The sequence below is a fragment of the Nonomuraea sp. NPDC047897 genome (genome assembly GCF_043204415.1).
Classification (GTDB): Bacteria; Actinomycetota; Actinomycetes; order Streptosporangiales; family Streptosporangiaceae; genus Nonomuraea.
Window position 1 is genome coordinate 227177 of the sequence record NZ_JBIDCC010000010.1, and the last position, 103097, is coordinate 330273.

At 71.8% G+C, this 103097-nt stretch carries 96 protein-coding genes (1 of these 96 cut by a window edge); 48 read left to right on the forward strand and 48 right to left on the reverse strand.

Going from position 1 to position 103097, the window contains the following annotated elements; all coding sequences use genetic code 11:
• On the reverse strand, positions 1–1210 hold the 5' portion of the coding sequence (locus ACGF0J_RS23680; protein ID WP_393149127.1) for an MFS transporter. The gene continues 347 nt to the left of window position 1, outside the view; only the first 1210 of its 1557 coding nucleotides appear in the window; the start codon lies at positions 1208–1210; the stop codon falls past the left edge of the window.
• A 131-nt stretch (positions 1211–1341) separates the two neighbouring features.
• On the opposite strand from ACGF0J_RS23680, the gene ACGF0J_RS23685 reads away from it, so the two are divergent.
• From ACGF0J_RS23685 to sppA, 5 genes are all read left to right on the forward strand, one after another.
• The gene (locus ACGF0J_RS23685; RefSeq protein ID WP_393149128.1) at positions 1342–2010 is read left to right on the forward strand and encodes a hypothetical protein; all 669 of its coding nucleotides are present in this window, start codon (positions 1342–1344) and stop codon (positions 2008–2010) included.
• A 1-nt stretch (position 2011) separates the two neighbouring features.
• The gene (locus ACGF0J_RS23690) at positions 2012–3163 is read left to right on the forward strand and encodes a copper amine oxidase (protein ID WP_393149129.1); all 1152 of its coding nucleotides are present in this window, start codon (positions 2012–2014) and stop codon (positions 3161–3163) included.
• A 135-nt stretch (positions 3164–3298) separates the two neighbouring features.
• The gene (glgB, locus tag ACGF0J_RS23695; protein WP_393149130.1) at positions 3299–5494 is read left to right on the forward strand and encodes a 1,4-alpha-glucan branching protein GlgB; all 2196 of its coding nucleotides are present in this window, start codon (positions 3299–3301) and stop codon (positions 5492–5494) included.
• Positions 5495–5580: 86 nt separating this feature from the next.
• A complete protein-coding gene (locus ACGF0J_RS23700) occupies positions 5581–7491 on the forward strand; it encodes a S8 family serine peptidase (RefSeq protein ID WP_393149131.1) in 1911 nt (636 codons plus the stop codon).
• Between the two features lie 77 nt (positions 7492–7568).
• Positions 7569–9266, forward strand: a complete 1698-nt coding sequence (sppA, locus tag ACGF0J_RS23705) for a signal peptide peptidase SppA (protein ID WP_393149132.1) — start codon at positions 7569–7571, stop codon at positions 9264–9266.
• Here the strand turns inward: sppA and ACGF0J_RS23710 are convergent.
• The 6 genes from ACGF0J_RS23710 to ACGF0J_RS23735 form a co-directional block, all read right to left on the reverse strand.
• On the reverse strand, positions 9235–9921 hold the full coding sequence (locus tag ACGF0J_RS23710; protein WP_393149133.1) for an HD domain-containing protein: 687 nt from the start codon (positions 9919–9921) through the stop codon (positions 9235–9237). The two genes, sppA and ACGF0J_RS23710, sit on opposite strands and share 32 nt — an antisense overlap.
• Before the next feature lie 118 nt (positions 9922–10039).
• A complete protein-coding gene (locus ACGF0J_RS23715) occupies positions 10040–10501 on the reverse strand; it encodes a flavin reductase family protein (RefSeq protein ID WP_393149227.1) in 462 nt (153 codons plus the stop codon).
• Positions 10502–10564: 63 nt separating this feature from the next.
• Positions 10565–11491, reverse strand: coding sequence for an ABC transporter substrate-binding protein (locus tag ACGF0J_RS23720; RefSeq protein ID WP_393149134.1), 927 nt, complete (start codon positions 11489–11491; stop codon positions 10565–10567).
• A gap of 21 nt (positions 11492–11512) precedes the next feature.
• Positions 11513–12184 carry an ABC transporter permease gene (locus tag ACGF0J_RS23725; RefSeq protein ID WP_393149135.1) on the reverse strand — a complete coding sequence of 224 codons (672 nt, stop codon included), beginning with the start codon at positions 12182–12184 and terminating at the stop codon, positions 11513–11515.
• Positions 12181–12855, reverse strand: coding sequence for an ABC transporter permease (locus tag ACGF0J_RS23730; protein WP_393149136.1), 675 nt, complete (start codon positions 12853–12855; stop codon positions 12181–12183). Before ACGF0J_RS23730 ends, ACGF0J_RS23725 begins: the two co-directional genes overlap by 4 nt.
• A complete protein-coding gene (locus tag ACGF0J_RS23735; protein ID WP_393149137.1) occupies positions 12848–13942 on the reverse strand; it encodes an ABC transporter ATP-binding protein in 1095 nt (364 codons plus the stop codon). The genes ACGF0J_RS23730 and ACGF0J_RS23735 overlap by 8 nt, the downstream gene beginning before the upstream one ends.
• 301 nt (positions 13943–14243) lie before the next feature.
• Between ACGF0J_RS23735 and ACGF0J_RS23740 the strand changes: the two genes are divergently transcribed.
• On the forward strand, positions 14244–15854 hold the full coding sequence (locus ACGF0J_RS23740; RefSeq protein WP_393149138.1) for a sigma factor-like helix-turn-helix DNA-binding protein: 1611 nt from the start codon (positions 14244–14246) through the stop codon (positions 15852–15854).
• A 74-nt stretch (positions 15855–15928) separates the two neighbouring features.
• Here the strand turns inward: ACGF0J_RS23740 and ACGF0J_RS23745 are convergent, their stop codons facing one another.
• The 6 genes from ACGF0J_RS23745 to ACGF0J_RS23770 are packed head-to-tail and all read right to left on the reverse strand — an operon-like array spanning position 15929 to position 22301.
• A complete protein-coding gene (locus tag ACGF0J_RS23745) occupies positions 15929–17095 on the reverse strand; it encodes a lipid-transfer protein (RefSeq protein WP_393149139.1) in 1167 nt (388 codons plus the stop codon).
• Positions 17096–17109: 14 nt separating this feature from the next.
• Positions 17110–17514, reverse strand: coding sequence for a MaoC/PaaZ C-terminal domain-containing protein (locus ACGF0J_RS23750; RefSeq protein ID WP_393149140.1), 405 nt, complete (start codon positions 17512–17514; stop codon positions 17110–17112).
• Positions 17514–18506: a Zn-ribbon domain-containing OB-fold protein gene (locus ACGF0J_RS23755; RefSeq protein WP_393149141.1), complete on the reverse strand. Its 993-nt coding sequence runs from the start codon at positions 18504–18506 to the stop codon at positions 17514–17516. The genes ACGF0J_RS23750 and ACGF0J_RS23755 overlap by 1 nt, the downstream gene beginning before the upstream one ends.
• On the reverse strand, positions 18503–19657 hold the full coding sequence (locus tag ACGF0J_RS23760; protein WP_393149142.1) for an acyl-CoA dehydrogenase family protein: 1155 nt from the start codon (positions 19655–19657) through the stop codon (positions 18503–18505). Before ACGF0J_RS23760 ends, ACGF0J_RS23755 begins: the two co-directional genes overlap by 4 nt.
• On the reverse strand, positions 19657–20622 hold the full coding sequence (locus ACGF0J_RS23765; RefSeq protein ID WP_393149143.1) for an acyl-CoA dehydrogenase family protein: 966 nt from the start codon (positions 20620–20622) through the stop codon (positions 19657–19659). The genes ACGF0J_RS23760 and ACGF0J_RS23765 overlap by 1 nt, the downstream gene beginning before the upstream one ends.
• A complete protein-coding gene (locus ACGF0J_RS23770; RefSeq protein ID WP_393149144.1) occupies positions 20622–22301 on the reverse strand; it encodes an AMP-binding protein in 1680 nt (559 codons plus the stop codon). The genes ACGF0J_RS23765 and ACGF0J_RS23770 overlap by 1 nt, the downstream gene beginning before the upstream one ends.
• A gap of 189 nt (positions 22302–22490) precedes the next feature.
• On the opposite strand from ACGF0J_RS23770, the gene ACGF0J_RS23775 reads away from it, so the two are divergent.
• From ACGF0J_RS23775 to ACGF0J_RS23790, 4 genes are all read left to right on the forward strand, one after another.
• Positions 22491–23141, forward strand: coding sequence for a TetR family transcriptional regulator (locus tag ACGF0J_RS23775; RefSeq protein ID WP_393149145.1), 651 nt, complete (start codon positions 22491–22493; stop codon positions 23139–23141).
• 160 nt (positions 23142–23301) lie between these two features.
• On the forward strand, positions 23302–24303 hold the full coding sequence (locus ACGF0J_RS23780) for a sigma-70 family RNA polymerase sigma factor (RefSeq protein ID WP_393149146.1): 1002 nt from the start codon (positions 23302–23304) through the stop codon (positions 24301–24303).
• A 43-nt stretch (positions 24304–24346) separates the two neighbouring features.
• The gene (locus ACGF0J_RS23785; protein ID WP_393149147.1) at positions 24347–25462 is read left to right on the forward strand and encodes a steroid 3-ketoacyl-CoA thiolase; all 1116 of its coding nucleotides are present in this window, start codon (positions 24347–24349) and stop codon (positions 25460–25462) included.
• Between the two features lie 83 nt (positions 25463–25545).
• The gene (locus ACGF0J_RS23790; RefSeq protein WP_393149148.1) at positions 25546–26220 is read left to right on the forward strand and encodes a FadR/GntR family transcriptional regulator; all 675 of its coding nucleotides are present in this window, start codon (positions 25546–25548) and stop codon (positions 26218–26220) included.
• Between the two features lie 11 nt (positions 26221–26231).
• Here ACGF0J_RS23790 and ACGF0J_RS23795 read toward each other — a convergent pair whose 3' ends face one another.
• The gene (locus tag ACGF0J_RS23795; RefSeq protein ID WP_393149149.1) at positions 26232–26963 is read right to left on the reverse strand and encodes a hypothetical protein; all 732 of its coding nucleotides are present in this window, start codon (positions 26961–26963) and stop codon (positions 26232–26234) included.
• A 149-nt stretch (positions 26964–27112) separates the two neighbouring features.
• The gene (locus tag ACGF0J_RS23800; protein ID WP_393149150.1) at positions 27113–27934 is read right to left on the reverse strand and encodes an SAM-dependent methyltransferase; all 822 of its coding nucleotides are present in this window, start codon (positions 27932–27934) and stop codon (positions 27113–27115) included.
• Positions 27935–28028: 94 nt separating this feature from the next.
• Here ACGF0J_RS23800 and ACGF0J_RS23805 point away from each other — a divergent pair, with 94 nt between their 5' ends.
• On the forward strand, positions 28029–29360 hold the full coding sequence (locus tag ACGF0J_RS23805) for an MFS transporter (RefSeq protein ID WP_393149151.1): 1332 nt from the start codon (positions 28029–28031) through the stop codon (positions 29358–29360).
• Positions 29361–29401: 41 nt separating this feature from the next.
• Positions 29402–29887 carry a GNAT family N-acetyltransferase gene (locus ACGF0J_RS23810; protein WP_393149152.1) on the forward strand — a complete coding sequence of 162 codons (486 nt, stop codon included), beginning with the start codon at positions 29402–29404 and terminating at the stop codon, positions 29885–29887.
• Between the two features lie 82 nt (positions 29888–29969).
• Here ACGF0J_RS23810 and ACGF0J_RS23815 read toward each other — a convergent pair whose 3' ends face one another.
• The 9 genes from ACGF0J_RS23815 to ACGF0J_RS23855 form a co-directional block, all read right to left on the reverse strand.
• A complete protein-coding gene (locus tag ACGF0J_RS23815; protein WP_393149153.1) occupies positions 29970–30371 on the reverse strand; it encodes a PIN domain-containing protein in 402 nt (133 codons plus the stop codon).
• Positions 30368–30616, reverse strand: coding sequence for a hypothetical protein (locus ACGF0J_RS23820; protein ID WP_393149154.1), 249 nt, complete (start codon positions 30614–30616; stop codon positions 30368–30370). The genes ACGF0J_RS23815 and ACGF0J_RS23820 overlap by 4 nt, the downstream gene beginning before the upstream one ends.
• 44 nt (positions 30617–30660) lie before the next feature.
• Positions 30661–31587, reverse strand: coding sequence for an aldo/keto reductase (locus tag ACGF0J_RS23825; RefSeq protein WP_393149155.1), 927 nt, complete (start codon positions 31585–31587; stop codon positions 30661–30663).
• A complete protein-coding gene (locus tag ACGF0J_RS23830) occupies positions 31584–32573 on the reverse strand; it encodes an ABC transporter permease (RefSeq protein WP_393149156.1) in 990 nt (329 codons plus the stop codon). The genes ACGF0J_RS23825 and ACGF0J_RS23830 overlap by 4 nt, the downstream gene beginning before the upstream one ends.
• Positions 32570–34048: a sugar ABC transporter ATP-binding protein gene (locus tag ACGF0J_RS23835; protein WP_393149157.1), complete on the reverse strand. Its 1479-nt coding sequence runs from the start codon at positions 34046–34048 to the stop codon at positions 32570–32572. The genes ACGF0J_RS23830 and ACGF0J_RS23835 overlap by 4 nt, the downstream gene beginning before the upstream one ends.
• Positions 34048–35073, reverse strand: coding sequence for a sugar ABC transporter substrate-binding protein (locus tag ACGF0J_RS23840; RefSeq protein ID WP_393149158.1), 1026 nt, complete (start codon positions 35071–35073; stop codon positions 34048–34050). Before ACGF0J_RS23840 ends, ACGF0J_RS23835 begins: the two co-directional genes overlap by 1 nt.
• Before the next feature lie 63 nt (positions 35074–35136).
• Entirely contained in the window at positions 35137–35871 is a 735-nt protein-coding gene (locus ACGF0J_RS23845; RefSeq protein ID WP_393149159.1) for an SDR family NAD(P)-dependent oxidoreductase, read from the reverse strand.
• On the reverse strand, positions 35868–37169 hold the full coding sequence (locus ACGF0J_RS23850; RefSeq protein ID WP_393149160.1) for an L-fuconate dehydratase: 1302 nt from the start codon (positions 37167–37169) through the stop codon (positions 35868–35870). The genes ACGF0J_RS23845 and ACGF0J_RS23850 overlap by 4 nt, the downstream gene beginning before the upstream one ends.
• Positions 37166–38011 (reverse strand): fumarylacetoacetate hydrolase family protein, encoded by an 846-nt coding sequence (locus ACGF0J_RS23855; protein WP_393149161.1) that lies wholly within the window; start codon positions 38009–38011, stop codon positions 37166–37168. The genes ACGF0J_RS23850 and ACGF0J_RS23855 overlap by 4 nt, the downstream gene beginning before the upstream one ends.
• A gap of 403 nt (positions 38012–38414) precedes the next feature.
• Here ACGF0J_RS23855 and ACGF0J_RS23860 point away from each other — a divergent pair, with 403 nt between their 5' ends.
• Positions 38415–39599, forward strand: coding sequence for a cytochrome P450 (locus ACGF0J_RS23860; RefSeq protein WP_393149162.1), 1185 nt, complete (start codon positions 38415–38417; stop codon positions 39597–39599).
• A 26-nt stretch (positions 39600–39625) separates the two neighbouring features.
• Here the strand turns inward: ACGF0J_RS23860 and ACGF0J_RS23865 are convergent, their stop codons facing one another.
• Positions 39626–41074: an aromatic amino acid lyase gene (locus ACGF0J_RS23865; protein WP_393149163.1), complete on the reverse strand. Its 1449-nt coding sequence runs from the start codon at positions 41072–41074 to the stop codon at positions 39626–39628.
• Between the two features lie 108 nt (positions 41075–41182).
• On the opposite strand from ACGF0J_RS23865, the gene ACGF0J_RS23870 reads away from it, so the two are divergent.
• The 5 genes from ACGF0J_RS23870 (at position 41183) to hutI (ending at position 47820) form a co-directional block, all read left to right on the forward strand.
• Positions 41183–42067 (forward strand): MurR/RpiR family transcriptional regulator, encoded by an 885-nt coding sequence (locus ACGF0J_RS23870; RefSeq protein ID WP_393149164.1) that lies wholly within the window; start codon positions 41183–41185, stop codon positions 42065–42067.
• Positions 42068–42147: 80 nt separating this feature from the next.
• Positions 42148–43818, forward strand: coding sequence for a urocanate hydratase (gene hutU / locus ACGF0J_RS23875; RefSeq protein WP_393149165.1), 1671 nt, complete (start codon positions 42148–42150; stop codon positions 43816–43818).
• A 119-nt stretch (positions 43819–43937) separates the two neighbouring features.
• On the forward strand, positions 43938–45149 hold the full coding sequence (locus tag ACGF0J_RS23880) for an allantoate amidohydrolase (RefSeq protein ID WP_393149228.1): 1212 nt from the start codon (positions 43938–43940) through the stop codon (positions 45147–45149).
• Entirely contained in the window at positions 45140–46621 is a 1482-nt protein-coding gene (locus tag ACGF0J_RS23885) for a formimidoylglutamate deiminase (RefSeq protein ID WP_393149166.1), read from the forward strand. Before ACGF0J_RS23880 ends, ACGF0J_RS23885 begins: the two co-directional genes overlap by 10 nt.
• Complete coding sequence (hutI, locus tag ACGF0J_RS23890) at positions 46618–47820, forward strand: imidazolonepropionase (protein ID WP_393149167.1); 1203 nt, start codon at positions 46618–46620, stop codon at positions 47818–47820. The genes ACGF0J_RS23885 and hutI overlap by 4 nt, the downstream gene beginning before the upstream one ends.
• 238 nt (positions 47821–48058) lie before the next feature.
• Here the strand turns inward: hutI and ACGF0J_RS23895 are convergent, their stop codons facing one another.
• Entirely contained in the window at positions 48059–48868 is an 810-nt protein-coding gene (locus tag ACGF0J_RS23895) for a hypothetical protein (protein ID WP_393149168.1), read from the reverse strand.
• A gap of 145 nt (positions 48869–49013) precedes the next feature.
• Here ACGF0J_RS23895 and ACGF0J_RS23900 point away from each other — a divergent pair, with 145 nt between their 5' ends.
• Positions 49014–49493 carry a MarR family winged helix-turn-helix transcriptional regulator gene (locus tag ACGF0J_RS23900; RefSeq protein WP_393149169.1) on the forward strand — a complete coding sequence of 160 codons (480 nt, stop codon included), beginning with the start codon at positions 49014–49016 and terminating at the stop codon, positions 49491–49493.
• Between the two features lie 79 nt (positions 49494–49572).
• Here ACGF0J_RS23900 and ACGF0J_RS23905 read toward each other — a convergent pair whose 3' ends face one another.
• On the reverse strand, positions 49573–50595 hold the full coding sequence (locus tag ACGF0J_RS23905) for a GDP-mannose 4,6-dehydratase (RefSeq protein ID WP_393149170.1): 1023 nt from the start codon (positions 50593–50595) through the stop codon (positions 49573–49575).
• Between the two features lie 254 nt (positions 50596–50849).
• Here ACGF0J_RS23905 and ACGF0J_RS23910 point away from each other — a divergent pair, with 254 nt between their 5' ends.
• From ACGF0J_RS23910 to ACGF0J_RS23925, 4 genes are all read left to right on the forward strand, one after another.
• Complete coding sequence (locus ACGF0J_RS23910; protein ID WP_393149171.1) at positions 50850–52097, forward strand: glycosyltransferase family 4 protein; 1248 nt, start codon at positions 50850–50852, stop codon at positions 52095–52097.
• Between the two features lie 44 nt (positions 52098–52141).
• Positions 52142–52858, forward strand: a complete 717-nt coding sequence (locus ACGF0J_RS23915) for a class I SAM-dependent methyltransferase (protein ID WP_393149172.1) — start codon at positions 52142–52144, stop codon at positions 52856–52858.
• Positions 52855–53895, forward strand: a complete 1041-nt coding sequence (locus ACGF0J_RS23920; protein WP_393149173.1) for a prenyltransferase — start codon at positions 52855–52857, stop codon at positions 53893–53895. Before ACGF0J_RS23915 ends, ACGF0J_RS23920 begins: the two co-directional genes overlap by 4 nt.
• A gap of 120 nt (positions 53896–54015) precedes the next feature.
• Positions 54016–55029 (forward strand): DUF1702 family protein, encoded by a 1014-nt coding sequence (locus ACGF0J_RS23925; RefSeq protein WP_393149174.1) that lies wholly within the window; start codon positions 54016–54018, stop codon positions 55027–55029.
• Positions 55030–55047: 18 nt separating this feature from the next.
• Here the strand turns inward: ACGF0J_RS23925 and ACGF0J_RS23930 are convergent, their stop codons facing one another.
• Positions 55048–55683, reverse strand: a complete 636-nt coding sequence (locus tag ACGF0J_RS23930) for a class I SAM-dependent methyltransferase (RefSeq protein ID WP_393149175.1) — start codon at positions 55681–55683, stop codon at positions 55048–55050.
• Between the two features lie 78 nt (positions 55684–55761).
• Here ACGF0J_RS23930 and ACGF0J_RS23935 point away from each other — a divergent pair, with 78 nt between their 5' ends.
• From ACGF0J_RS23935 to ACGF0J_RS23960, 6 genes are all read left to right on the forward strand, one after another.
• The gene (locus ACGF0J_RS23935; protein WP_393149176.1) at positions 55762–56214 is read left to right on the forward strand and encodes a pyridoxamine 5'-phosphate oxidase family protein; all 453 of its coding nucleotides are present in this window, start codon (positions 55762–55764) and stop codon (positions 56212–56214) included.
• Positions 56211–56402, forward strand: coding sequence for a ferredoxin (locus ACGF0J_RS23940; RefSeq protein WP_393149177.1), 192 nt, complete (start codon positions 56211–56213; stop codon positions 56400–56402). Before ACGF0J_RS23935 ends, ACGF0J_RS23940 begins: the two co-directional genes overlap by 4 nt.
• A gap of 18 nt (positions 56403–56420) precedes the next feature.
• Entirely contained in the window at positions 56421–57506 is a 1086-nt protein-coding gene (locus ACGF0J_RS23945) for a zinc-binding dehydrogenase (protein ID WP_393149178.1), read from the forward strand.
• A 139-nt stretch (positions 57507–57645) separates the two neighbouring features.
• Positions 57646–58887, forward strand: coding sequence for a Fic family protein (locus tag ACGF0J_RS23950; RefSeq protein ID WP_393149179.1), 1242 nt, complete (start codon positions 57646–57648; stop codon positions 58885–58887).
• 243 nt (positions 58888–59130) lie between these two features.
• Positions 59131–60582, forward strand: a complete 1452-nt coding sequence (locus ACGF0J_RS23955; RefSeq protein WP_393149180.1) for a serine hydrolase domain-containing protein — start codon at positions 59131–59133, stop codon at positions 60580–60582.
• 124 nt (positions 60583–60706) lie between these two features.
• Positions 60707–61852 carry a MalY/PatB family protein gene (locus tag ACGF0J_RS23960; protein ID WP_393149181.1) on the forward strand — a complete coding sequence of 382 codons (1146 nt, stop codon included), beginning with the start codon at positions 60707–60709 and terminating at the stop codon, positions 61850–61852.
• Between the two features lie 262 nt (positions 61853–62114).
• Here the strand turns inward: ACGF0J_RS23960 and ACGF0J_RS23965 are convergent, their stop codons facing one another.
• From ACGF0J_RS23965 to ACGF0J_RS24010, 10 genes are all read right to left on the reverse strand, one after another.
• The gene (locus ACGF0J_RS23965) at positions 62115–63122 is read right to left on the reverse strand and encodes a sugar phosphate isomerase/epimerase family protein (protein ID WP_393149229.1); all 1008 of its coding nucleotides are present in this window, start codon (positions 63120–63122) and stop codon (positions 62115–62117) included.
• Entirely contained in the window at positions 63119–64270 is a 1152-nt protein-coding gene (locus ACGF0J_RS23970; protein WP_393149182.1) for a Gfo/Idh/MocA family protein, read from the reverse strand. The genes ACGF0J_RS23965 and ACGF0J_RS23970 overlap by 4 nt, the downstream gene beginning before the upstream one ends.
• Before the next feature lie 11 nt (positions 64271–64281).
• A complete protein-coding gene (locus tag ACGF0J_RS23975; protein WP_393149183.1) occupies positions 64282–65370 on the reverse strand; it encodes an ABC transporter substrate-binding protein in 1089 nt (362 codons plus the stop codon).
• Positions 65367–66362, reverse strand: a complete 996-nt coding sequence (locus tag ACGF0J_RS23980) for an ABC transporter permease (protein WP_393149184.1) — start codon at positions 66360–66362, stop codon at positions 65367–65369. Before ACGF0J_RS23980 ends, ACGF0J_RS23975 begins: the two co-directional genes overlap by 4 nt.
• Entirely contained in the window at positions 66362–67903 is a 1542-nt protein-coding gene (locus tag ACGF0J_RS23985) for a sugar ABC transporter ATP-binding protein (RefSeq protein WP_393149185.1), read from the reverse strand. The genes ACGF0J_RS23980 and ACGF0J_RS23985 overlap by 1 nt, the downstream gene beginning before the upstream one ends.
• A gap of 13 nt (positions 67904–67916) precedes the next feature.
• Positions 67917–69074 carry an ROK family transcriptional regulator gene (locus ACGF0J_RS23990; protein ID WP_393149186.1) on the reverse strand — a complete coding sequence of 386 codons (1158 nt, stop codon included), beginning with the start codon at positions 69072–69074 and terminating at the stop codon, positions 67917–67919.
• A gap of 147 nt (positions 69075–69221) precedes the next feature.
• Positions 69222–70094 (reverse strand): SDR family oxidoreductase, encoded by an 873-nt coding sequence (locus tag ACGF0J_RS23995; protein WP_393149187.1) that lies wholly within the window; start codon positions 70092–70094, stop codon positions 69222–69224.
• 72 nt (positions 70095–70166) lie between these two features.
• Positions 70167–71234, reverse strand: a complete 1068-nt coding sequence (locus ACGF0J_RS24000; protein ID WP_393149188.1) for an MBL fold metallo-hydrolase — start codon at positions 71232–71234, stop codon at positions 70167–70169.
• A 35-nt stretch (positions 71235–71269) separates the two neighbouring features.
• Positions 71270–72565 carry an MFS transporter gene (locus ACGF0J_RS24005; protein ID WP_393149189.1) on the reverse strand — a complete coding sequence of 432 codons (1296 nt, stop codon included), beginning with the start codon at positions 72563–72565 and terminating at the stop codon, positions 71270–71272.
• The gene (locus ACGF0J_RS24010; protein WP_393149190.1) at positions 72562–73155 is read right to left on the reverse strand and encodes a helix-turn-helix domain-containing protein; all 594 of its coding nucleotides are present in this window, start codon (positions 73153–73155) and stop codon (positions 72562–72564) included. The genes ACGF0J_RS24005 and ACGF0J_RS24010 overlap by 4 nt, the downstream gene beginning before the upstream one ends.
• Before the next feature lie 74 nt (positions 73156–73229).
• Here ACGF0J_RS24010 and ACGF0J_RS24015 point away from each other — a divergent pair, with 74 nt between their 5' ends.
• The 7 genes from ACGF0J_RS24015 (at position 73230) to ACGF0J_RS24045 (ending at position 81108) form a co-directional block, all read left to right on the forward strand.
• Entirely contained in the window at positions 73230–73883 is a 654-nt protein-coding gene (locus tag ACGF0J_RS24015) for a B3/4 domain-containing protein (protein ID WP_393149191.1), read from the forward strand.
• Between the two features lie 204 nt (positions 73884–74087).
• Positions 74088–77768: a multifunctional oxoglutarate decarboxylase/oxoglutarate dehydrogenase thiamine pyrophosphate-binding subunit/dihydrolipoyllysine-residue succinyltransferase subunit gene (locus tag ACGF0J_RS24020; protein ID WP_393149192.1), complete on the forward strand. Its 3681-nt coding sequence runs from the start codon at positions 74088–74090 to the stop codon at positions 77766–77768.
• Positions 77769–77912: 144 nt separating this feature from the next.
• Positions 77913–78089 (forward strand): DUF6104 family protein, encoded by a 177-nt coding sequence (locus ACGF0J_RS24025; protein WP_393149193.1) that lies wholly within the window; start codon positions 77913–77915, stop codon positions 78087–78089.
• Positions 78090–78178: 89 nt separating this feature from the next.
• A complete protein-coding gene (locus tag ACGF0J_RS24030; RefSeq protein ID WP_393149194.1) occupies positions 78179–79012 on the forward strand; it encodes a DUF4097 domain-containing protein in 834 nt (277 codons plus the stop codon).
• The gene (locus ACGF0J_RS24035) at positions 79009–79761 is read left to right on the forward strand and encodes a PadR family transcriptional regulator (RefSeq protein ID WP_393149195.1); all 753 of its coding nucleotides are present in this window, start codon (positions 79009–79011) and stop codon (positions 79759–79761) included. Before ACGF0J_RS24030 ends, ACGF0J_RS24035 begins: the two co-directional genes overlap by 4 nt.
• A gap of 255 nt (positions 79762–80016) precedes the next feature.
• On the forward strand, positions 80017–80622 hold the full coding sequence (locus ACGF0J_RS24040; protein WP_393149196.1) for a TetR/AcrR family transcriptional regulator: 606 nt from the start codon (positions 80017–80019) through the stop codon (positions 80620–80622).
• An 87-nt stretch (positions 80623–80709) separates the two neighbouring features.
• A complete protein-coding gene (locus ACGF0J_RS24045; protein ID WP_393149197.1) occupies positions 80710–81108 on the forward strand; it encodes a hypothetical protein in 399 nt (132 codons plus the stop codon).
• 44 nt (positions 81109–81152) lie between these two features.
• Here ACGF0J_RS24045 and ACGF0J_RS24050 read toward each other — a convergent pair whose 3' ends face one another.
• From ACGF0J_RS24050 to ACGF0J_RS24075, 6 genes are all read right to left on the reverse strand, one after another.
• Positions 81153–82109 carry a zinc-binding dehydrogenase gene (locus ACGF0J_RS24050; protein ID WP_393149198.1) on the reverse strand — a complete coding sequence of 319 codons (957 nt, stop codon included), beginning with the start codon at positions 82107–82109 and terminating at the stop codon, positions 81153–81155.
• A gap of 9 nt (positions 82110–82118) precedes the next feature.
• Entirely contained in the window at positions 82119–82994 is an 876-nt protein-coding gene (locus tag ACGF0J_RS24055) for a hypothetical protein (RefSeq protein ID WP_393149199.1), read from the reverse strand.
• 41 nt (positions 82995–83035) lie between these two features.
• Positions 83036–83464 carry a type II toxin-antitoxin system VapC family toxin gene (locus ACGF0J_RS24060; protein WP_393149200.1) on the reverse strand — a complete coding sequence of 143 codons (429 nt, stop codon included), beginning with the start codon at positions 83462–83464 and terminating at the stop codon, positions 83036–83038.
• Complete coding sequence (locus ACGF0J_RS24065) at positions 83451–83732, reverse strand: hypothetical protein (protein ID WP_393149201.1); 282 nt, start codon at positions 83730–83732, stop codon at positions 83451–83453. Before ACGF0J_RS24065 ends, ACGF0J_RS24060 begins: the two co-directional genes overlap by 14 nt.
• Before the next feature lie 98 nt (positions 83733–83830).
• The gene (locus ACGF0J_RS24070) at positions 83831–85270 is read right to left on the reverse strand and encodes an acetyl-CoA synthetase (protein ID WP_393149202.1); all 1440 of its coding nucleotides are present in this window, start codon (positions 85268–85270) and stop codon (positions 83831–83833) included.
• A gap of 109 nt (positions 85271–85379) precedes the next feature.
• Positions 85380–85637 (reverse strand): SSI family serine proteinase inhibitor, encoded by a 258-nt coding sequence (locus tag ACGF0J_RS24075; RefSeq protein ID WP_393149203.1) that lies wholly within the window; start codon positions 85635–85637, stop codon positions 85380–85382.
• Positions 85638–85938: 301 nt separating this feature from the next.
• Here ACGF0J_RS24075 and ACGF0J_RS24080 point away from each other — a divergent pair, with 301 nt between their 5' ends.
• From ACGF0J_RS24080 to ACGF0J_RS24100, 5 genes are all read left to right on the forward strand, one after another.
• Complete coding sequence (locus ACGF0J_RS24080; protein WP_393149204.1) at positions 85939–87015, forward strand: trypsin-like serine peptidase; 1077 nt, start codon at positions 85939–85941, stop codon at positions 87013–87015.
• Positions 87016–87220: 205 nt separating this feature from the next.
• The gene (locus ACGF0J_RS24085) at positions 87221–88387 is read left to right on the forward strand and encodes a trypsin-like serine peptidase (protein ID WP_393149205.1); all 1167 of its coding nucleotides are present in this window, start codon (positions 87221–87223) and stop codon (positions 88385–88387) included.
• 435 nt (positions 88388–88822) lie between these two features.
• The gene (locus ACGF0J_RS24090; RefSeq protein WP_393149206.1) at positions 88823–90331 is read left to right on the forward strand and encodes a trypsin-like serine peptidase; all 1509 of its coding nucleotides are present in this window, start codon (positions 88823–88825) and stop codon (positions 90329–90331) included.
• Positions 90332–90764: 433 nt separating this feature from the next.
• The gene (locus ACGF0J_RS24095) at positions 90765–92270 is read left to right on the forward strand and encodes a trypsin-like serine peptidase (RefSeq protein ID WP_393149207.1); all 1506 of its coding nucleotides are present in this window, start codon (positions 90765–90767) and stop codon (positions 92268–92270) included.
• A gap of 177 nt (positions 92271–92447) precedes the next feature.
• Complete coding sequence (locus ACGF0J_RS24100) at positions 92448–93950, forward strand: hypothetical protein (RefSeq protein WP_393149208.1); 1503 nt, start codon at positions 92448–92450, stop codon at positions 93948–93950.
• Positions 93951–94111: 161 nt separating this feature from the next.
• On the opposite strand, the gene ACGF0J_RS24105 is transcribed toward ACGF0J_RS24100, so the two are convergent.
• On the reverse strand, positions 94112–95470 hold the full coding sequence (locus tag ACGF0J_RS24105; RefSeq protein WP_393149209.1) for a hypothetical protein: 1359 nt from the start codon (positions 95468–95470) through the stop codon (positions 94112–94114).
• Between the two features lie 120 nt (positions 95471–95590).
• Complete coding sequence (locus ACGF0J_RS24110) at positions 95591–96787, reverse strand: NADP-dependent malic enzyme (RefSeq protein WP_393149210.1); 1197 nt, start codon at positions 96785–96787, stop codon at positions 95591–95593.
• A 289-nt stretch (positions 96788–97076) separates the two neighbouring features.
• Between ACGF0J_RS24110 and ACGF0J_RS24115 the strand changes: the two genes are divergently transcribed.
• The 4 genes from ACGF0J_RS24115 (at position 97077) to ACGF0J_RS24130 (ending at position 100138) form a co-directional block, all read left to right on the forward strand.
• Positions 97077–97940, forward strand: coding sequence for an ABC transporter substrate-binding protein (locus ACGF0J_RS24115; RefSeq protein WP_393149211.1), 864 nt, complete (start codon positions 97077–97079; stop codon positions 97938–97940).
• 3 nt (positions 97941–97943) lie between these two features.
• A complete protein-coding gene (locus ACGF0J_RS24120) occupies positions 97944–98771 on the forward strand; it encodes an amino acid ABC transporter permease (RefSeq protein ID WP_393149212.1) in 828 nt (275 codons plus the stop codon).
• A complete protein-coding gene (locus tag ACGF0J_RS24125; RefSeq protein ID WP_393149213.1) occupies positions 98768–99511 on the forward strand; it encodes an amino acid ABC transporter ATP-binding protein in 744 nt (247 codons plus the stop codon). The genes ACGF0J_RS24120 and ACGF0J_RS24125 overlap by 4 nt, the downstream gene beginning before the upstream one ends.
• Before the next feature lie 201 nt (positions 99512–99712).
• Complete coding sequence (locus tag ACGF0J_RS24130; RefSeq protein ID WP_393149230.1) at positions 99713–100138, forward strand: CGNR zinc finger domain-containing protein; 426 nt, start codon at positions 99713–99715, stop codon at positions 100136–100138.
• On the opposite strand, the gene ACGF0J_RS24135 is transcribed toward ACGF0J_RS24130, so the two are convergent.
• Positions 100108–100404 (reverse strand): S24/S26 family peptidase, encoded by a 297-nt coding sequence (locus ACGF0J_RS24135; protein ID WP_393149214.1) that lies wholly within the window; start codon positions 100402–100404, stop codon positions 100108–100110. The two genes, ACGF0J_RS24130 and ACGF0J_RS24135, sit on opposite strands and share 31 nt — an antisense overlap.
• A 90-nt stretch (positions 100405–100494) precedes the next feature.
• Between ACGF0J_RS24135 and sodN the strand changes: the two genes are divergently transcribed.
• From sodN to ACGF0J_RS24150, 3 genes are all read left to right on the forward strand, one after another.
• On the forward strand, positions 100495–100896 hold the full coding sequence (sodN, locus tag ACGF0J_RS24140) for a superoxide dismutase, Ni (RefSeq protein WP_393149215.1): 402 nt from the start codon (positions 100495–100497) through the stop codon (positions 100894–100896).
• Between the two features lie 128 nt (positions 100897–101024).
• The gene (locus tag ACGF0J_RS24145; protein ID WP_393149216.1) at positions 101025–101450 is read left to right on the forward strand and encodes an anti-sigma factor; all 426 of its coding nucleotides are present in this window, start codon (positions 101025–101027) and stop codon (positions 101448–101450) included.
• Positions 101451–101467: 17 nt separating this feature from the next.
• Complete coding sequence (locus ACGF0J_RS24150) at positions 101468–102247, forward strand: RNA polymerase sigma factor SigF (protein ID WP_185089451.1); 780 nt, start codon at positions 101468–101470, stop codon at positions 102245–102247.
• A 148-nt stretch (positions 102248–102395) separates the two neighbouring features.
• On the opposite strand, the gene ACGF0J_RS24155 is transcribed toward ACGF0J_RS24150, so the two are convergent.
• On the reverse strand, positions 102396–102779 hold the full coding sequence (locus tag ACGF0J_RS24155) for a hypothetical protein (RefSeq protein WP_393149217.1): 384 nt from the start codon (positions 102777–102779) through the stop codon (positions 102396–102398).
• Between the last annotated feature and the right edge of the window lie 318 nt (positions 102780–103097).

Sequence of the window (103097 nt, forward strand, 5' to 3'; positions counted from 1 at the left end):
CGAACTCCTGGGCCGTCTCCGACAGGGCCGCCGCCGAGCCGGACCGCTCGGGCGGCGCGGAGCCCACCACCATGTCGGTGCCCAGCACCAGCAGCGGCGACCCGCCGAGGAAGAACAGCACCTGCCCGGCCACCAGCGGCCCGATCCCGGAGCCGGCCCCGACCTGGGCGAGCAGCACGAACCCGGCCACGCTCACCAGCAGTCCGGCCGCTCCGACGTACCCGGGCCGGAAGCGGCGGGCCAGCGCCGGCGACAGCACGAACCCCACGATCACCGCCACGGTGGGCGGCAGCGACCACAACCCGGCCTCCAGCGGCGACAGCCCGGCCACGAGCTGCAGGTACTGCCCGGACAGCAGCCCCACCCCCGGCCCGACCATGATGACCAGCAGGAGCGTGGCCAGGGCGCCGCCGAACCGGCGCTCGGCGAACAGCTTCAGGTCGATGAGCGGGTCGGCGAGCGTGCGCTGCCGCCGGACGAACACGACGGCGAGCGCCAGCCCGGCCGCCACGGACAGCGCGGGGGTCCAACCGGTGGCGCCGGAGGCGAACTCCTTGACGCCGTAGATAACGGCCAGCGCCGCCGTGATCGACAGCACCACGCTGGGCAGGTCGATCCGCCCCGACCGGGGGGCCCGGTACTCGGGCAGCAGCAGCGGACCCGCCACCAGCAGCACCGCCATGACCGGTGCGCCGAGCAGGAACACCGACCCCCACCAGAAGTGCTCCAGCAGCACCCCGCCCACCAGCGGCCCGATCACCATGCCTCCGGTGAACCCGGTCATCCACAGGCTGATCGCCACCGTGCGCTGGGCCGGATCACGGAACATGTTGCTGATCAACGACAGCACGGACGGCATCAACGTCGCCCCGGCGACGCCCAGCAACGCCCGCGCGGCGATCAGCGACTCGGCGTTCGGCGCGTAGGCGGCCAGCACGGAGGCGGCGCCGAACGCCGCCGCCCCGATCAGCAGGAGTCTGCGCCGCCCGATGCGGTCGCCGAGTGTCCCCATGGTGATCAGGAACCCGGCGATGAGGAAGCCGTAGATGTCGTTGATCCACAGGAGCTGTGCCCCGGTCGGCCGCAGGTCCGCGCTCAGCGCGGGGACGGCCAGGTGCAACACGGACACGTCGATGGACAGCAGGAGGGTGGGCAGGATGAGGACGGCCAGGCCGGTCCACTCGCGTTTGCCCGCACGGTTGACGCTCATGAGGGAAACGTAGGACCTCAACAATGCTTGAGGTCAACGTGCTGCCGCCGAATATCGTCGTTCCGCCCCCGACCGGGCCGCGTCCAGTTACTCTTCGCAGGTGCTCGCAAACTCAGAGTAAAGGAGGCGGCATGCGGCGAGTGGTGGTGCTCGCGGCCTCGGGGGTGGTGGTCGCGGGCCTCGGGGCCTGCGTCCTGCTGCTGCCGGGCGACGGCACTCCGGGCGCGGCACAGGCGGGCGGTGCGGCGCGGGCCACCGCGCCCGGCCCCGCCGACCCGCTCACGACGGAGGAGATCCAGCGCGCCGCCGCCCTGGCGACCGCCGGGATGCGCGCCCATCTGGCGGCCGGACGGGCCCAGTTGCTCTACGTCGAGCGCGACGACGCCAAGGACGGTGAGGGCGCGCGGCGGGCCGAGGCGTACGTCTACGACTACGCCCGCGACGAGCTAACCGTCCGCACGGTGGACCTCGGCGAGGGCCGGGTCGTCCGCGAGGTCACCGACACGGGGGTGCAGCCGCCGCCGTCCCGTCAGGAGGAGACGCGCGCCGCCGAGCTGCTGCTGCGCGATCCGCGGTTCGGCGACGGGGTCAGGAGCGCCTACCGCAGGGCCGCCGGCCGGGAGCTGGGCTCGGCGGCCGACCTGTCCCTGCGCGGGCTGATCCACTCCGCCTCGCGCGGGGCCTGCGCCAGGCACCGCTGCCTGCGCCTGTTCGTCCGGCTGCCCGACGGCACCTTCCTCGACACCAGCCGCATCGTCGTCGACCTGTCCGCCAAGAAGGTTCACACCCTGGAGTGGTGACGTGTTCCTCCGACTCGCCCTCGCGGCCTTCGTCGCCGCGGCGGCGCACGCCTCCCCCGTGACGATCGCGGCCCCGGCCGCCGCCGCGTGCGCCGCGCCGTACCTGATCGACAAGACCCTGCCGAACGGCGCGCGCTGGCAGATGTGCTGGGAGATGCGCACGATCGAGGGGCTGACCCTGCGCAAGGTGGTCTACACGCCGCGCGGCGGCGCCCCGACCAGTGTGCTGCGCAGCGCCGCGCTCGCGCAGATCCACGTGCCGTACGACAGCGGCGAGCCGCGCTACCACGACATCGGCTCGCTGGGCGAGGCCGCGTTCGCGCTGACCAGCGGTGACTGCCCCGGCGGCGAGCGGCGGGCCGAGAAGGTGTGCGTCCTCGACCGGGCACGCGGTCACGCGCACCTCAAGGACGGCTACGGCGACCCCGCCGAGCGCAGGTCGCGGCAGGGGCGCGAGCTGGTGGTGCTGGCGGCCTACCAGGTCGGCTGGTACACCTACGTCTCGGAGTTCGTCTTCGGCGACGACGGCTCCATCACCCCGCGCCTGGGCGCCACCGGGTCGCTGGCCGGCACCGTGACCACGCCGAAGCACGGCTGGCCAATCGGCGTCGGGCACAGCCATTTCGAGGAGTCGCACAGCCACAACGTGTTCTGGCGGATGGACTTCGACGTCCACGGCGGCTCGCGGGACGTGGTGGAGCAGTACGACTTCACGGGCGACCAGACGAAGAAGCGCACGATGAAGCGCACCCGTCTCACCCGCGAGACGCGGGCCGTGAACCAGCGCATGCGCTGGTGGCGGGTGGTCGACCCGAGCGCGCTCAACACCGACAGGCATCCGATGTCGTGGGAGATCAACAATTCCGACAGCGCCGAGTACCGCGGGCCGGCCGACGAGGCGTTCACCCGGGCCGACCTCTACGTCACCCAGTACAAGGCGTGCGAGCGGCTGGCCACGCAGAACCCGTCACCGCGCTGCCGCAGGTCGGTGGACAAGTACGCGGGCCGCGAGCGGCTGACCGACCCGGTGCTGTGGGTGAACGTCGGCTTCCACCACGTCGCCCGCGACGAGGACGCCGACCCGATGCCGATCCACTGGCAGGGCTTCCGGATCACCCCGCGCGACGTGACGGCGAAGAACCCCACCCCATAACAGGACAACTCCCACCCAAACCCCACCGATCTAGCCGCATAAACGTGATATTCACAACTTCCGGTGATTGTCGCGGTGAAAGCGGGCAGTGCCTGGGTTGGACGGTCGTCGTAGGGCAGGGTTGGGAGCATGCCGATGAGGACAGAGCTCGACCGCCTCGCGGGCGGGGCGCACCATGATCCGCATTCGATCCTGGGTGCGCACCCCGTCGCGGGCGGTGTCACGTTCCGGGCGCTGCGCCCGCTCGCCGAGCGGGTGCGGGTGGTGCTGGAGGACGGGACCGCCCACGACATGAGACACCAGGCCCACGGGGTGTTCGAGGTCACCGTGCCCGGGCTCGACAAGGCCCCCGACTACACGCTCAGCGTCCAGTACGCGGGCGGCGAGCCGCACGAGGTGCGCGACCCGTACCGGCACTGGCCCACGCTGGGCGAGGTGGACCTGCACCTCATCGGCGAGGGACGGCACGAACGACTGTGGGAGGCCCTGGGCGCCCGGGTGATGCGGCACCAGGACGTCGAGGGCACCGCGTTCGCCGTGTGGGCGCCCAACGCGCGGGGCATCCGGGTGGTCGGCGACTTCAACCACTGGGACGGCACCGCCCACCCCATGCGCTCGCTCGGCGGCTCGGGCGTGTGGGAGCTGTTCGTCCCCGGCATCGGCGTGGGCGAGCGCTACAAGTACCAGATCCTCGGCGCCGACGGCGTGTGGCGCGACAAGGCCGACCCGATGGCGCGACGGACCGAGGTGCCGCCGCAGACGGCCTCGGTCGTCGAGCAGTCCGCCTACGCCTGGCAGGACGACGAGTGGATCGCCGCCCGGGGCGCGACGGCGCCGCAGCAGGCCCCGATGAGCGTCTACGAGGTGCACCTGGGGTCGTGGCGGCCCGGCCTGTCCTACCTGGAGCTGGCCGAGCAGCTCGTGGAGTACGTGGTGGACCTGGGCTTCACGCACGTGGAGCTGCTCCCGGTGGCCGAGCACCCGTTCGGCGGTTCGTGGGGCTACCAGGTGACCTCCTACTACGCGCCGACGGCCAGGTTCGGCACGCCCGACGAGTTCCGGCACCTGGTGGACCGGCTGCACCAGGCGGGCGTCGGCGTGCTGCTCGACTGGGTGCCCGCGCACTTCCCCATGGACGACTGGGCGCTGGCCCGCTTCGACGGCACCCCGCTGTACGAGCACGCCGACCCGGCCCGCGGCGAGCACCCCGACTGGGGCACGTACGTCTTCGACTTCGGCCGCAGGGAGGTGCGCAACTTCCTGGTGGCCAACGCCGTCTACTGGCTGAAGGAGTTCCACATCGACGGGCTGCGCGTGGACGCGGTCGCCTCGATGCTCTACCTCGACTACTCGCGGCGTGAGGGCGAGTGGACGCCGAACGTCTACGGCGGCCGCGAGAACCTCGACGCCGTCGAGTTCCTCAAGGAGATGAACTCCGTCGTCTACCGGGAGGCCCCGGGCATCTCGACGGTGGCCGAGGAGTCGACGGCATGGCCGGGGGTGTCCCGGCCGGTGCATCTGGGCGGGCTCGGGTTCGGGTTCAAGTGGAACATGGGCTGGATGCACGACACGCTGGCCTACCTCCAGCACGAGCCGATCTTCCGCCAGTACCACCATCACCAGCTCACCTTCTCGCTCATCTACGCCTACTCCGAGAACTACGTGCTGCCCCTGTCGCACGACGAGGTCGTGCACGGCAAGGGGTCCCTGCTGGGCAAGATGCCGGGCGACGAGTGGCAGCGCTTCGCGCAGCTCCGCGCGTTGCTGGCGTTCATGTGGGCGCATCCGGGCAAGCAGCTGCTGTTCATGGGCGGCGAGTTCGGCCAGGGGTCGGAGTGGTCGGAGGAGCGCGGGCTCGACTGGTGGGTGCTGGAGTTCGACGGCCACCGGGGCGTGCAGCAGCTCGTCCGCGACCTCAACCGGCGCTACAAGGAGCTGCCGGCGCTGTGGGAGCGGGACACCGAGCCCGAGGGGTTCCGGTGGATCGACGCCGACGACGCGCCGGGCAACACGTTCTCGTTCGTCCGGTACGCGGCCGACGGGTCGGCGCTGGCCTGCGTGGTCAACTTCAGCGGGGCGCCGCACGAGGACTACCGGCTCGGGCTGCCGTACGGCGGGGAGTGGGCCGAGGTGCTCAACACCGACGCCTACGACTACTGGGGCAGCGGGGTCGGCAACATGGGGTCGGTGGAGGCGGTCGAGGACCCGTGCCACGGGCTGCCGTACTCGACCCGGCTGCGGGTGCCGCCGCTGGGGGCGGTGTGGCTGTTCGCGGAACGCCCCGAGAACACCGAAACCACCGAATCCGACGAGCCCGGAAATGTCGCATGAAAGTTGGCTGAGAAAGGGGTTCCGGATCTGTGCGCGCGGGGTGATTCCTCCTAGACTCCGAAGATCACCCCCTTCTCGGAGGACGCGTGCGACTTCGCCCCCTGATGGTGTGCTCCGTCATGCTGGCCCTGCTCGTGGCCGCCCCCTCGGTCCCGGCGTTCGCGGCGGAGCCCGGTCAGGAGCCCGTACCCGCGGCACCGACGCCCGCGCCCGCCCCGACACCCACACCGACGCCGGGCGGGCCGGCGGAGAAGCTGGAGGGCGGCCTGGCGGTGGACGAGGGCCGGGTGCGCGCCATCGTCGAGCTGACCGACCCGGGCCAGCGCGCGCCCGTGGCGGCCCAGGCGGCCGAGGCGAGCGTGGACGTGGTGCTGCGACCTCGGACGCAGCCGTTCATCGTCGTGGAGGGCACCGCGGAGGAGCTGGCCACGCTGGCGGACGACCCTCGGGTGACGTCCATCCACCGCGACCGGGCCTACCCCCCGTCGCTGGCGTCCAGCCTCAAGCTGATCGGCGCCGACCAGGCGCACGCCCAGAACCTCACCGGCACCGGCCAGGCGGTGGCCGTCCTCGACACGGGCATCGACCGCGACCACCCGGCCTTCGCCGGCCGGATCGTGGACGAGGCGTGCTTCTCCGCCGTGGAGCCGGGCGTGGAGTCGCTCTGCCCGAACGGGCAGCCCACGCAGACCGGGACCGGAGCCGCCGACGCCGAGACCCCCAGGTGCCTCGACGGCGGCGTCAACCTGTGCGAGCACGGCAGCCACGTGGCGGGCATCGCCGCCGGCGTGGCGCCGGGCGCGGGGATCGTCGCGGTGCAGGTGTTCAGCCGGGTCAACGACGAGGAGATCTGCGGCGAGGCCTCGTGCCTGCTGGCGTACGAGTCGTCGCTGCGGCTGGCCATGGAGTACGTGGCCGGCCTGCAGCGGCCGGTCGCCGCCGTCAACCTCAGCCTGGGCGGCGGGCTGTACGACGCCTCCTGTGACGACACCGAGGAGGGCCGGGCCTTCCGGCCGGCCGTCGAGGCGCTGCTCGCCAGCGGCACCGCGACCGTGGTGGCGGCGGGCAACGAGTTCCACGAGGGCGTCGCCTTCCCCGCCTGTCTGTCCGCGACCGTCGCGGTCGGCGCGAACGACGACGCCGACGCCATCGCCGACTTCTCCAACCGGGGACCGCTGCTCGACCTGTTCGCGCCCGGTGTGGAGATCGAGGCAGCCGTGCCGGACGACGCCGCTGCGGTGCACAGCGGCACCTCCATGGCGGCCCCGCACGTGGCCGGCGCGCTCGCGCTGCTCAGGGCGCAGTCGCCGCAGGCCCAGGTGACCGAGCTGGTGGACAGGCTCAAGGCGGCCGGCCGGCCGTACGCGTACGAGGCCGGCGGCGCTCAGGTGAGCACGCCCCGGCTGGACGTGCTCGCGGCGCTGACCGGGTCGGCGCCGCAGCCGGTGATCACCCAGACGCCGGCCCCCGGCGGCCCCGATCCCCAGCCCGAACCGTCCGGCGGCAGCGGCCCCGCGCCCACACCGGGCGACCCGGGCGGCGACCAGGGGCCCGAGGACCCCGGCACGGGCACGCCGCCCACTCCCGTCCCGCTGCCGACGGTCACGGTGACGGTGACGGTCACGCCGAGGCCCGCGGCGGCGGTCTGCACCCGCGGCACGGCCGGCAAGCGCCTGACGGCCGCCAAGTGGGCCGTGGAGATCCATCGCGGCAGCGGCACGATCCCCGACGCGACCCTCACCTGCTACCTGAAGCTCGTGCAGAAGGCCAGCAAGGTCTTCCCCGAGCTGACCCGCGCCTCGACGCTGGGCACGGCCTACCGCACGCTGAAGGCGACCAGGACGGCCAGGCAGCGGCTGGACAGCGCGCTGCTCGTGGGCTGGCTCAACTGGGCGCACGGGACGAACGGCACCACGAAGCTCACCGGCGCCGAGAAGGCGCGGCTGAGCTCCAAGGCGACGGCCGCGACGCTGAAGAAGGCCGCCGGCAGCCTCTGAGGCTCGGAAGCTCCGGGTGCGAGAGCGGTGACGAACATCGAGCACCGGTCCAAGATGTGTCGCTTAGGGTGGGTTTCATGGACGCAGGGAAGGCGATCTTCGAAACCGTTGACCGGATCCGCCAGCGGCGCAACGCTCCGCTGGTGCTGGAGCTCGATCTCACCGAGGGGCTCACCGACGGACCGCCCGGCGACGCGCTCACCGCGGTGCTGTCCATGCGCAAGCCTCGCCTGTCCGACGTGCTGGCCGGCCTCCGGCGCGGCCGCGCCGACTCCCGCGTCAAGGCGCTGGTCGTCAGGCTCGGCGGCCATCCGCTGGGGCTCGGCATGGTGCAGGAGCTGCGCCAGGCCGTGGTCCGGTTCCGGGCCGCGGGCAAGCTGACCGTCGCCTTCGCCGAGACGTTCGGCGAGTTCGGCAACGGCACCGTGCCCTACTACCTGGCCAGCGCGTTCGAGCGCGTCTACCTGCAGCCGAGCGGCGACGTGGGTCTGACCGGCGTGGCACTGGAGCAGCGCTTCGTCAAGGGGACCCTGGCCAAGCTGGGCGTCGGCTACGAGATGGGCCAGCGCCACGAGTACAAGACCGCGGCCAACACCTTCACCCACGACCACATGACCGAGCCGCACCGCGAGTCGATGGAGCGCATCGTCGAGTCGGTCGTGGAGCAGTTCGTCGCGGGCATCGCGGAGGGGCGCCGGCTCGACCCGGCCAAGGTGCGCGAGCTGGTCGACCGGGGGCCGTTCCTCGGGGCCGAGGCGGTGGAGGCCGGGCTGGTGGACCGGCTGGCCTACCGGGACGAGGTGTACGACGAGGTCAAGGCGGCCGCCGGGGACGACGCGCACCTGCTGTTCGTCTCCCGGTACGCCAAGGCCGCCGCCGTGCGCAAGCTGCCGAACCCGACGGCGGCCGGGATCGCGCTCGTGCACGGCAGCGGGCAGATCAGGTCCGGCCGCAGCGGGCGCAGCCCACTGGGCGGGGGCGGGGCGATGGGTTCCGACACGGTCGGCGCCGCGCTGCGTGCCGCCCGCCGGGACGACCACGTCAAGGCCGTGGTGTTCCGGGTGGACAGCCCCGGCGGCTCGTACGTCGCCTCCGACGTCATCTGGCGTGAGGTCGTGCTGACCCGCAAGGTGAAGCCGGTGATCGTGTCCATGGGCGACCTGGCGGCCTCGGGCGGCTACTTCGTCTCGATGGCCGCGGACGTCATCGTCGCCCAGCCGGGCACGCTGACCGGGTCGATCGGCGTGTTCGGCGGCAAGCCCGTGGTGTCGGAGCTGCTGGACAAGATCGGGGTCAACTCCGAGCTGGTGGCCGAGGGCGCGAACGCCGGGATGTTCTCCACCACGCGCGCCTTCTCGCCCGAGCAGTGGGAGCGGGTCAACGCCTGGCTGGACCGCATCTACGACGACTTCGTGGGCAAGGTCGCCGAGGCCCGCTCGCTGACCCGGGACCGCGCCCACGAGCTGGCCCGCGGCCGGGTCTGGACCGGCGCCGACGCCCGCGAGGGCGGCCTGGTGGACGAGCTGGGCGGTCTGGAGGACGCGCTCACGCTGGCCCGCAAGCGCGCCGGCCTGGCGGACGACGCCCCCGTGCGGGTCTACCCGCGGCTGAACCCGCTGGAGCGGCTGCGCCCGGCCGAGTCGAGCGAGGACAGGACCGCGGCGCTGACCCGGCTGCGGCTCGACGCCTGGGGGCCGCTGGCCCGTCTGTCCGCCGAGCTGGGCCTGCCGGCCACCGGCCCGCTCACCCTGCCGGGCTGGTACACGATCCGCTGACGGTGTAGCCGTCGTAGTCGTTCCAGCCGGGGTCGTTCACCAGGTCCCGCCAGGTGGGCCAGGTCTGCCCGGTCACCTGGCGGACCAGTTCGCCGGGCACGGTGAACGGCGGCGCCTTGTGCGGCTTGACGAGCGCCTGCCCGACGATCGCGTCATGGAGCACCGCGGCGCCGTGCAGGCGCGGCAGCACGGCGTGGATGCGGTCGGCGTAGCCCGGCGGCAGCTCGGGGCCGTCGCCCCCGATGTCGTATCCGGCGCCGGTCGTCACCAGCGCGATCTCGGGCCGCTTGCGCAGGGCGATGTCGCGGCACAGGTGCAGCGCGACCGCGTCCCACACCACCTCGACCTTCTGCGGCGGGAGCCCCTGCTCGGCGAGAAACTCGGCGGCCAGGTCCGCGCCGTCGAGCTCGAAGCGCTGGTCGCCGTCGCCTCGCTCGCTGAGCCCGGCGTCGTGCAGCACGCAGCCCAGGAACAGCAGCTCGTCGTCGTAGTCGCGGCCCGGTCGCAGCCCCTGGTGCTCGCCGAGGAAGCGGCCGTAGAGGTACGTGCGCATGCTGTGGTTGAAGATCGCGGGATGCTCCATGCTCCGTGCCAGGCGCATCGCCTTCAGCGTCAGGGTGGTCCAGGGAAACGGCAGGTCCCCGTAGGCGTCCATCGCGTCGTCCTTCCTTCGGGACGCGACGGCACGCGCCCCAACCTTCAGAGTGCCTGAAGCCTAGCGCAGGCTTCAGGCACTCTAAAGGTTGGGCTCAGCGGCTCAGCGGCTCAGCGGCTCAGCGGCTCATCGGGCGATAGCGCCCGCGCAGGCGGACCAGGGGATGGAGGGTGGGCGTGACGTAGCCGACCGCGAGCACCCGGCCCAGGAACAGGGTGTGGTCACCGGCGGGCACCACCTGCGCGGTCTCGGCCTCCAGTGCCGCGACGCCGCCCTCGACGACCAGCGCGCCGGAGTGCTCCCCCCGATGATGGGGCGTGCCCGCCACGAGGTGGCGGGCACTGGGACGGCCGGCGGCGGCGAAGCGGCTGGCGACGGCGGCCTGGCCGGACGACAGCAGGGAGGCCGCCCAGCGGTCCTGGCGCAGCAGCACCTCACACAGGTAGCCGCGGCTCGCCAGGCTGACCAGGACCATCGGCGGCTCCAGCGAGACGGACATGAGCGCCGACACGGTGGCGCCCAGGTCGTCCCGCCCGTCCCGCACGGTGATCACGGCCACGCCCGCCGCGAGCTGGGCCATGGCCTCGGTGAACAGGCCGTCGGCGGGCTCAGACACGGGCCGGCCCCCCGGCCGGGCAGCCGGTCAGCCCAGCCCGTTGGTGGTCAGCCATTCCTTGGCCACCGTGGCGGGCTCGTCCTTGTTGACGGAGATCTTCTGCATCATGTCGAGCAGCGACTGCGTCGTCAGCTTGGCGGACACGTCGTTCAGCACGGTCTTGACCGTGTCGGTCGCGGCGGCCTTGTTGAGCAGCGGCGTGACGTTCTGGGCGGGGAAGATGCTCTTCGGGTCCTGCAGCGCCACCAGGCCGTTGGCGGCCATCTTCGGGTCGGTGCTGAAGACGTTGCCGACCTGGACGGTGCCGTCCTTGATCGCGTCGGCCGTGGTGGGGCCGGTGGGCCTCCACTCCTTGAACTCCAGCCCGTAGACCTCCTTGAAGCGGGCCTCCCAGCGCTTCTTGAACTCCGGCGGACCGCCGACGACCATCTTCTTCGACACCTTGGCCAGGTCCTCCATCGTGGCGAGGGAGTCCTTGGCCTGCGTCTCCTTGGTCACCGACAGGGTGTCCTTGTCCTCGGCGGGCGAGGAGTCGAGCACCTCCAGCTCGGCCGGCAGCTTCTCCTTCAGCGCCGCGTTGACCTCCTCGGTGGTGGCGGCCGTGGCCTTCAGGTCGATGAACGACAGCAGGTTGCCGTTGTACTCCGGCACGATCGTCAACCCGCCGCTCTTGACCTGGTCGAAGATCACCTCGCGGCTGCCGATGCGCGGCTTCTCCTCCACCTGCACACCCTTGGCCTCCAGGGCCTGCGCGTAGATCGAGCCGAGCAGCACGCTCTCGTCGAAGTCGAACGACCCGATGACGACCTTGCCGCCGCCCCCGGCCGGGGCCGAGCCACTGGGCGCGGCGCTGGGCGCGTCGAGCGGGTTGCTTCCGCCGCCTCCGCCGCCGCAGGCCGTCAGGGCCAGCGCCGCCGACAGAAGCACCGCGGCGGTGCCGAACTTGCGTCTCATCACGATTCCCTCTCTTGCCGCTTATCGCGTCTTCAATCGCCGGCTCACGCCGGGCGAGACCGTCACCCGCTGCGCCAGCGTGAACCCGAGCTGCACCACGAGGGCGAACAGCACAATCAGTACGGAACCGCCGACCACGCTCGCGTAATCCTTCGTGGCGAACCCGTCGATCACGAACCGGCCGAGCCCGCCCAGGCCCGTGTAGGCGGCCACGGTCGTCGTCGCGACCACCTGGATGGCCGACAGGCGCAGCCCGAGCAGGATGAGCGGCAGCGCGACGGGCACGAGCACCCGGCCGAGCACCTGCCCGCCGCGCAGCCCCATCCCGTACGCGGCGTCGCGCAGTTCGGGGTCCACGCCCCGGATGCCCTCGAAGGTGTTGACCAGGATCGGCGGCACGGCCAGCAGCACCAGCGGGATGATGACCGGCCAGGCGGAGGCGGTGCCGAGCAGCAGCACGAACATGACCAGCAGGCCCAGCGTGGGCAGCGCCCTGGACAGGTTGGCCGAGACCACCACGAGCAGCGCGCCCCTGCCGGTGTGCCCGATCAGCAGGCCCAGCGGGACCGCGACGAGCGCGGCGAGCAGCAGCGCCAGCACCGAGAACTCCAGGTGCTCCAGGAGCCGCGCCGGGATGCCGCCGGAGCCCGACCAGTTGGCCGGGTCGCCGAAGAAGTCGGTCAGCCAGGTCACGAGGCCCTCCTCGCCCGTACCCACGGGGTGAGCAGCCGCTGCGCGAGCACCAGCAGCCCGTCGGCGACCAGCGCCAGCGCCACGATGAGCACGATGCCGACGACGACGGGCGGCATGAACGGATTCTGGTAGGCCCGGGTGAACAGCATGCCCAGCCCGCCCTGGCCGATCAGCGCGCCGACGCTGACGAGGCTGATGCTGGAGACGGCGACCACCCGCAGCCCGGCCAGCACCACCGGAGCCGCGATGGGCAGCTCGACCTGCACCAGGCGACGCAGCGGCGTGAAGCCCATGGCCACGGCCGACTGGCGCACGTGGTCGGGCACCGACCCGATCCCGTCGACCACGGCCGGGATGAGCACCGCCATCGCGTAGAACGTCAGAGGGATGATCACCGTGGTCTGCGACAGGCCGGTGACCGAGATCAGCAGCATGAAGACGGGCAGCGACGGCAGCGCGTAGATGACGTTGAAGACGCCGGCCGTCGGCTGGTAGAGCCAGCGCCAGCGCACGCTGGCCAGGCCCAGCGGCAGGGCGAGCAGCAGCCCGGCGACGATCGGCACCAGCGACATGACGAGGTGGTCGCTGAGCAGGTCCCTGATGCTGCCGACCCGGCCGGTGTCCCAGTTGCGGGCGAGCCACTCCCAGATCGTCGGCGGCCCGTCATTCATGGGCGCGCTCCGGGCTCGCGGCCGGCCGGCCGTCGCCGGCCGCCACGGTCAGCGCCGCGTCGAGGTCGGCGCGGGTGGCCACGCCCAGCACCCGGCCGTCGTCGTCCACGGCGACCGCGCAGCCCGAGGGCGACAGCAGCGCCGCGTCGAGGGCCGCGCGCATGGAGTCGCGCCCCGGCCGGAACGTCCCGAACGGCTCGGGTCCGGCACGCCCGTCGCCGGGCACCCAGCCCGCCGGCCGCCCGTCGCCGGTCAGCGCGAGCAGCCACGGCTCGCTCCGGCCGCCCTCGTACCCTTCGGGCACGGTCAGGTCGGTGCGCAGGCGCAGCCCCTCGGTGGAGACGAACTGCAGGCGGCGGATGCCCCGGTCGTGGCCGAGGAACTCTCGGACGAAGTCGTCGGCGGGCTGGGTCAGCAGCGTCTCCGGCGCGGCGAGCTGCGCCAGCCGGCCGCCGACGCGCAGCACGGCCACCCGGTCGCCCAGCTTGATCGCCTCGTCGATGTCGTGGGTGACGAACACGATGGTCTTGCGCAGCTCTGCCTGGAGCCGGAGCAGCTCGTCCTGCAGGCTCGTCCGGACGATCGGGTCCACGGCGCTGAACGGCTCGTCCATGAGCAGCACGGGCGGGTCCGCCGCCAGTGCCCTGGCCACGCCGACCCGTTGCTGCTGCCCGCCGGAGAGCTGGAACGGGTAGCGCTCCGCCATGCCCGGCTCCAGCCCGACGCGTTCGAGCAGCTCCATGGCCCGGTCGCGGGCCTTGCGCCGGTCCCAGCCGAGCAACCGCGGGACGGTGGCGACGTTGTCCACGATCTTCTTGTGCGGGAACAGCCCCGCCTGCTGGATGACGTAGCCGATGCCGCGGCGCAGCGTGGGCGGGTCGATGTCGCGCACCGGCTCGCCGTCGAGCAGGATGCTTCCCTCGGTGGCGTCGATCATCCGGTTGATCATCCGGAGGGACGTGGTCTTTCCGCACCCCGAAGGACCGACGAACACCGTGATCTCGCCCGTGGGCGCCTCCAGCGTGAGGTCGTCCACGGCGACCGTGCCGTCCGGATAGCGTTTGGTGACAGCGTCAAATGTGATCACGCGCGACCTCTCGCTCACGGGCAGGGGCCGCGGCCCCGTGCCACGACCGCCGCATGATCTCCTAAACGACCACAGTACGGCGGCGTTGACCCCCGTGTCGCCGCGCCCCCGTGGTTAAACGGTTCACAACACCAGCCCGGTTGAGCGGGCGAAATCAGATCAATTCGGGATGTCGTGATGCGGCGGACTGTCCGAGTTGGCATGATTGCCTCACCATCAGTCAGACCCACCTGTCCCATCTGTCCCACCGGCACCGCCGCTCGCACTCCCCCCGCACCACTTCAGCAAGAGGAACGGCCCCGTGACCCAGCCGCTCACCGGTGAGCGCTCGCGCGCCGAGTCGCTCGCAGAGCTCTACGACCGTCACGCCCCCGGGCTGTTCGCGTACTGCGCCGACCAGCTCGGCGACCCGGGCTCGGCGGCGGAGGTACTGGCCGTCGTCCTCACCGGCGCCGCCACGCCGCCCCCGGCCCGCGCCGCGCTGTACGCCTACGCCCGCCGCGAGATCCGCCGGCGTGACGTCGTCTACGCGCCTCCCGCCGCCGACCCGCTGACCGACCCCGCGTCCGCGCTGGTGGAGCGGGCCCTGCGCGAGCTGCGACCGCACCAGCGTGAGGTCCTGGTGCTGTCGGAGGTGTGCGGGCTCGACCGCGCCGAGCTGGCCTGGGCACTCGACGTCGCGCCCGACACGGCGCAGGAACTGCTGATGAACGCCGCGCACCGCTACCGGCGGCTGCTCGGCGCGGCGCTGGCGGCCACGGCGGGGCAGGCGCCCAGCTCGGTGGCCGACGTCTACGGGGCACTGGAGGTCGCACCGCTGCGCGACGTGCTCGGCCGCCTGCCGTGGCCGTCGCCGCCCGCCGCGTTGCGCGTCCACTTCGCCGGATCCCGTACGGCTCCCGCCGCGCCGCTTTTCGTCCGCCCCCGCTGGCCGGTGCCGCCGCAGTGGCCGCTGCCGCTGAACGACCTGCGCGACCCGGCGACGACCACGGGCGTCTTCCCGGCCGACCTGCTGACGCCGCCCGAGCCGGGCCACCGGCCCGCCCACGACGCGACGACCGCGCCGATGCCCAAGGTGGGCGACCCGTCGGCCCCCACCGGCACCACCGGCCGCCCCGGTGGGAGCGGGACGTGGTCGTGGCAGGAGTTCTCCACGGGCGCCTGGCAGCCGTTCCCCGCCCCCTCCGCCACCCCACGCGCCGCGCCGGGTGCCGCCGAGACGCCGGTCGAGCGGCGCGAGCAGCCGTTCTACCTGCCGCGGCCCATCCCGGCCGACGTGTTGGACGACGAACCGGAGACGCTGGAGCTGCCCGCCATCACCGACGTGGCGAGCCGCCCGGACGCCGGCCGCGCCGGGGCGGACCGGCCGGGGAGCCTGTTCACGCCGCGCGATCAGACCGCCTCCCGGCAGCGGACCGCCGAACCGGTCTACCGGCTGCCGGCCCCCACCGCGCCGCAGGGGCCCTCCACACCCGAGGGCAGCACGGCGTCGCGGGGGCTCGCGCCCTCGCGGTACTTCGCGTCCGCGGACGGCCGGACCCCGAGCGCCGCCGCCGCCAACGAACCGCGGGCGGACCGCGCCGAGCAGGCTGGTCCCCCGGCCGCGACCGCCGAGACGGACGAGCTGACGACCCGGGCGGCGGACCGCTGGGCCGGCGCGTTCGAGGCGCCCGCGCGCCGGAGCGCGGCCGGACCGGCCACGAGACAGACCGGGAAGCAGCCATCCGGGAAGTCCGGGAAGTCCGGGAAGTCCGGGAAGCCGGTGCGCAAGGGCGGCGCGGCGGCCACGCGGGGCCGCAAGCCGCGCAAGGGCCGGCACCACGATTGGGCCTGGGAGGCGGTCGGGTTCCTGGTCTGCGTGGCCGTCGCGATGGCGGTGTTCTTCGCAATGCCCGCCTTCTTCGGCTTCTGACGGCGACCCGACGGCAGACGGCCCCCGCGTCGGTCGGCCCGACGGCGGACGGCCCGACGGCGAGCGGCCCGGCGTCAGCCGGCCGAGAGGATGAGGCCGCTGGTCGGCACGCCCGTGCCCGCGGTGACCAGGACGTTGTGGACGCCGGGGACCTGGTTGGCCGAGGTGCCCCGGACCTGGCGGACGGCCTCGGCGATGCCGTTCATGCCGTGGATGTACGCCTCGCCGAGCTGGCCGCCGTTCGGGTTGACCGGCAGGCGCCCGCCCAGCTCGATGCCGCCGTCGCGGACGAATCCCGCCGCCTCCCCCCGGCCGCAGAACCCCAGCTCCTCCAGTTGCGCCAGCACGAACGGGGTGAAGTGGTCGTACAGGATGGCCGTCTGGACGTCGGCGGGGCCGAGCCCGGACATCTGCCACAACCGCCCGCCCACCACGGACATCTCGGGCAGCCCGCTCATGTCGTCCCGGTAGTAGCTGGTCATCATCATCTGTCCCTCCCCCGCCCCCTGAGCCGCGGCCGTGATCAGGGCGGGTGACCTGCGCAGGTCCCGGGCCCGTTCGGCGGAGGTGACGACGAGGGCCACGGCCCCGTCGCTCTCCTGGCAGCAGTCGAACAGGTGCAGCGGTTCCACGATCCACCGGGACGCCTGGTGCTCCTCCAGCGTGAGGGGACGCCGGTGGAACCAGGCCTTCGGGTTGGTGGCGGCGTGCCGCCGCATGGCGACCGCGACCCGGCCGAAGTCCTCCGACGTCACGCCGTAGGCGTGCATGTAGCGCCGGGCGAACATGGCGACCCAGGCGGCGGGCGTCATCAGCCCGAACGGCACGTGCCAGCTCATCTCCAGCCCCTGCGAGGTCGGCTGCCCGCCGAGCCGCGCGTCGGGCTGACCGAACCTGCGGCCCGAGCGCTCGTTGAAGGCCCGGTAGCAGACGACCGTGCGGGCCGCCCCGGTGGCCACGGCCATGGCCGCGTGCGCCACGGTGCCGCAGGCGGCCCCGCCGCCGTACTCGACCCGGGAGAAGAAGGTCAGCTCGCCGGCCCCGATCTCCCTGGCCACGGCGATCTCCTGGTTGGTGTCCTGGGTGAAGGTCGCCATGCCGTCGACCTCCGCCGGGTCGAGGCCGGCGTCGTCGAGCGCGGCGAGCACGGCCTCGGCGGCGAGGCGCAGCTCTGATCGTCCGGAGTCCTTGCTGAACTCGGTGGCGCCGATGCCGGCTACCGCGGCCTGCGACTTCAACACGGAGAGGCTCCTCGTCAGGGGAGGGTGAACGTGACGACGGCGGTGGCGTGGTCGCCGAGGCTGACCCGGCCGCGGACCTCGGCCCGGAACCCGTCGCCCTCGCGGGCCACGACGGTGCCGCCGAGGCTGAGCCGGTCGCCCGCGTACGCGGGGACGCCCAGCTTGACGTCGATGCGCCGGATGACCGCCGCCGGCCCCGTCCAGTCGGTGACGTACCGTTCGACCAGGCCCATCGTGGTGAGGATGTTGAGGAAGATGTCCTTCGAGCCCTGGGCGCGGGCGAGTTCGACGTCGTGGTGCACCGGGGTGAAGTCCATCGTGGCCAGGGCGGTCGAGACGACCAGCGTGGGCGTGAGGTCGATCGTCAGCTCGGGGAGCGCCGCGCCGATCGCGACGTCGTTTCCGGTCAGGGTCCGCATCACGACTCCCGCGGCGTCCACTGCGGGAGGACCAGGTCGTCGTCCACGGCCCGGTAGGTCACGCGTACCGCCATGCCGACGCCCACGTCCTCGGGCGGGCAGCCCACGACGTTGCCCACGATCCGTACCCCTTCCGGCAGTTCCACCACCGCCACCACGAACGGCGCCCGGCGGCCCGGGACCGGCGGGTGGTGGTGGACGACGTAGCTGTAGACGGTTCCCTCACCGGCGGCCGTGACGTAGGAGCGGTCGGCCGAGCGGCAGTGGGGGCAGAGCGGGCCGGGCGGGTGACGCAGCCGGCCGCAGTCGGCGCAGCTCTGGATGCGCAGCTCGCCGCGCCGCGCGCCCTCCCAGAAGAACGCGGTGTCGGCGTTGACGGCCGGTCTGAGCGGGTACGGCTCGCCCCGTCCGGCCGAGGCCGAGGCCGGGGCCGGCGCGGTGCGGGGCCTGGGGCGGAACTTGAGCACCCGGAAGAGCATCTCGGCCACCGGCTCGTCGCCGTCCGCGTACCAGGTGACGTTCCAGGTGGCGAAGTACCCTTCGCCGAGGGCCGTGCGTTTGGGTCCGGACAGTCCGGTGAAGCGGGTGGCCGGGGTGAGCCGTTCGCCGAGGCGGGTGTATCGGTGGTAGGTCTGCTCGCAGTTGGTGGCCACGACGCCCGTGTAGCCGCGTGCCTCCAGCGCGGCGAGCACGTCGTCCACCGGGCTGCGGTCCTTGCCGCGCGGCCGGACGCCCTGCATGGTCCATACCTGGGCCATGGCGGGCGGGGCGACGCCCCGGTCGAGGTAGGCCGGGTTGGCGTCGCCCATGGCGTCCAGCCAGTGCCTGATCATGGGGATGTTGACCGGGTCGGCGGCGGGCGTCCCGCGCACCTCGCCGAGCGCCGCCTGCTTGTCGGCCAGCTCGCGCAACTCCTCGTCCGCGCCGCTCGCCGGGCCGCTCGCCGCGCCGCTCGCCGCGCCGGTCGCCGCGCCGGTCGGCTGGCCGGTCATCGGGGCGGCCTCGGCAGGCCCAGGCCGAGCATGGCAATCAGCTCGCGCTGCACCTCGTTCACGCCGCCGCCGAACGTCAGCACGACGCCGCCCTTGACGCCGTGGTCGAACCGTTCGAGCAGCTCCGCCGTCTCCGGGTCGGACGGGTCGCCGTAGCGGGCCAGGATGTCGCCGACCAGCCGGCCGACCTCCTGGGTCCGCTCCGAACCGTAGATCTTGGTGGCCGACGCGTCGGGCGCGCCCAGCCAGCCGAGGTCCATGCTCGCGGCGACCTGCCAGTTGAGCAGTTCGTTGGTGCGGAAGTAGGCGCGCACCCGGCCGAGCGCCCGCCGCACGTCGGGCTGCTCGGTCAGGCCGGTGCGGCGCGCCCAGGCGAGGAAGCGGTCGTAGGTGTGGCCGAGGTTCCCCGCCGGGCCCAGGGTGACGCGTTCGTGGTTGAGCTGGTTGACGATCAGGTCCCAGCCCTTGTCCACCTCGCCCACGACCATGTCCACCGGGACGCGGACGTCGCTGTAGTAGGTGGCGTTGGTGTGGTGGCGGCCGTCCATGGTGACGATCGGCGTCCAGGAGAAGCCCGGGTCGTCGGTGGAGGCGATCATCATGGTGATGCCCTTGTGCTTCTTGGCCTGCGGGTTGGTGCGGGTGGCGAGCCAGATGTACTGGGCGTGGTGGGCGCCGCTGGTGAAGACCTTCTGGCCGTTGACGACGTAGTGGTCCCCGTCGAGCACCGCGGTGGTGCGCAGCGCGGCCAGGTCGGTGCCCGCCTCGGGCTCGCTGTAGCCGATCGCGAAGTGGCACTCGCCGGCCAGGATGCGCGGCAGGAAGGTCTCCTTCTGCTCCTTCGTGCCGTACTGCATGAGCGTGGGGCCGACGGTCTGCAGGGTGATGAGCGGGTACGGGACGTTCGCCCGGGCGATCTCGTTGGCGAAGATCTGCTGCTCCAGGGGGCCGTAGCCGGCGCCGCCGTACTCCTTCGGCCAGCCGAGGCCGAGTTTGCGGTCGCGGCCGAGGCGGCGGCAGTGCTCCATGTACGCCTCGCCGAACGGGTCCTCGGCGATCTTGCGGCGGTCGTCGGCGGTGAGGCAGTTGCCGAAGTACTCGCGCAGCTCGTCGCGGAGCCTGCGCTGGTCGGACGTGAGATCGATCAGCATCAGACGAGCGCTCCGATCAGGTCGAGCTGGGCGTCCTGGCCGCCGAGCAGGTGTGACAGGTGCTTGGCCTGGGCGAAGTAGCGGTGCAGCGGGTAGGTCACGTCGAGGCCGAGGCCGCCGTGCAGGTGCTGGCAGGTGTAGAGGGCGCGGAACGCCTCCCCCACGTGGAAGGCGGCGACGGCCAGGTCCTCCTCGGCAGGCAGGCCCTCGCCGAGCCGCCAGGCCGCCGACCACATCGCGACGTCGAGCGCCCGCCCGGCGACGTACACGTCGGCGACCTGCATGGTGACGGCCTGGAACTCTGCCAGCGCCCGGCCGAACTGCCTCCTGGTCCTGACGTACTCGGTGGTGAGCCGGAGCGCCCCGGCCAGCACGCCGCCGGCCTGGGCGGCCACGGCCAGCGTGAAGATCTGCCGGGCCGCCGTGACGGCCTCGGCGCCCGCCACCCGCTCGGCCGGCGTCCTGTCGAGCACGACGGTGACGGCCGGCTCGCCGGTGGAGGTGAACTCGGGGATCGTCTCGGGGCGCTCGACGAGGAAGACGCCGGCGTCGGCGGTCACCAGCGCCGGGCCGCCCCCGCGCCACGGCACCTGGGTCTTCCTGCCGGTGAGCATCCAGCCCCCGTCCGTCCGGTCGGCCCTGGTGGCCGGCGGGTCGGCGAGGGCCCGGCCCGGCTCGCGCAGGGCGGGCACGGCCTCCGGGTGCGGGGGGCGGGCGCCGTACCGGCTGAGGAACAGGGAGCCCGCCAGGACGGGCAGCGCGGGGACCGCGGCGGCGTGGGCGCCCACCTCGCGCAGCAGCACGGCCATCTCGACGGGGCCCAGCCCGGAGCCGCCGGCCTCTTCGGGCGCGCACACGGCGAACAGTCCCGCCTCGCGCAGCCGGTCCTCGCCCGCGTCCCCGGCGAGCAGCTCGGCGATCAGCTTCCGCAGGTCCTGCTGGGTCTCGTCCAGACCGAAATCCATTACCCCTCCAGTAGGTGTGCCCGGCCGTTGCCTACGAACCCGGCCTCGATCGCGTTGACGTCATCGTCGTCCAGGAGCCGCCAGCCCGTGCCGGTGCGCAGCCAGACCGGGTCGGTGGTGCGCCACGCCTCGCGGGCGAGGCCGCTTTTGACGACCTTGTGCGAGGGGGTCTGCGGCAACGCCCCGCAGACACGGACGTATCGGGGTACGGCCTTGACGCCGAGATCGCGGCGGGAGGCGAGGAACGCGGCGAAGGCGTCGGGCGAGAACGGACCCGTCAGCACGAGCGCGGCCATGACCTGGTCCCCCGCCACCGCGTCCGGCACCGGGTAGACCGTCGCCTCGATCACGCCGGCGAACTCCCGCAGGGCCGCCTCGATCGGGGCGACCGCCAGGTTCTCCCCGTCCACCCGCAGCCGCTCGGTGCCCCGCCCGGCGAAGAACACGTGGCCCTCCGCGTCGGCGTAGGCCAGGTCGCCGGACCAGAAGGCGCCGTCGCGGACACGCTCGGCGTCCGCCTCGGGGTCGTTGTAGTAGCCGTCGAACAGGCCGGCGCCCGTCACGTTGACCAGCTCGCCGATCGCCTCCCCGGCGTTGACCAGCCGGCCGGCCACGAACCGGGCCGGTGGACAGCGCTCGCCGGTCGCCGGATCGCGGATCTCCACCCCCTCGGGCAGCCGGCCCAGGCAGCCCGGCGGCCCGTCCGGGTCAGGGGTGAGCGCGATCGCCGTCTCCGTGGAGCCGAACGCGTCGATCACCTGGCAGCCGAACCGCTCACCGAACCTGCGCACGGCCGTCGCGCTGCCCTCGTTGCCGAAGGCGAGCCGCAGCGGGCAGGCGGCGTCATCGGGGCGTGGCGGGGTGGCCAGGACGTAGGACAGTGCCTTGCCGACGTAGTGCAGGTACGTGCACCCGTACCGCCGGACGTCGGGGAGCAGCCCCGATGCCGAGAATCTGCGCCGCAGCGCCAGGGCCGCGCCCGAGGCGAGCGCCGGGGCGTAGGCCGCCATCAGCGCGCCCGAGTGGAACAGCGGCATCGAGCAGTAGACGACGTCGGCGGGTGTGAGCAGCGCGGCCAGGCTGCGGCCGGGGATCGCCAGCTTGCGCTGGGTGATCCGCACGGCCCTCGGCCGGCCCGACGTGCCCGAGGTGAAGATCAGCATCACCAGGTCGCCCGGAGCGGCAGCCTGGAACGACGGGGCGGGCGGTGTCGCCCGGGTCGGCGGGGCGGGCCGGGTCGGCGGGGCCGGTGGCGGCGACGGCGCGGCTAGGGGCGGCGGCGCGGCGGCTGCCTCGCCCAGGCGCAGGCATCCCACGCGCAGCTCCGCGGCCAGCGTGCGGGCCGTGTGCTCGTACGGGTCGTCGAAGAGCAGCAGGGCGACGTCCGTGGCGGCGGCGTCGCGGGCCAGCTCGGCGGGCGGGCGGGTGGGGTTCAGCGCGACGACCACGTGGCCGGCCAGCGCCGCCCCGCCGATGAGGAAGAGCAGTTCGGGCACGTTGTCGCAGAGCACGCCCACGTGGAGGGGACCGTTGCCGGCGTGCGCGTCGAGCCAGGTCGCGGCGCCGCCGGCGGCCGTCACGTGCTCCTGCCACGACCAGACCCGGTCCTCGGCGTACAGGCCGGGACGCTCGTCGTCGCCGCGGGCGAGCAGCAGAGCGGCGAGTGTGTCCGCAGCCATGCACCCCTCCACCAAGCGCTCGGTCAACCGAGACGCAAACTAGAACACATTCTAGTAGTTGTCCAGAGGGCCCCCCTCGCAACAAGTGGGGATATATGCGTGTAACGCCGAAGACATGGGCTTATGCGGGTCTTTTGTTAACCCGTGAGTAACAAGCCGTGACATGGTGAAATCAGATAACGTGTTCTTATGCGTACTCCGCACGCGGCCGCCGCCGCGCCCCCCAGCGACACCGAGGGGACCATGGAGAGCCACCCCACGTCCGGCGGGCACAGCGTCCGTACGCGTAGCCAGCACCAGCGCCGCAAGCGCATCGTCCAGGCCGCGGCGGCCCTCGCCTCGCGCGGCGGCGTCGAGGCGATGCAGATGCGCACCGTCGCCGAGCGGGCGGGCGTCGCCCTCGGCACCCTCTACCGCTACTTCCCGTCCAAGATGGACCTGGTCGTCGCGGTGGTCGGCGAGGAGATCGACCTGCTGGAGAGCAGCATCGAGCGCAGACCGCCGAGCGCGTCCACCCCGGCGGGCCGCGCGGTCGACGTGCTCATGCGCGCCACCCGCGGCCTCATGCGCGAGCCCGAGCTGGCCGACGCGCTGATCCGCTCGCTCATCCTGGCCGAGGTCGAGACGCCGTTCGGCGACCGCATGACGGACCTGCTGCTGCGCGTGTCCGCCGACGGCGCGGCGCGGGAGCAGCCGAGCGAGGAACAGACCGCGCTGGCGGGCTCCCTGTCCAGCATCTGGGTGCACGAGCTGCTCGAGATGCTGCGCGGCCGGCGCACCTACGAGCAGATCCAGCGCCGCATCGAGATCGCCGCCTCCCGGCTGCTCACCGTCCTGTAGCGGCGCGCCCGGCGGCGCGCCCGGCGGCGGGCGCCCCGTGGCGGGCGCCGGTCAGGGGCAACCCGCGGCGAGCGCCGGTCGGGGGGCGACCGGCGGCGAGCGCCGGTCGGGGCGACCGCCGCGTGCCGGTCCTGTCGGTGGCGGCGCGTATACAGAGGGTATGACCGACAAGCCGTCGCCCGAGGACTTCCTCAAGCTGGCCGACCCGCTGCGGCGCGAGCTGCTGGCGCACTGCTATCGCATGCTCGGCAGCGTCCACGACGCCGAGGACACGGTCCAGGAGACCTACCTGCGCGCCTGGCGCGGCTACGACGGATTCGAGGGGCGCTCGTCGCTGCGCACCTGGCTCTACCGGATCGCCACCACGGTCTGTCTCACGGCGATCGACAGCCGTGGCCGGCGGCCGCTGCCCACCGGGCTGGGCGCGCCCAGCGCCGAGGCCACCGCGCCGCTGGCCGAGCGGTCCGAGGTGCCGTGGCTGGAGCCGGTGCCCGACACCATGGTGGGGGCGGGCGCCGACGATCCGGCCCAGATCGTCACCTCGCGCGAGAGCGTCAGGCTCGCCCTCGTCGCGGCCCTGCAGCACCTGCCGCCGCGCCAGCGGGCGATCCTGGTCCTGCGCGACGTGCTCAGGTGGCGGGCCGCGGAGGTGGCCGAGGTGCTGCAGACCACCACCGCGGCGGTCAACAGCGGGCTGCAACGCGCGCGGGCCCAGCTCAGCGAGGTGTCGCCGAGTCTCGACGACCCCGTCGAGGTGCTGCCGGGCGAGCAGCGCGAGCGCCTCGACCGCTACGTCGCCGCGTTCGAGAGCTACGACGTGGCCGCGATCGTGGAGCTGTTCACCCATGACGCGGTCTGGGAGATGCCGCCCTACCCCACCTGGTATCAGGGGGCCGCGACGATCGGCCGGCTCATCGAGGTCAACTGCCCGGCCAACCGGCCCGGCGACCTGCGCCTCGTGCCGACCTCGGCGAACGGCCAGCCGGCCTTCGGGATGTACCTGCTGCGTGACGACGCCTACCACGCGTTCGCGCTGCCGGTCCTCACGCTGACCCGGGAGGGGGTCAGTCATGTGGCGATGTTCTTCGACCTGAGCCTCTTCGACGTCTTCGGGCTCGCCCGTACGTTGCCGGTTCCGGATCGGGCTTCCACCCGAAAATAGAACGGGTTACAGTCTGCTCCGGAGCATAGTTCTGGAGGCGACTGTGGGCACACCAGTGATCGTCGAGGCCGTCCGCACCCCCATCGGCAAGCGAGGCGGCCGGCTGGCCGGCCTCAAGGCCCAGCAGGTGCTGGCCACCGCGCTCAACGGGGTCGTCCGGCGGTCCGGCATCGACCCGGCGATCGTCGGCCAGGTGTTCGCCGGGTGCGTCACCCAGGCGGGCGAACAGGGCGGCCACGTCGGACGCCACTCCTGGCTCTACGCGGGGCTGCCGCACCAGACGGGCGTCACCACCATCGACGCCCAGTGCGGGTCGTCGCAGCAGGCGGTGCACCTGGCGGCGGCGATGATCAGCGCTGGGGTGATCGAGGCGGGCATCGGGTGCGGCGTGGAGGTCATGAGCCGCGCGCCGCTCGGCAGCAACGTGCTGCCGGCCAACCCCCGGCCCGACGACTGGAGCATCGACCTGCCCGACCAGTTCACGGCCGCCGAGCGCATCGCGGCCCGGCGCGGGCTGACCAGGGAGCGGCTCGACTGGTTCGGCGTGCGGTCGCAGCGGCTGGCGGCCAAGGCGTGGGCCGACGGGCGGTTCGAGCGGGAGATCGTGCCGGTCGGCGACGTCACCCGCGACCAGGGTCTGCGGGAGACGACCGCCGAAGGGCTCGCCGGGCTGAAGCCGGTCGCGGAAGGAGCCCTGCACACCGCCGGCACCTCGTCGCAGATCTCCGACGGCGCCGCCGCCGTGCTCGTGATGAGCGAACGGGCGGCGCGGGCCCACGGCTTACGTCCCCGTGCGCGCATCCTGGCCCAGGCCCTCGTGGGCGCGGAGCCGTACTACCACCTCGACGGCCCGGTGGAAGCGACCGCCGAGGTGCTCGGCGCGGCCGGGATGACGATCGGCGACATCGACCTCTTCGAGGTGAACGAGGCGTTCGCCTCGGTCGTGCTGTCCTGGGCGAGCGTGCACGAGCCCGACCTCGACCGGGTCAACGTCAACGGCGGCGCCATCGCGCTCGGCCACCCCGTCGGGGCCACCGGTGCCCGGCTGCTCACCACGGCGCTGCACGAACTCGAACGGTCGGACTCGACGACGGCGCTGGTCACGATGTGCGCCGGCGGCGCGCTTGCCACGGCCACCATCCTGGAACGCCTCTCCTGACGGCCTGCCGCCCGGCGGCGGGTTCGATGCCGGACGCTTCGAGGCCCTAGACTTCTAGACATCCGATGTTTAGGGAGAACAGCGTGGCGGTCACCGACGCGGCCATCGACAAGATCAAGCACATGATCCTTTCGGGCGAGCTGGCACCGGGGGCCAGGCTGCCGAAGGAGGCCGACCTGGCCGAGCGGCTGGGCCTGTCGCGCAACTCGCTGCGCGAGGCCGTCCGCGCGCTGGCACTGATCAACGTCCTCGACGTACGGCAGGGCGACGGCACCTACGTCACCAGCCTGGAGCCGAGGCTCCTGCTCGACACCATGTCGTTCGTGCTCGACCTGCACCGTGACGACACCGTGCTGCAGTTCTTCGAGGTGCGGCGCATCCTGGAGCCCGCCGCCACGGCGATGGCCACCAAGCTCATGACCGACGCCGACATCGAGGAGCTGCGCACGATCCTGGAGTCGCTGCCCGACGATCCGACGATCGAGGAGCTCGTCGCCAACGACCTGGAGTTCCACGCCCGGATCGCCCAGGGCTCGGGCAACACCGTGCTGTGCTCGTTCATCGAGAGCCTGTCGGGGCCGACCACGCGGGCGAGGATCTGGCGCGGGCTCACCCAGGAGGGCGCGCTGGAGAAGACCCGCGAGCAGCACACCGCGATCTATGAGGCCATCGCCGCCCGGCAGGCCGACGTGGCCCGCTCGTGGGCCACCGTGCACGTGGCCGGCGTCGAGTCCTGGCTCCGCAAGGCCCTCGCCTGACCAGGGGCGGCTCAGGCGGGGCCGGGTGAGTCCCGCTCGTCCGGCCGGGCCGCGCTCCGCCAGTACTGCCGCTTCTTCTCGTCGCGCACCACGACGCCCAGTTTCGCCAGTTCCAGCCGCAACTCCTCGGCGTCGTCGGCGTCGCTCTTCTCCACCGCGCGGGCGCGGGCCTTGAACAACGCGTGCGCGGCGGCGGACAGGTCGGGGTGGCCCTCCACCCAGCGCCGGAAGTCCGCCCTGTACGGGTCGCCGCCGGCCAGCCAGGGATAGCCGTGAGCCCGGAAGGCGGCGGCGAGCCGCTCCTCGGAGGGCAGGTCACCGCCCCGCCGGACGAGCTCACCCGTGTCGTGGCCGAGCAGCACGAACTGCTTGGCGTCGTAGCAGGCCCCGGCGACCGCCTCGCGCGACACCTCCTGCCGCGACTCGCGGCAGACGACCGTCACCCCGTCGTCGTCGACGGTCACCGTCACGTAGTAGTGCTCGGCGAGCACCGCGAGCACGAGCCCGGCGACGACGCCGACGGCGACGGCGCCGATCGTCAGCGGCGTCGGCGGAATCGACCCGATGAGCCGCAGCGGCCCCTCGAACGGGGTCCACGGCAGCGACGACACCCAGCCGACCAGGAGCTTCAGCAGCCAACCGGCTCCGGCGCCAAGGAGGGGGAAGCCGATCCAGAAGAGCGTGCGCTGTCCGGCCGTCGGGCCGAGCACCGTCGCCCGCCGGGATGACGCACCGGATGGCATCGTTCCGAACTCCCTTCGCCTCACCCACCGAGCGGATCATGCCGCTGAGACTCTAGTGCCCGGCGTGGCCACCTCTCGTCGGCCGAAAGTAGCGGCGACGCCGACTTTGGTCGCGCCGGGACGCGACCTCGGTGACGGGTAGGAGGCCGTCAACGGGTGGGCGGCTCCGGGACCCGGCCGACGCCGCACATGAAGTAGTTGCCCACCCTGCCCAGCGCCGGCTCGGTCACGGGGCGGTCCATCCGCCACTCGTGCAGGTTGACCAGGCCCGGCTCGACCAGGTCCAGGCCGTCGAACATGGGCGAGATCTCGCTGGACAGGCGCGCGACGAACTGCGCCGAGGCGTTGTCGTAGACCTGTTCCACGTCCGGCGCCACCTGCGGCCGGTCGTCCACCGCGACGTGGGAGATCACGATGTGGCTGCCCGGGACGAGCGAGTCGCGGATCCTGGCGACGATGCCCGCCGGGTCGTCGGAGTCGGGGACGAAATGGAGGATCGCCAGCATGAGGACGGCGACCGGCTGGGAGAGGTCGAGCTCCCGCTGGACGGTCGGGTCGGTGAGGATCTCCTCCGGGCGGCGCAGGTCGCCCTGGACGACGTGCACGTCCGGGCTTTGCTGCAGCAGCGCCCGGGCGTGGACGAGCACCTGCGGGTCGTTGTCGACGTACACGGTACGGCCTCCGGGGGCGTACCGCGCCACCAGTTGGTGCACGTTGTCCTGCGTCGGCAGGCCGGCGCCGATGTCCAGGAACTGGCGGATGCCCTGGTCGGCCAGGTAGCGCACGACGCGGGACAGGAAGCGCCGGTTCTCCTGGATGCCGATGGGGATCTCGGGGACGAGCCTGAGCACCCGCTCGGCCGCCTCCCGGTCCGCCGGCAGGTTGTCCTTGCCGCCCAGGAAGTAGTCGTACATGCGAGCGGCGTTCGGGATCTTCGCGTTGAAGCCGCTGCCGATCAGGGCCGGGTCCATCGATGCTCTCCACAGGTGGGCGACTCGGTGATCCTAACAACCGGATACGCGAAGAATGCTCGTATTAGGCGACATGTAGTGACATGATCTTCGGATGGCCGCTCCCCCCACCCCGCGCGTGCTGGGCGCCCAGTTGGCCGACGGCGTGACCCGAGGAAACATGTGGGCGCTGCTGTCGTTCGCGACGGCCGGCACCGCCGTGGTCTCGTTCCTGCCGTCGACCCAGCCGCACATCCTCACCACGATCCTCGGCGTGCCGGAGTCCGCGCAGGGCACGGTCGTCGGGCTGCTGGGCTTCACCGCCGAGCTGGCGATGATCATCAGCCTGGCCTGGTACGGAGCGCTGAGCGACCGGTTCGGCCGGCGGCTCGTCGTGATCGCCGGGCTGCTGCTGTGCGCGGTGGGCGTGGCGTTGTTCCCGTTCGCCGGCAACACCGCCGTGCTCGTCGCGCTGCGCGTGGTGTTCGGGCTCGGCGTCGCCGCGCTGAACGCCATGATGTCGACGATCGCGATCGACTACGTGCGCACCCGTTCGCGCGGCAAGTCGTACGGGCTCATCGGCGTCTTCGGCGGCCTGGGAGCGCTGGTGGCCGTGCTGGTCCTGGTCAGGCTGCCGCGCACCATGGAGGCCCAGGGGCTGGACGCGGTGGCGGCGACCCGGGTGTCCTTCCTGATCATCGCGGGCGGCATCCTCGTCGTGGCCGGCCTGCTGTGGCTGACGCTCTCCCCGGCCAAGGCGGGCCCGGCGGACGGGCACGTCCCGCTGACCCGCCTCGTCCGGGAAGGCCTGGTCCTGGTACGGGACCCGGGGGTCGCCCTGTCGTACGCCGCCTCGTTCGTGGCGCGCGCCGACCTGGCCATCGTCGTGGGGTTCATGAGCCTGTGGATCGCCGACCACGCCGTCAACGAACGCGGCATGTCGGGCGCGGAGGCGCTGGCCAGGGCCGGGGCGGTGGTGGGCGTGGCGCAGATGGTCGCGCTGGCGTGCGCGCCCCTGTTCGGCTGGCTCGGCGACCGGATGCGGCGCCAGGACCTGGTGATCGTCGCCCAGCTCGTCGCCGGGTGCGCCTACCTGTCCACCCTGCTGGTCACCGACCCGCTCGGCACCGACATGATGATCGTCGCGGTGCTCATCGGCGTCGGGGAGATCGCCGGCATCACGACCGCCGGGCCGCTGCTGGCCCAGCAGGTGCCCGCCGACGTGCGCGGCACAGCCTTCGGCGTGCACACGCTCTGCGGGGCCGCCGGCATCATGATCCTCTCCGCGCTGGGCGGGCTGCTGTACGACGTGTGGCGGCCCGCCGGCCCGTTCGTGGCGTCCGGGGTCGCCGGACTGCTCGTGGCCGCCTTCGGCCTGGCCGTACGGCGGCGCGTCAGGGCGAGCGCCCAGGCCGACCTGGGCCGTGAGGCGATGCCCGAGCGATAAACGGGAGGCGCCGCCCGCCCGCCGGGGGCGATACTCCTGGGATGCGCATCACGACCATCAGCCCCCATGACTCCCTGGGCCCGGAGCTGCTCGCCCTGCAGCACGCCGCGTACGCCGTGGAGGCCGAGCTCATCGGCGACGACCGCATCCCGCCGCTGCGCGAGACCCTGGAGGGGCTGCGCAGCGAGCCGCTGACCTGGCTGGGCATGTTCGACGGCGAGCGGCTGGTGGGCGCCGTGGCATGGGAGGAGACGCCCGAGGAGGTGGACGTCAACCGGCTCGTCGTGCACCCCGAGGAGCACCGGCGCGGCATCGGCCGGGCCCTAGTCGAGGAGGTCGTGGCCCGGGCGGGCGGGCGGCGGATCGTCGTGTCCACGGGGCGCGACAACAAGCCCGCGCGGGCCCTGTACGAGCGGCTCGGCTTCTGGGCGCGGGGCGAGCACGAGGTCATCCCGGGGTTGTGGATCGCGAGCTACCTCCACGAGCGGTCCGCCCGAGACCGCCCGCGAGGAGACACCCGGGGCTGACCGCACATGGCCGAGATCTCGGTGACATCCGGCTGGCGTTCCACAGCGGATGTTCGCAGGCTCGTCGTGGGCCGCTGGGCGTTCAGATGCCGATGAGTCGGACACGCTTGCCGCACAAGCGAGCCATGTCGTCCGCGTCGGAGGTCAGCATGGCCACCGGAGCACGCTGGCGCAGGGCCGTTTCCGCCACTGTCGCGTCGATCGCGTACTTGTGGCCATGCAGGCCGGCGGTTCTGAGCAGCTCAGCGGACCGCTTCGCGGTCTCCTCGGTCACCGGCTCGACCTTCACGCGGGACAGCACCCACTGCAGCCGGGGCAGGTCGACACGCGAGTGGCTGACCTCCACGATGGTGTTGGCGCCGATGACGACGTCGGCCCCCATGGCGTGGAACACCTGGAACATGGCGAGGATCTTGCGGTCCTGCGTGATCCAGGCGGAGAGCCCCTGGGAGTCCAGAACCACGGTTTCGACGTGGTCGATCACGCCGCGCTCGCCGAACCGCCGGAGTCCGCCGTCCCGAAGATCCTGGCGCGAGCCTCCGTCAGCTCCTCGTCGGTGAACTTCCCGTGCTCCTCCTGGTGACGCAGCAGGTCGGCACCCAGAAGTTCGTGCCGTAGCTGGCGTGCCACAGCTTCGGCCACGTAGCCGGAGACGTTGTCGGTGAGCTTCCTGAGCTCCGTGACCTGGTCACTCGGAAGGGTCACCGTGATGCGCGTCGTGTCGGCCATAGCGCAATCATACTGCGGTATGCGCGAGGACGGCCGGCCACGACTCACACCAGGCCGGCCGCCTCCAGTTCCCGCCACAGGTCGTCGGGCACCGGCCGGCTCCACAGCGCGGCGTTGGCCGCGACCTCCTGCGGCGACCGGGCGCCCACGACGATCGAGGCGACGGCCGGGTGGCGCAGCGGGAAGGCCATCGCCGCCTGTGGCAGGGCCACGCCGGACGACTCGCAGACGGCGGCGATGCGGCGGGCCCGGTCCAGGACGGCGGGCGGGGCCGGCTGGTAGTCGAACGTTCCCGACGGCCGCGGCGTGGCGAGCAGCCCGCTGTTGAAGACGCCCGCCGCCAGCACCCGCACGCCCCGCTCCAGGCAGGCGTCGAGCAGCGGCAGGCCCGACTGGTCGAGCAGCGTGTACCGGCCGGCCAGCATGACCACGTCGACGCCGGTCTCCCGGACGAAGCGCAGCGGCGCCCGCCACTGGTTCATGCCGACACCGATCGCCCGGACGACACCCTGGTCGCGCAGCTCGGCCAGCGCCGGGTACGCCTGGGTGAGCGCCTCCTCCAGATGGTCGTCGGGGTCGTGGATGAGGGCGAGGTCCACGCGCGACAGCCCGAGCCGGTCCAGCGACTCCTCCAGCGAGCGCCGCACGCCGTCTCGCGAGAAGTCCCACACCCGCTCGTATCCGGCCGGGACGTCGAAACCCTGGTCGTCGCGCCCGTCCCGGCCGGTCGGCCGGAGCAGGCGGCCGACCTTGGTGGACAGCACGTACCCGGTACGCCCGGCGAGCGCGGCGCCGAGGCGGCGTTCGGACAGGCCGAGCCCGTAGTGCGGCGCGGTGTCGAACAGCCGGACCCCGTGCGCCCAGGCCGCCTCGACCGTGGCGCGGGCCTGCTCCTCGCCGACCGCCTCGTACAGCCCGCCGATCGGCGCCGCGCCGAACCCGTGACGGGGCAGGTCGTCGAGCGTGCTCAATCCTGTGCCTTCCCGCCGGCTATCCGGCTGATCATGAGGGCGACCAGGATGATGGCGCCGTACACCACCGGCTGCCAGAATCCGGAGACGCCCTTGAGGGTGAGCAGGTTCTGCACCAGGCCGATCACCAGCACGCCGGTGAGCGCGCCGAGGATGGTGCCCTTGCCGCCGTCCATGCTGACGCCGCCGATGACCGCCGCGGCGAACACCATGAAGATCCAGCCGACGCCCTGGTTGGAGCCGATCGCGCCGAGCCGCCCGGTCTCCAGGATGCCGGCCAGCGCGGCGAGCATGCCGCCCAGGATGAACACGCCCCACAGCACCCGGTCCACCCGGATGCCGGCGGCCCGGGCCGCGTCGGCGTTGCCGCCGATGGCGTACAGGGAGCGGCCCACCCGGAAGTAGGCGAGCCCGGCGATGCCCGCGGCGAACAGCACCGCCGCGATCCAGATGGAGGCCGGCAGGCCGAGCCACAGGGCGCTGCCCAGGTAGAGGATCGAGTCGGGGAGCTGGAACAGCGTCTTGCCCTCGGTCGGGCCGAGCTGCAGGCCGTGCACGATGATCAGCATCGCCAGCGTGACGATGAACGCCGAGAGCTGGAACTTGACGATCAGGAACCCGTTGAACGCCCCGATCGCGGCACCGACGAGCAGGCAGAGCGGGATGACCAGCATGCCGGGCAGCCCGAGGCCGAACCCGCCGGCGGAGGCCGGGACCACCAGCATCACCGCGAGGGCGGGGGCCATGCCGACCGTCGACTCGAGCGACAGGTCGAACTTGCCGGAGATGAGGATCATCGCCTCGGCCAGCACCACCAGCGAGATCGCGGCCTGCTGCTGGAGCACGTTCGTCAGGTTGCCCGTCGTCAGGAACGTCGGGTCGAGGAACGCGCCCACGACGAGCAGGAGCAGGATCACCGGCACCAGGGTCAGGTCCCGGAACCGGGCGAGCCGCACCCGAGGGGTGGGCGCAGTCAGTGTCGTCACTGTTCAATGCCTTCCATCACGGCCACGAGCTCGTGGTCGGTCCACCCGCGCGGCACGTCCTTCACGACGCGGCCGTGGAACATCACCAGCACCCGGTCGCAGACGCGCAGGTCGTCCAGCTCGTCGGAGACGACCACGGCTCCCGCGCCGCGTTCGACGGCGTCCTCGACGGCGCCGAGCAGGGCCTGCTTGGCCTTGACATCGACGCCGGCCGTCGGGTTGATCACGACGAGCGCGGACGGGTCGTCCACCAGCGCCCGGGCGAACACCACCTTCTGGGCGTTGCCGCCCGACAGGTCGCCGACGGGCTGATCGGGTCCTTCGGTCTTGATCTGCAGCTCCTCGATGAGCTGCTGGGCCTTGGCCCGCCGCCGGGCCGGCGACACGACGCCGAACCGGCCGAGCTTGCGCGCGATCGGGATCGTGGCGTTCTCCGCCACGGACAGCAGCGGGACGAAGCCCTCGTGGTGGCGGTCCTCCGGCACGAAGCCGAGGCCGGCGCGCAGCGCGGCGGGCACGTCGCCCGGCCGCACCTCGGTGCCGTTGACGGTCACGCTGCCCGAGTCGGGCCTGCGCAGGCCGACGAGGGTCTCGGCGAGGCCGACCTTGCCGCTGCTGGCGGACCCGGCCAGGCCCACCACCTCGCCCGAGCGGACGGCGATGTCGACGTCGCGGTAGCGACCCGCCAGCGACAGGTTCGCGCCGGCCAGCACGACCCGGTCGCCGGCCGTGCGGGCGCGCGACTCGTAGGCGAGGGTGGCCTCGCCCGTCATCGCGGAGACCAGCTCGTCGTGCGGGAACCCGGCGACGGGCCTGGTCACGATGTGCCGGGCGTCGCGGAAGACCGTGACGCTCTGGCAGATCTCGTACACCTCGTCCAGATGGTGGGAGATGTACATCATCGTGACGCCCTGCTCGCGCAGGGCGCGCATGCGGGTGAACAGGCGGTCGATGGCCGGGCCGTCCAGCCGCGCCGTCGGCTCGTCGAGGATGATGAACCGGGCGCCGAAGGACAGCGCGCGGGCGATCTCCACGAGCTGCCGCTGCTCGATGCCGAGGTCGCCGGCCAGCGCCTCGGCGTCCACGTCCACCTCGTACGTGGCCAGCAGCTCGCGGGCCCTGGACCGCAGCGCCCGCCAGTTGATCATCCCCCGGTCGGTCTGCCGGTTGAGGAAGAGGTTCTCGGCGACCGTGAGGGCCGGGATGATCGTCGACTTCTGGTAGACGCAGGCGACGCGCCGCCGCCAGGCGTCGCGGTCCGCGAGGGCGGGCGCCGCCTCCCCGGCGAACCGCACCTCGCCCGCGTCGGGCCGCTGGAGGCCGGTCAGGATGGACACCAGGGTCGACTTGCCCGCGCCGTTGCGGCCGACGAGGGCGTGGGTCTCCCCCTCGGCGATCGCGATGCCCGCGCCGTTCAGCGCGACGGTCGGCCCGAAGCGCTTCACGATGTCCCGGGCTTCAACGTGATAGTTCATCACTTGACCTGGTTGCCCCAGAGGTTCTTGTCATCGACGTTGTCCTTGGTCACCAGCGGGGCCGGGAGCTGGTCCTCCAGGCCGTTCGGGAGCTGGATGATCGTGCTGTCGTGGTCCGTCGGCCCCGGCTTGAACGTCTTGCCCTCGACCGCCGCCTTGGCGTAGAAGAGCGCATACCGGGCGTACAGGTCGGCCGGCTGGGACACCGTCGCGTCGATGTCGCCCTTGCGGATCGCCTCGAACTCCTGCGGGATGCCGTCGTTGGACACCACGACGACGTGCTTGGGGTCGTCCGGCGGGACGAGCAGGCCCTTCTGCTTGAGCACCTGCAGCGTCGGCGCCAGGTGGACGCCGCCCGCGTGCATGTAGATGCCCTTCACGTCGGGGTTCTGCTCCAGGCGGGTCTGCAGCATGGACGCGGCCTTGCTGCCTTCCCACTCGGTCGGCTCCTCGAAGACCGTGATCCCGGGGAACTTCGTCTTCATGCACTCGCGGAACGCCTCGGCCCGGTCGCGTCCGTTGACGGAGCTGAGCGCGCCCATGAGCTCGACGACCTTGCCCTTGCCGCCGAGCTTCTCGCCGAGGAACTCGCAGGCCTTCGTCCCGTATGCCCTGTTGTCGGCCCGGACGACCATGTAGACCTTGCCCTTGTCGGGCCGGGTGTCCACGGTGACGACCGGGATCTTCCGGTTCTCCAGGGTCTGCAGGGTGCTGGCGATGGCGCCCGTGTCCTGCGGGGCCATGACGATGGCCTTGGCGCCCTGGCCGACCAGCGCCTGGACGTTGTTGACCAGCTTGGTGACGTCGTTCTGCGAGTTGGTGGCCGGCATCAGGTCCACCTTGAGCTCGCCGGCGATCTGCGGGACGTACTTCATGTAGGAGTTCCAAAAGTCGGAGTCGGCACGCGGGTGGTCGATGCCGACCTTGCCGCCGCCGCTCCCTTCGCCGGCTGTGGGTGTGCTGGAGCCGCACGCGGCGACGACCGCCAAGAGGGCCGCGCCTGCGACCGCCGGGCCGAGCTTCATCGTGGGAGCTACCTTCCTCGGGCGGGCCTGGCCCGGTGCGGGCCGGCCCTGATCTGCCTTGGTTCAGTTCTCCGGCCGGAGCCGGAGTCCTTGCATGCCGCCGTCGACGGCGAGCGCCGTGCCCGTGGTCGCCCCGGCCTCCGGGCCCGCCAGGTAGGCGATCGCCGCGGCGACCTCCGCCGCGCTGACCAGTCGCCCCATCGGCTGCCTGGCGTTGAGCGCCCGCCTCTCCGCCTCGGGGTCGTCGGCCGCGTCCAGCAGCCGTCCTACCCAGGGCGTGTCCGCCGTTCCGGGATTGACGCAGTTGACCCGGATGCCCTCGCGCACGTGGTCGGCGGCCATCGCCAGCGTCAGCGACAGGACGGCCCCCTTGGTGGCGCTGTAGAGCGCCCGCCTGGGCAGCCCGGCGGTGGCCGCGATCGAGCACACGTTGACGATGGAGGCGTGCCCGGACCGCCTCAGGTACGGCAGGGCCGCGCGGGCGACCCGGACCATGCCGAGGACGTTCACGTCGAAGACGCGCTGCCACTCGCCGTCCGGGTTGTCCTCGACGGTGCCCTGCGCCCCGATGCCGGCGTTGTTGACGAGCACGTCGATGCCGCCGAGCCGGTCGGCCGCCTCGGCGACGGCCGCGCGGACCTGGGCGTCGTCGGTGACGTCCATCTTGATCCCGACGAACGGCTCGCCGGGCGGGTTGAGGTCGAGGCAGGCCACGCGCATGCCGCGCTCGGCCAGCAGGGTCGCGGTGGCCAGGCCGATGCCCGAGCCGCCGCCGGTCACGATCGCTGTGAGACTCATGCGTCCTTCCAGACCTCGCCGCCGGGGAAACTGTGGGCGGCGATCGACTTGGCGTGCATCTCGGCGCTGAAACCCGGCGCGCTCGGCGCGACGTACCTGCCGCGCTCGATGACGACGGGGTCCACGAAGTGCTCGTGCAGGTGGTCGACGTACTCGATCACCCGGTTGTCCATGGAGCCGGTGACGGCCACGTAGTCGAACATCGACAGGTGCTGCACCAGCTCGCACAGCCCCACGCCGCCGGCGTGCGGGCAGACCGGGATGCCGAACTTCGCGGCGAGGAGCAGGATGGCGACGTTCTCGTTGACGCCGCCGACGCGGGCGGAGTCGATCTGCAGGTAGGAGATGGCGCCCGCCTGCAGGAGCTGCTTGAAGACGATGCGGTTCTGCACGTGCTCGCCGGTGGCGACCGGGACGGGCCTGATGCCCGCGGCGATGGCGGCGTGGCCGAGCACGTCGTCGGGGCTGGTCGGCTCCTCCACCCAGTGCGGGCGGAACTCGCTCAGCGCGTTCACCCAGGCGATGGCCGAGTCCACGTCCCAGCGCTGGTTGGCGTCGATCGCGATGGGGAAGTCGGGGCCGCACACCTCGCGGGCCACCCGGAAGCGCCGCACGTCGTCGTCGAGGTCGGCGCCGACCTTGAGCTTGATCTGGCCGAAGCCCTGGTCGAGGGCCTCCTTGCAGAGTCGTCTGAGCTTGTCGTCGTCGTAGCCGAGCCAGCCGGGCGAGGTGGTGTAGGCGGGGTAGCCCTCGGCCCGGAGCCGGGCGATCCGCTGCTGCTTGCCCGGCTCGGCCGCCCGCAGGATCTCCAGGGCCTGCTGCGGGGTCAGCGCGTCGCTGAGGTAGCGGAAGTCGACCAGGCCGACGATCTGCTCGGGCGTCATCTCCGACAGCAGCAGCCAGACCGGCTTGCCCTCGCGTTTGGCCCGCAGGTCCCACAGGGCGTTGACCACGGCGGAGATCGCCATGTGCATGACGCCCTTCTCCGGCCCGAGCCAGCGTAGCTGCGAGTCGTCCACCATCTCCTTGTAGAGCGCGCCGAGGTCCTCGGCGTCCCGGCCGAGCACGTACCGCTCCAGCGCGCTGATCGCGGTGGTCTGCACGTCGTTGCCGCGCCCGATCGTGAACGCGAACCCGTGCCCGGAGAACCCGTCGTCGGTCTTCAGCACCACGTAGGCGGCGGAGTAGTCGGGATCGGGGTTCATCGCGTCGGAGCCGTCGAGCTCGCGGGAGGTGGGGAAGCGCACGTCGTGCGTCTCCATCGCCACGATCCGGTACGGGGCCTTCGCGGCGGTCATGCCTGCCCCACCGTCTGGCGCTGGCGGCCCAGCCCCTCGATCTCCAGCTCCACGACGTCGCCCGCGCGCAGGTACGGCTGGCCGGGGATGCCCATCGCGACGCCGGCGGGAGTGCCGGTGTTGATGACGTCACCCGGCTCCAGCACCATGAACTGGCTGAGGTAGCGGACGATCTCCGCCACATCGAAGATCATGTTCTTGCTGTGGCCGTCCTGGCGCAGCTCGCCGTTCACCCACAGACGCATGGGCAGGCGCTGCGGGTCGGCGATCTCGTCGGCGGTGACGAGCCACGGGCCGAACGGGTTGAACGTCTCGCACGACTTGCCCTTGTCCCACTGGCCGCCCCGCTCAAGCTGGAACTCCCGCTCGGAGACGTCGTTGGAGATCGCGTAACCGGCGACGGCGTCCAGGGCCTCCTTCCGGCCGGCGAGGTAGCGGGCCCGCTTGCCGATGACGACGGCGAGCTCCACCTCCCAGTCGGTCTTCACGCTGCCGCGCGGCACCAGCACCTCGTCGTACGGGCCGACCATGGTGTTGGCCGCCTTCATGAACACGACGGGCTCGGCCGGCACGTCGGCTCCCGACTCGGCCGCGTGGTCGCTGAAGTTGAGGCCGATGCACACGATCTTGCCGGGCCGGGCGAGGGGAGCTCCGACGCGCAGCCCCGCCGCCTCGACGACCGGCAGCTCGTCGCGTTCGAGCGCCTCGCGGACGCGCGCCACTCCCCCGGAAGCGAGGAAAGCCCCGTCGATCTCCGGCTCTCCGATGTCGCGCAGGTCACCGGCGCTGTCCATCACCACCGGCCGTTCCTGCCCGACAGGTCCTACTCGCAGCAGCTTCACACCGCATCCTTCGTTCATACATCGGATGTCTATAGGCTCGATGCTGGTAGGCGTGGCCGGTGATGTCAAGACCCGCACCACGTACACATCCGATCCGTGATACAGCGGAAACCCTGGCGAGCGCCTTCTACGCCGCGATCAGCGTCCAGACATCGGAGGAAGGGGCCCGGGGAGCCTGGAGGGCGACGCGGCTTCGGGCGGCAAGGTCATCGGAGGAGTCCCCGAATCCGGGGCACGTCCGCGGATCCCCGCGCAGCCGGCGGCGGCCTCGGTCGCCAAACACCCGATGACTGCTTCCGCGCCATCGAGGGGCGATTGACTGGCAGGATGTGCCGTAATAGAACAACGTTCACTAAGGATTCTCTACCAAGCGCTTGACCGACCCCCTTTGAGGTGAGTGGCTGTGCGGATCGACCTCGTCGACCAGGACCAGTACGCGAACTCCGGTCCACCCCATGAGCAGCTTCGCTGGCTGCGCGACAACGACCCCGTCCACCGGCACGAGGGCGAGCCCGCGTTCTGGGCGGTCACCCGCTACGACGACGTCGTCCACGTCTCGCGGCACTCCGACCTGTTCTCCTCGCACCGCAAGCTCGCCCTGTTCGACGAGATTCCGGAGGAACAGCGGGCGCTCCAGCGGCTGATGATGCTCAACCAGGACCCGCCCGAGCACACGCGGCGGCGCTCCCTGGTCAACCGCGGCTTCACCCCCCGCACGATCGGCGCCCTCGAACAGCACATCCGCGAGATCTGCGACGACCTGCTCGACAAGTGCTCGGGCGAGGCCGACTTCGTCACCGAGGTGGCCGCCCCGCTGCCGCTGTACGTCATCTGCGAGCTGCTCGGCGCCCCCGTCTCCGACCGAGACAAGCTCTTCAACTGGTCCAACCGCATGATCGGCGCCCAGGACCCGGACTACGCCCCCTCCTCCGACGACGAGGGCGACCCGGCGATGGAGGTGTACGCCTACGCCAACCAGCTCGCCGCGCTGCGCAGGGAGAACCCCCGCGACGACATCGTCACCAAGCTGCTCCAGCCCGACCACAACGGCGACACGCTCAGCGAGACCGAGTTCGACCTCTTCGTCCTGCTGCTCGTCGTGGCCGGCAACGAGACCACCCGCAACGCGGCCTCCGGCGGCATGCTCGCCCTGTTCGACCACCCCGACCAGTGGGACCGCCTGGTCGCCGACCCGTCGCTGGCCCGCACGGCCGCCGACGAGATCGTCCGCTGGGTGTCGCCGGTCAACCTCTTCCGCCGGACGGCCACCCGAGACCTCACCCTCGGCGGCAAGCAGATCAAGGAGGACGACAAGGTCGTCGTCTTCTACTCCTCGGCCAACCGCGACACCTCGGTCTTCCCGGACGCGGAGGTCTTCGACATCGGCCGCGACCCGAACCCGCAGATCGGCTTCGGCGGCGGCGGCGCGCACTTCTGCCTCGGCAACCACCTCGCCAAGCTGGAGCTGCGCATCCTGTTCGAGCAGCTCGCCCGCCGCTACCCCCGGCTGCGCCGGACGGGCGAGGCGCGGCGGCTGCGCTCCAACTTCATCAACGGCATCAAGGAGCTCCCGGTCGTCCTGCGCTGACGCCCGCCCGCGCCGGGCGCCGAGGGTCAGGCGGCGGCGAGCAGGTCGAGGAGGGTGGCCGCGCTCTCGACGTCCGCGGTCAGCGGCCGGTCCTCGGTCCGCGGGTCGAGCCGGCGCGCCACCTCGGCGAACGCCGCCCCGGCGGGGGTCGCCGGGGCAGGCGGGCGAGCCCGCTGCCGCACCGCCCGTACGGCCGCCACCAGCTCGCAGGCCAGCACGAGCCGGTACGACGCGGCGGCCCGCAGGGTCTGACGGGCCGCCTGCGCGGCGAAACCGGCGTGCTCCTCCACCCCCCGCGACAGCACGGCATGCCCGAGCGCGGCCGGGTGGGCGGCGCCGCGCAGGTCGGCCAGCGCCGAGTTGGCCGAGTACTCCAGGATCATCACCCCCGACGCCGCCGGCGCCCCGTCGGCCAGGAACGGGCGCAGACCCGTGAACGCCGGCTCCACCAGGGTCGCCAGCCGGGCCGCCGAAAGCTGAGCCGTCTGCAGCAACGCCACGCGGACCTGGTCGAGGGCCAGCCCGAGCGGGGCCTGGTGGAAGCCGCCGTGGTGGTGGACGCTCCCGCCGCCGGCGGCACGGACGAGCGGGTTCTCGGCCGCCGCGTTGATCTCGATCTCCAGCACCCGTTCGACCCGCGCGGCCGCGTCCACGGCCGGCCCGTGCACCTGCGGCAGGCACCGGTAGCCGAACGGGTCCTGCACGCGGGCGCCCCGCCGGGGTCCGCCGAGCAGCCGGCGCATCTCCGCCGCCACCGCCGCCACCGCCGGATGCGGCCGGGCCGCGTGCACCTGCGCGTCGAACGCCTCGCTCCCGCCGTCCACGGCGTGCAGCGACAGGGCGGCGACCACGGTCGTGGCCCGCACCAGGGCCGCGATGTCGGCCCAGGCGAGCGCGGCCTGCCCGATCGTCAGGGCGGAGCTGCTGATGAACGCGAGCGCGTCGCCCGGCTCCGGCGCGAGGGGCGCGGGCGGCGTGCCCCGGCCGCCGGTCCACGGCAGCTCGCCGATGAGGGTGAGCCCGGTCTCGGCCAGCGCGGTCAGGTCGCCGGTGCCGATGGCTCCGACCTCGTGCACCCGAGGGAGGCGCCCGGAGTTGAGGGCTCCGGCCAGCGCCTCGGCGAAGGCCGGCTGCAGCCCCGCCCCGCCGGCGAGGATCTGGTTGGCCCGTACGGCGAGCATCGCGCGCACCTGGTCGGCGGGCACCGGCGCGCCGATGCCGCCGGCGTGGCTGCGCAGCAGGCGCAGGCCGTGCAGGTCCCCGTCGCCGACGTGTTCGGTCCGGTTGGCGCCCACGCCGGTCGTGCGCCCGTAGACGGGCCGGCGCCGCGCGATCTCACCGGCCGCCCGGTGGGCCGCCGCCGCCCGCGCCAACCCCTCGGGGTCCAGCCGTACGGCGACGCCGGCGTCGCGGGCCAGGCCGGCGACGTCGGAGGGCCGGAGGCGGATGCCGTCCAAGGTGACCACTGTTGACATATCCATATTCAGCAACGATTCTGCATGAATATCTGCATACCTAACAAGGGGCGAGAACCGACGGCCCTCGGGGCATGACCCGGTGCGGCGGGACGGAAGGAAGCACAGGTGAGCGATCCGGTGGACGCGGGCGTGGCGGTCGCCTCCGACGACGCCTCACGGGTGGCGGCCCGCCTGCGGGAGCTGGTCGAGGGCCACCGGCTCTCACCCGCCCAGCGGCGGATCGCCCGCTACCTCCTCGACCGGCCCGAGCGGGCGGTGTTCCTGACCAGCGTGGACATCGCCGAGGCGGTCGGCATCAGCCAGCCGTCCGTGACCCGCTTCGCCTTCGCCCTCGGATTCACCGGCTTCCCCGAGTTCCGCGACCACCTGCGCGCCGCGCTGCGCGACGGGCAGCAGCCCGCCGCCGGACCGGCGCCCCACCCCGTCCAGGCCATGGTCGACTCCGAGATCCGCAACCTGGAACTGCTGCGCGACGGCCTCGGCGACACCCGCCTGGCCGAGGTCGCGGCCGAACTCGCCGCCTCCCGGCCGCTGCCGGTCGTCGGGCTGCGCGTCTCCGCGCCGCTCGCCCACCTCTTCGGCTACCTCGCCGCCAAGGCCCATCCCGACGTACGGGTGATCGACACGCCCGGCTCGACGCTGGAGGACCGGCTGAGCCGGGCCGCCCAGGCGGGGGCGACGTGGACGCTGGCGTTCGGGCTGCCCCGCCACCCCCGCGAACTGCGCGAGGGACTGATCTGGGCCCGGCGGGCCGGCCTGCGGGTCGCGCTCGTCACCGACCACTCCGTCGGCGCCCTCGCCGAGCACGCCGACGTCGTCCTCACCGCGCCCGTCAGCTCGCAGTTCGCCTTCGACTCGCAGGCCGCGCCCAGCGTGCTGTGCGCCGCCCTGGTCCACTCCATGGTCTACGCGCTGCCCACCCAGGAGCAGGCGGCGATCGAGGAGTTCGAGAACACCGCCGCCGAACGGCGGCTCTTCCTGCCCGACTGACAGCCACCAGCCTCACCACCAACACGACACCACGCAGCCACCACGCAGCCACCACGCACAAGGCAAGGAGACCAGAAGCGATGAGCGACGACGTCCGGCGGGTGATCCGCTCGCCACGCGGCACGGAGCTGTCCTGCCAGGGCTGGCAGCAGGAGGCCGCCTACCGGATGCTGCACAACAACCTCGACCCCGAGGTGGCCGAGCATCCGGACAAACTCGTCGTCTACGGCGGCACCGGCAAGGCCGCCCGCGACTGGCCGTCGTTCGACGCCATCGCCCGCACCCTGCAGGGCCTCAAGCAGGACGAGACCCTGCTCGTCCAGTCGGGCCGCCCCGTCGGCGTCATGCGCACCCACGAATGGGCGCCCCGCGTCCTGCTCGCCAACTCCAACCTCGTCGGCGACTGGGCCACCTGGGAGGAGTTCCGCCGCCTGGAGGCCCTCGGGCTGACCATGTACGGGCAGATGACCGCCGGCTCGTGGATCTACATCGGCACGCAGGGCATCCTGCAGGGCACCTACGAGACGTTCGCCGCCGTGGCCGCCAAGCGGTTCGGCGGCTCGCTGGCCGGCACGATCACGCTCACGGCCGGACTCGGCGGCATGGGAGGCGCCCAGCCGCTCGCCGTCACCATGAACGACGGCGTCGCCCTCTGCGTCGACTGCGACCCGTCCCGCATCTCCCGCCGCATCGAACACCGCTACCTCGACGTGCAGGCGTCCTCGCTGGAAGAGGCCCTGCGGCTGGCGGTCGAGGCCCGCGACGCCCGCCGCCCGCTGTCCATCGGGCTGCTCGGCAACGCCGCCGACGTGCTGCCCCGGCTGCTGGCCATGGACGCCCCCATCGACGTGGTCACCGACCAGACCTCGGCGCACGACCCGCTGGCCTACCTGCCGCTCGGCACCGCGTTCGACGACATGCGGGACGAGGCGGCCAAGGACCCGGCCGGGTTCACCGACCGCGCCCGCGAATCGATGGCCCGCCACGTCGAGGCCATGGTGGGCTTCATGGACCGGGGCGCCGAGGTGTTCGACTACGGCAACTCGATCCGCGGCGAGGCCAAGCTGGCCGGCTACACCAGGGCCTTCGACTTCCCCGGATTCGTCCCGGCCTACATCAGGCCGCTGTTCTGCGAGGGCCGGGGGCCGTTCCGCTGGGCGGCGCTGTCCGGCGACCCGCGCGACATCGCGGCCACCGACCGGGCCATCCTCGACCTGTTCCCCGAGAACGAGTCGCTGGCCCGGTGGATCAGGCTGGCCGGGGAGCGCGTCGCCTTCCAGGGGCTGCCCGCCCGCATCTGCTGGCTCGGGTACGGCGAACGCGACAAGGCCGGCGTCCGCTTCAACGAGATGGTCGCCTCCGGCGAACTGCGCGCCCCGATCGTCATCGGACGGGACCACCTCGACTGCGGGTCGGTCGCCTCGCCGTACCGGGAGACCGAGGCAATGCTGGACGGCTCCGACGCGATCGCCGACTGGCCGCTGCTCAACGCCATGGTCAACGTCGCCTCCGGCGCGTCGTGGGTGTCGATCCACCACGGCGGCGGCGTCGGCATCGGCCGGTCCATCCACGCCGGCCAGGTGGCCGTTGCCGACGGAACCGAGCTGGCCGCCCGCAAGCTGGAGCGCGTCCTGACCAACGACCCCGGCATGGGCGTGATCCGGCACGTGGACGCCGGCTACGACCGGGCCGCCGAGGTCGCGGCGGAGCGCGGCGTGCCGATCCCCATGACGGACGGAACCCAGCGATGACCGACCGCCCCACGCACGCGCGCACCCCCCCGCCGACCGAGCACACCACCGGAAGCCACGAATCCTCGCCTGTCGCGCACACCACCGGCGAGCAGGAACCCCCGGCTGTCGCGCGCACCATGTCCGGCCGACGGATCCGGTTCGAGCGAATCTGGGACGATCTCGCCCGGATCGGCGACGGCGGCACCGACGGCTACCGTCGCTTCGCCTGGACACCGGTCGATCTCGAACTGCGCGGCTGGTTCGAGGAGCAGGCGGCGCGGCGCGGCCTGGCGTACGAGCAGGACCGCAACGGCAACCAGTGGGCCTGGTGGGGCGCCCCGACGCCCGGCGCGGTGGTGACCGGCAGCCACCTGGACAGCGTGCCGGGCGGCGGCGCCTTCGACGGGCCGCTCGGCGTCGTGGCGGCGTTCCTCGCCGTGGACGAGCTGCGCGACCGCGGCGTCACCCCGGCCCGCCCCATCGCCGTGGTCAACTTCGCCGACGAGGAGGGCGCCCGCTTCGGCGTGGCCTGCGTCGGCAGCCGCCTGCTCACCGGCGTGCTGTCCCCCGGCGACGCCCGCGAGCTGCGCGACGCCGACGGAGTGACCCTGGCCGAGGCGATGCGCGCGGCCGGCGCCGACCCCGGCGCGCTCGGCCGCGACGAGGAGGCGCTCGCCCGGATCGGCGCGTTCGTGGAGCTCCACATCGAGCAGGGCCGCGGACTCGCCGACCTGGACGCCCCGGTCGGCGTGGCGAGCGCCATCTGGCCGCACGGCCGCTGGCGCTGCACCTTCCACGGCGAGGCCAACCACGCGGGCACCACCCGTCTGGCCGACCGGCACGACCCGATGCTGCCGTTCGCCTCCACCGTGCTCGCCGCCCGCGCGTCGGCCGAACGGCTCGGCGCGCTGGCCACGTTCGGCAGGGTCCGCGTCGACCCGAACGGCACCAACGCCATCCCGTCCCGGGTGGACGCCTGGCTGGACGGGCGCGCCCCCGACGAGGGGACGGTCCGGGCCATGGTGGAGGAGATCACCGACGCCGCCCGCGCGGTGGCGGCCGGGCACGGGGTGCGCGTCGAGGTCGTCGCCGAGTCGACCACCCCGGTCGTCCGGTTCGGCGACGAGCTGCGCGACCGGATAGCGGCGGCCCTCGGCGGGGTCCCCGCCCTGCCCACCGGTGCCGGGCACGACGCGGGCATCCTGTCGGCGTCCGTCCCGACCGCCATGCTCTTCGTCCGCAACCCCACGGGGGTGAGCCACAGCCCCGCCGAACACGCCGCCGTCGACGACTGCGTCACCGGAGTGGCGGCCCTCGCCACGGTGCTGGAGGAGCTGGCATGCCGGTGACCCGCTACTATGCCGACCACGCCTGGCTCGGCGGTGACCGCACGGTCGCCGGGGTGGTCATCGAGGTCACGGGAGACCGCGTCACCGCCCTCCGTCACCCCCTCGCCACCGGACAACCCCCCACGGCCCAGCCGGGAGCCACCGCACCCCCACCGGGCACCGTCCAACCCCCCAGGGCCCAGCCGGGAGCCGCCGCACCCCCACCGGGCACCGTCCACCTGCGCGGCGTCACCCTGCCTGGGCTGGCCAACGCCCACTCGCACGCCTTCCACCGGGCACTGCGCGGACGGACCCAGCGCGAGCGCGGCACCTTCTGGACGTGGCGCGAGCAGATGTACGCCGTCGCCGCCCGCCTGACCCCCGACGGCTACCACGCCCTGGCCCGAGCGGTGTACGCGGAGATGGCCCTGGCCGGGGTGACCTGCGTGGGCGAGTTCCACTACGTGCACCACGACACCGGCGGCCGGCCGTACGCCTCCGCCAACGCCATGGGGGAGGCGCTCATCGCCGCCGCCGCCGACGCGGGCGTGCGGATCACCCTGCTCGACACCTGTTACCTGCGCGGCGGGATCGGCGCACCGCTGGCGGGGCCGCAACTGCGGTTCGGTGACCGCGACGCCGCGGCGTGGGCCGAACGGGCCGGCGCGCTGAAGGGCGGCGAGCACGCCCGGGTCGGCGCCGCCGTCCATTCCGTTCGCGCCGTCCCCGCCGACCAGCTCGCCACGGTCGCCGACTGGGCTCGCGAGCGCGGCGCGCCGCTGCACTTCCACCTGTCGGAGCAGACCGCCGAGAACGAGGCATGCCTGGCCGCGTACGGGCGCACCCCGGCGGCGCTGCTGGCCGAGCACGGCGCGCTCGGCCCGCTCTCGTCCGCTGTGCACGCCACCCACCTCACCGAGCAGGACATCGGCCTGCTCGGCGGCTCACGCACCACCGTGTGCCTGTGCCCCACCACCGAGCGCGACCTCGCCGACGGCATCGGCCCGGCCCGCTCCCTCGCCGACGCGGGCTCCCCCCTCTCACTCGGCAGCGACAGCAACGCCATCGTGGACCTGCTGGAAGAGGCCCGGGGCGTCGAACTGGACGAGCGCCTCGCCACCCGGCACCGCGGCCACTGGCTCGCGGCCGACCTGCTGCGGGCGGCCAGCTCCGACGGCCACGCCTGCCTCGGCTGGCCGGAGGCGGGCCGCCTGGAGGTGGGCGCGCCCGCCGACTTCGTGACCGTCGGCCTCGACTCGGTCCGGACGGCCGGCGCGGACGCGGACGCGCTGCTGGAGTCGGTGGTGTTCGCCGCCACGGCGGCGGACGTGCGCGAGGTGGTGGTCGGCGGCCGCCACATCGTCTCGGCCGGCCGCCATCTCCTGGTGGAAGACGTCCCCACCGCCCTGTCGGCAGCCATCGCCTCCCTCACCACCGCCGATCCCCCCACCCGCCCGGCCACCACTTCCGATCCCACCGGAGGACGCTCATGAGCGGGAGTTCGCTCCTCATCGACGACATCGGCTCGCTCGTCACGAACGACCCGGCACTGGGCGAGGGGATCCTCGGCGTGGTGGAGGACGCGGCGCTCGTCGTCGAGGACGGCATCGTGACCTGGGCCGGCCCGCGGTCGCGGGTCCCCGAGGGGGCCGCGCGGGAGCGGTTCGACGCGGGGGGACGGGCGGTCGTCCCGGGGTTCGTGGACAGCCACGCGCATCTGGTCTTCGCCGGTGACCGCACGCGCGAGTTCGAGGCCCGCATGTCCGGCCGGCCGTACACCGCCGGCGGCATCCGCACCACCGTCGCGGCGACCCGCGCCGCAACGGACGACGAGCTGCGCGCCAACATCCGGCGGCTCGTCGCCGAGGCGCTCCGCTCGGGCACGACGACCGTCGAGTGCAAGTCGGGATACGGCCTGACCGTCGAGGACGAGGCCCGAAGCCTGCGGCTGGCCGCCGAGCAGGCCGACGAGGTGACCTTCCTCGGCGCGCACGTGGTGCCCCCCGAGTACGCGGAGAAGCCGGACGCCTACGTCGACCTGGTGTGCGGCGAGATGCTGGACGCGTGCGCGCCGCACGCCCGCTGGATCGACGTCTTCTGCGACCGCGGCGCGTTCGACGGCGACCAGACCAGGGCGATCCTGGCGGCCGGGAAGGAACGCGGCCTCGTCCCGCGGGTGCACGCCGGTCAGCTCGGGCCCGGGCCCGGCGTGGCGATCGCCGTCGAGCTGGGCGCGGCGTCCGCCGACCACGTGACCCATCTCAGCGACGCCGACGTCGAGGCGCTGGCCGCCGGCGAGACGGTGGCGACCCTGCTGCCGGGCGCGGAGTTCTCCACCCGCTCGCCGTACCCGGACGCGCGACGCCTGCTCGACGCGGGCGCCACCGTGGCGCTGGCCGCCGACTGCAACCCCGGCTCCAGCTACACCACGAACATCCCGTTCTGCATCGCCCTGGCCGTCCGCGACATGAACATGACTCCCGCCGAGGCCGTCTGGGCCGCCACGATGGGCGGCGCCCGGGCACTGCGCCGCACGGACGTGGGCCACCTCGCCCCCGGCGCCCGTGCCGACCTGGTGCTCCTGGACGCCCCCTCCCCCGTGCACCTCTCCTACCGCCCGGGCGTCCCGCTGGTCGCCCAGGTCTGGAAGAACGGCATCCCTCTCCCCGCCCGACCCCACAGGCCCTCCTGATCCCGCAGGGTCCTGACCTCGCAGGCCCTCCTGACCCCCGCAAGCCCTCCTGACCCCGCAGGTTCCTGACCCCCGCAAGCCCTCCTGACCCCGCAGGGTCCTGACCTCGCAGGCCCTCCTGACCCCGCAGGGTCCTGACCTCGCAGGCCCTCCTGACCCCCGCAAGCCCTCGACCTCGCAGGCGGCGAGACCCTCCGGACCGGGCGGCGACCGTCATCCTCGCGACGGGTGGCGACGGTCATCGGTGGCCTCCCCCGCGCCGGGCGGCGCGGATGCGGGACAGGATGCGGGTCGTCTGCCCGGGGCCGGGTCGCCAGCCGCGGGCTATGAGGGCGTCGGCCACGTGCTCCAGCAGGGCCGCCGTCCGGGCGGGGATCACGTCCTTGCGGACGGGGATGACCTGCCATCCGTGCCGCCGTAGCTCCTCCCGGCGGGCGCCGTCGTGGCGCTGGTCGGCGGCCGAGGAGTGGTGCTGCCGGCCGTCGTACTCGACGGCCAGCAGGTAGGGCGGCCAGCCCAGGTCGAGGTAGGCCGCACGGCGGGCCAGGGGCACGTGGATCTGGGTGGCGGGTCTCGGCAGCCCGCCGTCGACGAGGATGACGCGGAGCCAGCTCTCCCGTGGCGATCTCGCCCCCGGGTCGGCCAGGGCCAGCAGGTCGCGCAGGCGCCGGGAGGGCGCCCGGTGCCACAGTGCCTCCAGGTGCACGCCGCGCCGGGCGAACTGGTCGAGCGTGGCGACCGCCTCCAGGCGCGGCAACCAACGGGCGCAGTCGAGCGCCGTGCGCTCGGGGGTGGTGAGGCGGACGCCCCGGTGCTCGGTGACGTCAGCGGCCGCCGGCGTCGCAGGGTGGGTGACGCAGCCCGGCAACGCCAGATGACCGGGCGCCATCAGCTCGACGGGCCAGTCGGTCTCGGCCGTGCCCTGGCTCAGCGCCTGCAGGCCCCACACGTGCGCGGCCGTCTGGCGGCAGACGACGGCCTGCGGCACCGCCTGGGTGATGCGCCGGGCGCGGTCGAGCAGGGTGGCCGGAGAAAGGAGCGGGTTCACGGCCACAGGGTGATGCGCCGGGACGGCCTCGCGTGCCGCCGAATGTGGTTCTGTGGACGGCTGATGGCGTATCCACAGCGGCACCTGCCGGTACGCGTTCAGCGTGAAGTTGGTTCCATGTCAACGAGCTCGCTAGGGTGAGTCCATGGGAGAGCCGAGATGGCTGGACGACGCCGAGTTCCGCGCCTGGATCGGCTACCGGCGGATGCGGCTGCTGCTGGACGCCGAGGTCGGGCGCGACCTGCTGGCCGACTCGGGCCTGTCGATGCCCGACTACGACGTGCTGTCCGCGCTGACCGCGTCCGAGCGGCACCGGCGGCGGCTCACCGAGCTGGCCGACCGGATGCTCTGGTCCAAGAGCCGGCTCTCGCGCCACATCGGCCGGATGGAGCAGCGGGGGCTCGTCTCCCGCGAGGAGTGCGAGGACGACGCCCGCGGCGCCGTCATCGTGCTGACCGAGGACGGGCTGCGGACGATCCGGGAGGCCGCCCCCCAGCACGTCGAATCCGTCCGCCGGCACATCATCGACCTGCTGTCCGACGAGCAGATCGAGGCGCTGGGCACCATCGCCGAGACCGTGCTGGCACACCTCGCCCCCGCCGGCGCGTCAGGGATGGAGCGCTAGAGAGCCGGTCTCGGGGAGCGGCGCAGCGTGACAGCAGCGGGGAACCGCCGGTCAGGACCAGCGGGTCAGGACCAGCGGGTCAGGGCCAGGAGCTGTCCTGGTCGGGATCGCCGCCGTCGGACAGCAGCCTGATGTCCGCCTCGACCATCATCGCCACCAGCTCGTCGAACGACACCGTCGGCTCCCAGCCGAGCTGCATCCGCGCCTTCTTGGGGTCGGCGCAGAGCAGGTCCACCTCGGCCGGCCGGTGCAGGGACTGGTCGGTCACCACGTGGCGCTCCCAGTCGAGCCCCGCCGCGGCGAACGCCGCCTGCACCAGCTCCCTGACCGACTTCATGCGGCCGGTGCCGATCACGTAGTCCTCGGGCCGTCCGGTCTGCAGCATGAGGTGCATGGCCCGCACGTAGTCGCCGGCGAACCCCCAGTCGCGCCGCGCCTCAAGGTTGCCCAGGCGCAGCTCGGAGGCCAGTCCGAGCTTGATGCGGGCCACGCCGAGCGACACCTTGCGGGTGACGAACTCCGCTCCGCGCCGGGGCGACTCGTGGTTGAACAGGATGCCGGAGACGGCGAACATGCCGTACGACTCGCGGTAGTTCTGCGTGAGGAAGTGCCCGTACGCCTTGGCCACGCCGTACGGCGAGCGGGGGTGGAACGCGGTGCTCTCCGTCTGGGGCGTCTCGCTGACCTGGCCGAACATCTCCGACGACGACGCCTGGTAGAAGCGGATCTGCCCGCTCGGGGTGCCGCCCCGCGACACGCCGGAGCAGACCCGGATGGCCTCCAGCATGCGCAGCACGCCCATGCCGGTGACCTCGGCGGTCAGCTCCGCCTGCTCCCACGACATCGGCACGAACGAGATGGCGCCGAGGTTGTAGACCTCGTCGGGCTGCACCCGTTCGACGGCGCTGATGAGCGAGCCCTGGTCGAGCAGGTCGCCGCGCACCACCTGGACGTCGGACAGCAGCTTGCGCATCCGTGACACGCGCGGGTTGGCCTGACCGCGGGCCAGCCCCCACACCTCGTAGCCTTGGGCGAGGAGGTGCTCGGCAAGATAGGAACCGTCCTGGCCGGTGATGCCGGTGATCAACGCGCGCCTGGCCAACGGGCTCCTCCATCTCGCTACCGCGTCCGCTGGGAGGGAATGTACAGCCCTGCTTCCCGGCCCGGCACCACGACCACCTAGAACTCGTTCTACCGAATCACGCTCGGTCACGCCAACGTCGCAGTTGGCACGGCCTGCGGCGGAGGTGAGGAACAATTCTCGGCAATCTACCGGATGGTAGCCTTTCGCATTAAGGTCATCTTTCACGGTACACGCCCGTCTCATGGGCCTACCGGGCGGAGAAAGGGGTGTCCGTGGGCGACCCAGACAACACCTTGCGGATCGCGCTGCTGTCATACCGCAGCAAGCCGACCTGTGGAGGGCAGGGCGTCTACCTTCGCCATCTGAGCCGGGAGCTGGTGGCGCTGGGCCACCACGTCGAGGTGTTCTCCGGCCCGCCGTACCCGGAGCTCGACGAGGGCGTGATCCTCAACGAGGTGCCCAGCCTCGACCTCTACCGCGACGAGGACCCGTTCCGGACCCCGAAGCTGAGCGAGTACCGCGACTGGATCGACCTGCTGGAGGTCGGCACCATGTGGACGGCCGGCTTCCCCGAGCCGCTGACGTTCACCCTGCGCGCCCACCGCGAGCTGAAGAAGCGCGTCGGCGACTTCGACGTCGTCCAGGACAACCAGACCCTCGGCTACGGCCTGCTCGCCATCCAGAAGCTGTTCCCCGTGGTCGGCACCATCCACCACCCGATCAGCGTGGACCGCCGCATCGAGCTGGAGGCGGCCACCGGCGCCAAGAAGCTCACCATGCGCCGCTGGTACGGCTTCGTGAAGATGCAGGCCAAGGTCGCACCCCGGCTCAGCCCCATCCTCACGGTCAGCGAGTCGTCGCTGGCCGACATCCACCGCGACTTCAACGTGCCGCAGGCCAACATGCGGCTGATCCCGCTCGGAGTGGACACCCGCTACTTCCACCCCCGACCGGACAAGCCGCGCCGCAAGGGCTCGATCGTGGCCGTGGCCAGCGCCGACTCGCCGATGAAGGGCGTCGCCACGCTGCTGCGGGCCGTGGCCAAGCTGGCCACCGAACGCGACGTGAACCTCACCGTCGTCAGCAAGCCCACCCCCGGCGGGCCGACCGAGCAGCTCGTGCAGGAGCTGTCGCTGGGCGAGCGGGTGCGGTTCGTGCACGGCATCTCCGACGACGAGCTGGGCGAGCTCATCGCCACCTCCGAGATCTCCGTCGTGCCGTCGCTGTACGAGGGCTTCTCCCTGCCGGCCGTCGAGCACATGGCATGCGCCACCCCGCTGGTCGCCAGCCGGACCGGCGCCCTGCCCGAGGTCGTCGGCGACGCCGCGGTCCAGGTCACGCCCGGCGACCCGGAGGAGCTGGCCGCGGTGCTGCGCCGGCTGCACGACTCGCCCGAGGAGCGCGAGCGGGTGGGCCGGGCCGGCTACGACCGGGTGATGGAGCGCTTCACCTGGCGCGTGGTCGCCAAGCGCACCGTCGAGGCGTACCGCGAGGCCATCGCCGCCCGGCGCGGCCGGTAGACCTCGAAGAACACACCCCGCTCGACCCCAAGGAGACCGATCAAGTGCTGACGGTGGACTTCGCCCGGCTGCCCGTGGGCCCCGGCGTGCGCGTGCTCGACCTGGGCTGCGGCGGCGGCCGGCACGCCTTCGAGGTGCTGCGCCGCGGCGCGGACGTGGTCGCCTTCGACATGGACCAGGCCGAGCTGGACGGCGTGGCCAACATGTTCGCGGCGATGGACAAGGCCGGCGAGGTCCCGCCCGGCGCGAGCGGCGAGACCGTCCGGGGCACGGCGCTGGACATGCCGTTCGAGGACGGCTCCTTCGACCGGGTGATCGCCGCCGAGGTGCTGGAGCACATCCCCGACGACATGGCCGCGATGCGGGAGATCTTCCGGGTGCTCAGGCCAGGCGGCACCGCGGCGGTCACGGTGCCGAGCTTCCTGCCGGAGCGGATCTGCTGGGCGCTCGACGAGGACTACCACACCGCGCCCGGCGGACACGTACGGATCTACACGCTGGCCGAGCTGTCGGCCAAGCTCAAGGCGACCGGCTTCGTGATCGGGCCGCACCACCACGCCCACGGCCTGCACGCGCCGTACTGGTGGATCAAGTGCGCCGTCGGCGTCAACAACGACGACCACCCGCTCGCCAAGGCCTACCACGAGCTGCTCGTCTGGGACATCATGAAGCGTCCCGCCGCCACCCGCGTCGCCGAGGCGCTGCTCAACCCGCTGATCGGCAAGAGCGTGGTGCTGTACGTCAGGAAGCCCGCGGCGTGATCGGCCGCGAGGAGGTCGTCCGTACGGCCTTGAGCATCGCGGCGATCCAGCAGGACGACGGCGGCGTGCCGTGGCCCGAGGGGCACGTGGACGCCTGGAACCACGTCGAGTGCCTGATGGCCATGACGGTCGCCGGGCTGGCCGGGCCCGTGCGGCGCGGCTACGCCTGGCTGGCCCGGCAGCAACGCGACGACGGCTCCTGGCCGATGAAGGTGACCGGCGGCGTCGCGGTCGAGCGGGGCGGCGAGTCCAACCACGCCGCCTACGTCGCGGCCGGGCTCTGGCACCACCACCTCGTGACCGGCGACCAGGACGTCACCGAGCGGCACTGGCCGATGGTGAAGGCGGCCCTCGACTACGTGGTCGGCCTGCAGACCGAGCGTGGCGAGATCGTGTGGGAGCGCGACGCGGCGGGCCGGGCGGCGGCGTACGCGCTGCTGACCGGCTGCTCGTCGATCCACCAGGGGCTGCGGTGCGGCGTGCTGCTGGCCGAGCACCTGGGCGACCCGCAGCCGCACTGGGAGCTGGCCGCCGACCGGCTGGCGCACGTGCTGGCGGCCCACCCGGAGGCGTTCGCCGACAAGAGCCGCTACTCGATGGACTGGTACTACCCGGTGCTCGGCGGCGCGGTGCGCGGTAGGCAGGCGTTCGAGCTGCTGGAGCGGGAGTGGGCGACGTTCGTCGTGCCGGGGCTCGGCATCCGGTGCGTGTCGGACCAGCCGTGGGTGACCGGGGCGGAGACGTGCGAGCTGGTGCTGGCGCTCGACGCGCTCGGCGACCGGGAGCGCGCGGCGCGGCTGTTCGCCGACGTGCAGCATCTGCGGCACGAGGACGGCTCCTACTGGACGGGCTGGCAGTTCGCCAACCGCAGGCACTTCCCGCACGAGCGGTCCGGCTACACGGCCGCCGCCGTCGTGCTGGCCGCCGACGCGCTCCAGGGCCTGTCGGGCGGTTCGGCGCTGTTCCGCGACGTCTCAGCGCCGTCGGTCTCGCCCTCCGACCCCGGCCTGTGCGGCTGCACCCCCGCCCGCGCCTGACGCCGCGGGCGCAAGCGGTTTTGCGGCTTCTTTGCCGGCGAGGGCGGAGCGGCTCCGCCGCGGTCGGTTGACCGGTCACTAGCTTCGAGGATGGCCGTACGGGGCGTCTTCGGGGGAAGCGTGGGCGAGACGGGCACATCATCGTACGTGGACCGGGTGCGCCGGCTGGGCGGACCGGCCCGGGGGTGGCGCGGGCTGCTGGCGCGGGACCCGGGCGAGGCCGACCTGGCGCGGCGCAGGTTCCGCCTCGGGACCGGCCCGTCACAGGCGGCCATCGAGACCGCCGAACGCGCGTACGTGTCGGGTTTCAACGCCGCACTCACCGGCGAGCCCGGCACGATCGAGGAGATGCCGCCGGACCGCCGGCCGTTCGCCTACGAGGGCGCCGGAGCCGCGTGCACCGTGCTCGACCTGCTCACCCTGGCCCGCGGCCGTCGCCTGCGCGACCTGCTCGGCGGCCCCGCCGGCCGCCACGCGCACGCCGTCCACCTCGGCGCGGGACGCGGGTACGCGCTGCTGCGGCTGCGCCCGCTGCGCGGCGCCGGCCGGGCCCATCCGCTGCTGCGGTGGCTGGCCGTCGACGGGTACGGGTTCCAGCGCGGCCTCGACGGGGCCGACCGGATGGTGGGCGAGCGGACCATGCCCGACCTGCTGACCCGGGCCCACTGCGCGACCTTCGACCAGGGCCTGGGCCGGCTGCTGTGGTACCACGACGGCGCCTGCCCCGACGGCGTGGCCGCCGCGATCGCCGGTTACCCGGCGGGCAGGCGGGCCGACCTGTGGAGCGGGGTCGGCTTCGCCGCCACGCACACCGGCGGGGCCGAGCCGGAGGAGCTGTCCGTGCTGGCCGAGCGCGCGGGCGCCGACGGGTTCCGTGCCCACCTGGCGCAGGGGTGCGCGTTCGCCGCCGCCGCCCGCGTCCAGGCCGGGCCGCTGGACGGGCCGCACGACGGGCCGCTGGACGGGCACGTGGCGCGGGCCGCGCCGGTGCTGGCCGGGGTGGCGGCGGACGAGGCGGCCGCCTGGGCGGACCGGGCGTTGCTGGCGCTCGGGCACGACCCGCGCACCCACGACGACTTCCTCACCTGGCAGGCCGACATCCGGCGGTTCTGGTCCCGCCGCCGCCGCCGCTGACCCCCGGCGGGCCGTCCTTCAGATGCCGGGCGCCACCCGTTCGAGCACGCGCAGCGAGCCTTCGGCCGCCACCTCGGCGAACGCCCCGGAGGCGAGTGCCCGCAGGTAGACCCGGTAGGGCGCCTGGCCGCCGTCGGCCGGGTCGGGGTAGATGTCGTGGAACACCAGCGCCCCGCCCGCCATCACGTGCGGCGCCCAGCCCTCGTAGTCGCGCGTCACCGGCTCCTCCGAGTGGCCGCCGTCGATGAACAGCATGGCCAGCGGCGTGTTCCACAGGCGGGCCACCCGGTCGGAGGCGCCCACGACGGCGACAACCTCGTCCTCCAGCCCGGCGGCGGCGATCGTGGCGCGGAACACCGGCAGCGAGTCCATCCTGCCGGTCGCCGGGTCCACCAGCGACGGGTCGTGGTGCGGCCAGCCGGGCTGGATCTCCTCCGAGCCGCGGTGGTGGTCCACGGTGACGACCACGGAGCCCGCCTGCCGGGCGGCCGCGCCCAGGTAGACGGCCGACTTGCCGCAGTAGGTGCCGATCTCGCAGATGGGGCCCCGCCCGCCGTACCGGAGGGCCGTCTCGAACAGGGCGAGCCCTTCCTTCGGCGGCATGAAGCCCTTGGCGTCCTCGGCGGCGGCCAGCAGGTCGGGCGGCATCGTCATAGGGCCGACCCTAACCGAACCGAACGACATTCCGGCGACCCCTTGCCCGGCATTCTGGAACCTGTTCTACTTGGCAGCGTGAATCAGCGCGCTCGCATCGCGATGTCCGACGACGACGTGACCGCCCTCCTCCAGGAGGCACGCAAGCTGCAGCTGGCCACCATCAACCCCGACGGCACGCCGCACCTGGTCACCATGTTCTACGGGCTCGACGAGGGCCGCATCACGTTCTGGACGTACGCCAAGGCGCAGAAGACGCGCAACCTGGAGCGGGACCCGCGCGTGACCTGCCTCGTCGAGGCCGGCTACGACTACGCCGAGCTGCGCGGCATCATGGTGTACGGCACCGCCGAGCGGGTGGACGCGCCCGAGCACGTCATGGCCGTCGGCATGCAGGTGGCCCGCCGGATGAACCCCGGCGCGCCCGACGACCTCCTGCTGCCCTACGTGGAACAGACCGGGCGAAAACGCGTCGCATTCATCGTCGAGCCCGCCAAAGTGGTGTCATGGGACCACAGGAGGCTCACATGAAGATCAAAGTCGACTATCTGGTGTGCGAGGCCAACGCCGTGTGCATGGGACTCGCGCCCGAGGTGTTCGACGTGGACGACGACGACCAGCTCCACGTCCTGCTGCCCGAACCACCGCCCGAGATGTACGACCGCGTCCGACACGCGGTCCGATCGTGCCCCAAAGCCGCACTCTCCCTAGAGGAATAGCCGGAGGAGGTCCCCCCTATGCGCGCCGCGCTCCTGCACGCAGTAGGCGACGACAAGCTCGACATCCGTGACGACGTCACCCTGGCGCCCGTCGGTCCCACCGACGTACGGGTGCGCATCAGGGCGACCGGCGTCTGCCACTCGGACCTGTCGGCCATGTCCGGCGTGCTGCCGCAGCCCGTGCCGCTCGTCCCGGGACACGAGGGCGCCGGGGAGGTCGTGGAGGTCGGCGAGCACGTCTCCTCCCTCCGGCCCGGCGACCACGTCGTCATCAACTGGCGGCCCGCGTGCCAGGAGTGCGACCTGTGCCTGGGCGGCCAGCCGTACCTGTGCATGAAGTTCATGATCGAGTCCTTCAGCAAGGGCAACTTCCGCTACGGCGGCGACAACACGGCCTTCGGCATGGCCGGCTGCGGCACCTGGGCCGAGGAGATCGTCATCCCGTGGCAGGGCGCGATCAGGATCGACGCGGACGTGCCGTGGGAGGCGGCGGCGCTCATCGGCTGCGGCATCACCACCGGTGTGGGCGCCGCCGTCAACACCGCCCGCGTCCGGCCCGGCTCGACCGTCGCGGTCGTCGGCTGCGGCGGCGTCGGCCTGTCGGTCATCCAGGGCGCCCGCCTGTCCGGCGCCCGGACGATCCTCGCCGTCGACCCGCTGGAGTCCAAGCACGAGCTGGCCAAGAAGGTCGGCGCCACCCACGCCGTCACCCCCGAGCAGGTTCCCGACGCGCTGAACGAGCTGACCGGCGGGGCCGGGTTCGACTACGGCTTCGAGGTGGTCGGCAAGTCCGCCACCATCCAGAGCGCCTGGCAGCTCACCCGCCAGGGCGGCGACGTCGTCGTGGTCGGCGCGGGCGCGATGGACGACATGGTGTCGATCTCGGCGTTCAGCCTGCTCTTCGAGGGCAAGAACCTGCTGTCCAGCCTGTACGGCGAAGCGGACGTCCGGCACGACTTCCCGTACTTCGCCACCCTCTACAAGGCGGGCAAGCTCGACCTCGACAGCATGATCAGCGCCCGGCTCAGGCTCTCGGACCTGAACGACGCGGTGGCCGCGCTCAAGGGCGGCGAGGTCCTCCGCCAGATCATCCTCATGGACTGACCACACCGCCGCCCGCAGGCACCGCTCCCGCTCCGACCGGCCGTCGGGGCGGAGGCCTTATCCTTTCACCGGCCGCCGCTCCGTGTAAGGATAACGCTTATCCTTACATCAAGGCGCTGGGTGTGAAAGGCTAGTCCCTGTGGGGACCTTCCTTGAGGCGTCGTGGCCCATGGCCTGGGACGGGCCGAGCAAGCGCGACCGGCGCGGTGGCCGCTACCACCCCTATCTGCCCGACCGGCTCACCACCAGCACCATCATCGTGGCGGACGACGTCTCGCACGAGGCCGCCAGAGCCGAGACGCTCGTGCGACGGCTGATCGCCCATCCGACCGGGCACGGAGTGGACGGCCTCGCGCGGTTCCTGCTGAGGTCCGAGGCCATCGCCTCCTCAAGAATCGAAGGGCTGCAGGCCTCACCCCAGCAGATTGCCCTTGCCGAGCTGGCCGGGCTGGACGCCGGCGTCTCCCGAGGGTTCACCGCCACTGCCGCGCTGGTCGCCAACAACGTCACAGCGCTTCGGCGGGCCGTCACCGACCTGGTCGCCGTCAGTTCCGTGTGCACCGCGGACATCGTCGCCCTGCACACGGCCCTCCTTCCCGACGAGCGGCACCACGGGCTGCGTGACGTGCAGAACTGGATCGGCGGAGGCGACTGGCATCCGCTCGACGCGGAGTTCGTGCCGCCGCCGCCCGAGCACGTTCCCGCCCTGATGGACGACCTCCTCGCGTACATCAACAGCGCCGGACACTCGGCCGTCCTGCAGGCGGCCCTGGCACACGCCCAGTTCGAGACCATCCACCCCTTCACCGACGGCAACGGGCGGGTCGGCCGCGCCCTCATCCACACCGTCCTGACCCGACGGGGTCTCACGCCCAACGCCATCCTGCCGATCAGCCTGGTGCTGCTCACGCGCTCCGACGCCTACGTGGAGGGCTTGACGGCGTACCGGTACGCCGGCGAACCCGGATCGCCAGAGGCGCACACGGCGATCAACTCGTGGTTGCGTGTCTTCCTCGGGGCGACCGTCACGGCGGTCGAGCAGGCCGAGAAGTTCGCCGACGAGCTGGCCGAACTGCACGACGAGTGGGTCGAACGCCATCGGCGATTTCGCGAGTCCCACGGGCTGCGACCGGCGCCCAGAGCCGGCTCGGCGGTCGCGCGGCTGCTCGACCTGCTGCCCGCAGCCCCCCTGGTCACCGCTCGTACCGTGCAGGCCCTGCTCGGCATCACCCATCCGGCCGCCAGGCAGGCGTTGGAGGAGCTTGCCGGGGCCGGCATCCTGCACCCCAAGCAGGTGGAACGCAACACGACGGGATACCTCGCTCGCGAGATCTTCGACCTGCTCACGCTGACCGAACGCCGCCTGGCCAGCACCCGGTAGGACACCCGCGAGTCGGTTCCCCGGCGAGTCGTGCCGGCCAGGCCGCAACGGTGAACAGTCCGAGGAACCGGACCGTCACCGCGGAAGCGCTGTCCTAGCGAAGGCGGGCCAATGGCGCCGTGGGCGCCGGTCGCCGACGGGAGGACATGTCTTTCGTCAGGGTCCGTGCCTGCCGTTCCGCCGATGTGGCGGTGCCCGTGTGCTCCGTAGGTTCAGCGATGTCCCTCGAACACGGAGCACGCTGTGAAGACCGCACTCATCGGCCTGGCCCTCGCCACCGGCCTGTCCCCCACCACGCCGCCCGCCACGCCGCCCCCGACGCCGCCCGGCGCCGGCCTCACCCCCGCCGCCGTCGACGCCTACCTCACCCGCGCCCTCGACGAGACCGGCCTGCCCGGCCTGTCGGCCGTCGTGACGCGCGGCGACCGGGTCGTGCACGCCGCCGGCTACGGCCACGACTCCGACGGCGAGCCCGTCACCGCCGACACCCCCATGCGGGTCGCCTCGGTGAGCAAGTCGTTCACCGCCATGGCCGTGATGACCCTGGTGGACAAGGGCGCGGTCGCGCTGGACGACCCCGTCGCCGAGCACCTGCCCGAGCTGCGCCTGGCCGACCCGCGCGCAACGCGGATCACCGTACGGCACCTGCTGAACCAGACCTCCGGCCTGTCCGACACCACCACCGACGGCGACGCGCTGAAGGACGCCGCCTCGCTGCGGGAGTACGTCGGCCGGCTGGGCACCGCCACGCTCCGGGCCGACCCCGGAACCCGGTGGGAGTACTGCAACGCCAACTACAACCTCGCCGCGAGGCTGGTCGAGGTGGTCGGCGGCCGCAGCTTCGGCGACTACCTGCGCGAGCGGGTCTTCGGCCCGCTCGGCATGCGCTCCAGCGCGGTCAGCGACCGGGAGGTACGACCCGCCGACGGCTACAACTCGGTGTTCGGCCTCTGGCGGTCCCGCCCGGAGCTGCCCGCCTTCCTCAACGGCGGCGGCAGCGGCGGGGTGGTGACCACGGCCGCCGACATGGGCCGCTGGCTGATCACCCAGATGGGCAACGGCCGCCGGCTGGTGCGCCCGGAGAGCCTGGCCGCCATGCACGCCCCCTCCGAGGTGCACGAGTACGGCATGGGGTGGGGCGTCGACGACGAGACCGGGCGGCTCGCGCACTCGGGCAACCTGTTCACCTACACCGCCGTCCAGATCATCGTGCCGGCCACGGGGTACGGCTTCGCCGTCATGACCAACAGCGCCGCCCTGCACGACGACACCTTCGACATCGCCACCGGCCTGGCGGAGCTGAGCGAGGGCGGGACGCCGGAGCCGCCGGGCGGCGACAGGCAACTGTTCGAGCTGGTGCTGGGGGCCCTCACGGCGGCCGCGGCGGGGCTGGGCGTGCTCGGCGTGCTGCGGTCGCGCCGCTGGGCGTCCCGGCGCGCCGGCCGGCCGCGGTGGCGGGCGTGGGCGCGGCTCGTGCCGGTCCTGCTGCCCGTGGCGGTGCTGGCGGCGTACCCGGGCCTGATCTCGTTCCTGATGAACGGCCGGACGGTCACCTGGGAGCAGCTCACCTACTTCGCCGTGCCCCTGACGATCACCGTGACCGTCGCGGCGGCGGCGGGCGCGCTGACGGCCGGCTTCCGCCTGGCCCGGCTCCGGCGCGGCCGCGGGGCGCACCACGCCGGGGACCTCCGGTGACGGGCTCCGGCAGCGATGGCGGGTTTCCGGCATCGGTCGGCTCTTTATCGGAAGCGGTACGCCCCCCGCGCAGCCGACCATGGAACCACACCAGAACGGACCAGCCCCTCCAGGAGCCTCACCCATGCCCGCTCTCCCGATCCCGCCCCTCGCCGAGCTGCGCCTGCGCCGCAGCGCGAAATGGCGGACCTTCCCGGACGACGTCCTGCCCCTGCCGGTCGCCGAGATGGACTTCCCGCTGGCCGAGCCCGTGGCCCGGGCCCTGCGCGCGGCGATCGACCGGTCGGACACCGGCTACGCGGCGCCCACCCCCGACCTCGCGAACGCGGTCAGCGGCTATGCCCGGCGCGCCTGGGACTGGACGATCGACCCCGACCAGGTGCGCACCGTCGCCGACGTCGGGATCGGCATCGTCGAGATCCTGCGCCGCGTCGTCGCCCCCGGGGACGGCGTGGTGATCAGCCCGCCGGTGTACGAGCCGTTCGCCTGGTGGATCCGAGAGGTCGGGGCGCACGTCGTCGAAGCGCCGCTGGCCGGGCAGCCGGGGGCATGGCGGCTCGACCTGGACGCGCTGGAACGCGCCTTCGCCGGCCATGCGACGGCGTACGTCCTCTGCAATCCGCACAACCCCGTCGGGCTCGTCCACCCCCGCGAGGACCTGGTCGCCCTCGCCGAACTGGCCGACAGGCACGGCGTGCACGTGCTGTCCGACGAGATCCACGCACCGCTGGTCCTGCCGGGGGCGGAGTTCGTCCCGTTCCTGTCGGTGTCGGACGAGGCGCGGCGCTGGGGGTTCGCGTTCCTGTCGGCCAGCAAGGGCTGGAACCTGGCCGGGCTCAAGGCCGCCGCCGTCATCACCGCCGATCCCGCGCCGAAGCGTTACGTGGACCGGCTCTCCCCCCACTCCCTCTACCGCACCGGGCACCTGGGAGTGCTCGCCACGGTGGCGGCGTTCACCGAGGGCGACCCCTGGCTCGCCGACGTCGTGGACGTCCTCGACCACAACCGGAACCTGCTGGGCGAGTCGCTGGCCCGGTCGCTGCCCGAGGTCGGGTACGTACGGCCGGACGCCGGTTTCCTGGCCTGGCTCGACTTCCGCACGCTCGGCTGGGGCGACGACCCCGCCGCCCGCATCCTCGCCACCGCCAAGGTCGCCCTGAACTCCGGCCACCGCTACGGCTCCACCGGGGCCGGTTTCGCCCGGCTCAACTTCGGCTGCGCCCCCCAGACCCTCACCGAGGCGGTCGCCCGCATCGCCGCGATCCGCTGACCGGCCGGCATCGTTCGTCAACCGCGCCGAAGCGGCGCGTCACCGGCCGACGTCCGCTTCCCACAACGCCGCCAGCGGAAGAGCCCGCATGCGCTCACCGAAGGGGGAGTGTCCTGCCGCACAGGGCGGTCACCGACATCGCGCGTGGTGGATCTGCCGTACGGTCCGTGGTGGATCTGCCGCATGGTCCGTGGCGAGGACCATGCCGTTCGGGGCCCGGAACTCCCCAGGTCCCAGGCCCCTCTGGCTGCGGCGCTTCGCCTTACGTCGTGGAGAAGGCGGCGTCGAAGGCGGTGGCCGGCGGGGTGATGGAGTTGAGCTTGCGGATGTAGCCCAGCGCCTCCCGCGCCCCGTCCAGCCGGTCCATGCCGGCGTCCTCCCACTCGATCGAGATGGGCCCGGTGTAGCCGATGGAGTTGAGCGCCCGGAAGCAGTCCTCCCACGGCACGTCTCCCCGGCCGGTGGAGACGAAGTCCCAGCCGCGCCGCAGGTCGGCCCACGGCAGGTGGGAGGACAGGCGTCCGCGCCGGCCGTCGCCGACACGGACGCGGGTGTCCTTGCAGTCCACGTGGTAGATCCGGTCGGCGAAGTCGAGGATGAACGCGACCGGGTCGAGGTCCTGCCACACCATGTGCGACGGGTCCCAGTTGATGCCGAACGCCGGCCGGCGTCCGATGGCCTCCAGGGTGCGGACCGTGGTGTGGTAGTCGTAGGCGATCTCGCTCGGGTGGATCTCCAGCGCGAACCGTACGCCAACCTCGTCGAAGACGTCGAGGATGGGGTTCCAGCGGTCGGCGAAGTCCTGGTAGCCGGCGTCGACCATGGAGGCCGGCACCGGCGGGAACATGGCGACGGTGTGCCAGATGGACGAGCCGGTGAACCCGACGACCGTGTCGACGCCGAGCGCGGCGGCGGCGCGGGCGGTGTTCTTCATGTCCTCGGCCGCCGCCTGCCGCACCGACTCCGGGTCGCCGGAGCCCCAGACGCGGGCCGGCAGGATGGCCTTGTGCCGCTCGTCGATGGGGTGGTCGCAGACGGCCTGGCCGACGAGGTGGTTGGAGATCGTCCACACCTTGAGGCCGTGCTTGTCGAGCTGGGCGCGCTTCTGCTCGACGTACGACGGGTCGGCGACGGCCTGCGCCACGTCGAAGTGGTCGCCGGAGCAGGCGATCTCCAGCCCGTCGTAGCCCCATTCGGCGGCGAGCCGGCACACCTCCTCGAACGGCAGGTCGGCCCACTGGCCGGTGAACAGCGTGACCGGTCTCATCAGTCCTCCACGACGGTGTAGCGGCTGGCGTCAGCCGCGCTCTGCTCGACGGCCGCCAGCACGCGCTGCACCCGCAGCCCGTCGGCGAACGACGGCTCGGGGTCGCCGCCCCGGGCGACGGCTTCCAGGAAGTCCTTGATCTCGTGGGTGAAGGTGTGCTCGTAGCCGAGGCCGTGCCCCGGCGGCCACCAGGCGCCCACGTAGGGGTGGTCGGGTTCGGTGACGAGGACGCGGGTGAAGCCGCCGTCGCCCTCGCTCACCCACAGCTCGTTCATCGCCTCGAAGTCGAACGCGAGGCTGCCGCGCGAGCCGTTGATCTCGATGCGCAGCGCGTTCTTGCGGCCGGTGGCGAACCGGGTCGCCTCGAAGGAGGCGAGCGCCCCGCCGGACATCCGGCCGATGAACAGGGCGGCGTCGTCCACGGTGACCGGGCCGGTGGCCGCCCCGCCGGTGGCGGCGAGCCCGGCCGAGTCGGCGGCCAGCGGACGTTCCTTGACGAACGTCTCGGTGAGCGCGGAGACGCCCACGACGTGCTGGCCGGTGACGAACTGGGCGGTGTCGATGATGTGCGCCCCGATGTCGCCGAGCGCGCCGGACCCGGCCTTGTCCTTCTGCAGCCGCCACACCAGCGGGAAGTCCGGGTCGACGATCCAGTCCTGCAGGTACTGGGCGCGGACGTGGCGGATCTCGCCGAGCCGGCCCTCCTCGACGTAGCGGCGGGCCAGCGCGACGGCGGGCACCCGGCGGTAGTTGAACGCCACCATGCTCCTGCCCGGCGCGGACGCCGCGGCACGGACCATCGCTTCGGCCTCGGCGACGGTGTTGGCCAGCGGTTTCTCGCAGATGACGTGCTTGCCGGCGGCGAGCGCGGCGATGGCGATGTCGGCGTGGCTGTCGCCGGGCGTGCAGATGTCGACGATCTGCACGTCGTCGCGCCGGATCAGCTCCCTCCAGTCCGTCTCGACGTCGGCCCAGCCGAGCTGGGCGGCGGCGGCGGACGTGCGTTCCTTGGACCGGCCCGCCAGCACCGCCATGCGCGGTGCCAGCGGCAGGTCGAAGAACGCTCCCACGTTCCGCCAGGCCTGGGAGTGGACGCGGCCCATGAACGCGTAACCGACCATGCCCACGCCGATGGTGGTCTTGTCTGACATGCAGCCCCCGATCAGGACTCGAACCCGAGTGGCAGGTACTTCTCGACGTTCTCCTTGGTAATGGTCTCCGAAGCGAGCGTGATGGACTGCGGAACTTGGTTCTCCACGAGGTCACTCATGCCCTTCCCCTGGGCGATCAGCCGGGCGAGTTTGATCGCGGAAGAGGCCATCGTGGGACTGTAGGTGACCGTGGCCTGCAGCACGGAGGAGCCCGACTGGATCTCCTTCATGGCGTTCAGCGAGCCGGCCCCGCCGACCATGACGAACTCGTCGCGCCCGGCCTCCTTGATGGCGGCGAGCACGCCGACGCCCTGGTCGTCGTCGTGGTTCCACAGCGCGTCGATCTTCTTGTGCGCCTGCAGGAGGCTGGCCGCCACCTGGTTGCCGGTCTCGACGGTGAACTTGGCGTCCTGCTTGGCGGTGACGCTGAAGCCGTACGTCTTGAGCGCGTCGGCGAAGCCCTTGCTGCGGTCCTGGGTGAGCGGCAGGGTGGCGATGCCCTGGATCTCGACGATGACGGGGTTGGCCACGCCCTTGTCCTTGAGCTGCTTGCCGATGAAGTGCCCGGCCGCGACGCCCATGCCGTAGTTGTCGCCGCCGATCCACGTCCGGTAGGCCAGCTTGTCGGGGAAGACCCGGTCGAGGTTGATGACCGGGATGCCGGCGTCGGTGGCCTGCCGGGCGACCTGGTTGAGCTGCTGGCCGTCGTTGGGCAGGATCACCAGCGCGCCCACCTTGGCCGCGATCAGCGACTCGACGGCGGAGATCTGCTGGTTGATGTCGTTGGTCGGCTCGACCGGCTTGAATTCGACGTCGGTGTACTGCTTGGCGGTGGCCTCGGCGTTCTTGGCGATGGCCGCGATCCAGCCGTGGTCGGCGGCGGGCGCGGAGAAGCCGATGACGACCTTGGTGCCGGGCTGGTCGTTGCCGCTGGCGGCGGGCGCCGGTGCGGGCGCGGCGCCGGTGGGCGCGGTGGACGGCTCGTTGCTGGTGCAGCCGGCCGCCAGCAGGGCGGCTCCGCCGACGAGGAATCCCCGGCGCGCCACCTTGTCGGGCAGCCTGTCGGTCGCCTGGACGCCGGTCGCCTTGTGGTCGGTCATGTTGCTCTCCCCTTCAGGTTCCGCCGCTGGAGAAGGACGGCGACGACGATGATCAGGCCCTTGGCGATGAGCTGGTCGCTCGTGTTGAGGCCGTTGAGGATGAACAGGTTGGTGATGAGGGTGAAGATCAGCAGGCCGAGGATGGAGCCGATGATCGTGCCGCGGCCGCCGGTGAGCAGGGTGCCGCCGATGATCACGGCGGCGATGGCGTCGAGTTCGTACAGGTCGCCGTGGGTCGAGGAGCCCGTCGTGGTGCGGGCCATGATGAGGATCGCCGCGATGCCGCAGCACAGCCCGGACAGGGCGTACAGGAGCATGGTGTGGCGGCGCACGTCGATGCCGGCCAGCCGGGCGGCTTCGGGGTTGCCGCCGACGGCGTAGGTGCGCCGGCCGAACGTGGTGCGGTTGAGCAGCACCCAGCCGAGCACGACGACCAGCGCGAAGATGTAGACGAGCAGCGGGATGCCGAGCACGCGGGTGGTGGACAGCTCCACGACGGCGGAGTTGCCGGTCTGGATGAGCTGCGTCTTGCGGTCGGACATGCGCTGCGCGAGGCCGCGTGCCGCGACCAGCATGGCGAGCGTGGCGATGAACGGCACCAGCCGCCCGTAGGCGATGAGCAGGCCGTTGACGAGCCCGGCGCCGGTGCCGACGAGGATGGCGCAGACCGCCATGACGAACGGCCCGAACTCCTGGGTGGCGACCGTCGTCGCCCAGACGGACGCCAGGGCCATGATGGCGCCGACGGACAGGTCGATGCCGCCGCCGATGATGACGAACGTGGCCCCGACGGTGATCACGCCGATGGTGGCGGCCAAGGACAGGACGCTGACGAGGTTGGAGGCGGTGGCGAAGTTGTCGGGTTTGGTGATGAGGCCGACCAGGACGAGGAGCGCGATCGCGACCAGCAGGCCGAGATGGCGCATCTCGCCGAAGCGGCGTAGCGCGCCGGGTCCCGCCACGACCGCGGAGGTGTTTCCCGTGTCTGCCATCAGGCGGCTCTCCCATCCATGATCATGTCGAGCACGCGGTGCTCGTCGAGGTCCTGCGCGTCGCCCTGGTGGATGACCGAGCCCTCGCGCAGCACCAGGACGCGGTCGGCCAGCCCGAGCACCTCGGGCACCTCGCTGGAGACGAGCAGCACGCCGATGCCCTGGTCGGCCAGGCCGCGGATCACCGCGTACAGTTCGGCCCGGGCGCCGACGTCCACGCCCCTGGTCGGCTCGTCGAGCAGGAGCAGCCGGCGCCCGCCGAGCAGCCAGCGGGCCAGCACGGCCTTCTGCTGGTTGCCGCCCGACAGGGTGTTGACCGGGCGTTCGGGGTCGCGGGGACGGATGTCGAGCGCCTCCACGAGCCGCCGCGCCTCCGCCTTCTCGCGGCCGCGGTCCAGCCAGCCGAGCCGGGCGAACTCCGGCAGGCTGCCCAGGGTGATGTTGGCGGTGACGCTCTGGTCGAGGAGCAGCGCCTGCGCCTTGCGCTCCTCGGGGGCGAGGCCCATGCCGCGCCGTACGGACCGGACCACGCCGCCGCGGCGTACCGCCCCCAGCAGGTCGCCCCGCCGCAGGGCCCGCAGCGCGCCGCCGGCGTGCAGCGGTTCGCCGCCGAGCACGACGCGGCCGGAGGCGTCCCTGGCCCCGTACACCGCTTCCAGGATCTCCGAGCGGCCGGAGCCGACGAGCCCGGCGAGGCCGACGATCTCGCCCGCCCGCACGGAGAACGACACGTCCGCGAACGCGTCCGGCGAGGTCAGGTCCTCGACCCGCAGCACCTCCTCGCCGGGTGCGCGGGCGGCGCGGGGCGGGAAGACGTACTCGACGTTGCGGCCGGTCATCAGGGAGACGATGTCGTTGGTCGGCGTGTCGCCGGCGGGCAGGCCGACCGCGACCGTCCGGCCGTCCTTGAGCACGGTGACGCGGTCGCCGATCTCGCGGATCTCCTCCAGCCGGTGGGAGATGTAGACGACGGCGACGCCCTGGGCGGTCAGCTCGCGGATGATGCGGAAGAGGTTGGCCACCTCGTCGTGGGCGAGGGCGGCCGACGGCTCGTCCATGACGATCAGGCGGGCGTCGTGGGACAGGGCGCGGGCCATCGAGACCACCTGCTTGGCCGCCGGGGAGAGCCTGCCGACCTCGGTGGCGGGGCGGATCTCGGGGTGGCCGAGGCGGGCCAGCACCTCGTGGGCGGCGCGGTGGCCGGCGGCGCGGTTGGTGAAGCCGAGGCGGGCGTGCTCGTGGCCGAGGAAGACGTTGTCGGCCACGCTCAGCCCGTCGACGAGGTCGAGCTCCTGGTAGATGGTGGCGATGCCGAGCCGGATGGCGTCGATCGGGCCGGCGGGGCTGACGTGGGCGCCGTTGAGCTCGATGGTGCCCTCGTCGGGGCGGTGCGCGCCGGCCAGCACCTTGATCAGGGTGGACTTGCCGGCGCCGTTCTGGCCGAGCAGGCAGTGCACCTCGCCGGCCTGGACGTCGAGGTCCACCCCGTCGAGCGCGCGCACGCCCGGGAACTGCTTGACGATTCCCCGCATGACCAGCATCGGGGCCTCCTTGTCAGGTGGTGACGAGGCGGTTGACGTTGTCGGGTGACAGGTAGTGCTCGATGGCGAGGATCCCGGCGCCCAGGGCGGCGGCGTTGATCCCGGTGCGGCTCGGCACGATCGACAGGTGGTGGGTGGCCAGCGGCAGCGACCTGCGGTAGACGGTCTCCTTGATGCCCGCGAGCAGGTGTTCGTGGACGCGGGACAGGGCGCCGCCGATGACGATGACCTCGGGGTTGAAGAAGTTGACCAGGCCGGCGAGGACCTCGCCGACGAGCCGGCCGGCCTCTCTGACCAGGCGGAGCGCCTGGGTGTCGCCGGCCTGCACCAGGGCGACCACGTCGGCGCCGGTCTCGGCGGGCGTGCCGAGCTCGGTGAGCCTGCGGGCGACGGCCGCCCCGCCGGCGACGGCCTCCAGGCAGGCGCTGTTGCCGCAGCGGCAGCCGGCGTCCTCGTGGCCGGACACCCGGATGTGGCCGATGTCGCCGGCCGAGCCCTGCGCGCCGCGGTGGAGCCTGCCCTCGGCGACGATGCCGCAGCCGATGCCGGTGCCGATCTTGACGAACAGCAGGTGCCGGACGCCGGGGAAGGAGTTGCGCTGCTCGCCGAGGGCCATGACGTTGACGTCGTTGTCGACCAGGACGGTGCAGCCGGCGAAGTGCTCGGGGATCGGGTAGTCGTTCCAGCCGGGCATGATCGGCGGGTTGTTGGGCCGGCCCGTCGCGAACTCCACCGGTCCGGGCACCCCCATGCCGATCGCGCGCAGCGCCGTGCGGGGGCGGCCGGCCTCGGCGAGCAGCCGGTCGAGCCGCCCGTCCACGTGGGCCAGGACCACTTCGGGTCCTTCGGCGACCAGCAGCGGGTCCTCGCACTCGGCCAGGACGCTGCCGGACATGTCCATCAGCGCGACCCGGCAGTGGGTCGCGCCGAGGTCGACGCCGGCGAACGCGTGGCCGTCGGTGTTCAGGCGAAGCTGGCGGGGCGGGCGGCCACCGGTGGACTCGCCGTTCTCGGTCTCCTCCACCAGGCCGTTCTCGATGAGCGCGTCGACGCGCTGGGAGATGGTGGACCTGGCCAGGCCGGTGAGCCGCGCCAGATCGGAGCGGGTCGTCGCCGATCCCGCGCCGATCAGGGTGAGGACGTCACCGGGCGAGCCCGGGGTGGGGGTCATGCCGCCGACAATAAGATCGCGGATACGCCAAATCAAGACCTTGAAACGTACGAACTCCGCCTAGTTTCGTCGATGCTCGAACAAAGGTCGCTTTTTGTCGACATGGCGCCCCGGGTGATCGCATGCTGGAGCAGTGCTGGAGCAGTGCTAGAGCATCGCCTTCATCGAGTCGGCGGCCGTAAGGACGTAGGGCTGCTCGGCCATGACCGCCGCCCAGTTGTCGGAGATCGCCTCCGGGGTCGGCTCGTCCGAGCGCCAGCCCGGCCCCTCCGCCACGAACACCCGCGCCACCCGGCCGCCGCCGACGGTGAACACCTCGCCGCTCACCTCGCACGAGTCGTGCACGAGGTAGGCGACCAGGGCGCTGACCCGCTCGGGGGTGAACTTCGCCTCGAACTCCGCCGGCAGCAGCGACTCGGTCATCCGCGTCCAGGCGACCGGCGCGATGGCGTTGGCCCTGATGCCGTTGCGCGCCCCCTCGATGCCGAGCGTCCTGGTCAGCCCGACCAGGCCCATCTTGGCCGTGGAGTAGTTGGCCTGGCCGAAGTTGCCGAACAGGCCGGCCGGGCTGGAGGTGTTGACGACGCGGCCGTAGCCCGCCTCCTTCATGTACGGGTAGGCCGCCCGGCTGACCAGGTAGGAGCCGCGGACATGCACGGCCAGGACCGCGTCGAACTCCTCGACCGTCATCTTGCCGAACGACTTGTCACGCAGGATGCCCGCGTTGTTCACGACGATGTCGACCCGGCCGAACGCGTCGAGCGCCGCCTGGACGATCGCGCCGGCGCCCTCGGGGGTGGCGACGTCGTCGGCGTTCGCGATCGCCCGGCCGCCGTTCTTGGTGATCAGTTCGACCACCTCGGCGGCCGGTCCCGCCGAGGCGCCGGTGCCGTCGAGCGCGCCGCCGAGGTCGTTGACGACGACCTTGGCCCCCCGCTCGGCGAGCAGGAGGGCGTGCGCCCTGCCGAGGCCGTGCCCGGCCCCTGTGATGATCGCGACCCTGTCATCGAACCGAAGCATCGAACCTCCACAGAAGGAGAACAACGTTCTAGTACGAGCACCATAACCCGGCCACGGCGCTCCTGCCGATCGTCACGACGGGCCGGGGAACCACAGGTCCGGCTCGCCCGGCACCCGGGTCACCCGTCCGCGGTCCTCCAGCCAGACGAGGTGCGCCAGCGTCTCGTTGGTGGCGGCGCGGCGCATGAACGGCGGGAACGTCGCCCAGTCCTGCGACCAGGTGAGCCGGGTCGCCGTGTCCCAGCAGGTGATCCCCCCGCCGCCGGCGGCGAGCACGGCCTCGATCTCCGCCAGCCGCTCCTCGTGGTGCGCCACGACGTACCCGACCCGGCCCGCCAGGTCCGCGAACCGGTACTCGTGCGCGGGCAGCACCTCCTCGATGTCCAGCTTGCCCACGGCGGCCAGCGAGTCGAGGTAGTCGGCCAGCGGGTTGGGCCGCGACTGCGGGTGCACCGCCACGATCGGAGTGATCTTGGCCAGGACGTGGTCGCCGGAGAAGAGCAGCCTGCGCGACGGCGACACGAAGCACAGATGGCCGGGCGAGTGGCCGGGGGTCCACAGGGCCCGCAGGTCCCAGCCGGGCAGGTCGAGTTGGTCGCCGTCCTCGACCAGCCGGTCCGGCTTGGCGGTCGCCACCAGATGCCTGATCATCATCGACGCCCCGGCCAGCTCGTCCAGCGTCCCGGCGGGAACTCCGGCCCGGCCGAGCAGTGCCCGTTCCCTGCGTACGAGGGAGTCGATGGCGTCGTCGTCGTAGCGTTCGTGGACGAGGGCGGCGTCGGCCGGGTGCAGCGCGATCCAGGCGCCCGACACCTCCCGGACGCGGCCGGCCAGCCCGTAGTGGTCGGGGTGGATGTGGGTGACGAGCACGCCCTTGACGTCGGTGATCGCGTACCCGGCCGTGCCCAGCCCGGCGGCCAGCGCCGCGTACGCCTCGTCGGTGTTCCAGCCCGCGTCCACGATGGCCACCCCGTCGGGCAGCTCCAGCGCGTAGACGAGGACGTACCGGAGCGGGTTGACCGGGATGGGCACCGGGATCGACCACAGCCCGGGCCGCACCCGCTCCACCTCCGGGATCACGCCGCTCCGCCACGCCGCGTGCTGCTTCTCGCTGGACGGGGTCACCACGTACTTCGCCATGACCTTGATTGTGCACGTATTTCCCGAATGATGTTCTACTGGGCAGCCTTTCGGGACGCGGCGGGCCGCTTCCCGTCGCGCCCCGCGCGCGTCCGATCCGACCGGGGCATCCCGACGAAGACCAGCGCCGACACGCCCGCCAGCGTGGCCGCCAGCGCCCACGCCGCGGCCACGCCCGTCTGGCCGGCCAGCACGCCGAAGCCCAGGTTGGAGACGGCGCCGCCCGCCTGCTGCGCCAGCGAGCCCGCCGAGGAGACCGCGGTGCGCTGCGCGGCGGGCACCGCGTCGTGGGTCATCTCCAGGCAGAGCACGAAGGTCACCGACATCCCCACGAACATGACGACGTAGGCCCCGCCGGCGCCCACCAGCCCCGCCGCGCCGTCGAGGCCGGCCGTGGCGGCCAGGACGCCGACGGACAGCGCCGTCAGCACGACCCCCGCCGCCCCGCCGCGCGCCGAGCCGCCGGCCGTCCGCGCCGCCCACGGGGCCAGGGCGCTGCCCACCGCGCTGCCGGCGAAGCCGAGGGCCGCGACGACGGCGTACGCGGCGCTCCCGCGCTCCGCCGTACCGGCGAGCTGGGCCAGCCGGCCCGGGGTGAGCAGCTCGATCGCCGTCAACACCATGCCCGAGACCAGGTAGAACACGACCAGGCGGCGCAGCACCACGTGGCCCGTGACCAGCCGCACGCTCGCGGCCACGGTGGCGGGCACGGCGCGCAGCATCCCGTCCAGCGGCAGCCGGGCATGGGACGGCTCGGGCAGCGCCAGCACCACCACGACCAGCAGCACGGCCGCCGCCAGCGCACCCAGCATCGGCGGCACCGCCAGCGGCAGCACCAGGTGACCCGGCGCCACGAGCGGCACGAACCCGCCCGCCAGCACGCCCACGCACAGCGCCACCGACTCCAGCGCCCCGCCGCGGGCCAGCCCGGGCTTGAGATCGGCCCCGGGGCCCTCCAGGTCATGCAGCGTGTCGACGTACCAGGCGGTGGCCGGGCCGCTGGACAGCGCCCGGGCCACCCCCTTGAGCACGCCGGTCAGCAGGAACATCCAGAACGTCGTGGACACGGCCATGAGGGCGAGCGCGGCGACGGTGAACCCGGCGGACACCGCCAGCACCACCCGCCGGCCGACCACGTCGGCCAGCCCGCCCGTGGGTAACTCCAGGCAGACGGTGACGAGGGAGAAGACGGTGAACACCAGGCCGATCTCGGCGAGGGTGAGCCCGCGTTCGGCCATGAGCAGCACCATCGAGGTGAGCATGAGCCCCGCCGGCAGCCAGGTCAGGAAGCAGACGAGCAGGTAGCGCCGCAGCGCCGATCGCGCGGTCACCTCTCCTCCTCCTCCTCGCGGCCGGCGGCCTCGATGACCCGCTCACGAGGCCAGGCGGCCCGCCAGACCTGGACCAGCGCGGCGTCGGGATGGCCGGCGTAGCGGGCCGCCACCTCGTGCACCAGCGCGCCCATCCGGTCGTTCAGCTCGCACACCCCCTCGGCCGGGAGCATGACCATGTCGTCGCTCATCCCCGCCGCCGTCAGCCACTCGGCCGGCCAGTCCGCCTCGTCGAACGACCGCATCGCCTGGACCAGCACCTCCACCTGCCGAGCCTGCATGATGCCGACCGCCTCCCGGCCCTCCGGGGTGGCGTGCATCCGCCGGTTGTCCCACGAGGTGTAGCGGTGCCGGGACCGCCAGCGCCGCTTCCTGCCGTCAGGCTGCTCCGGGTCCTCCTCGATGAAGCCGTACCTGGCCAGCTCGCGCAGGTGGTAGCTGGTCGAGCCGGAGCTCTCCCCCACCGCGCGGCCCAGCTCGCTGGCCGTCGCCGGGCCGTCGGAGCGCAGCAGGCCGAGCAGCCGCACCCGCAGCGGGTGCGCCACCACCTTCAGCACCCTCGGATCGCTGATCTCGTAGGACTCCTCCATACGAGCACCATAGACCGCAAAGATATTTTTGCAAAGCAAATTTTGCGACTTCCGGTCCTCACTAGACTGGCCGCATGCTTGACGACATCCGGGTGGACGACTCGATCCACGCGCTGCGCCCCGACTTCGCCGTGCTGCTCCTGACGGCGCACGGCCTGCGCAACGGGCCGACCGACGATCGCACCCGCGCCTGGCTGGCCGGCGCCGCCGACGCCGCCGCCCGGGACCCGCAGCCCGACAAGATCGAGGCGTGGCGCGACGCCTACCGGACGTTCGGGGCCAAGCCCTCGCGCACCCGGCCCTCGGTCGACGCCCTCACCCGGCGCCTGCCCCTGCCGGAGATCAACCGGGTCGTCGACGCCTACAACGCCATCAGCGTCAAGCACGCCCTGCCGATCGGCGGAGAGGACCTCGACCGCTACTCCGGCCCCGCCCGGCTGGTGCGGGCGGCCGGAGACGAGGCCTCGGAGGAGCCGCTCGGCACCCCCGAGCCCGGCGAGGTGATCTGGCGCGACGACGCGGGCGTCACCTGCCGCCGGTGGAACTGGCGGCAGGGCGTCCGCACCCGCATCACCGAGGAGACGGTCAACGCCCTGTTCATCCTCGAACGGCTGGAGCCGATGACCATGGAGGAGCTCAAGACCGCCGGAGAGGAGCTGGCCGACCTCCTGTCCGAGCTGGCGCCCGGGGTTCGCATCACCACGCGGTTGCTGTCCGGAGGGAAATAAACCCCCTGTCCCGGCGTTGATACCAAACAGCAACCGTCGCCACACCACCCTGATTGACTAGGGGGGCGTGACCTCTTTGGACAGTCCTGAGAGGATCGAGACAGGTCGCACGCCCACCCCGGCGCGCGTTGCCGGGCAGGACGAGTAACCTTGGACAGGTTCTCTTACATCAACGCCGATCTGCGGAAGAGGGCGATTTCCGCCGTGTCGTCTGAGTCGTCGCGGACAAACCCGCTGGCAAGCTTTGGCCAGAACGAGTGGCTTGTCGACGAGCTGTACCAGAAGTACCTCCAGGATCCCGAGTCGGTCGACAAGGCCTGGTGGAACTTCTTCGCTGACTACAACCCCGACTATGGACCGGGCCGCACCCCTGCCAAGGAGGCGGCGAACGGCACGATGACCGCGCCCTCTCCCGCCGCAGCGGCCCCGAAGGCCGGCCGGCAGCCGGCCCCCGCCGTGGCACCCGCCGCGGCGGCCGACGGGCAGGCCGCCAAGCCGAAGCAGCCTGCCGCACCGGTGCCCAAGGGCGCCGAGGAGGTCAAGCTGCGCGGCGCAGCCGCGCGCACGGCCGCCAACATGGACATGTCGCTGTCGGTGCCGACCGCGACCAGTGTCCGGGCCATCCCGGCCAAGCTGCTGATCGACAACCGCATCGTGATCAACAATCACCTCAAGCGGGGACGCGGCGGCAAGGTCTCCTTCACGCACCTGATCGGTTTCGCGATCGTCAAGGCGCTGCGGGCCATGCCGGAGATGAACTACTCCTACACGGAGGTCGACGGCAAGCCCACCCTGATCAAGCCGGAGCACGTCGGCCTGGGCCTGGCCATCGACGTCCAGAAGAGCAACGGTGAGCGCCAGCTCCTCGTGCCCTCCATCAAGGGCGCCGAGCAGATGGACTTCCGGCAGTTCTGGATGGCCTACGAGGAGGTCGTCCGCAAGGCGCGCGGCGGCAAGCTGGGCGTCGACGACTTCGCCGGCACCACGATCTCGCTGACCAACCCGGGCACGATCGGCACCGTCCACTCCGTGCCGCGTCTCATGCCCGGCCAGGGCACGATCATCGGCGTCGGCGCGATGGAGTACCCGGCCGAATACCAGGGGGCCTCGCCCGACACGCTGTCACGGCTGGCCGTCTCCAAGGTCATGACGCTGACCAGCACCTACGACCACCGGATCATCCAGGGCGCCCAGTCGGGCGACTTCCTGCGCCAGATCCACCGGTTGCTGCTCGGCGAGGACGGCTTCTACGACGAGATCTTCGAGGCGCTGCGGATCCCCTACGAGCCGGTCCGCTGGGTCCAGGACATCTCGACCTCCCACGACGACGACGTGGCGAAGTCGGCCCGGGTGCTGGAGCTCATCCACGCCTACCGGGTGCGCGGCCACCTCATGGCCGAGACCGACCCGCTGGAGTACAAGCAGCGCAAGCACCCCGACCTCGACATCCAGTCCCACGGCCTGACCCTGTGGGACCTGGAGCGCGAGTTCGCCACCGGCGGCTTCGGCGGCCGGCCGCTGATGAAGCTGCGCGAGATCCTGGGCGTGCTGCGCGACTCCTACTGCCGCACGGTCGGCATCGAGTACATGCACATCCAGAACCCCGAGGAGCGGGCCTGGATCCAGGCGCGGGTGGAGAAGCCGCACGCCTCGCCCGAGCGCGACGAGCAGCTCAACATCCTGTCGCGGCTCAACACCGCCGAGGCGTTCGAGACGTTCCTGCAGACGAAGTTCGTCGGCCAGAAGCGCTTCTCGCTGGAGGGCGGCGAGTCACTGATCCCGCTGCTCGACTCGGTGATCAGCGACGCCGCCGACGAGGACCTCGACGAGGTCGTCATCGGCATGGCCCACCGCGGCCGGCTCAACGTGCTGGCCAACATCGTCGGCAAGTCCTACGCGCAGATCTTCGGCGAGTTCGAGGGCAACATCGACCCGCGCACGGCGCACGGGTCCGGCGACGTGAAGTACCACCTGGGCGCGACCGGCGAGTTCACCGCGCCGAGCGGCAAGACCATCACCGCCTCGGTCGTGGCCAACCCCTCCCACCTGGAGGCGGTCGACCCGGTGCTCGAGGGCGTCGTGCGCGCCAAGCAGGACCTGCTGGAGCGCGGCGAGGAGGGCTTCACCGTCCTGCCGGTGCTCATCCACGGCGACGCGGCCTTCGCCGGCCAGGGCGTCGTGGCCGAGACGCTCAACCTGTCGCAGCTGCGCGGCTACCGCACCGGCGGCACCGTGCACGTCGTGGTCAACAACCAGGTGGGCTTCACCACCTCGCCGGCCTCGTCCCGGTCGAGCGTCTACGCGACCGACGTGGCCCGGATGATCCAGGCGCCCATCTTCCACGTCAACGGCGACGACCCCGAGGCCGTGGTGCGGGTGGGCCAGCTCGCCTACGAGTACCGCCAGGCGTTCCGCAAGGACGTGGTCATCGACCTCATCTGCTACCGCCGGCGCGGCCACAACGAGGGCGACAACCCCGCCTTCACCCAGCCGCTGATGTACGACCTGATCGACGCCAAGCGCTCGACCCGCAAGCTCTACACCGAGGCGCTGATCGGCCGGGGCGACATCACGGTCGAGGAGGCCGAGCAGGCGCTGCGCGACTACCAGGCCAAGCTGGAGCAGGCGTTCACCGAGACCCGCGAGGCGGCCAAGAAGCCGCACGAGGCGGGCGAGATGCGCGTGCCGCCCACCGAGGTCGTCAAGTGGTCGCACGACGACACGCCCACCGCGATCAGCGACGAGACGCTCAAGCGGATCGTCGACACCCAGCTCAACCTGCCTGAGGGCTTCACCCCGCATCCGCGCCTGGCGCCGGTGCTGCAGCGGCGTGGCCAGATGGTCGAGCAGGGCACGATCGACTGGGCGATGGGCGAGACGCTCGCGTTCGGCTCCCTGCTCATCGACGGCCATCCGGTCCGCCTGGTGGGCCAGGACTCCCGGCGCGGCACGTTCACCCAGCGCCACGCGGTGCTGGTCGACCGGATGACCGGCGCCGAGCACACGCCGCTGAAGAGCTTCAACCAGGGCACCACGAAGTTCTACGTCTACGACTCGCTGCTCAGCGAGTTCGCGGCGCTCGGCTTCGAGTACGGCTACAGCGTCGTGCGTCCCGACGCCCTGGTCCTCTGGGAGGCGCAGTTCGGCGACTTCGTCAACGGCGCACAGACGATCATCGACGAGTTCATCTCGTCCGGTGAGCAGAAGTGGGGCCAGAAGTCCGGCGTCGTGCTGCTGCTGCCGCACGGCTACGAGGGGCAGGGTCCCGACCACTCCTCGGCCCGCATCGAGCGGTTCCTGCAGGTCTGCGCGCTCGACAACATGACGGTCGCGCAGCCGACAACCCCGGCCAACTACTTCCACCTGCTGCGCTGGCAGGTCGAGTCCGGCCGGCACCGCCCGCTGGTGGTCTTCACGCCCAAGTCGCTGCTGCGGCACAAGGCGGCGACGTCCAAGGCCGACGACTTCGTCTCGGGCACCTTCCAGCCGGTGCTGTCCGACACGAAGGTCGACCCGGGCAAGGTCACCAGGGTGGCGCTCAGCTCCGGCAAGGTCTACTACGACCTGGCGGCCAAGCGCGACGAGACGGGCCGCGACGACGTCGCGCTCGTCCGGCTGGAGCGGCTCTACCCGTTCCCGGCCGACGAGCTGGCTGCCGAGCTGGCCCGCTACGGCTCGCAGGTGGAGCTGGTCTGGGTCCAGGACGAGCCGGTCAACATGGGCCCGTGGCCCTACCTGGCGCTGAAGCTCGCGGAGGACCCGCAACTGCTCGGCGGGCGCTCGCTGCGCCGGGTCTCGCGGACCCCCAACAGCTCCCCCGCGGTCGGCTCGCACGCCGCCCACGAGGCCGAGCTGCAGGAGATCCTCGGCCAGGTCTTCGGCTGATCACGGCACCACGAGACCCCCGCGCGGCCCAGGTCGCGCGGGGGTCTTCCCGTTGGCGGGGCCGCCACCGGGACGGCCTAGAGTGAGGCGTGGAACGCGCCGGCGGCCCGGCACGCACGCATGCACGACCCGAAACGGAGCACGATGTACTTCACCGACCGGGGGATCGAGGAGCTCGTCGAGAGGCGGGGTGAGGAGGAGGTCAGCCTGCTCTGGCTCGGCGAGCGGCTGCGCGAGTTCGTCGACCTCAACCCTGAGTTCGAGGTCCCGGTGGAGCGGCTGGCCACGTGGCTCGCCCGCCTCGACGACGAGGACGAGTAACCCCCCGAGACACGCCCCGGCGAGGCTGGGGTCGATCCTCAGACGCGATACATCTTGAGTTTCCATCACTCGCGACATATCGTGTTGTCGTGACGGTTGCCGGGGACGAAGGGGCGCGCATCATGCGGCAGTGGACGATCGAAGGGCCCGAGCACCTGACGTTCGGGCCCGTGACAGCACTGGACGTCCGGATCGTCGCGGGCAGGCTGGCCGTGCTGGCCAGCGAAGGCCTACCGACGCTGGAGGTCTCCAGCATCGACTCCGCCCCGCTGATCGTCACCTACGACGAGGACTCCGGACAGCTCGGCGTCGCCTACAAGGACCTCACCTGGGAGGGCGTGCTGAGCTGGCTGCGTACCGCCCGCCGCGAGAGCGTCGTCACGCTCACCGTGCCGAAGAGCTGCACGGTCAACGCCGGGGTGGTCTCCGCCTCGGCCGTCGTGGCCGGCTTTGAGAACGTCACCCGCGTCAAGTCCGCCGCCGGCGACATCGTGCTCGACGGGGTCAGCGGCGAGGTGACCGCCACCACGGTCTCCGGCGGCGTCGAGAGCCGGGCCATGGCGGGCGACCTGTCCTTCCAGAGCGTCTCCGGCGATCTCACCGTGGCCGGCGGCGTGCCCAGGCGGCTGCGCGCCCACACGGTCTCCGGCCGCATCACCGCCGACCTGGAGCTGCGACCGACGGGGCATGTGACGTTCAACAGCCTCTCAGGTGACATCCTGGTCAGGCTCCCGGAGGACGTGGAGACGGACGTGAGCATCCGGTCCACCTCCGGCCGTCTGGTGAGCACGTTCGACAAGCTGTCCGACGCGAACCGTCCCGGCTCAAAGTCGCTGTCGGGGCGGCTGGGTGGCGGCATGGCCTCGCTGTCGGCCATCACGGTCTCCGGCGACGTCACGCTGCTCAAGGGGGAGAACGCATGAGCCCTGTCTTCGGTCACGGCCGGCTCCGGCTGTACCTGCTGAAGCTGCTGGACGAGAGCCCGCGCCACGGATACGAGGTGATCCGGCTGCTGCAGGACCGCTTCCTCGGCGTCTACTCGCCCTCCCCCGGCACCATCTACCCGCGCCTGGCCCGCCTGGAGGAGGAAGGGCTGGTCACCCACGAGGTGATCGACGGCAAGAAGGTGTTCTCCATCACCGACAAGGGCCGCGGGGAGCTCAACGCCCGCCTGGACGAGCTGGCCGAGCTGGAGCAGGAGATCTCCGCCTCGGTGCGCGACATCGCCCGCGAGGTCAAGGAGGACGTCCGCGACACCGTCAAGTCGCTGCGCGAGGAGCTGACCCGGATGGCCAAGGACGTCCGCGTCGGCGCCAAGACCGACGCCGGACGGGAGCGCGAACAGCAGCGGGCCCACCTCGAACGGCTCAAGGAGCAGCAGCGGCACCAGTGGCGCGACCACGCCCACCAGTGGCAGGACGAGAGCCAGCGGCTGACCGGCGAGTGGCGCAGGATCTGGGCCGACATCTGGTCCACGCTCGGCGGCCCGACCGCCGGCCGTCCGGGCCAGGCCGCCGACCTCGACGCCGAGCTGGGCGGACTGCTGGCCGACTTCGTGGCCAGGGTCCGCGAGGAGGCCTCGGAGTCCCGCCTCACCCCGCACACCCTCGGCCGGCTCCGCGTCGTCCTCGACCAGGCCGCCGACCGCGTCCGCGACACCCTCCGCCCGTGATCAGATACGGCCTCGGCTCCCCGGCGCAGCGCCTCGCCTCGCGCCCGCCCCCCGGCCTCCGCCCCACCGCCGACGGTCCGACGGCGCCACCCCCCACCCCTGGCCGCCCGACGGCGCCTCCCTCGGCGCGCCCCACACGTAACTGCCGCCGCTTCTCCCTCCATCCGAGGCGGCAGCCCGGCATCGCCGAGAGCCTCCAACCCTCCCACACTGTGGCAACATAGTGTCGCCATAGGACATCTGAGGGGAGCCGTCATGGCATCACCGTCCCGCCGAGGCGATCCCGAACGGCGCACGCGGCCCGGCGGACGCAGCGCGCGCGTCAACGAGGCCATCCTCAGCGCCGTGCTCGACGAGCTCGTCGAGTCGGGCTACTCGAAGCTGAGCTTCGACCGGGTCGCCACCCGCGCGCAGGTCCACCGGGCGACGCTCTACCGCCGCTGGGCCACCAAGGAAGAGCTCGTCGCCGAGGCACTGCTCGCCCAGACCGGACAGGCGGTGCCGATGCCCGACACCGGTTCGCTCCGCGAGGACCTGCGCCGGCTCACCCACGCGATCGTCGCGAACATCTCCACACCCGACGGGCAGGGCCTGCTCCGCACGCTGGTCTCCGACGCGGGCCAGGTGCCGGAGATCTCCGTGGCCGGCCGGGCGTTCTGGGGCGAGCGGTTCGCCCTGGCCGGCGCGATCGTGCGGCGCGGGATCGAGCGGGGCGAGCTGCCCCCCGGCACCGACGCCGACTTCTTCATCGAACGGCTCATCGCGCCGCTGTTCCTGCGACTGCTGGTCACCGCCGAACCCATCGACGCCGCCTATGCCGACCGGATCGTCGACGCTCTGCTCGACACAACACCCCACTAACGCGACATTCTGTTGCCAGAAGGGCTGCCGCATGCCATGATTCTCTAAAGGCGACAACTTGTCGCACACTGTCTCCGGGAGAGAACCATGGCATCATCCGTCGTCGAGACCGCGCACCCGAACCGGTGGTACCAGGCCGGGCGGGGGCTGCTGATCCTGGCCGCCCTCGCCGCCGCCGCGGCGGGTGCCGCCGCGATCGGCGAGGTGACCGGCGCCGCGCCCGAGGCGTTGATCGCGCACACCTGGCGCATGTACGGGCTGTTCCTGTGCGCCGGCCTGTTCGGCGTGCTGGCCTGGCGCCCGGACACGCACGTCTCGGTGTGGACGCTGCTGATCGCCAACAAGGCCGCGCTGACCGTCACGGCCGTGGCCTACCTGTCCACCGGCGGCGCCCCCGGGGCGGCGGACACGGCAGCCTGGGACGGAGCCCTGACCGCTGTCCTCGTGCTCGCCTTCCTCACCACCCGGCGGCGCACCTCCGGATGAGGCGGCCTTCAGACCGTGAAGGCCGCCTCATCCGGAGGTTGCCTTCAGACCGTGAAGACGATCTTCCCGAAGACCTCCCCCTCGTGCATCGCGGCGAACCCGTCGCGCGCCCGCGCGAGCGGCAGCGCCCGGTCGACGACCGGGCGGACCCCCGTCTGCTCCAGGAAGACCGCCAGGCGCTGGAGCTGGTCGCGGGTGCCCATGGTCGAGCCGACCACCGAGAGCTGCAGGAAGAAGACCCGGTTGAGGTCGGCCGGCGGCACCGCGCCGCTGGTGGCGCCGGAGACGACGATGCGGCCGCCCGGCCTAAGCGACCTGAGCGAATGGTCCCAGGTGGCCTGCCCGACCGTCTCCATCACCGCGTCCACCCGCTCGGGCAGCCGCGCACCCGGCTCGAACACCCGGTCGGCGCCGAGCTTCAACGCCCTTTCCCGCTTGTCGGCCGACCGGCTGGTCGCCCAGACGCGGTAGCCGCCCGCCCGGCCGAGCGCGATCAGCGCGGTCGCGACCCCGCCGCCGGCGCCCTGCACGAGCACGGTGGCGCCGGGCTGCAGCCCCGCCTTGTCGAAGAGCATGCGATACGCCGTCAGCCACGCCGTCGGCAGGCACGCCGCCTGCTCGAACGTCAACGCGGCCGGTTTGGGCACCAGGTTGCGGCGCGGCACGACGACCCGCTCGGCGAAGGTGCCGTCGTGCACCTCCGACAGCAGCGAACGCTTCGGATCCAGCGTCTCGTCGGCCCCGCCGCCGATCACCGCGTGCACGATGACCTCGTTGCCGTCCTCGTCGACGCCGGCCGCGTCGCAGCCGAGCACGATCGGCAACCGGTCCTGCCGGATGCCGACTCCTTTGAGCGTCCACAGGTCGTGGTGGTTGAGCGCGGCGGCCCGTACGGCGACGGTGGTCCAGCCGTCCGGGACCTCCGGTTCCGGACGTTCGCCGAGCGTCAGCCCGGCCAGAGGATTGTCGGGATCGGTCTGTGTGGCGGTTACGGCGAACATGGCCGCACCCTACTTCAGGGTGATCCTGATCTCCTTGACGGCCCGCTCGACGAACTCCCGCCCGCCGGTCGCCGCGACCTGCACCCCGTCGCGGCAGACGGCCTCGGCCGGACGGTGTCCCCGATCCATCATCTCCGGCACCTGCGAGCCCTTCGCGCAGCCCGGCAGCGGGATGACCGCCACCATGTCGCCCACGACGCTGCCGAACCACAGCTGCGGGCCGACCGGATCGCCCTGCGCGACGTCGCCCGGCTCGCCGAGGCGCACCGGTCCGCCCCCGGACAGCACCAGGTAGCCGTCCTTCGTCACCCGGCCGCGCAGCCGCTCCGCCGCCGCCATCCGCTGCTCGAACGTCAACCCGTCGAACCGGTCGTACAGCGCCATCCGCCACGACCCGAACGCGAACAGCAGCACCTGCCCGTACGCGCCACTGCCCGGCTGGCGCGGCCAGAGCTGCACGTCGGGGGTGAGGCTCCTGATCGGCTGGCCGCCCTTGGACACCTCCGCCTCACCGCCGTAGGGCGCGACGAGCCTCCGGTACGCCCCGTCGATCCAGACGCCCCGGAACGGCCGCACCCCGAGCCGGTCGAGCCCCAGCTCGGCGGGGTAGCGCACCTCGCCCCGCGTCCCGTCGGGGAAGACCACCCGGACGATCTCGTCGTCGCCCTTGACCTTGGCCCGCGGGTAGAGGGCGTTCGGCGCGTTGCTGAGCGTGCGCAGCGACCGGATCGGCTGGGGCACGACCCCGAGCGGCGGCGGCTCCGGCTCGCGGCTGACCACCAGCCCGGCGACGGGGACCGCGACGAGCACCGCCACCACGACCAGCCCGATCCACCGCCGATGCCCGCGCCGCCCGCTCTCGATGACATCGAACTGATCGGCCACGACGACCTCACCCGGTGAGTGGCTTGCGCCCTGCCCATAGTTCAGTTGAGCGGCGACCGCCAGCGCAAGCCCTCGAACCGGGCGAAGTCCCTGTCACAGGTCACGAATTCACAACCGTGCTCGATGGCCAACGCCGCGAGGTAGGCGTCGGGCACGAGGTTGCCTGTGACGTCGGCCTTCCGGCACAGTCGCGTGAAGATCTCCCAGTGCCGGTCCGTACCGGTGATCACCACCGCGTGTGGCTGGCCCCGGTAGGCCTGTGCGAACTCCAGCGCCCGGTCGAGAGGATCGGGGTCGAGGTAGATGCGCCGGTTGGTCACCGTGCGGACGAAGCCGTTGACGACGAAGTCGCTGACGGCGTAACTCGCATCGCCGTTGACCATCTGCTCGACGACCGCGCGACAGCGGTCGCGGTCGGCGGCCTCCGGCCGGAAGGCGTTGACGAGGACGTTGATGTCAGCGAGCAGCATCGTCGATCATCCTCTCGACGAGCTCGACGTCAGCTGTTTCGAAGACGATGTGCTCCAGCTTGTCGCCGGCGTCGAGCCGAGCCTGGATCTCGGGGTGCAACCCCGCGCTGGCCTGTGACGTCACGAGCTCCACGTGGGGGCGGCGGGCCGCTTCGGTGGAGCGGTTGAGCAGTTGTCGCAAGGCGTCCTCCATCACCGAGGTGAGACTGCGTCCGTTTCGGGCCGCGTACGCCTTGGCCTCGTTGAGGAGTGCTTCGTCGATCCGCACCGTGGTCCTCCGCATGACTTCAGCGTCCGCCCGTGACATAAAAATGTCAAGTGCTCAGCGTAGTCGTTCGGTGACAATCTTTGCACGACTTTTGACCCTCACCACCGCGCCACGTTGACCCGGCCGTCGGTCGTGAGCCGTACCCGCTGCCCGACCAGCTCGCGCGACTCCGCCTCGGTCAGCGACTCGGCCCCCAGCACGTGGGCGTGCGCGCGCCCGCCGCCCGGCAGGTCCACGACGACGATCCCGCGCTCGGCCACCCCGTCGCGGTCGTGCGCCACGGTGTAGCCGGCCACCACGGCGGGCCCGTCGTAGGCGGCCACGATCGGCACGGGTTCGGCCGTGAAGACCGGGCGGGCGTCGCCCGACGCGCCGCCCGGCTCGGTGGACCACACGGCACAGGCGTGCTTGGTCAGGTGCATGCCGACACCGGTCACCAGCCCGTGACCGCCGCGTTCGCGCAGCACCCCGGCCATGGCGGCGGTGGAGTGCAGCATGTAGTCGCTGGCCGGTCCGCCCGCGTACGGCAGGCCGCCGGTGACCGTGAGGCCGCGCGGGTCGAACGGGTCGAGCCCGATCGCGTCGCAGGCCTGCCGGAGCGCGATCGCGAAGCAACTGTAGAGGTCGATCGCCCCCAGGTCGCCGAGCCCGACGCCGGCCCGCCCGAACGCGGCCGCCGCGGCCGCCGCGATGGCCTGCGAGGCGCCGAGCGCGGGCCGGGCCGCCACCTCCCAGGTGTCCTCGGCGTACGCCCATCCGCGCAGGTGGATCCGCCGGTCGGCGGGCACGCCGAGCCGTTCGGCCAGGGCGGCGCTCACCAGCACGACGGCCGCCGCCTGGTCGACCTCCATGACGGCCACGGTGTCGCGCGTGTACGGCCAGCCGACGAACCGGCTCCCGTGCACCAGTTGGTCCGGCGTGCGGGGGGTGCGCCGCCAGGCGTAGGGGTTCGCGGCGGCCACCTCGGTCATCGGCGCCAGCATGCGCGCCCGGTCGGCCATCTCCTGCCGGATGGTCCAGCCGAGGGCGGCGCGCCGGGCCGTTTCCATGATCGCGTACGTGTGCACCGGCAGGAACAGGTCGTGGGCCAGCTCCGCGGGGTGCGGCGGACGCTCCCAGCCGTAGGGCGGTTTGGGGACGGCCGGGTGGCTCCACGGCACCCGCTCGCCCGCCTTGCGGTAGGCCCGGCGCGTGGCCAGCGCCTCCGCCCCGGCGACCAGCGCCGCGTCCAGCTCGCCGGCGGCGATCCTGGCCGCGGCCGCGCCGATCAGCAGGTGCGGCGCGGTGCCGCCGACCCGCGAGTAGGCCTGGTGGCGGGGCGTGGCGCCGAGCCGTTCGGCGAGCCGGCCGGCGGGCGAGTCGTACTGCCAGGAGTCGGTGTGGACGATCTGGATCGAGTCGAGCCGCGCGACGGGCAACCGGGCGTCGCGGGCCGCTTCGCGGGCGACCTCCTCCCAGAGGTCGAGCGGCTCGGGGCCGGGCTGGTCCCGGACGGTGCGCTGGGCCACGCCGACGAGGCAGGGGGTCCGTGGGTCCATGCCGCCATTGAAGCAGAACATTGTTCCAGTGACATCGGACGGCGAGCACCACGCCGGGCACGCCGCAGCCCCGGTCCGCACGGGGCGGGACCGGGGCTGTCGAGCGTGATCAGAGCCGGAAGACCGGACCGGTCTGGGCGGCCAGCTCGCAGCCGTTGGAGAACGTGCGGTCGTAGTCGTGCCGCCTGCCGTCCCAGATGCCCATCGCCTTGACGTGCACCGGGTTGTACTCCATGGTGCAGGCCGTGCCGTCCGGGCGGGAGAGCCGCGCGGGGTCGCCGCCCACGCGTTCGAGAGCGGTGCAGGCGGCCGTGCGGGCGCGCCGGGTGCACGACAGCACCCCGGTCTTGTCCCCGACGGTGATCAAGAAAAGCCTCAGGTCCCTGCCGGGGGCACGCGTGTCGGCCACGGCGGGAGCGGCGCTGAATGCCGTACAGGAAAGAACGGCCAAGCAGAGAAGTCGACGCATGCATACCAGCTTTCCTGGCGCTCTGACCTGCGGCAACGACCGACACGAGGGATCAGTTGCACCTATGCGGATGGATGCCCTGACGCCTTCCTTATAGGACACAAGTCACGCTTGATCGGATAACGAATCCCCTACCCGAGCTGCAATACATAGGACAGATCTGTAAGAATCCATCCTTACACCCCAGGAAAGGCTTTTCATGATCCCCCGGGCCAGGCATCTGGCGGCAGCCGCGCTGAGCGCGCTGCTGATGCTGCCCGCCTTCGGAGGGAACGCCGCCGCCTCGGCCGCCGGCATCGTCTACTCGGTCACGCTGACCAAGACCGCGGCGGACGTGCGGAAGGTCGCCGACTACTGGAAGCCGGAGCGGCTCAAGGAGGCCGACAGCTACAGCCCCGCCACGCCCGGCTCCCGGTCGGCGCCCACCTCCTCCGCCGCCGGAGGGAGCATGGGCGGCCGGATCACCACCGCGGCGGTGTCGAGGACGACGCTCAACGTGGCGCCCACCCTCCCGCAGAAGGGCACGGTGGCCAAGACCATGGGCAAGGTGTTCTTCCGGTTCGGGGCCAAGGAGTACTGGTGCTCGGCCAGCGCGATGGCGGCCGGGAACCGCAGCGTCGTCGCGACGGCCGCGCACTGCGCCTACGACCCCCGCCAGGGCAAGGCCGCACAGGACTGGATCTTCGTCCCGAACCCGGGGCCGGACGGGACGGCGCCGGACGGCATCTACGTGGGCTCGGCGATCAGCATGCACGAGCACTGGCCCGGCAAGGGCGACTACGACTACGACTACGCGTTCGTCACCGTGAACCGCGGCTTCACCTGGGTGAGCAAGTCCGGCAAGCTCGCCACCCAGGACGTCGGCCGACTGCAGGACAACGTCGGCGGCCAGGGCCTGGCCGTCAGCAAGGGGCTCGGCCACACGATCCACGCCTTCGGCTACCCGGCGGGCCCGCAGCCCGACGGCAGCCGCCCGTTCAACGGCCGCACGCTGCAGACCTGCGCCGGCACCACCAGGAAGACGGTGGCGCCCAGCCTGGACCTCCAGTTCGGGGTGCAGTTGCAGCCGTGCAACTTCAGCGCCGGCGCCAGCGGCGGCGCCTGGCTGATCGACTACCGGCCCGCGCAGCAGCTCGGCGGACTGAACGGCATCAGCAGCCTCACCTGGAACCGTGACGCCAAGGACGGCTACGACGCCGTGTCCTCGCCGCCCTTCACCGTCACCACCGCCCAGGTGTACCAGCGCGCCGCCACGCTCGACACCCCACAAATGTGACACAAGTTACACCGAGCGTGGTCAACCACCCGATGATCAGGCGATATCGGATCTCGAAACGATCACGGCGTCTCGGCGGCGGCTTTACCTGATCTTCCGGAAATTCCCAGCTCCAGAGTCAGACCTGTAGGTTCCGGGCTGACCGTTTGCTGCTTACGGGGTGCTTCTGCCCCGCGTCAGCACAAAGGCGAAGCCTGGAGTTACCTTGAAGCGAATCCTTGTCCCGGCCGGTGGCGCCGTTCTGGCGACCGGCCTCCTGGCCGGCGGCATGACCGGCAGCGTGCAGGCCCGTGCCGACATCGCCACCGACCCGATGGCCCGCAACACGGCACAGGCCGCCTCGGTCGCGTCGTTCTGGCTGGCCTCGAACGGCGCGGCACTGCGCGCCGCAACCGCCTACACCTGGGACGCGAAGGAAGTCCGGAAGGTCGTCTCCAAGGGCGGCGCCTCCCCCGACGGCAGTCCCGGCAGCGCCGCGCCGATCGGCGAGGAGAAGGCGCCGATGAGCCGGGCGCAGAACGTGAACATGCCGAAGACGACCGGCAAGGTCTTCTTCGTCGACGCCTCGGGCAAGTACCGCTGGTGCTCGGCCACCTCGGTCCAGTCCAACTACCGCAACCTGGTCGCCACCGCCGGCCACTGCGTGTACGACACCGACGGCAACCGCGACGTCCTCGACCGCTGGGTCTTTGTGCCCGGCTACTACCAGGGCAAGGCCCCCTGGGGCATCTACGTGGGCAAGCAGGCGTTCACGCACTACGACTTCGACGTCTACGAGGACTACGACCGCGACTACGCGTTCGTCACCGTCTACAACGGCATCGGCTTCACCGGCGTGAAGCAGGTCAGCCGCAGGGACTACGACCGCTTCACCGGCCCGAAGCGGAGCTGGGGCGGGCGCAACTACATCCTGCTGTCCAAGGACGTGGGCCGCCTCGGCGACAACGTCGGCGGCCAGGGCGTCTCGTGGAACCAGCCCACGGGCAAGGTCGTCCGCGCGTTCGGCTACCCGGCCGGCCCGCACCCCGACGGCAACCGGCCCTACAGCGGCGTGACGCCGAAGACCTGCTACGGCAAGACCACCGGCAAGGCCGTGGGCGCCTCCTGGCTGAAGATCGAGGAGCACGTCGGCCTCAAGTGCGCGGTGACCCCCGGCTACGACGGCGGTCCGTGGCTGGCCAACTACAGCAACGGCAAGCGGCTCGGCTACGTCAACGGTGTCACCAGCACCTTCGCCGACCAGGACGGCAACGACCGGGTCGACTACATCACCTCGCCGTACTTCGACGGCGAGACCGCGTCGGTCTACAACTCCGCCAAGAACGTGTGGTCCGGCAAGATCGTCGGCCCGAACGGCGAGCTGTACAAGTAGGGATCACCGTCCCGTAGGGGGTCCGGCTTCGGCCGGACCCCTTTTTTTCGTATACGGCGCGTTTGGTACCGGTCACGGAGGGAAGGGCATGGACCCCCACCTCCAAGATCGACAAGTCGCGGAAGCGAGATTAGACGGAGTTGGGTGCCGATTTGGTTCCTGTGATCTGAGTCACATTCGAGCGCTCACTCCATGCGGTCGGCCCGTGACACCGTTTTCCGGCAACCCCGACGTGCCCTGCGAAGACGGGACCCGGCGATCACCCTCAGCGAAGATCACTGACTGGTAACGGAAAGGTCACGGCGGTAAGGCCACATGCCGAAAGGGGCAAACCGGCTTCCACCTGCAAAGATCACCGCGCTATGTTCCTTGCTATCCCTTTACTGACGCATGGGGCGCAAGTTGCGACCCACGACAGACCAAGGAGCAGTTCCCTTGAAGCGCATCCTCATCCCCGCCGGTGGCGCCATCCTGGCTACCGGCCTTCTGGCCGCCGGCCTCGCCGGCACCGCCACGGCCGCCAGCGACGTCGCCTCCGACCCGATGGCGAAGAGCGCGGCCGACGCCAAGGCCATCGCCCAGTTCTGGGCCGAGTCCAACGGCGCGGCTCTCAAGGCCGCGACCCAGTCCAACATCTGGGACAACAAGGACGTCGCCAAGCTGCAGAGCAAGGGTGGCTACAGCGCCGACACCAAGCCCGGCTCCGCCTCGCCGATCGGCCAGGAGAAGAAGCCCGCGGTCAAGACGCAGAACGTCAACTTCCCGAAGACCATCGGCAAGGTGTTCTTCGTCACCGCCAAGGGCGAGAAGAAGTGGTGCTCCGCCACCTCCGTCCAGTCGCAGTACCGCAACCTCGTGGCCACCGCCGGCCACTGCGTCTACGACACGGCGCACAACACGGACGTCATGTCCAAGTGGGTCTTCGTGCCCGGCTACTACCAGGGCAAGGCTCCCTGGGGCATCTACGTCGGTAAGCAGGCGTTCACGCACTACGACTTCGACGTCTACGAGGACTACGACCGCGACTACGCGTTCGTCACCGTCTACAACGGCATCCACGTGGGCGGCGGCAAGGCCAAGCAGGTCTCCAAGGCCGAGTACGACAAGTTCCAGGGCATCAAGGAGTCCAAGGACTCCACGATCACCGAGGCCGAGTACAAGAAGTGCGTCGACCTCAACGGCGGCGAGACCGCTGACTGCTGGGCCAAGACGGACACCAAGTACGACACCGTCGGGCCCGACTACCCCGGTGCGGTCAAGGCCCTCACCGAGGTCTCCAAGGAGGACTACGACAAGGCCCCGACCGGCAAGCGCAACGGTGCCAAGGCACCCGCCGCCACCAAGACGGACAACGTCACCAAGTCCGAGTACGAGAACTACAAGGGCCTCGGCTACCGCAAGATCGACGCCAAGGGCAACTACACGATCACCCACTACTTCGTGAAGAACTGGGTGAAGAAGACCGACATCAAGGGCTACTTCAAGACCACCTTCTACATCGTCGAGGGCTTCGTCCGGGATGCCGGCCGCCTCGGTGACAACGTCGGCGGTCAGGGTGTCGCCTGGAACCAGCCCACGGGCAAGTACGTCCGCGCGTTCGGCTACCCGGCCGCCCCGCACCCCGACGGCAACAAGAACTACACCGGTGTCACGCCGAAGTGGTGCTACGGCAAGACCACGAAGAAGCTCGTGGGCTCGGCCGCCAAGAAGATCGAGGAGCACGTGGCGCTCAAGTGCGCCATGACCGAGGGCGCCGACGGTGGCCCCTGGCTGCTCAAGTACAGCAACAGCAAGCGTCTCGGCTACCTGAACGGTGTCACCAGCACCTTCAACGACCAGGACGGCAACGACCGCGTCGACTACATCTCCTCGCCGTACTTCGACGGTGAGACCGCGAGCGTCTACAAGGCCGCCGCGAAGGTGTGGTCCGGCAAGATCATCTAAGTGACGCACCGCGACCGGCCTCGCGCCGATCGTTGACGCGTTGACTCGCGAAGGGCCCGGCAACCGCCGGGCCCTTCCGCGTTTCCGGCGATCTGTGAGGCGTTTGGACGCACGACGCGCCCATACGGTGCCATCCAGAGGATGTGATGTGCGTCACACTGTCCAAGACGGCTCCGTTGATCCTCTCACTGAGCCCCGCGAGTCACACTGACAACTTCCTTATGTTGATCTGCGAAAACGGGCGCGTCAGGCACTTCCGGCAAGTCGCTCACATATGCCACCTAAACATCACAGAACGATCACGGGCCGCAAACCCGATCTTTTCTGTGCGAAGTAGCTACCCGACCTCAAGATCGACACTGTAGATTCCTGGCTATCCCTTTACTGACGCATGGGACGCAAGAGGCGTTCCACGACAGCGCAAGGAGTTACCTTGAAGCGCATCCTCCTCCCCGCCGGTGGCGCCGTTCTGGCCACCGGTCTCCTGGCCGCCGGCCTGGCCGGTACCGCCCAGGCGCAGAGCGACGTCTCCAGCGACGTTCTGAACTCCGAGGCCAAGGCCGTCGAGACCGTCGAGTTCTGGTCGGCCTCGAACTACCTGGCCCTCAAGCAGGCTGTGGCCTTCAACCCCGACTCGCTCGAGGTCTCCAAGATCCAGAGTGGCGGTGGCTACAGCAGCGACACCAAGCCCGGCCAGGTCGTGCCGATCGGCGAAGAGAAGAAGGTCGTCGCCAAGACGCAGAACGTCAACTTCCCGAAGACGATCGGTAAGGTCTTCTTCGTCGCGAAGGACGGCAAGCCGTACTGGTGCTCCGGTACCTCCATCCAGTCGCAGTACCGCAACCTGGTCGCCACGGCCGGGCACTGCGTCTACGACATCGCCGGCAACGACGAGGTCGTGTCCAACTGGGTCTTCGTCCCGGGTTACTACCAGGGCAAGGCTCCGTGGGGCATCTACGCGGGCAAGCAGGCCTTCACGCACTACGACTTCGACGTGTACGAGGACTTCGACCGCGACTACGCGTTCGTCACCGTGTACAACGGCATCGGCGGCGCGGCCTACCAGACCAAGAAGGTCACCAAGGCCGAGTACGACGCGTGGCAGGGCGAGAAGGCCACCAAGGACATCGCCATCACCGAGGCCGAGTACAAGAAGTGCAAGGACCTCAACGGTGGCGAGACCCCGGACTGCTGGGCCAAGGCCTCCAAGAACAAGGACCTGGCCGGCCCGGACCACCCGGACGCCGTGAAGGTTCTCGAGGAAGTCGACGTTGACAAGTACAACGCCGCTCCCACGGGCAAGGTCAACGGCGCCAAGGCCGAGAAGGCGACGACCACCGAGTACGTCACCAAGTCCGAGTACGAGGCCTACAAGGGCCCGGGCTACCGGAAGATCGACGACAAGGGCAACTTCACCATCACCCACTACTTCCTCAAGTACTGGGTGAAGGAGAGCTCGAAGGTCGAGTACTTCCGTTCCGAGTTCTACATCGTCGGCCACGCCATCAAGGACGCCGGTCGCCTCGGTGACAACGTCGGTGGCCAGGGTGTGGCGTGGAACCAGAAGGGCGGCACCGCTGTCCGTACCTTCGGTTACCCGTTCGGCCCGCACCCCGACGGCAACAAGCCCTACACGGGCGTCACGCCGAAGTGGTGCTACGGCAAGACCCAGGAGAAGGTGCTCAAGATCCCGGCCCGCCGGGTTGAGGAGCACCAGTCGTTCCGTTGCGCCGTGACCGCCGGTTACGACGGTGGCCCCTGGCTGACCCGGTACAGCAACGCCAAGCGTCTTGGCTACGTCACCGGTGTCACCAGCCTCATCGTCGACACCGACAACAACAAGCGCTACGACACGATCACCTCCGCCCTGTTCGACGGTGAGACCGCGTCGATCTACAAGGCCGCTGCGGCCGTGTGGTCCGGCAAGCTCATCAAGTAGTACCGGCGGATCGAACGCTGACCCAGGTCGGCGCTCACCCCATGCATCACCCGAAGGGCTCGGCATCCAGCCGGGCCCTTCGGCCTTTTCTGGGCGCTTTGTGGCGGGGGTTACCGGAGTGACCAGAAGATCGATAGGGTTCCGAAACGCCCGTTGTAAACTTCGTGGAGTTCCTCAGTGAAGCGCCTGCTCGTCCCCCTCGCCGCAGCAAGCCTCGGCGCCACCGCACTCGCTCTGCCCGCTGCCGCGGAGCCCAGCTGGATCAGCGATCCGCTCGCCCCCAAGCCCGCCGACGCCTACAGCAACGCCCAGTTCTGGCTCGACGCCAACGGCGCCGCGCTGAAGAAGGCGACGCAGTACCGCATCGACGCCAAGGACGTCCCCAAGCTCGTCCGCCCCCAGACGCAGACCGGCGACGGCAAGCCCGGCGGGGTCGCCCCCACCGGCACCACCCCGCCGTCCACCAAGAGCAAGAACGTCAACCTGCCGAAGACGATCGGCAAGGTCTTCTTCCTCGACCGGGCGGGCCAGCCTCGCTGGTGCTCGGCCACCTCCATCCAGTCGCGTCACCGCAACCTGGTCGCCACCGCCGGCCACTGCGTGTACGAGCACGGCAAGGACGTCTTCCGCAAGTGGGTCTTCGTCCCCGGCTACTACCAGGGCAAGGCCCCCTTCGGCGTCTACGTGGGCGCCTACGCCTTCACGGCCTACGACCTCGACACCTACGACGACTACGACGGCGACTTCGCCTTCGTCGCGGTGCACAACGGCTTCCGCCTCGCCGGTAAGAAGCAGGTGTCGAAGGCCGACTTCGACAAGTGGGCGGGCGACAAGTGGACCGAGGACGTGGCCATCGACGAGGCCACGTACAAGAAGTGCGTCGACCTCCACGGCGGCGAGAGCGCCGACTGCTGGGCCAAGCTCTCCACGATCAGCGACGTCGTCGGTCCCGACTACACGGGCGCGAAGAAGCAGGCCTTCAAGGAAGTCTCCAAGGAGGAGTTCGACAAGGCTCCCAAGGGGGACGCCAACGGCACCCAGGCTCCCGAGAAGACGGTGCTCGACCAGGTCACCCAGAGCGAGTACCAGGGCCACAAGGGGCTCGGCTACCGGAGGATCGACCAGGCGGGCAACTTCACCATCACCCATTACTTCCTGAAGTACTGGGTCAAGGAGACCGCCAAGACCGAGTACTTCAAAACGGTCTTCACGGTCGGCCTCGCCAAGGACGCCGGTCGGCTCGGTGACGTGGTCGGTGGGCAGGGCATCGCCTGGAACCAGCCGATGAACCAGCGCGTGATCGCCTTCGGCTACCCGTCGGCCCCGCACCCCGACGGTGACCGTCCGTTCTCGGGCCTGACCCCCAAGTGGTGCTCGGGCAAGACCGGCACGAAGACGTACCAGATCAACACCTTCCGGGTGGAGACCCACCAGGTGCTCAAGTGCTCGATGACCCCGGGCGCCGACGGCGGCCCGTGGCTGGTGAGGTACGACAACAACAAGCGCACCGGCTACGTCAACGGCGTGACGAGCCTGTTCATCGACGAGGACGGCAACGACCGCGTCGACCACATCAGCTCGGCCTACTTCGACGGCGAGGTGGCCGACGTCTACGCCAAGGCCAACTACGCGGAGACGAAGAAGATCGTCGGCCCGAACGGGGAGCTGCTGCCCGGCTGACCCGCCTGACCACGACGAGCCCGCCTCCGCGTCCCGCTGGAGGCGGGCTCTCGCCGTCCACGGGCCGCCGTCACACGACCCGCCGTCTTAAAGGCCCGCCGTCACACGACCCGGCGTCACACGACCCGGCGTCACACGACCCGCCGTCACACGACCCCGCGTCACACGGCCGCCAGCTCGCGGGTCCGCTCGCGCAGCGCCGTGACCACCGGCTCACGCTTGTACGGCTCCAGCCGCCTGCGCAGGTCGGCCGCGTACGAGCGGGACCGGACCGACTGCAGCTCGCCCGCCAGCTCGAACGCCCCGGCGGCCACCCGGCACGCCTCCTCCAGCTCGCCGCACTGCGTCAGCCCGGCGGCCAGCAGCGACAGGTTGAACATCCGCCCCCGCACGTAGCGGCCGTCCATGTCGAGCGAGCGGCGCGCGTGGCGGACGGCCTGAACGCCGTCGCCGAGGTCGCGGAAGCAGTGGGCGAGCTTGGCCGCGAGGTAGGCCTCGTCGAAGTAGCTCAGCCAGGCGGGCTCGCGCCCCGGCACGCGCCGGTCGAAGGCCAGCTCGGCCTGGTGCAGCGCGGCGGAGCAGGAGCGGGCGTCGCCGAGCCCGGCGTGCGCGTGCGCCTCCAGCACGTGGCAGGAGGCCATCAGCGTGCGCACGCCCGAGCGCCCGGCCGCGAGCTGGGCGGCCCGCGCCAGGTCCAGGGCGTGGGCCGGTCGGCCCATGTAGACGGCCTGGTGGGCCATGCCGGCGAGGACTTCGGCGCCGAGCGCGTCGTCGCCCGCCCCCCGGGCCAGCCGCAGCGCCTGGATCAGGTAGCGCTGGGCGAGTCCGTGCTGTTCGAGGTCGTAGGCCATCCAGCCGGCCAGCCGGGTCAGCTCGGCCGCCGCGGCGGCCAGCTCCCTGCCGGTGGCCTCGCCGTACGAGCCGTCCCTCAGCAGCGGCGAGACGGCGGTGTCGAGGTACTCGACCACGGCCGCGCGGACGCGGCCGCTGCCGAAGCGGTTGTCGAGCTCACCGAACGAGCGGGTGACCTCGCGGATGGCCGCGATGTCGGCCCGGCCCACGCGCCGTGAGCCGCCGCCGTCGAGGCGACCGTCCGGTGGGGATGTCAGCCAGCGCATGGCTCCGACGGAGCCTGCCCCTATCGCGAACGTGGAGTCGATCAGGAATCTTCGTCTCTCCACATCGGCCCGCCACAGAGCTGTCACGGTAGCGACCCCCTCCTGCCACGTGTGCGTGAACACCTGCCCGAGATCGGGGGGTGAGACGATGGCCGGCATCCCGAGGTCTTCGGGTGTGACGGGTCTGCCGAGCCGTAGGGCGAAAATCTCGGTAAGGAGGGACGGCACCGGATCTCTGGGCCGCTGGCCGCCGATCCAGCGCAGCACGGAGCTGTGGTCGTACTTCAGGCCCGGGGTGCCGCGGGCGGCGCCCAGGTCGTTGAGCCGCCTGGCCAATCCCTTGTGGGAGAACCCTGCCTCCGCGATGAGCAGCTGAAGCAGTCGGTTGGGCTCACGTCGCATCGTTCTCCTCGCCCAGGAGTCGGAGCCGGCATCCTTACAGAGGGCTCCTGTTATAGCACGCTGAGTAAAGGGAAACCCAAGACTTCCCTTTACTCAGGTGGACTCGTGAGCGGAAGGCGGCTAGCCCGGGATGCGGGCGACTCCGTCGCGCCTGGCCTGGGCGGCCACGGCCGCGGTGACGGCGGGGGCCACGCGGGCGTCGAACGGGCTGGGGATGACGTAGTCGGCCCGCAGGTCGTCGCCGACGACGTCGGCCAGCGCGGTGGCGGCGGCGACCTTCATGTTCTCGGTGATCGTGGTGGCCCGCACGTCGAGCGCGCCGCGGAAGACGCCGGGGAAGGCCAGCACGTTGTTGATCTGGTTGGGGAAGTCGGAGCGGCCGGTCGCCACGACGCGGGCGTGCCTGGCGGCCACCGCCGGCGGCACCTCGGGCGTCGGGTTGGACAGCGCGAAGACGATCGCGTCGGCGGCCATGGAGGCGATGGCCTCCTCCGCGACGGTCGAGCCCGACAGGCCGAGGAACACGTCCGCCCCGGCGAGCGCCTGCTCGGTGGAGCCGGTGTGGCCGGCCTTGTTGGTGTCGCGGGCCAGGGCCTCCTTGACGGCGTTGAGTCCCTCACGGCCCGGGTAGATGACGCCCTTGGAGTCGGCCACGGCGATGTCGCCGATGCCGGCTTCGAGCAGGATGCGGGTCACCGCGACGCCGGAGGCCCCGGCGCCCGCCACGACGGCCCGCAGGTCGGCCAGCGACCGGCCCGTCAGGCGGGCCGCGTTGCTCAGGGCGGCCAGCGCGACGATGGCGGTGCCGTGCTGGTCGTCGTGGAAGACGGGGATGTCGAGCAGCTCGCGCAACCGGGCCTCCACCTCGAAGCAGCGCGGGGCGCTGATGTCCTCCAGGTTGATGCCGCCGAACGAGGGGGCGAGCCGGACCACGGTCTCGACCAGCGCGTCGACGTCGGTGCAGGCGAGGCAGAGCGGAACGGCGTCCACGCCGCCGAACTCCTTGAACAGCAGCGCCTTGCCCTCCATCACGGGCATCGCGGCGGCGGGGCCGATGTCGCCGAGGCCGAGCACGGCGGTGCCGTCGGAGACGACGGCGACCACGTTGGAGACCCAGGTGTAGTCGTTGACCAGCGACGGCGTGTCGGCGATGGCGGTGCACACCCGGGCGACGCCGGGGGTGTAGGCCAGAGACAGGTCGTCCGCGTCGCGGACGGGGACGGTGGAGCGGACCTCCAGCTTGCCCCCGCGGTGCAGGGCGAAGGCCGGGTCGAGGTCGAGGGATTCGAGAGAGGACGAAGCAGGCGTGGCAGTCACAGAGAGACCCCAGTAGGCATCGGACGGACGATGGAGACCTTCGGCAGACGGCGCGAGAGGCCTGGCTTCGGTAGCCGCCAGGGTCCCCTCCCGATCGTCTCGTGAGGGGTTACGGGGGTCACCCGTCGCACCATAGTGCCACATGCTGAGACGGCGGTCGCGGATCGGTGTCCTGGGCGAGGCTGTTCTGTTGACGCATCGTTAAATCCCCGATGACAGATTGTCGCATCGGGCGACTTAGGCTTCACAAAACGCAACTTTCATGACATATCACTTGAGGAGGCCTGACATGGCCCTCTGGTCCAAGAGCCGCCGTGGCTACACCATCAGCGCGCTCGCCTTGGCCGCCGCTCTGGGGCTGTCCGCCTGCGGCGGCGGCTCGGGCAGTGGCGACACCACCGCCTCCGCCAGCCCGGGCGCCGCCACCGCCGCGGGCGAAGCCAAGCTGGTGAACCCCGGCAAGCTCACGACCTGCACCAACATCCCGTACGAGCCGTTCCAGTTCAAAGACGCGAGCGGCAAGATCGTCGGGTTCGACGTCGACATCGTCGACCTGGTCGCCAAGAAGCTCGGCGTGGAGCAGCAGATCGTGGACATCGACTTCGCCGTCATCAAGAGCGGCGCGGCGATGGCCACCAACAAGTGCGACGTCGCCGCGGCCGGCATGACGATCACCGACGAGCGCAAGCAGAACATCACCTTCTCCGAGCCGTACTTCGACGCCACGCAGGCGCTGCTCGCCAAGAAGGGCACCGGCGCCACCTCGCTGGAGGACGTCAAGGCCAAGAACCTCAAGCTCGGCGCGCAGGCCAGCACGACCGGCCTCGACTACGTCAAGAAGCAGGGCTTCAACCCGACCGAGTACGCCGACTCGGCCAAGGAACTGCTGGCCCTGCAGGCCGGCCAGGCCGACGTGATCGTCCAGGACGTGCCGGTGGTGCTCACCTGGCTGAAGAAGCCGGAGATCGCCGAGAAGTTCGAGATGATCGGCAGCCTCGACACGGGCGAGCAGTACGGCATCGGCCTGAAGAAGAACGCCGACCCGGTGCTGCTCAAGACCATCAACGAGACCCTCACCGCCGCCAAGTCCGACGGCACGTACGAGCAGATCTACGTGAAGTGGTTCGGCAAGAAGCCCGGTGAGCTGAGCTGATCCATGACGGACCAGTCACTGGCGGCTGAGCCGGGCAAGGCCCGGCTCAGCCCGCGTAAGAAGCAGCGCATCAGCCGCGCGATCCAGTACGTCGTGCTGGTCGCCCTGCTCGTCGGCGTCGTCTGGTACGCCGACTGGCCGAGCCTGGCGCAGAACTTCGCCAAGCCGGACGTGGCCGAGAAGGCCCTGCCCGAGCTGTTCACGATCGCCCTGAGGAACACGCTGATCTACTCGGCCGGCGGGTTCGTCTTCGCGTTCGTGCTGGGGCTCGTGCTGGCCCTCATGCGGCTGTCCACCGTGCGGCCGTACCGGTGGATCTCGGGGCTCTACATCGAGATCTTCCGCGGCCTGCCGGCCCTGCTCATCTTCCTGCTGATCACCTTCCTGCCGCTGGCGCTGCCCGGCTTCGCGGTGCCCGGCGGCACGTACGGCCAGGGCATCCTGGGCCTCGGCCTGGTCGGCGCCGCCTACCAGGCGGAGGTGTTCCGGGCGGGACTGCAGGCGGTGCCGAAGGGGCAGACCGAGGCGGCCAGGTCGCTCGGCATGTCGGCGGCCAGGGCGCAGATCACCGTGGTGATCCCGCAGGCGATCCGGATCGTCATCCCGCCGACCACCAACCAGTTCGTGTCCCTGCTCAAGGACTCGTCGCTGGTGCTCTTCCTGGGCATCTCCGGTGAGTACGTGGAGCTGGCCAAGTTCGGCAACGACCTGGCCTCCCAGTACGCCAACGCCACACCGATCATGGTGGCCGGCCTGACGTACCTGCTCGTCACGGTTCCGCTGGGCCATCTGGCGGCCAGGCTGGAGAAGCGCAAGGTGAGGGCCCGATGACGCCGGCCATCGAGATCAAGGACCTGCACAAGCACTTCGGCGGGAACGAGGTGCTGCGGGGCATCGACTGCACCGTCGAGTCCGGCCAGGTGGTGTGCGTCATCGGCCCGTCCGGCTCGGGCAAGTCCACGCTGCTGCGCTGCGTGAACCTGCTGGAGCAGCCCACCCGCGGCAAGGTGCTGGTCGAGGGCGTCGAGGTCACCGACCCCGACGTGGACATCGACGCGGTGCGGCGCCGCATCGGCATGGTCTTCCAGCAGTTCAACCTGTTCCCCCACATGACCGCCCTGCAGAACGTCATGGTCGCCCAGCGGCGCGTGCTCAAGCGGGGCCAGAAGGAGGCCGAGCGGGTCGCCCGCGAGAACCTCGACCGGGTCGGCGTCGGCGACAAGGCGGACGCCTACCCCGCCCAGCTGTCCGGCGGGCAGCAACAGCGCGTGGCCATCGCCAGGGCGCTGGCCATGAACCCCGACCTGATGCTGTTCGACGAGCCGACCTCGGCCCTCGACCCGGAGCTGGTCGGCGACGTGCTGGCCGTCATGCGCAAGCTGGCCGAGGAGGGCATGACCATGCTCGTGGTGACCCACGAGATGGGCTTCGCCCGGGAGGTGGCCGACCGGGTCGTGTTCATGGACGGCGGCGTCGTCGTCGAGGACGGGCCGCCGGCCCAGGTCATCGGCGAGCCGCGGCACGAGCGCACCCGCGCCTTCCTGCGCCGCGTCCTGCGCCCCGAGGGCTGAGGCGCCCCCACCCGGGACACCTCCCGCGGCGGGGCGCCACCGGCGGGGCGCATCCCGGCGCCCCGCCCAGCCCCTCCTTGCAGCCCCTCCTCATGACCCCTCCCCCACCGCCTCCTCAAGGCCCCTCCCCCACCGCGGGGGCCGTGCTCCGAGCCCGGAGAACCCCTCCCCCGCCCCACCGTGTAATACTCCAGCGTGGACATGACCTCTTACGCCGAGTGGGCGGTCCGTCTCGTCAACGACCCGGCCGCGCCGCCGGCCCTCCGCAGGCTGCGCGACGAGCTGGCCGAGGTCTTCGCCGCCGCCTCGGCCGGCGACGAGGACGCCGTGGCCGCGCTGCTCAACGCCCTGCTCGCGCGCTACCCGGTGCATCCCCGGCTCTCGGCCCACGACGGCCAGCGCTGGCACCTGCACCTGGCCGAGGACGAGGCGGCGAGCGCGGTGATGGGCCTGGCGGCGGTGGTCGCAGAGCTGGGCGCGGACCGCCTGGGCCGCTGTCAGGAGCCGCGCTGCTCGCGCGCGTTCCTGGACACCTCCTCCAACCGTTCGCGCCGCTACTGCTCGGCCCGCTGCGCCAGCCGCGCCAACGTCGCCGCCTACCGCGCCCGCCGCCGCGGCGGCCAGTAGCGCAGCACCACCCGGCCCACGATGTCGTCGACCGGGCCGAAGTCCCAGCTGTCGCGCCGCCCGGCGGCCCGCTGGTTGTCGCTCTCCAGCCACCAGCCGTCGTCGCCGCGCCATCCGGCGCGCTTGACGATCAGCCGGCCGGGGTCGCCGGGCAGCCTGGCCACCACGATGTCGCCCGGCCGGATCCGGGCGCCGCGCCGGACGAGGAGCCAGTCTCCCGGCAGCAGCGCGGGACGCATCGACTCACCTTCGACACGCACTCTCACGGGCCGATACCCCCAACTTCGCGGGCCCCGCGACCCGAGTAAGGTCGGTAAGTGGACCAAGCTGACTCAGCATCAAGGAAGGACTTTCTGATGCTCGCACGACTGCTGCGACCCAAGCATGTCGCCTCGGCTCACTGCGACCTGCCCTGCGGCGTCTACGACCCCGCCCAGGCCCGGATCGAAGCCGAGTCCGTCAAGGCGATCATGGAGAAGTACGCGGCCAACGAGGACCCCGTCTTCCGCGCCCGCGCGCTGACCATCAAGGAGGAGCGCGCCGAGCTGGTCAAGCACCACCTGTGGGTGCTGTGGACCGACTACTTCAAGCCGCCGCACCTCGAGACCTACCCCCAGCTCCACCAGCTGTTCTGGGACGCCACCAAGCTCGCGGGCGCGGCGGGCGCCAAGGGCACGGTGGACGTCGCCAAGGCGGAGGACCTCCTCGGCAAGATCGACGATATCTCCAAGATCTTCTGGGAGACCAAGGCCGCGTAAAACGGCACATAAGGCTCTGTGTGGTGACCGGCCGCACAGAGCCTTTTCCGTTGATGGCGAGTCTGATTCGTCCAAGCACCGCTCGGGGGCGGTAAGTTGCAGTCAGCGTCGTATACGCGAGGAGGATCGTGACCGAGGAAACCGAGACGCGCATGGAAGGCGAGGCCGGCATCCGTGACGTGGTGAGCATCAGGCTCCCTGCGGCGAGCGCTTACCTGTCCGTGCTGCGTACGGCCACGGCGGGGCTGGCGGCCAGGCTCGACTTCACGCTCGACGAGATCGAGGATCTGCGGATCGCGGTCGACGAGGCGTGCGCCATGCTCCTGGGCGAGGCCGTGCCGGGCACCGACCTGACCGCCGAGTTCGAGCTGACCGGGCTGGAGATGCAGGTCAGGGTCGAAGTCGTGACGGTCGGCAGTTCCGCGCCGAAGCGCGACGACTTCGCCTGGATGGTCCTGACCGCTCTGGCCGACGACGTGGAAGCGGTGACCGACTCTCCGGACCGTATGGCGATCGTCCTGCGCAAGCGCCGAGGCGCGGCGAGGCCGGCGTGACGGAAAGGACTGGAGCCATGGCCACCAGCGATCACGCCGTGCCCGACAGGGTCCGTGCCCGCATGCTCTTCGCCGAGCTGGCCGAGCTCGGCCCCGAGGAGCCGCGCCGCCAGCGCATCCGGGACGAGCTGGTCGAGCTTCACCTTCCGCTGGTCGAATACCTCGCCCGCCGGTTCCGCAACCGGGGCGAGTGGCTCGACGACCTCACCCAGGTCGCCACGATCGGGCTGATCAAGTCGATCGACCGGTTCGACCTCAACCGCGGCGTGGAGTTCTCCACCTACGCCACGCCGACCATCGTGGGCGAGATCAAGCGGCACTTCCGCGACAAGGGCTGGGCGGTCCGCGTGCCGCGCCGCCTGCAGGAGCTGAAGCTGTCGCTGACCAAGGCGATCAGCGAGCTCTCCCAGCGGGAGGGCCGCGCGCCGACCGTGGCCGAGCTGGCCGCCTTCCTGAAGATGACCGAGGAAGAGGTCCTGGAGGGCCTTGAGTCGGCCAACGCCTACTCCACCGTCTCGCTCGACGCGCCCGACTCCGGCGACGACGACGCGCCCGCCGTGTCCGACTCGCTCGGCATCGTGGACGAGTCCCTCGAAGGCGTCGAATACCGCGAGTCGCTCAAGCCGTTGCTCGAACGGCTGCCGCCGCGCGAGAAGCGCATCCTGCTGCTGCGTTTCTTCGGCAACATGACCCAGTCCCAGATCGCCACGGAGCTGGGCATCTCGCAGATGCACGTCTCGCGGCTGCTGGCCCGCACGCTGGCGCAGCTCCGCGAGGGCCTCACGGCCGACGACTAGCCGACTACCAGCCGGGGACACGGCCGTCGTCTCGCACGGCCGTCCGTCCCTGCACGCACGCTCCCGTACGGCGCCCCACGCGTACGTCCGCACGCCACGCAACGCGCTCCGGCCGCCGTCCGGCTCGTCGTCGCCCGCCGTACGGTGGTCAGTCCTCACCGATGAGAGCGCGTGTCGTGGGTGGCGCGAGCAGCGCGCCGAGGCCCGCCACGGCCACCACGAGCAGCGCGCTCCCCAGCAGCGCCTGCTCCGACTGGATGAGAGTCACCCCGACGGGAACCATGAAGATCTGGGTCAGCACGCCGGGAGCCCGACCCCAGCGCTCCCCCTTCAACAGCCCGCCCCAGGCCACCCAGAGCAGCCCGGCGCCGATCAGCAGCCCGAAGGCTCCCGCCGCGATGCCGGCCGTGACGTCGCCGGCCGCCCCGCGCAGCGTCTCGACGAGGCCGTAGCCGCCGAGCCCGACCGCGATCAGCCCTTCGAGGGCGACGACGAGAGCGGCGAGAACCAAGCTGAGCGGGCGCTTCGACACAACCCGCACCCTATCCACCCGGCCCGCCGGTCGCCGCCCCGGCCGCGCACTGGTGCACCGCGGCTCGCCCATCGCCGCCCCGGCCGCGCGCTGGTGGACCGCGGCCCGCCGGTCGCCGCCCCGGCCGCGGACCGGCGCGCCGCGGCCCGCCGGAGCCGGCGCCGCTCCCCGAACCTGCCATTTCGCCCTAAATCTTGAGAGATGCCGGAATCATGGCCGGGCAGCCGCTAGCCCCGTTTTCCGCATGTGAGCGATCTTCACCGCAGGTCTCGCGGATCGATATCCAGAAGGTCCAGGAGACGGAGTTGGAGATCGGTG

Coding starts and splice junctions, on each gene's coding strand:
- ACGF0J_RS23930 (WP_393149175.1), bottom strand. CDS start 55,683: ATGACGATGCCGCCCGACCTGCTGGCCGCCGCCGAGGACGCCAAGGGC.
- ACGF0J_RS24150 (WP_185089451.1), top strand. CDS start 101,468: ATGGCCACCAGCGATCACGCCGTGCCCGACAGGGTCCGTGCCCGCATG.
- ACGF0J_RS23810 (WP_393149152.1), top strand. CDS start 29,402: ATGCGCATCACGACCATCAGCCCCCATGACTCCCTGGGCCCGGAGCTG.
- ACGF0J_RS23975 (WP_393149183.1), bottom strand. CDS start 65,370: ATGACCGACCACAAGGCGACCGGCGTCCAGGCGACCGACAGGCTGCCC.
- ACGF0J_RS24000 (WP_393149188.1), bottom strand. CDS start 71,234: ATGGCGAAGTACGTGGTGACCCCGTCCAGCGAGAAGCAGCACGCGGCG.
- ACGF0J_RS23720 (WP_393149134.1), bottom strand. CDS start 11,491: ATGAGACGCAAGTTCGGCACCGCCGCGGTGCTTCTGTCGGCGGCGCTG.
- ACGF0J_RS23880 (WP_393149228.1), top strand. CDS start 43,938: ATGTCCGGCCGACGGATCCGGTTCGAGCGAATCTGGGACGATCTCGCC.
- ACGF0J_RS24130 (WP_393149230.1), top strand. CDS start 99,713: ATGACCTCTTACGCCGAGTGGGCGGTCCGTCTCGTCAACGACCCGGCC.
- ACGF0J_RS23780 (WP_393149146.1), top strand. CDS start 23,302: ATGACCGACAAGCCGTCGCCCGAGGACTTCCTCAAGCTGGCCGACCCG.
- ACGF0J_RS23995 (WP_393149187.1), bottom strand. CDS start 70,094: ATGCTTCGGTTCGATGACAGGGTCGCGATCATCACAGGGGCCGGGCAC.
- ACGF0J_RS23770 (WP_393149144.1), bottom strand. CDS start 22,301: ATGGCTGCGGACACACTCGCCGCTCTGCTGCTCGCCCGCGGCGACGAC.
- ACGF0J_RS23715 (WP_393149227.1), bottom strand. CDS start 10,501: ATGGCCCAGCTCGCGGCGGGCGTGGCCGTGATCACCGTGCGGGACGGG.
- ACGF0J_RS23945 (WP_393149178.1), top strand. CDS start 56,421: ATGCGCGCCGCGCTCCTGCACGCAGTAGGCGACGACAAGCTCGACATC.
- ACGF0J_RS23960 (WP_393149181.1), top strand. CDS start 60,707: ATGCCCGCTCTCCCGATCCCGCCCCTCGCCGAGCTGCGCCTGCGCCGC.
- ACGF0J_RS23765 (WP_393149143.1), bottom strand. CDS start 20,622: ATGGATTTCGGTCTGGACGAGACCCAGCAGGACCTGCGGAAGCTGATC.
- ACGF0J_RS23985 (WP_393149185.1), bottom strand. CDS start 67,903: ATGCTGGTCATGCGGGGAATCGTCAAGCAGTTCCCGGGCGTGCGCGCG.
- ACGF0J_RS24040 (WP_393149196.1), top strand. CDS start 80,017: ATGGCATCACCGTCCCGCCGAGGCGATCCCGAACGGCGCACGCGGCCC.
- ACGF0J_RS24115 (WP_393149211.1), top strand. CDS start 97,077: ATGGCCCTCTGGTCCAAGAGCCGCCGTGGCTACACCATCAGCGCGCTC.
- ACGF0J_RS24105 (WP_393149209.1), bottom strand. CDS start 95,470: ATGCGACGTGAGCCCAACCGACTGCTTCAGCTGCTCATCGCGGAGGCA.
- ACGF0J_RS23820 (WP_393149154.1), bottom strand. CDS start 30,616: ATGGCCGACACGACGCGCATCACGGTGACCCTTCCGAGTGACCAGGTC.
- ACGF0J_RS24015 (WP_393149191.1), top strand. CDS start 73,230: ATGCTTGACGACATCCGGGTGGACGACTCGATCCACGCGCTGCGCCCC.
- ACGF0J_RS23730 (WP_393149136.1), bottom strand. CDS start 12,855: ATGAATGACGGGCCGCCGACGATCTGGGAGTGGCTCGCCCGCAACTGG.
- ACGF0J_RS23805 (WP_393149151.1), top strand. CDS start 28,029: ATGGCCGCTCCCCCCACCCCGCGCGTGCTGGGCGCCCAGTTGGCCGAC.
- ACGF0J_RS23710 (WP_393149133.1), bottom strand. CDS start 9,921: ATGGACGCCTACGGGGACCTGCCGTTTCCCTGGACCACCCTGACGCTG.
- ACGF0J_RS24050 (WP_393149198.1), bottom strand. CDS start 82,109: ATGTTCGCCGTAACCGCCACACAGACCGATCCCGACAATCCTCTGGCC.
- ACGF0J_RS23800 (WP_393149150.1), bottom strand. CDS start 27,934: ATGGACCCGGCCCTGATCGGCAGCGGCTTCAACGCGAAGATCCCGAAC.
- ACGF0J_RS24060 (WP_393149200.1), bottom strand. CDS start 83,464: ATGCTGCTCGCTGACATCAACGTCCTCGTCAACGCCTTCCGGCCGGAG.
- ACGF0J_RS23750 (WP_393149140.1), bottom strand. CDS start 17,514: ATGCGGACCCTGACCGGAAACGACGTCGCGATCGGCGCGGCGCTCCCC.
- ACGF0J_RS23900 (WP_393149169.1), top strand. CDS start 49,014: ATGGGAGAGCCGAGATGGCTGGACGACGCCGAGTTCCGCGCCTGGATC.
- ACGF0J_RS23990 (WP_393149186.1), bottom strand. CDS start 69,074: ATGACCCCCACCCCGGGCTCGCCCGGTGACGTCCTCACCCTGATCGGC.
- ACGF0J_RS23840 (WP_393149158.1), bottom strand. CDS start 35,073: ATGAAGCTCGGCCCGGCGGTCGCAGGCGCGGCCCTCTTGGCGGTCGTC.
- hutI (WP_393149167.1), top strand. CDS start 46,618: ATGAGCGGGAGTTCGCTCCTCATCGACGACATCGGCTCGCTCGTCACG.
- ACGF0J_RS24080 (WP_393149204.1), top strand. CDS start 85,939: ATGATCCCCCGGGCCAGGCATCTGGCGGCAGCCGCGCTGAGCGCGCTG.
- ACGF0J_RS23775 (WP_393149145.1), top strand. CDS start 22,491: ATGCGTACTCCGCACGCGGCCGCCGCCGCGCCCCCCAGCGACACCGAG.
- ACGF0J_RS23850 (WP_393149160.1), bottom strand. CDS start 37,169: ATGACCGCCGCGAAGGCCCCGTACCGGATCGTGGCGATGGAGACGCAC.
- ACGF0J_RS24125 (WP_393149213.1), top strand. CDS start 98,768: ATGACGCCGGCCATCGAGATCAAGGACCTGCACAAGCACTTCGGCGGG.
- ACGF0J_RS24070 (WP_393149202.1), bottom strand. CDS start 85,270: ATGGACCCACGGACCCCCTGCCTCGTCGGCGTGGCCCAGCGCACCGTC.
- ACGF0J_RS23940 (WP_393149177.1), top strand. CDS start 56,211: ATGAAGATCAAAGTCGACTATCTGGTGTGCGAGGCCAACGCCGTGTGC.
- ACGF0J_RS23970 (WP_393149182.1), bottom strand. CDS start 64,270: ATGTCAGACAAGACCACCATCGGCGTGGGCATGGTCGGTTACGCGTTC.
- ACGF0J_RS23685 (WP_393149128.1), top strand. CDS start 1,342: ATGCGGCGAGTGGTGGTGCTCGCGGCCTCGGGGGTGGTGGTCGCGGGC.
- ACGF0J_RS24035 (WP_393149195.1), top strand. CDS start 79,009: ATGAGCCCTGTCTTCGGTCACGGCCGGCTCCGGCTGTACCTGCTGAAG.
- hutU (WP_393149165.1), top strand. CDS start 42,148: ATGAGCGACGACGTCCGGCGGGTGATCCGCTCGCCACGCGGCACGGAG.
- glgB (WP_393149130.1), top strand. CDS start 3,299: ATGAGGACAGAGCTCGACCGCCTCGCGGGCGGGGCGCACCATGATCCG.
- ACGF0J_RS24010 (WP_393149190.1), bottom strand. CDS start 73,155: ATGGAGGAGTCCTACGAGATCAGCGATCCGAGGGTGCTGAAGGTGGTG.
- ACGF0J_RS23755 (WP_393149141.1), bottom strand. CDS start 18,506: ATGACCGGCCAGCCGACCGGCGCGGCGACCGGCGCGGCGAGCGGCGCG.
- ACGF0J_RS23795 (WP_393149149.1), bottom strand. CDS start 26,963: ATGCCATCCGGTGCGTCATCCCGGCGGGCGACGGTGCTCGGCCCGACG.
- sppA (WP_393149132.1), top strand. CDS start 7,569: ATGGACGCAGGGAAGGCGATCTTCGAAACCGTTGACCGGATCCGCCAG.
- ACGF0J_RS23835 (WP_393149157.1), bottom strand. CDS start 34,048: ATGAACTATCACGTTGAAGCCCGGGACATCGTGAAGCGCTTCGGGCCG.
- ACGF0J_RS23845 (WP_393149159.1), bottom strand. CDS start 35,871: ATGAGTCTCACAGCGATCGTGACCGGCGGCGGCTCGGGCATCGGCCTG.
- ACGF0J_RS23885 (WP_393149166.1), top strand. CDS start 45,140: ATGCCGGTGACCCGCTACTATGCCGACCACGCCTGGCTCGGCGGTGAC.
- ACGF0J_RS23865 (WP_393149163.1), bottom strand. CDS start 41,074: ATGTCAACAGTGGTCACCTTGGACGGCATCCGCCTCCGGCCCTCCGAC.
- ACGF0J_RS23760 (WP_393149142.1), bottom strand. CDS start 19,657: ATGCTGATCGATCTCACGTCCGACCAGCGCAGGCTCCGCGACGAGCTG.
- ACGF0J_RS24120 (WP_393149212.1), top strand. CDS start 97,944: ATGACGGACCAGTCACTGGCGGCTGAGCCGGGCAAGGCCCGGCTCAGC.
- ACGF0J_RS24025 (WP_393149193.1), top strand. CDS start 77,913: ATGTACTTCACCGACCGGGGGATCGAGGAGCTCGTCGAGAGGCGGGGT.
- ACGF0J_RS24045 (WP_393149197.1), top strand. CDS start 80,710: ATGGCATCATCCGTCGTCGAGACCGCGCACCCGAACCGGTGGTACCAG.
- ACGF0J_RS23980 (WP_393149184.1), bottom strand. CDS start 66,362: ATGGCAGACACGGGAAACACCTCCGCGGTCGTGGCGGGACCCGGCGCG.
- sodN (WP_393149215.1), top strand. CDS start 100,495: ATGCTCGCACGACTGCTGCGACCCAAGCATGTCGCCTCGGCTCACTGC.